Below are 114,542 nucleotides of genomic sequence, written 5' to 3'. Positions count from 1 at the left end.
CAAGGTCGGTCTGCTGTTCAGCCCGAACACGTCGATGCCCGCCTGGCCCTGGGGCGTCCTCGCCCTGTACGTCCCGACGGGGATCGAGAGGCGCAGGTGCTCCACCGGGTCCAGCAGGGTCGGGTCGATGAGGAGCGGGGCCCCGTCTCCGTCGATGGGGAACTGCCGTCCTTTCCGGCCGCTGTTGCAGTGCGAGCAGAAGAGGAGGTGGTTGAGCCAGTCGAACGTGCGGAGCGGAGTGCGATGCCTCGGGTCGAAGTGGTCGATGTCGGTGCCCTCGCTGTCACCGCAGTGCATGCAGCGCGCATGGCCCGGGGCCATCTCAGTGAGGGCGGCGAGGAGTGCGGGACGGACGGTCCGCCGGTTGGACCAGAGGGTCTTGGCCTTGTCCTTCCGGGCCTGCTCCTTCGTCTCTGCCACGATCTCCTTGGTGTACGTCGCCAGCAGTAGCGTCGTCTCCCGCGGCAAAGCCACCCGCCGAAGCCGAATCACTCCGCCCCGCCCGCCGCGTCCGACCCAATCTCGTCGGAGATCCGCTGGAGCCGAGCGGACATCTCGTCGAGACGGGCCGTCGGAGAGCTCGTGAGCAGGCTCTTCAGCTCCTTGTAGCGGGTGAGGGTCTCCTCGACGTGTCACCCTCGTAGACGCGCTCCTCAAGCGCCACGAACTCGGCGCGGAGCAGCTCGGCGCGGGCGGAGTACGGGGTGTCGAGGCCGAACAGTTCGGAGAGGACGGCGTCGTCGCCGCTGCCGAAGACCACCCGCTCGTACAGGTCCCGCGACACGACCTCCGGGGCGGCGTCCTCGTCCACTCCGGGGAGGCGGATGAGGCCGCCGGGGTCGGCGGCCTGGCAGATGTACGGGCTGTGCGTGGTGACGATGAACTGGATGTTCGGGAAGTGCGAGGTCAGCCAGGGGCCGATGCGGCGCTGCCAGGTGACGTGGAGGTGGGCGTCGATCTCGTCGATGATCACAACGCCGGGGACGCGTAGCAGCCGGGGGCCCGTGTCTCCGGCGAACACCGCGTCGCCGAAGGCGTCGTGGATCTGCTTGAGCAGGTCGACGACGAGAGAGGCGACGGTACGGAAGCCGTCGCTCATCTCCCGCAGGGGGAAGCGCTGGCCGTCGCGGGTGACCCAGAGTCCTTCGGAGTCCACGTCGTCCACGCGGTATCCGTCCGGCAGGAGTCCGTCGCCCAGGACGGACAGAGCCGCACGCTTGAGGGCATGGGCGCCCTCCTTGCCCTCCAGGTCGCGCAGGTGCTGCTCGATCAGCCAGGCGACGCCCTCGGCGAGGGAGGCGTCCTCGTGGAAGAGGCTGGCCTGACGGGCAACGGGTCCCGAGGCGAGCATGAGGCGCTGTACCTCCCCTGAGCCGCCGGCCATGCGCCGGAACGGCCCGTACGCGGCGCAGAACCAGCCTGTCGGATTGTCGGCCCACGGGCCGCGCCTCGCCGGGCTGATGCTGGTCGCCCGCGCCTTCCGGTACGAGACCTCCTCCAACGCGGGCTGTGCGACCCGGCGATGGCTGCTCGCCGCGCCCGGCGCGGTCCACCTGAGTCCCGTCCAGAAGGAGTCCACAGTCCTTCCACCGGCGCTGAACCTGTCGAAAGTCCGCTCCCGCACGACCTCGACCTCGGCGGTGCCCACGTCCGTCCCCCGCGCGATCCAGTTCTCGAAGCCCTGGACGAGCCCACGCGCCGCCACCGGCCCGCTCAGCGCCAGCGCGAGCGCGCGCAGCAGCGTCGTCTTGCCCGAGCCGTTGCGACCCGCGAGCACGGTCCAGCCGGCGTGACCGCCATCGGGGCGGGTCAGTGTCAGATCGACCGTGCGGGGACCGTGGAACGACTTGACGTTCTCGATGTGGATCCTGCTGACGTGCATGGAGTCGCTGTCCGATCGCTCGGTCCTGGGGCGGTCTGCCGATCGGACGGCCGATTCCACGGAAGGCAGACGGGGGCATAGGGAACGCGGAGGCCCGCGTCCTCGGGCCGCGGGACCTCTCGACGTGCCGACACGCAACGCCCGTCTTGGCGTGGTCCGCATGAGCGAGGGCTCTTTCCAGGACGACGTCCTGACCGAGCTCGGCGACGATCGGCTCCAGGAGATCGCCGGGCTGCTCGGCACCGACGCCGGCGGAGCGCAGGAGCTCGTGGGCAGTTCGGTGGCCGAACTCTCCGGCGAACTGCGCCAGGCGGCGGCCGAGCCGGCCAGCGCGGACGAGGTGCGGGCCGCCGTCGACGAGGTGACCTCGGCCGAGCCGCCGCTGCAGGGCGTCGCCGGCTTCGGCGGTCTCGCTGCCGGCGGCCTCATGGCCGGAGTCCTGGGCAGACCGGCCCGCCCGGCAGCGAACGCGATCGCGAGGAAGACCGGCATCCCGGCGGCCACGGTCTCCCGAGCGGTCGACATCCTGGTCCCGGTGGTCCTCGCGGTCATGACGAGGCGCGCGACGACGAAGAGGAGCGGAGGCACGGCGGCGGACGGCCTGGGCGACCTCTTGGGCGGCCGGAAGAAGTAGCGGACCGCGGCCCTCTGGAGCCGAGGGGCGAACGGATCGTGCGCCTCCTCGGCAACCACGGTCGCACCACCGAGCGAACGGACGGCCCCGCGACGCAGGCGGCGACCGCCACCGGCCCGCGGGGCACGCGGTTCACCCTCTACGCCTCACAGATCGTCCGCCGTACCCAGGACAGCCGGACCGCACCCCTCGGGCAGGTTGGCCGCGACCATGGCGAACGCCTCCTCGGCTGTCGCGCATCGGCCGTGGAGCTCGGCCGCCCCCGCACGGCTCGTGACCTCATAGCCCCCTTCGCCGAGGGGGTACACGACGGGCACGTCCCTCGTATGGGGATACCCGACGCATCGGCTCAACAGCAGGATCCCGTGACTCACACCGGGAAAGAGCTGCCGAAGCCGCGGCTGGGCGTATGCCGCCCGGACCATCTCCTGCCCGATCACCTCGGGCCCGTACGAAAGAACCGTGCGCCACTGGGCCTCCACGATCTCCGCCGCGCTCTGTGCGGGTGTCTCGTCAGTCACTCAGTCGCCCTTCCCCTTGGACCTGCCGACCTGAATCTCCGGGATGTCCGGGGTCGGCACCTTGATCTCCGTGAATCCGCCGCCCCCGTCGGCCGTGTACCAACGGATCTCCTCCCACGGCCGGCCGACCATCCGCTCTTCGGGCTCTTCCATGATCAGGTCCATTTCGTACTTGCGGATGTAGTAGGCGACTTGGCTCATCTCCCACGCCGTACCGACGCCCTCCGGCCTGTTCCCCTTCTGGGTGGAGTACGGAGAGCCGTCGCTCACCGCCTGCTGGAACGCCTCGACGATGGTCTCAGGAGTGTTCCAGTTGCCTCTGACGCCGTCCCGGTTCGGCATTCCGTCCAGTGTGATCGACAGAGTGGTGTTCCGGTCGCTCACCGCGTCCATGACGTTGGTCATCCATATCGGGGCCCCACCCTCGATGCCGGCGTAGGCACTGCCGTTGTACGTATGCGCGCCCGGGTCCTGCGGTCGATTCCTGTCATGACCGTCACCCGGAGCGTTGCGCAGATACGCCGCGAGCAGGTTGGAGGCCCCGTCGGGGGGAGGCTGGTTCAGTCCGAGCACCACGCTGTGTCGCGGCCGGTCGGCACCTCGGTGCGGGCACATCTCGAGCCCCAACGGGTCGATCGACGTCGTCGGGTCGTCGACGTACGTGACCGCGTTCGGGGCAGGGGCGAGCCCCAGCGGGTCCGGTGACATGTAGCGGCCGGAGTCCGGGTCGTAGTGACGGTGGCGGTTGTAATGGAGGCCCGACTCCGGGTCGAAGTACTGCCCGGGGAAACGCAGGGGCGTGTACGCCGTCGCGCTCCGGTTCCAGGTCGTGGCGCCCCACAACGTGGTTCGGGTGCGCCAGGTCACGTCACCCTGCTCGTCGACCAGTTCGCGCGGTGTGCCGACCAGGTCCGTGACCACGGCGAAGAATCGGCGGTCGATCTCCTCCTGGTCGAGGAGGCGCCGTTCCACCTGGGTGAGCGGCGTCGTTCCGTCGTGGTCCCACGTCAGGGCGACCGTCTCGGGCGAGTCGGCCACGCGTGTCGTCTGCTCGCAGAGGGTGTCGCCGTCCCATGTGAAGGTCGTCTCCTCGGCCACCGAGAGCCCGTCGGGCGCCAGGCGTCGCTTGGCGATGCGGCGGCCGAACGCGTCGTACAGGTAGTGCCAGCGTGTCCCTTCGGGGGTGACGACCGAAACGAGGCGATCCTCGGCGTCCCAGCCGTAGTGCCAGGACTCGGGCTTGCGGGAGAGACGGGTCTTCTGACGGAGTACGACTCTGCCCTGCGCGTCGTGCTCGTAGCGGGTGCGGCCCGCTCGGGTGATCCGGGTGCCGGTGTACACGCGGGCGCCGGCTGCGTCGTCGGCGCCCGGCCAGTCCGCATCGGTCTGGTTGCCGGCCTCGTCGTACGCGTACCGCTCGCTCCAGTTCTCGGCCGTGACGGCCGAGACCCGGCGGTCACCCGACACCTGGAACTGCCGACGGCCGGCGAGGTGATCGTCCACGGAGGTGAGCCGGCCGTCTGCGCGGTAGGTGTACGTCCGCTGCTGGACCGTCCGGCCGTCGCGGCCCGTGACCCGCTGACCGGTCGCGCGGCCCAGCCCGTCGTAGGTGTGCTCGATCGACAGTGAATCCCCGATGCGTCGACCGGTCTCCCGGCCCCTCTCGTCGAACGAGAGGACGATCTGCCGACCCGAGGCGTTGAGCACGGCCTGCAGGTCCGCGTCGAAGGACCAGGTGCTCACCGCCCCGGACGGGGTGACCCTTCGGGTGCGGCGGCCGGTCTCGTCATAGGCACGCAACAGTTCCCGGCCGTTGCAGACCTCGCGCAGGATGCGGCCCGAGGCGTCCCGTTCGAAGGAGATCTCCGCATGCGGACCGACAGCCTTCTCGAGCAGACCGTTGATGTCGTAGGTGAAGCGGGTGGCGGCTCCGTCCGCGTCCTTCACGACGACCCGGCCGGCGGTGTCGCGTGCGTAGCGGACCGTCTGTCCGAGACCGTTCGTTCGCGTGGCGAGCCGGCCGGCCGCGTCATGGGTGTAGGCGAGGGTGCGGCCGTCGAAGTCCGTTTCGGAGATGAGGCCTCCGCTCGCGTCATAGACGTAACTCCAGGAGAGCCCGCGAGGGTCGGTGACACCTGTGAGGCGGAGTTCGGTGTCGTACGCGAACGCGTAGCGGGCTCCGTCGGGTGTCGTGCGTGCCGACAGGAGGTCGAAGTGGGTGTACTCGAACCGGGTCCTGCCGCCCGAGGCGTTGGTGTGGACCAGAAGATTGCCTTCGCCGTCGTACGTCCACGACTGCTGAGCGCCGTCCGGATCGAGGCGGCGTGCGAGCCGGCCCTCGACGGTCCATTCCAGCGTGGTGACTCCACCCTGATCGTCGGTGATGCGGACGGCGCGGCCGAAGGCGTCACGCTCGTAACGGGTGGTCGTGCCGAGGGGGCCACGTATGGCCACGGGCAGCCCGGCGGCGTCGCAGCGCAGCCGGTCCAGCGGGCCGACGGAGTCGTCGATTGCCGAGAGGTGGCCGGAGGCGTCGTGGGTGAGCCGGGTCGTCGTCCCGTTCGGGCGGGTGAAGTGCGTCGGGTTGCCGCGCTCGTCGTACTCCTGCCGCGATGTCGCACCGTCGGGACCGGTGACGGAGACGAGGAGGTTCCGCGCGTCGTACCCCGCCAGGGTCGTGGTGCCGTCGGGGTGCACCACGCGTGTGAGGTTGCCACGCTCGTCGTAGGTGTACGTGGTCGTCAGACCGAGAGGGTCGGTGTGCGAGAGCAGCCGGTCGTACGGGTCCCAGGTCCGGTGACGATGGCGGCCGAGGGCGTCCGTCTCCGCGACCACCTGAAGACGGGGGTTGAGGTGGAAGACCTTCGTGGCGCCCACGGAATCCGTGTACCGCGTGACGCGGTCGCCCGTGTCGGTGTGCACGTCGTACGCGAAGGTCCCGGAGAGGTGTCCGTCGGGGCCGACCGTGCGGACGACACGGCCTGCGTCGTCGTAGACGTAGCGGAACGTGGAGTCGTTGCGGTCCGTCCAGGAGGTGATCCGTGCCTCGGTGTCGTAAGTGAAACGGACCGGCAGACCGGACGAGTTGAAGACGGCGTCGAGGTTCCCCTGCGGGTCGTGGCCGTAGCGCACGACCTGCACAGGCCCGCTCGGGGTCCGCAGTGCGAGGGCGCGCACGCGAGCGTCCTCGACGGTGAGCACAACGAGGTAGCCGCCGTCGTGGGCGACGACCGTCGGGGCGCCGTCGGAGCGGCGGGTGAAAGCGATCCGGTTCTGGTTGCGGTCGGTGATCTCCGACAGCCAGTACGCGCCGGACTCGTTGTAAGGGCCTCCCCTGAAGCAGCGCGTCAGTCCCGAATGCGGGTCGGTGACCCGGTAGGCCGTCTCGGCGTTCTCCTGTCCCCCGTGGACGAGGGGCAGTCGGGGACCCTCCAGGGGCAGGACTCCGTCGGTGTCCTCCGGCGTGGGCAGCCGGGGGTAGACGAGGAGCGAGCCGTCCTCACGAGCCCAGATCGCTCCGGCTCCGAGCGGGTCCGGCTCGATCCGCTCGTCCAGGGTCGAGGCCCAGCTACGGCCGAACCAGTGCCCGTAGCGGTACTCCGACAGATGGGTACGCCGCAGGACCAGCGGCAGGGTGCCCGGGAGCGAAAGGTCTGTCTGGGGAAGCGACATCTCGCCGGTGGCGACGTCCACCGGGTCGTTCTCGCACCGCTTCTTGTCCAACGGGATGCTGTGCCGCCGCGGATCGTCCCTGGCGTCCTTGAGAGGGTACGGCCGACTGTGCCATGACTCCCTCGACGGGCGGCGCTCGGTCCCGGCGCCGGGACCGCCTGGCCCGTCGTCGCCGCCTCCCTGCCCACGCTGCCGGGCAAAGCGGTCCCGGAGATCCTGGTCGGTCCTCTTCTGGCTGTCGGAGATGTCCTTGACGGCCTTCGGCAACGTCGTGCCGATGTGGTCGCCCATCGTCTTCGTCGCCTTGCCCAGAGCCTCCATGGCCTTGTCGATGACAGGGTCCAGGGCGCCGGCGATGTCGTCCTTGCCGCGCGCACGGCCGTGGTGGGACTTCGCCTTCGTCAGCTTGTCCCTGGTCTTGCCGTGGACCCCGACGCTGACGGTGTTGAGCTTCGTGCCGGCCCGGTCGTGCTCGTCGTGGTCGATGTGGACGCCCTTCCCGGCTCCGGGGCCTCCGTTCCCCGGGCCGGCGGAGGCGAGGTGCAGGGCGTCCTTGGCCCCTGTCACGCCTTCGTCGAAGCCGTCCCTGCCTGCCTGGCCGACCTGGTTCATGTCCACGCCGTCCTGGAGGCCCAGGGCATCGGCGCCGATCTGGACCACGAGGTCGGCGGCCATGCTCTCCAGGGCCGCGACGGCCGGCTCTGTCATCGACGAGACGATGTAGCCGACGACCTCCTTCATGCACTCCTTGATTCCCTGACGGATGGCCTGCTGCGCTGCGGCGATCGCCACCGAGCCGAGCAGCATGGACAGTCCGCCGGTCAGCGGGATGAGCGCGAGCGAGACGCCGGCCTTGCCGGCCAGTACGCCGAGGTGACCGAGGGCCGCGTATTTCATGGCCTCGATCGCGACGGCGGCATTGTCCAGAGCGCCGGCGATGGTGCGAGCCGCTCCGGCGATGTCCTTGATGTGCTTGTCCTTGACCTGCCCCCAGTGCTGGTTGACGGCGTCGAGCGCTTCGCCGTGGCCAGATGAGAGCAAACGTTGCACATGCTGATTCGCCATGTGCCCGTCATCTTCGATGTCGCCGGCGAACTCCCGCAGCGAGTCGGCCATGTCGCGGTAGGCGTCCTCATCGACGTTCGGCCAACTCACCCCGATGAGGTCAAGTAGCGTGTCGGCCCAATCAGGCACAGTCACGGCCATAGTTCGCCATCCCCCCGGACAGACTTCATTCACCGAATGCGTTTGCGAACACCCTGCCACAGGCGTGCGGCGTACCATTCAGCGGGCCTCGGACGGGAGTTGACCGCGACGTCCGGACCGGGGGTGCGGCCGTCCGGTCATGTGCGACCGGACGGCTTCCGGCGTCTCCCCTCCGCGCACCGGGGCTGCGCTCCCGGAGCTCAGACCTCCAGGAAGCGGTTCAGGGTCTCCTCCAGGACCTCGACGCCGTCCCGGGCCCACAGCTCGTCGTTGAAGAGCTCGACCTCCACCGGGCCCGTCCAGCCGGCCTTCTCGGCGAGGTCCGCCCAGGCCCGGAGGTCGATGACGCCCGTGCCCAGCTGGCCCCGGCCGTTGAGGACTCCCGCCGGGAGCGGGGTGGTCCAGTCGGCGAGCTGGAAGGAGTGGATGCGGCCCGCCGCGCCCGCGCGTTCGACCGCCGCCGGGGCCCGGTCGTCCCACCACAGGTGGTACGTGTCGACCGTGACGCCGACCTGCGAGGCGGGGAAGCGCTCCGCGATCTCCAGGGCCTGGTCCAGGGTCGAGACGGCGCACCGGTCGGAGGCGTACATCGGGTGGAGGGGCTCGATGGCCAGGCGGATTCCCCGCTCGCCCGCGTACGGGGCGAGTTCGCCGATCGCCTCGGTGATGCGGGTCCGGGCGGAGAGCAGGTCGGGGCAGGCCGGGGTGAGGCCGCCGGAGACCAGGACGAGCGTGTCGGTGCCGAGGGTCGCCGCCTCGTCGATCGCCGCGCGGTTCTCGGCCTCCCAGCCGTCGGCGGTGAAGAAGCCGCCCCGGCACAGGGTGGTGACGGTGAGCCCCGCGTCCCGTACGAGCGCGGCGGCGGCCTCGACCCCGTACGCCTGGACGGGGTCGCGCCACAGGCCCAGGCCAGGGATGCCGAGCCGAACGCACTCCGCGACCAGTTCGGGCAGGGCCAGCTGCTTGACCGTCATCTGGTTGACGGAGAACCGGTCGAGGTTCACTGCGGGACTCCGTAGACGGTGAGGAGCGAGCGCATCCGGGACTCCGCGAGCACCGGGTCGGGGAACAGGCCGAGTCCGTCGGCGAGTTCGTAGGCGCGCGCGAGGTGCGGGAGCGAGCGGGCGGAGTGGAGGCCGCCGACCATCGTGAAGTGCTCCTGGTGGCCGGCGAGCCAGGCGAGGAGGACCACGCCCGTCTTGTAGAAGCGGGTCGGGGGCCGGAAGAGGTGGCGGGAGAGTTCGACCGTCGGGTCGAGGGTCTCGCGGAAACCCGCCGTGTCCCCCGTGTCGAGGGTCCTGACCGCCTCGGCGGCGAGCGGGGCGAGGGGGTCGAAGATGCCGAGGAGGGCGTGGCTGAATCCCTGTTCGTCGCCGGCGATCAGCTCCGGGTAGTGGAAGTCGTCGCCCGTGTAGCAGCGGACGCCCTCCGGGAGGCGGCGGCGCAGTTCGACCTCGCGCCGCGCGTCGAGGAGGGAGACCTTGATGCCGTCGACCTTGTCGGGGTGGGCGGCGATCACGTCGAGGAAGGTCTCGGTGGCGGCGTCGAGGTCCGCCGAGCCCCAGTAGCCCTCCAGGGCCGGGTCGAACATGGGCCCCAGCCAGTGCAGGATCACCGGCTCGCTCGCCTGCCGGAGCAGGTGGCCGTAGAGGTCGAGGTAGTCCTCGGGGCCGGACGCGGCGGCGGCGAGGGCGCGGGAGGCCATGAGAATGGCCTGCGCGCCCGACTCCTCGACGACCGCGAGCTGCTCCTCGTACGCCGCGCGGATCTCCGGCAGGGTCCCGACGGCGATCTGGTCGGTGCCGACGCCGCAGGCGATCCGGCCGCCGACGGCCTTCGCCTCCGCCGCCGAGCGGCGGATCAGCTCGGCCGCCCCCGCCCAGTCGAGGCCCATCCCGCGCTGCGCGGTGTCCATGGCCTCGGCGACCCCGAGGCCGTGGGACCAGAGGTGGCGGCGGAAGGCGAGGGTGGCGTCCCAGTCGACGGCGGCGGGCGACTCGGGGGTGGTGTCGGCGTACGGGTCGGCGACGACGTGCGCGGCGGAGAAGACCGTACGGGAGGCGAGGGCGCCGCCCGCGGTGAGGGCGAGGGGCTCGGTGCGGGGCTCGTACGCGCGCACGCCTCCGCCCGTCCGGGGGAGGTGGATCACAGCGAGACCTCCGGGACGTCGAAGCGGCGGCCCTCGGCGGCGGACTTCAGGCCCAGCTCGGCGAGTTGTACGCCGCGGGCGCCCGCGAGGAGGTCCCAGTGGTACGGCTCGCCGAGCGTGACGTGGCGGAGGAAGAGCTCCCACTGGGCCTTGAAGCCGTTGTCGAACTCGGTGTTGTCGGGGACCTCCTGCCACTGGTCGCGGAAGGACTCGGTGACCGGGATGTCGGGGTTCCAGACCGGCTTCGGGGTGGCCGAGCGGTGCTGGACGCGGCAGCCGCGGAGCCCTGCGACGGCGGAGCCGTGGGTGCCGTCGACCTGGAACTCGACGAGTTCGTCGCGGTTGACGCGGACCGTCCAGGAGGAGTTGATCTGGGCGATCGCGCCGCCCTCCAGCTGGAAGATGCCGTACGCGGCGTCGTCGGCGGTGGCGGCGTACGGCTTGCCCTGCTCGTCCCAGCGCTGTGGGACGTGGGTGGCGACGTGCGCGGTGACGCTCGTGACACGACCGAACAGCTCGTGGAGCACGTACTCCCAGTGCGGGAACATGTCGACGACGATGCCGCCGCCGTCCTCGGCGCGGTAGTTCCAGCTGGGGCGCTGGGCGTCCTGCCAGTCGCCCTCGAAGACCCAGTAGCCGAACTCGCCGCGCACGGACAGGATCTCGCCGAAGAAGCCGCCGTCGATGAGCCGCTTGAGCTTGAGCAGGCCGGGGAGGAAGAGCTTGTCCTGGACGACGCCGTGCTTGATGCCCTTCGCCTCGGCGAGCCGGGCGAGCTCCAGGGCACCGGCGAGGTCGGCGGCGGTGGGCTTCTCGGTGTAGATGTGCTTGCCGGCGGCGATGGCCCTGGTGAGGGCGTCGACGCGGGCGGAGGTGACCTGGGCGTCGAAGTAGATGTCGATGCCGTCGTCGGCGAGGACGGCATCGAGGTCGGTGGACCACTCGGTGAGGCCGTGGCGCTCGGCGAGGGCGCGCAGGGCGTGCTCGCGGCGGCCGACGAGGACGGGCTCGGGCCAGAGGGTCTCGCCGTTGCCGAGGTCGAGGCCGCCCTGTTCGCGCAGGGCGAGGATCGAGCGGACGAGGTGCTGGCGGTAGCCCATGCGCCCGGTGACGCCGTTCATGGCGATGCGGACTGTCCTGCGTGTCACGAGAGGTTCCTCTCCCCGGTGCTCCGCGCCCCCGAAAGAAAGCGCTTTCTATCGAGGATGACGCTAGCCTGCCGACATCACCGTCGACAAGGGCCCCGGAGGTACGCAGACGATGACCGTCACCCTGGCGGACGTGGCCGCCCGCGCCCGGGTCTCCCCCGCGACCGTCTCCCGGGTCCTGAACGGCAACTACCCGGTCGCCGCCTCGACCCGCGAGCGGGTGCTGCGGGCGGTGGACGAGCTGGACTACGTCCTCAACGGCCCCGCGAGCTCGCTGGCCGCCGCCACCTCCGACCTGGTCGGGGTGCTGGTCAACGACATCGCCGACCCCTTCTTCGGGATCATGGCGAGCGCCGCGCAGGGCGCGATCGGCGAGGTCGCCTCGGGGCGCGCCGGGGGCGAGAAGCTCGCCGTCGTCTGCAACACGGGCGGCTCCCCCGCGCGCGAACTGACCTACCTCACCCTGCTCCAGCGGCAGCGGGCCGCGGCCGTCATCCTCATGGGCGGCTCGCTGGAGGACCCGGAGCACCTGGCGGCGACGGCGGGCAAACTGGCCAAGCTCGCGGAGGCGGGGACCCGGGTGGTGCTGTGCGGCCGGCCGCCGGTGCCGGGCGACGCGAACACGGCGGCGCTCGTCTTCGACAACCGCACCGGCGCACGGCTCCTGACCGAGCATCTGCTCGGACTCGGACACCGGCGGATCGGGTACGTGGCGGGGCCGGCCGACCGGACGACGACCCGGCACCGGCTCGAAGGCCACCGGGCTGCGCTCGCGGCGGCGGGGGTCGCCGAGGGCCCGACGGTCCACGGCCCGTACGACCGCCGCTCCGGCCACGAGGCGACCGCCGAACTCCTCGCCCGCGACCCGGATCTGACGGCGGTCGTCGCCGCCAACGACACGGTGGCGCTCGGCGTCTGCGCGGCCCTGCGGGAGCGGGGCCTGTCCATCCCGGACGACGTCTCGGTGGCGGGCTTCGACGACCTGCCCTTCTCGGTGGACGCGGTCCCGGCCCTCACGACCGTCCGCCTCCCGCTCCACGACGCGGGCGCCCGGGCGGGCCGCCTGGCGATGGGCGCGGAGGAGCCTCCGGCGGGGGGCCCGGTGACGGTCCCGGGCGAGCTGGTGGTGCGGGGGTCGACGGCCCGGCCGCGGGGGTAGCCGACGGCAGGCCGCCGCCGACGGGACCATGCGCCCCGGCCCCCGGGGAGCGGATGCCGACGGGTGGAGCAGCCGGCTGCGCGCCGGGGGCTGGGGCTGAGAGACCGGGCTACTTCTCCGGCTTCAGGCCCGTCGCCGTGAGGACCGCCTCGACCGTCTCCTCGACCGTCTGGTCCGTGTTGTCGATCCAGACGCCCTCGCCGGAGAGTTCGGCGCGCATGGCCTCGTCGAGGAAGGCCCAGTTCGTCGTCAGCTTCTTGTGGCGGGCGTTGTTGCGCTCCCAGGCCTTGTCGGGGCCGGGGGCGAGGAACACCACGTGGAGCGGGACCGTCCTGGCGTGGGCGCGGTAGAAGTCCAGGTGGGAGCGGCGTACGACCACGTCGTCGAGGACCGGCAGGAAGCCGGCCGAGGCGAAGCTGTCCGCGAGCAGGCAGCCGTTGCGGGCGCGCAGCAGGATCTGGCGGTCGGCCTCGGGGTCGCCGTCCGGGGTCGGCCAGTGGCAGCCCTGGACGATGAGCTCCTGGAGGTCGTCGACCTCGATGTGTGCGGAGCGGGTGAAGCGGGCCGCGAGGGCCGCCGCGACGGTCGACTTGCCGCTGCCGGGGATGCCGGCGAGCAGGACGGCGCCGGGGGCGGGCTCGGGGGTGTCGACGGTGATGCGCTCGAAGGTCATACGGGCCTTTCCTCGCTGGTGGGACCGGATGACCGTACGAGCGCCGGGGGTCCGGGCGCCAGGGATTTGCCGGTCGGTCGTGGCGCCGGGAGGCCGGAGGCGGGCGGAACGGCGGGCGCGGCGCGCGCGGTGGCGATTCCTGCGCGGGTCCTTGACCTGGCAGTTACTTTCGGGCTATCCGTGACTCCTTGGAAGTTTCCTTCAACCTCGCACGGCCGGAAGGAGCATCAGTGCACCACCGCGCCCCCGCCAGCTCCCCCTCTCCCTCCCCGCCCCTGCCCCCTCGCCCTCCCGACGCACCCTTCTCACGGTGACCGCCGCAGCCGCCGCGGCAGCCGTCACCGGCGCCACCGCCCCCGTGGCCCACGCGGCCCACTCGGAGACCACCGACAAGAAGCTCCGGAAGATCATCGACCGGATGTCCCTGGAGGAGAAGGTCGGCCAGCTCTTCGTGATGCGGGTGTACGGCCACTCCGCGACCGCCCCCGACCAGGCCGACATCGACGCCAACCTCTCGGAGATCGGCGTCCGCACCGCCGCCGAGCTCGTCGAGCGCTACCACGTCGGCGGCGTCATCTACTTCGCCTGGGCCCACAACACCCGCGACCCGCACCAGATCGCCGAGCTCTCCAACGGCATCCAGCAAGCCGCCCTCGCGCAGCCCACGCCGATCCCCGCGCTCATCTCCACCGACCAGGAGCACGGCATCGTCTGCCGGGTCGGCGAGCCCGCCACCCTGGTACCCGGGGCGATGGCCCTCGGCGCGGGCCGCTCGCTCGCGGACGCCCGTAAGGCCGCGCAGATCGCGGGCACCGAACTCGCCGCCGTCGGCATCCGGCAGAACTACGCCCCGGTCGCGGACGTCAACGTCAACCCGGCCAACCCCGTCATCGGCGTCCGCTCCTTCGGCTCCGACCCTCGCGCGGTCGCCGGGCTGGTCGCCGCCCAGGTCAAGGGGTACCAGCGGGCCGGGGTCGCGGCCACCTCCAAGCACTTCCCGGGGCACGGCGACACCGCCGTCGACAGTCACCACGGCCTGCCGACGATCAGCCACACCCGGGCCCAGTGGACCGAACTCGACGCGCCGCCCTTCGAGTCGGCGATCGACGCCGGGATCGACTCGATCATGACCGCGCACATCGTGGTGCCCGCGCTCGACCCCAGCGAGGACCCGGCGACCCTCTCCGAGCCCATCCTCACCGGCATCCTGCGCCGGCAGCTCGGCTACGACGGCGTGGTCGTCACCGACTCGCTCGGCATGGAGGGCGTGCGCACCAAGTACGGCGACGAGCGCGTCCCGGTGCTCGCCCTGAAGGCCGGGGTGGACCAGCTGCTCAACCCGCCGAAGCTCGACATCGCCTGGAACGCGGTCCTGGCGGCGGTCAGGGACGGCGAGCTGACGGAGGCGCGGCTCGACGAATCGATCCTGCGGATCCTGCGGCTCAAGACGAAGCTGGGCCTCTTCCGGCAGCCGTACGTGACGCGGGCCGGCGTCGACCGGGTGGTCGGCACCGCCGCCCACCTCGCGCAGGCCGACCGGATCGCCGAGGCGACGACGACCCTGCTCCTCAACGAGGACGGCTTCCTGCCGCTGAGCCCCGCCGCCCACGGCAGGGTCCTCGTCGTCGGAGCCGACCCGGCCTCGCCGTCCGGCACGACGGGCCCGCCGACCACGACGCTCGCGAGCGCCCTGACGGAACTGGGCTTCACCGCGACCGCGCTCTCCACCGGCATCACCCCGACGGCCGCGCGGATCGAGGAGGCGGTGGCGGCGGCGGCCGGGCAGGACGTGGTCGTCGTGGGCACGTACAACGTCACCGCGGCCAGTCCGCAGCGCACGCTCGTCGCGCGGCTCGTCGCGAGCGGCGTGCCCGTCGTGACGATCGCGATCCGCAACCCGTACGACATCGCCCGGCTCGGCGGCCAGCGGGCGACGCTCGCCGCGTACTCCTGGACCGACGTCGAACTCCGCGCCGCGGCCAGGGTCCTGGCCGGGCACGCCCGCCCGAAGGGCCGGCTGCCCGTCCCGGTGCAGAGCGCGGACGACCCGACGAAGGTGCTGTACCCGGTCGGCCACGGGCTGTCGTACCCGCGCTGACTCACGCGAGCGGAGTGCCCGCGCGTCCTGCGCCTGAACCCGCACCACCAGTGCTGTGCGCACGGGGTGCGGGTCCAGGCCGGGGAGCCTAGGCCCGGCAGGGCGCCGTCCGTTGTGCCCTTCCGCCCTGCGGAAGGGCACAACGGGGTGGGAGTTACGGGCGCAGGCCGTGCTCGCGGGTCACGTCCTCGTCGACCGCCTTGTCGAGGCGGGCGTCGAAGCGGGCCAGCGGCTGCGCCGCCTGGACGGCCGGGGCGGGGACGCCGGCCCAGGCGAGGATGCGGGCGGTGGCGTTGTCCCGCTCGGCGGGGACGAGAGCGGCGACGTTCGCGCCGTGGTTCGCGCCCGGGGCCGTGTAGACGTAGCTGTCGCGCGCGCCCTTGCCGAGGCGGAACGGCTCGGCGCTCCACGGGTCGTTGCCGCCGTTGACGAAGAGCATCCGGTTCGCGTTCTTGCGGACCCAGTTGTCGACGTCCCGCATGGCCTGCGGCTGGAACTTCATCGGGATCGACTTCGGCACGAAGCTGCTGGCCGGCTGGTAGCCGTAGCGGCTGAGGCCCGCGAGGTGCGGCTGCTTGATGCTGGGCGAGCCGAGCTGGGTGGCCGCCTGGTAGTAGTACGGCGTGTAGTAGTCCAGGCCCTGGTCGGCGTAGGCGGCCCAGCCGGAGTAGGCGTCGATCGTCTCGTAGACGGTGTCGTCGCTCGCGGTCGCCGCGTCCGGGATCTGGTCGCAGACGTCCTGGCCGTAGTACTGCCAGAAGCCCCAGACGAAGTCGAGGACGACGGCCTCCCAGGCCTTGTCGAGGGAGCCGACCGTGTTGAAGGTGGCGCCCTCGGCCTCGGCCCACTCCTTGTACTTCTTCTGCAGCGGCTCGCGGCGGACGAGGGCCTCGCGCTGCATGTTGTTCAGGCGGTCGCGGCAGTCCTTCGTGCCGACGTTCTCGAAGAACCGGTCGTAGGCCGAGTCCTCCTTGTTCACCACGTCGTTCGGGGCGACGTACGCGACGACGCCGTCCATGTCACGCGGGTAGAAGCGCTCGTAGTAGGTGGCGGTCATGCCGCCCTTCGAGCCGCCGGTGGAGAGCCAGTTCTTGCCGTAGATCTTCTTCAGCGCGGCGAAGATCCGGTGCTGGTCGCTGGCGGCCTGCCAGATGTCCAGCTTCGACCAGTCGGCCGGCTCCGGGCGCGACGGCGTGAAGAAGCGGTACTCCATGGAGATCTGGTTGCCGTCGATGATCCGCGTCGGCTCGGCGCGGCTGGGGGTGGTGCTCAGCCCGTAGCCGCTGGTGCGGAAGACGGTGGGGCGGTCCGTGTCCTTGTGGAGGACCGAGAGCCGCTGCTTGAACGTGCCCGCCCACGGGCGCTTGTGGTCGATCGGCTGGACGTAGTCCAGGACGAAGTAGCGGTAGCCGGCGTAGGGCTTCTCCTCGATCAGGCTCATCCCGGGGATCGCCAGGATGCGGTCCTTGATGTCCGTGCTCTGCGAGTCGGCGACGGCGGTGGGGCTGTTGGCCTCCGTGTCCGCAGCGGTGGCCACGCCCGTGGTGCCGACGGTGCCTATGAGCACCGCGAGCGACACCAGCCCTCTGAGCGACTTGCGCATTCGTCCTCCCCTTGGTTCACAACGGTGTCGCGAACCTAGCGGGGGCAACGTGTGGACCGCCAGACCCAGTTGGTCCTTACCCTTGGACTTTCCTGCGCATCAGCAGAGGAAACGGACCGGCATCAGCAGAGAACCCACCCCGTGGACCTGCCCTGCCCGGCCACCGAACCGTAGGCGCGGACGCAGCGGTTGAGGGCGTGGACGGTGACGGGACCGGCCTGCCGGCCGAACCGTCCGGCCTTGACGACGGGACGCGCGCCGCGCGGCTGAAGGGAGACGGTCATCGGCCGCGCGGTGCCGGGGCGCTTGGAGACGGTCACGGCGCAGGCGTAGTGGCGGGTCTTGTAGAGACGCAGCTCGCCGGTGGCGAAGGGGTAGGTCTTGGTCGGGCGGCCGTGGCAGACGGAGACGGCCTCGGCGGTCCCGGCACCGGAGCCCGGCAGGGGGAGCAGGAGCAGGGCGAGGGCGGCGAGGAGCGGGACGAGGACACGGGCGGGCAGCCGACTGCGGCGTGGTGTCGGTGGTGCGTGCGTCGGGTCCGTGGGCATGGGTTCCCCTCCCGGGCGAGTCGCCGTACGGACGTACGGAGATTCAGGCGTACGGGCGTACGACGCGCGAGCCACCGGAATGGTTGCTTCCGGGCCTCGCCTCCGGGCCTCGCCTCCGGCCTCTCCTTCCGGCCCCTCCCCGTGGCTCACGTGAACGTCGCGAGGACCAGCAGCAGGAAGGCGGCCTCGGCTCCGAGCTGGGTCCGGAAGGCCGCCCGGCGGACGGCGGGGCGGGCGGTGGTCTGCACGGTCACGACCGCCGCGAGAGCGATCACCAGGCTCGCCAGGCAGAGGGAACCGGACATGCTGCCGCAGCCCCTCTTGGTCATCACGCAGCTCCAGACGTCCTCGGAGAAGAGCGCGAGGAGCCCGGCGAGCCCGATCGCGGGCGCGAGGAGCCCGGCCCAGATCAGGCCCCGCTCGCGCAGGCGCGCGGCCTCGACGGCCGACGGGCTGACGCGGAAGGCGGAGGCGGCGCGGGGTTCGTGGCTCATGCCCCGATCCAAGCCGCCCCGGCGGCGGTCCGGCCATCCGCCCGGATACTCATCCGGGCGGACGGCCCGTACTCACACGCGCTCCGGCTCCTCCTCGTCCACGGCCTCGCCGATGAAGGTGCTCCACAGCGCCGCGTACCGGCCGCCGAGGGCGAGCAGTTCGTCGTGGGTCCCGTCCTCCGCGACCCGCCCGTGGTCCATCACGACGACCCGGTCGGCGCGGGCCGCGGTGGTCAGGCGGTGGGCGACGACCAGCGTCGTCCGACGGCCCGCGAGCCGGTCGGTGGCCTGGTTGACCTGTGCCTCGGTGGCGAGGTCCAGGGCCGCCGTGGCCTCGTCGAGGAGCAGGACGTCCGGGTCGACGAGCTCGGCGCGGGCGAGCGCGATGAGCTGGCGCTGCCCCGCCGACAGGTTCCGGCCGCGCTCGGCGACCTCGTGGAGGTAGCCGCCGTCGAGCGTGGCGATCATGTCGTGCGCGCCGACCGCGCGGGCCGCCGCCTCGACCTCCGCGTCGGTCGCCTCGGGGCGGCCGTAGGCGATGGCGTCCCGGACGGTCCCGGCGAAGAGGTACGCCTCCTGGGGGACGACCCCGAGCCGGTGGCGGTACGCGGTGAGGTCCAGGTCCCGCAGGTCGGTGCCGTCGGCGGTGACCCGGCCGCCCGTCGGGTCGTAGAACCGCGCGACCAGCTTGACGAGCGTCGACTTGCCCGCGCCGGTCTCGCCGACGAAGGCGACGGTCTGCCCGGCCGGGATCCGCAGGTCGATGCCGGTGAGGGCCTCTTCCTTGGAGTCGTACGCGAACGACACGTCCTCGAAGGCGATCTCGCCGCGCAGCGACTTCACGTCCCGGGGCGCGTCGGCGGCGGCCGTCGACGTCGGCTCCTGGAGCAGCTCCTGCATCCGCTTCAGCGAGACCGCGGCCTGCTGGTAGCCGTCGAAGACCTGCGAGAGCTGCTGGACGGGGGCGAAGAACAGGTCGATGTAGAGGAGGTAGGCGACGAGCGCGCCGGTGGTCAGGGTGCCGCCGTCGATGCGGTTCGCGCCGACGATCATGACGGCGGCGGCGGCCACCGAGGACAGCAGGGTCACGAAGGGGAAGTAGATCGATATCAGCCACTGACCGCGGACGCGCGCCTCGCGGTACTCGTCGCTGCGGGCGGCGAAGCGCTCCACGCCCGCGTGCTCGCGGCGGAAGGCCTGGACGATCCGCAGTCCGGAGACCGACTCCTGGAGGTCGGCGTTGACGACGCTGATCCGCTCGCGCGCCAGCTCGTACGCCTTCACGCTCGACCGGCGGAAGAAGTACGTGGCGACGGCGAGGACCGGCAGGGTCGCGAAGACGACCAGGGCGAGCTGGAGGTCGAGCACGAGCAGCGCGACCATGATTCCGAAGAAGGTCACGACCGAGACGAAGGCGGTGACCAGCCCCGTCTGGAGGAAGGTGGAGAGCGCGTCCACGTCCGTGGTCATGCGGGTCATGATCCGGCCGGTGAGCTCGCGCTCGTAGTAGTCCAGGCCGAGCCGCTGGAGCTGGGCGAAGAGCTTCAGGCGCAGGGCGTAGAGGACCCGCTCGCCGGTGCGGCCCGTCATCCGGGTCTCGGCGGTCTGCGCGACCCACTGCACGAGCACGGTGACCAGGGCGAGCGCGGAGGCCGCCCAGACGGCGCCGATCGCGAGCCGGTTCACGCCCTCGTCGATGCCGTGCCGGATCAGGACGGGAAGCAGGAGACCGGCGCTCGCGTCGAGGGCGACCAGGCCGAGGCTGATGAGGAGCGGGACGCCGAAGCCGCGGAGCAGCCGGCGCAGGCCGTAGCTGTCCTCGGGCGAGACCGCGCGGGACTCGTCGATGCCGGGGGTGTCGTCGGCGGGCGGCAGGGCCTCGACGGCGGCGAGCAGCTCGGGGGTGGCTCCGGGGGCCGGGCTCTGCTCGGCGGTGCCCGCGTCCCGTACCCACAGGGCCGGGGTGATGCCGCGCTCGGCGTCGAACTCGGCGTCGAGCTCGGCCCGCAGCGTGGCGTCCTCGGGGACCTCGGCGGGGAGCACGTGGCCCGGCGAGACGGCGCCGAGCTCGTCGGGGTCGGTGAGGAGGCGGCGGTAGAGCGCGGAGCGCTCCTCCAGCTCCTCGTGGGTGCCGATGTCGGAGAGCCGCCCGTCGTCGAGGACGGCGATGCGGTCGGCGAGGCCGAGGGTGGAGCGGCGGTGGGCGATGAGGAGGGTCGTACGGCCCGCCATGACCGACTTCAGGGCCTCGTGGATCTCGTGCTCGACCTTGGCGTCGACGGCGGAGGTGGCGTCGTCGAGGAGGAGGAGCCGGGGGTCGGTGAGGATCGCGCGGGCGAGGGCGACGCGCTGGCGCTGGCCGCCGGAGAGGGTGAGGCCGTGCTCGCCGACCTTGGTGTCGTACCCCTCGGGCAGCTCGGCGATGAACCGGTCGGCCTGGGCGGCGCGGGCGGCGGTCTCGATCTGCTCCTGGGTGGCGTCGGGGGCGCCGTACGCGATGTTGGCGCGGACCGTGTCGGAGAAGAGGAACGAGTCCTCCGGGACGAGCCCGATCGCGGCGCGCAGGGAGTCGAGGGTGAGCTCGCGGACGTCGTGGCCGCCGACGAGGACGGCGCCGTGGGTGACGTCGTAGAAGCGGGGCAGGAGGAGCGAGACGGTGGACTTGCCGGAGCCGGAGGCGCCGACGACGGCGACGGTCTCGCCGGAGCGGATCTCCAGGGAGAAGCCGTCGAGGACGGGCCGTCCCTCGTCGTAGGCGAAGCTCACGTCGTCGAACTCGACGGTCGCCGGGGCGTCGGCCGGGAGCTCCTTCGTCCCGTCCTGGATGACGGGCTCGGTGTCGACGAGGTCGAGGACCCGCTCGACGCCCGCGCGGGCCTGCTGGCCGACGGTGAGGACCATGGCGAGCATCCGGACCGGGCCGACGAGGGACGCCAGGTAGGCGGAGAAGGCGACGAAGGTGCCGAGGGTGATCTGGCCGCGGTAGGCGAGCCAGCCGCCGAGGGCGAGGACGGCGACCTGGCCGAGGGCGGGCACGGCCTGGAGCGCGGGGGTGTACTTGGCGTTCAGCCGGACCGTCCGCAGGCGCCCGGCGAAGAGCTTCCGCCCGGCCTCCCGGATCTTGCCGGTCTCCTGGTCCTCCTGGCCGAATCCCTTGACGACCCGGACGCCGGTCACGGCGCCGTCGACGACGCCGGCGACCACGCCGGCCTGCTGCTGGGCGTGCCAGGTGGCCGGGTGGAGGCGGGTGCGGCTGCGCTTGGCGATGAACCAGAGGGCGGGGGCGACGGCGAGGGCGACGAGGGTGAGGGGGATGGAGAGCCAGGCCATGACGGCCAGCGAGATGACGAAGAGCAGGATGTTCCCGATCGTCATCGGGAGCATGAAGAGAAGGCCCTGGATCAGTTGGAGGTCGCTGGTGGCGCGGCCGACGACCTGCCCGGTGGACAGCTCGTCCTGGCGCCGCCCGTCGAGGCGGGTGACGGTCCTGTACATGTCGGTACGGAGGTCGTGCTGCACGTCGAGGGCGAGGCGGCCGCCGTAGTAGCGGCGCACGTAGGTAAGGGCGTACACGAGGACGGCGGCGCCCATGAGGAGCCCGGTCCAGACGCCGAGGTCCCGGGTCTTGGTCCCGATGACGTCGTCGATGATCACCTTGGTGACGAGCGGCACGAGGGCGAGGACGGCCATGCCGAGGAGCGACGACCCCAGCGCGAGCACCACGTTGGCCTTGTAGTGCCAGGCGTAGCCGGTCAGCCTGCGTGCCCAGCCCTGTTGACGTTCTTCCGTCTGTTTCTGCCCCGCCGCCGCCACGAGTGGCCTCCCGTTCGTCCTTCTCTACCGGAAGGCCCAACACGGCTGGGCTGCGATTTCATCCCGCTGCAACAATTCACGGCCCCGGAGCCGCGTGTTCCCCGCCGGGGCGGACGGGGTAGGGATCACGGGCCGCCACGAGGCGGCGCACTCGACGCCAGGAGGGGGCGACATGTCGGAGGCCGAGCGCAGGCCGGCGTATCTGTGCGGGCAGCTCCACGCCGCGCTGCGCACGCTGGAGAGCATCGGGGCACGGACCAACAGACTCGCGGAGACCGGGGTGCTGCACGAGACGGCCAAGGCGCCCCAGAACAAGCTGCGCGAGCATCTCAGGCTGACGGGCGAGCACGTCGTGGCGGCCGTGGTGCGGGGCGAGGCGCACGCGAAGGCGGCGACGGAGGTCTTCCAGGGCATCCCGACGTTCATCCCGTCGAAGGGGATTCCGTCGCGGGCCCGCGACAAGACCGACTTCGCCCTGTTCAGCGACGGCTACAACGAGCAGCTGAGCGCGTACAAGGCGAAATACGGGGCGCTGTTCGCCTGAGGAGAGGTGCCCCCGGAGGTCCGGGGGCACAGGGGTCCGGCTCAGAGGTGGGTCGGCTCGAACATCCGCAGCAGGGCCGGGAGGACCACCACCGACGGGCCGGGAGCCGCCAGGGCCGTCGCGAGGTCCCCCGCCAGCGTCTCCGGGCTCGTCAGGGTCGCCGGGACGCCGAAGGACTCGGCGAGCGCGACGAAGTCCGGGCGGGTGAGCTCGGTGCCCGTGGTCTCGCCGAAGGAGTCCGTCATGTACTCCCGCAGGATGCCGTAGCCGCCGTCGTCGACGATCAGCCACGTCACGTCGAGGCCGTACTGCTTCGCCGCCGCCAGCTCCGCGATCGAGTACATCGCGCCCCCGTCGCCGGAGACCGCGAGGACCGGGGCGGACGGGTCCGCGACGGCCGCGCCGAGGGCGGCGGGGAAGGCGTAGCCGAGGCCGCCGGCGCCCTGGGCGGAGTGCATCGTGTTCGGGTGCCGGGCGTCGAAGGCCGACCACGCCCAGTACGACAGGATCGTCATGTCCCAGAAGCTCGGGGCCCGGTCCGGGAGCGCCTCGCGCACCGCCGCGACGATCCGCTGCTCCAGGCCGAGGCCCTGGGCGTCGATCCGGTCCCTGACCTTGCCCAGGACGGCAGCGACCCGCTCGGGGGCGGTCGGGTCGGTGCGCTCGCCGACCGTCTCCAGGAGCGCCTGGAGGGCGAGCCGGGCGTCCGCGTGGATGCCGAGCGCCGGGTGGTTGGACTCCAGCTTCCCGGCGTCGGCCTCGATCTGGATCACCCGGCCGCGCGGGGCGAAGGTGTGGTAGTTCGAGGACAGCTCGCCGAGACCGGAGCCGACGACGAGGAGGACGTCGGCGTCCTCCAGGAAGTCGGTGGTGTGCCGGTCCTCCAGCCAGGACTGGAGCGAGAGCGGGTGCGTCCAGGGGAAGGCGCCCTTGCCGCCGAAGGTGGTGACGACGGGCGCGTCGATCCGCTCGGCGAGCGCGCGGAGCTTGCCGGAGGCGTCGGAGCGTACGACTCCGCCGCCGGCGATGATCACGGGCCGGGCGGCCTTCGTCAGCAGGTCGGCCGCGACGGCCGTGAGCTCGGGGCGCGGGGCGGCCTCCTCGGGCGTCGCGTCCATCGCCGTGACCACGGGCAGCGGGGTCTCCGCGAGGAGCACGTCCTGCGGGATCTCCACCCACACCGGCCCGTGCGGGGCCGTCAGCGCCGACTCCCAGGCCGCCGCGATCGCGGACGGGATCTGGGACTGCGTACGGACCGTGTGGACGGACTTCACGACGTCCCGGAAGGAGGCCTGCTGGTCGCGCAGCTCGTGCAGGTAGCCGTGCCGGCCGCCGCCGAGCCCCGCCACCGGGATCTGGCTGCCGATCGCGAGCACCGGCGCCGAGGCGGCGGCCGCCTCCTGGAGCGCGGCGAGCGACATGAGCGCGCCGGGCCCGGTGGAGAGCATCAGCGGGGCCGCCTCGCCGGTGATCCGGCCGTAGGCGTCGGCGGCGAAGCCGGCGTTGTTCTCGACGCGGAGGCCGACGTACCGCAGGGAGGAGCGGCGCAGGGCGTCGAACATGCCGAGCGCGTGCTGACCGGGCAGGCCGAAGACGGTGGTCGCGCCGAGGCCGGAGAGCGTCTCGACGACGAGGTCGCCGCCGGTGCGGCCCTTCGGGGGGTTGAGCGCGGCGGCGGTCTGCGCCGCGGTGGGACGCAGCACCAGGTCGTGGTCGTGGGTCATCGGTCCCTCTGGGCGTGGCTCGGTGGTCGGGTGCGGCCGGGCGGCCCGCCCGGCCCGGCGGGCGCCGGGCCGGAGGGGAGGTTACTTCGCCTCGCGGCTCGCCGCGATCTGGCGGGACATGATCGTGGTCAGCTCGTACGCGGTGTGCGAGGCGGCGACGGCGGTGATCTCGGCGTGGTCGTAGGCCGGGGCGACCTCGACGACGTCGGCGGAGACCAGGTTGCAGGAGGAGAGGCCGCGCAGGATCTCCAGGAGCTCGCGGGAGGTCATGCCGCCGGCCTCGGGGGTGCCGGTGCCGGGCGCGTGGGCCGGGTCGAGGCAGTCGATGTCGATGGAGATGTACAGCGGGCGGTTGCCGATGCGCTGGCGGAGCTGGTCGGCGACCTCGTCGGCGCCGCGGCGGTAGATGTCCGCCGAGGTGACGATGCCGAAGCCCATCTTCTCGTCGTCGGTCAGGTCCTGCTTGCCGTAGAGCGGGCCGCGGGTGCCGACGTGGGAGAGCGCCTCGGTGTCGAGGATGCCCTCCTCGACGGCCCGGCGGAACGGCGTGCCGTGGGTGTACTCGGCGCCGAAGTACGTGTCCCAGGTGTCGAGGTGCGCGTCGAAGTGGAGCAGGGCGACGGGGCCGTGCTTCTTGGCGACGGAGCGCAGCAGCGGCAGCGCGATGGTGTGGTCGCCGCCGAGGGTCATCATGCGGGCGCCGGTGCCGAGGATCTCGTCGGCGGCGGCCTCGACGGTCTCGACGGCCTCGTTGATGTTGAACGGGTTGGCGGCGATGTCACCGGCGTCCGCGACCTGCGCGAGGGCGAACGGGGAGGCGTCCTGCGCGGGGTTGTAGGGGCGCAGGAGGCGGGAGGCCTCGCGGATGGCGTTGCCGCCGAAGCGGGCGCCGGGGCGGTAGGAGACGCCGCTGTCGAAGGGGACGCCGACCACGGCGACGTCGGCGGTGCCGACCTCGTCCAGTCGCGGCAGCCGCGCGAACGTCGCGGGACCGGCGTACCGCGGGATGCGGGACGAGTCGATCGGTCCGCGCGGGGTGTTCTGCTCGCTGCTGCTCATGGTCGGGTCCTCCTGGGGTGTGGGTGGGTCCGGCTCGACAGTAAGTGGCCCGAAAGCGACATTGAAGTGTACGTTCCCTCCACTGTACGGACTGCGGATGTACGAAGGGTCCACCCTGATGAGCTCGCCGAGCGCACCGACCTCACCCGACCCCGGCTCCACTCCCCCCGCGCCGCCGGTCCCGCTGGCCGCGCTGCTCGCCCGCCGGGACCTCGGGCTCCGGCTGCTCGCCGGTTCCGGGGACGTGCCGCTGCACTGGGTGCACACCTCGGAGATGGCCGACCCGTACCCGTACCTCCTCGGCGGCGAGCTGCTCATGACGGCGGGCGTGCAGCTCACCGACCCGGCGCACTACGTGGAGCGGGTGGTGGAGGCGGGGGCGGCGGCGCTCGGCTTCGGTGTGACGCCGGTCTACGACACGGTCCCGGCGGAGCTCGTCGAGGCCTGCGCGCGGCGCGGCCTCCCGCTGGTCGAGGTCCCGCCGAGGACGCCGTTCACCGCGGTGGCGCGGGCGCTGTGGCGGCTGATGGCGGAGGCCAGGCTGCACGAGCTGCGCCGGGTGACGGAGGCGCAGCAGTCCCTCGCGACGGCCGCCGCCCGGCCTGCCCCGGTCCCGGCGGTCCTCGGCGCGCTGGCGTCCCGGCTCGGCGGGCGGGCGGTGCTGTTCGGGGCGGACGGTACGGAGTCGGCGGCGGCGGGCCGCGAGATCCCGGCGGAGGCGGCGCGGGCCCTGCGCGAGCTGGTGGGCGTCCTCGGCCCGCGCCCGGGCGGCCCCGCCTCGGCGAGCGGGGACGGCGGCGGCCGGCGGCTCGCGGCGTACGCGCTGGGCGGCGGGGACGGGCTGACGCTCGGGGTGGCGACGGAGCGGCGCGACCCGGGCGACCACACGATCGCGGGCGTCGCGGTGGTCCTGCTCTCGCTCCTCACGGCCCCGCACCGGGGCGCGGACGTGACGGTACGGGACGGGGCCCTGGTCCGGCTGCTCCTGGGCGCGGCACCGGAGGAGGCCGCGGCGGCGCTGGGCCCGGGCCCCTGGACGGTGGTCCACGCCCGCGGCGGCGACGGCACCCCGTTCGCGGCGGCCTCGCTGGCGGCGTCGCTGGGGACGGCCCTGGTGGACACGGGCGCGGGGGCGGGGGCCGACGCGACCGGCTCCGGAGCCGCACCCGACGAGGCACCCGCCCCTTCCTCCGTACGTCTCCTCCTCCCCGCCTCGGCGCCCCTCACCGCCCAGCCCGGGTGGACGCTCGGGGCCGCCGCCCCCGCCCGCGCCGGGGACCTCGCCGCGGCCGACGCCGAGGCCGCACGGGCCCTGCGGCGCGCGGAGGCGTCCCGTACCCCCCTGGCCCGGCACCGCCCCGCCGGGTTCACGGGGCTCGTGGACCCGGCGGAGGCCGCCGCGTACGCCCGCGCCCTCCTCGCCCCGCTCACCGAGCCGCTGACCGAGACCCTGCGGGTCTGGCTCTCGCTGCACGGCAGCTGGGACCGGACGGCGACGGCGCTGGACGTCCACCGCAACACCGTCCGTCAGCGGATCGCCCGCTGCACCGCGCTCCTGGACCGGGACCTGGACGACCCGGACGCACGGATGGAGCTGTGGTTCGCGCTCACGTCCCGGTGAGCGGTCAGCGGACGCCCGTGGCCTGGGCGGCGGCCAGTTCCTCGACCCGGCTGCGGTACGCCTCGGCCAGGTCGCCGCCGTTCGCACCGGGAACTCCCTCGGGTCCGGCCCCGAGCGACTCCAGGACCGCGTCGGCACGGGCCTGACGGTCCGCCAGCGCGCCCATGGTGTGCGGGTACAGCAGGTCGAGGCCGCGCTTGTCGCCGTCCGACAGGTTCTGCCCGTTGCCGGACGGCGCGCAGCTGCTGGGGGTGGACTTGTAGAAGAAGGCCGGGAAGCGGTACAGCATCACGGACTTCGTGTCGAAGGGCCCGGCGACGAGATCCGGGGCGTCGACGGTGCGCAGGTTGTGATCCACCTTCGCGCGCGGCCACTTGTTCGGCTCACCGGCGAGATAGGTGTAGATGCCGGGGCGCCGGCCCTGGGCGTCCGGCACGAAGACACCGGCCGGGTCCTGCGTGGGGACGTACCCGACGTCGTCCTCCCAGCGGAACTCGCCCTCGCACGTGCCGCGCATGTTCTGGTGGGAGTGGTGGAACCCCAGCGCGTGCAGGAACTCGTGCCGCACGGTGCCCTCCCACGTGGGGGGCCTGTTCACCGCGAACCGCCCGAGGTTCAGGCTGCGCTGGCCGGGGTTGCCCCCGACCGGGCCGCCACCCGCGCCGATGGCACTGTCGGTGCTGTCGGTGCCCACCAGGGAGAAGAAGCCCGGCAGGTCGAAGCTGACGCGGATCTCGGCGGCCAGGACGGTATCGGACGTGGTCCATCGCCGGAAGGTTCCGGCGCCGTTCTGCCCGAAGTCGAGTGTCAGGTTGCAGGCGCCGGTGATCTGCTCCGTCGCCTCCGCGATGTCCGCGTGCAGCTGATCGTCCCCGTCGAGGAAGGCGACCCGCACCGTCCTGCCGAGCGGCCACCTCCCGATGTCGGTGACGAGGAACTCCAGGCCGTCGGCGGCCGTGGCGCGCCTCCAGCGGTCCCGTACCTCGATCTCGGCGATGACCTCATCAGGGAGGGATTCGAGTTCCATGACGCGTCCTTTCGCTCCGACGTCGGAAACTCATGTCCCAGTATCCCCCGATTGGAGGTACTCTGCGACCTGACAGTCACTCTGAGTAGTTCAACGCCCGCCGGCATGACACTGCGTCAGGACCAGAGCTTGTTGACGGCGGTCTTCGTCGTCGTGCGGAAGGCGGTCAGCGGGGCGTCCTTGAAGTCACCCATCTGGCCCCAGCGGACGAGGGTGACGGTGCGGCCGTCGCGGCCGACGGAGAAGAGGTGGATGTCGGTGTTGCCGATCTGCGGGTCGGCGGTGTCCAGGCTGTAGACCCAGGCACCCTCCTCGACGGCGAGCTTGCCGTGGGAGGCGCTGACGGCCTGCAGCCCCGGGTTCTGCTGCTCCAGCAGGGGGCCGCAGCCGGCGAGGGCCTTGCGGAGGGTGTCGACCAGCTTCACGGCGTCGGCCTCGGTGCGGGCGACGGTGGTGATCTGGACGCCGTTGGTGTCGAGCTCGGTGGTGAACTCGCGGTAGCGGGTGTTCTGCGCCGGGATCTTGTACGGGGCGCAGAGGGCGCCGCCGTTCTCCGGGACGCCGGTGAAGACCTGGGTGGCGGTCCACGGCGTCGACGACGGCGGCATCTGGGAGGCGGCCAGGAAGGCGGGCTGGGCAGCGGCCTGCGCCGGGGCCGTGGCGAGGGCCGCGAGGCCCAGGGCGGCAGCGGCGGTGGTGGCGAGTGCGGTACGGAGCTTGTTCATGGTGGCGGATCCCCCGTCGGGTCGTTCGGTCAGTGCTCGACCAGCGTCGGGCCGGCGGCCGCCGCCTGCAACGGTGACGCGCCCACCATCCGTCCCGGAACCATTCCACCCCCGCTGACGTGCAAGGACGTGAAGGGTGGGACGCAGGGTCGAGGGGGATGGAATGCCGAAGGACGCCGCCGTCGAGGAGTTCGCGCGGCTCGTGCGCGCGCTGAAGGCGCGGGACGGCAGGAGTTACGAGGCGCTGGGCCGGCGCCTGAGCGTCAGCGCGTCCACCCTCCACCGCTACTGCTCCGGCGCGACCGTCCCGGAGGAGTTCACCGTGGTCGACCGCCTCGCCGTGCTGTGCGGGGCGGACGAGGAGGAGCGGCGGGCCCTGGAGGCGGCCTGGACCCGCGCGGACGGCGCCCGCCGCCCTCCGGCACCGGAACCCGGCGCGGCGCCGGCGCCCGGGCCCGGGCCGGCGCCGAAGCCGGCCCCGGAGGCGGCGCCCGGGCCGGCCCCGGAGCCTGCGCCCGATCCCGTGCCGGAACCCGTGCACGGGCGCGTGCCGGGCCTCCCGTCCGAGCGGCGGAGGCGCCGGTGGAGGTGGGTGGGCGTGGTCTGCGGGGCGCTGGCGGTCGTGGGGACGATGACGCTCGGAGCCGTACTCATGCCCGGGAAGCCCCGGGAGCGGGCCGCCGAACCACCGGCGCCGCTGACGTGGACGGTCGCCGCGGACATCTGGAAGAACGGGTGCGGGCACACCTACCTCGTGGAGCGGACGCCCCCTCCCCCGCCGGAGGCGGCCGACGCGCGGAGCTGGTCGGCGGCGCAGGGGGCCGTGGACGGCGGGGAGACGCTGGTGCGGGTGTCGGTGCAGGGGAAGGGCGCGGCGGCGGTGGTGCTCCAGGCGCTGCACGTGCGGGTGGTGGAGCGGGGCGCGCCGCTCCCGTGGGCGGCGTACCGGATGGACGACGGGTGCGGCGGGGCGGTGACGCCGCGCCGTTTCGAGGTGGACCTGGACCGGCCGCGGCCGGTGGCGCGGGCGCTGGACGGCTACGACGCCTCCGGTGCCGAGGGCCGGACGATCCCCGCCGTCTCCTTCCCGTACACGGTGACCGCGTCGGAGCCCGAGGAACTGCTCGTCATCGCGGGTGCGGCGGGCTGCGACTGCCGCTGGTACCTGGAGCTGGTGTGGAGCTCCGAGGGCCGCTCGGGCACGGTCCGGATCGCGGACGACGAGGGGAAGCCGTTCCGTACGAGCGGGGCCACGGGGAGGCCGGTCCACGAGTACGACGCCGTCGGTAGGCGCTGGATCACAAGCACGAGCTCTGGACAGAGGGGTTGACTGGTCGGTAACTTCGTATCCAGAACCCTGAGCAAGCGCTTAGACAAACTGGGCCCGCCCCGCACACCGGAGGAGTCGCACCGTGCGCCGTACCGTATTCAACGAGGACCACGAGGCGTTCCGGGAGACCATCCGCGCCTTCATCGAGGCCGAGGTCGTCCCCGTCTACGACGAGTGGTTCGCGGCGGGCCAGGCGCCCCGCGAGTTCTACGACAAGCTCGGTGAGCTGGGCATCTTCGGCATCAACGTGCCCGAGGAGTTCGGCGGCGCGGGCCTGGACACCCACAAGTTCGAGGCCGTCCTGTACGAGGAGACCTCGCGCGCGGGCGTCCAGTTCGGCGGCTCCGGCGTGCACGTGCTGCTCGCCCTCCCCTACATCAAGATGCTCTCCACCGACGAGCAGAAGAAGCGCTACCTGCCGAAGTTCGTCACCGGCGAGGAGATGTGGGCGCTGGCGATGACCGAGCCGGGCACCGGCTCCGACGTCGCGGGCATGAAGACCACCGCCAAGCTCTCCGAGGACGGCACGCACTACGTCCTCAACGGCGCCAAGACCTTCATCACCGGTGGCGTCCACGCCGACCGCGTGATCGTCTGCGCCCGCACGTCCGCCCCGACGGCCGAGGACCGCCGCCACGGCATCTCCCTCTTCGCCGTGGACACCAAGTCCGAGGGCTACTCCATCGGCCGCAAGCTGGACAAGCTCGGCCTGCGCACCTCCGACACCGCCGAGCTGGCGTTCGTCGACGTGAAGGTGCCGATCGAGGACCTGCTCGGCGAGGAGAACAAGGGCTTCTACTACCTCGGCCACAACCTGGCCTCCGAGCGCTGGGGCATCGCCTTCGGCGCGTACGCCCAGGCCAAGGCCGCCGTCCGTTTCGCCCAGCAGTACGTCACGGACCGCACGGTCTTCGGCAAGCCGGTCGCGCACTTCCAGAACACCAAGTTCGAGCTGGCCGCCTGCCAGGCCGAGGTGGACGCGGCCGAGGCCGTCGCCGACCGCGCCCTGGAGGCCCTGGACGCCGGCGAGCTGACCCCGGCCGAGGCCGCGAGCGCCAAGCTCTTCTGCACCGAGGTCGCGCACCGCGTCATCGACCGCTGCCTCCAGCTGCACGGCGGCTACGGCTACATGAACGAGTACCCGATCGCCCGTCTGTACGCCGACAACCGCGTCAACCGCATCTACGGCGGCACCAGCGAGATCATGAAGTCGATCATCGCGAAGTCGATGGGCCTGTAAGTGCCGCAGTCGCACGACGCACTGGATGACCTGCTCGATCTGCTCGACCTGGAGCGGATCGAGCAGGACATCTTCCGGGGCGAGTCCCGCCCCTCGATCGTCCCCCGCGTCTTCGGCGGCCAGGTGGCCGCCCAGGCGCTGGTGGCGGCGGGGCGGACCGTCCCGGCCGACCGGCTCGCCCACTCGCTCCACGCGTACTTCCTGCGCGCGGGCGACCCGGGCGCGCCGATCGTCTACACGGTCGACCGCATCCGCGACGGCCGTTCCTTCACCACCCGGCGGGTCGTCGCCGTCCAGCACGGGCAGCCGATCTTCCACCTCTCGGCGTCCTTCCAGACGTACGAGGAGGGGCTCGACCACCAGGTCGACATGGCGCCCGCCCCGGACCCGGAGTCGCTGCCCACGCCGGCCGAGATGCTCCCCCGCCACCTCCCCCGCGAGGTCGCGGACCGGCTGATCGAAGCCCGCGCGGCGGTCGACCTGCGCTACGCCGAGACGCCCCCGTGGGGGACGGTCGGCACCCCGCGCGAGCCCCGCTCCCAGGTCTGGTTCCGCACCAACGGCAAGCTGGCCGACGACCCCCTGCTGCACGTCGTCCTCGCCACGTACGTCTCCGACATGACCCTGCTCGACTCCGTCCTGCTCGCGCACGGGCGCGGTGGCTGGGCCGTCGGCGACGTGGTCGGGGCCTCCCTCGACCACGCCATGTGGTTCCACCGGCCCTTCCGGGCCGACGAATGGCTCCTGTACGACCAGGAGTCGCCGACCGCGTCCGGCGGGCGCGGCCTCGGCCAGGCGCGGATCTACACGCAGGACGGGCGGCTCGCGATCTCCGTCATCCAGGAGGGTGTCGTTCGCGTCCCGCGCGGGTGAAGCGGTGAAGCGGCGCGGCGCGGTGGCGGCCACGGCGCCGCGCGGCCCTGGTAGGAACGCCGCATGCCGCAGCTGAGTGCCAACGGGGTCGACCTGTTCTACGAGGTCACGGGTGCTGGTGAACCCCTGATCCTCGTCCACGGCTCGTGGAACGACCACAGGAGCTGGCAGCCCGCCGTCGACGCCGACATCAAGGCGTCCTTCCAGGCGATCCGCTACGACCGCCGCGGCCATGGGCAGAGCACGGACGCGCCGGGCCAGGGCACCCGGCGGCAGGACGAGGACGACCTCGCCGCGCTGATCGAACAGCTGGGTGGCGGCTCCGCGTGCGTCGCCGCCAACTCCTTCGGCGCCGCCATCACGCTGGGCCTTGCCGCGCGCCGCCCCGAACTGTTCCGCGGTGTCGTGGTCCACGAGCCGCCCCTGGTCGGGGTGGTGGCCGACGACCACGACGCGCTGGCCGCGCTGCAGCCGATGATGACGTCGACCGACGCCGTCCTCGACCACCTCCGCAAGGGGGAGAACGAGCCGGGGGCGCGGCTGTTCGTGGAGGAGATCGCCCTGGGGCCCGGCATGTGGGACCAGCTCCCCGAACAGATCCGCGCGTCGTTCGTGACCCACGCCCAGACCTGGCTCGACGAACAGAGCGACCCCGGCTGGGCCGAGCTCGACCTGGACGCGCTCTCCGCCTGCACCGCACCGGTCATGCTGTGCGGTGGCACCACGAGCCCGGCGTGGTTCTCGACCGTGCTCGAGCGGCTGGCGGCGACGCTGCCGCAGGCGCGGCGGCACACCTTCGAGGGCGCCGGGCACATCCCCCACGTCACGCATCCGCAGGAGTACGCGGCCACCGTCACCCGCTTCCTGCAGGACGGGCTCTAGGCCGACAGACCGGCCGCTTCCAGCGTGTACGCCGTCATCGGCTCGTAGTAGCGGGGGTCGATCACATGGTCGTCGAGCGGGATCGTGACCTGCATCGTGCCCTCGGCCTCACCGATGAAGAGGGCGGGGTCGTTGCAGTCCGCGTAACCGACGGAGTCGACCCCGCGCTGGCCCGCGCGGCCGGCCCAGCCGTGGTCCGCGATCACCAGATCGGGGCGGCCGTCCTCGCCGAGGGCGTCCAGGATGGCGTTCATCGGCTCCGGGGAGTGGGTGTGCCAGAGGGTGGCGCCCCGCTCGAAGACGGCGACGTCGGCGAACTGCACGACGTACCCCTCGTCGGCGATCAGCCCGCCGGGGATGCGGACGATGTCGCAGCCCTGGGCGCGCAGCGCCGCGGCGACGCGGCTGTGGACGTCGATGAGCGAGCCGGGGTGGCCGGTCGCGAAGAGGACCCGTTCCTTGCCGGCGGCGGCCTTGCGGAGCCGGGCGGCCATCCGGTCGAGGCCGTCGACGGTCAGCTCGGGGTCGATGGTGTCCTGGCCGACCCGGTGGGCCGGGTCGTCGATGACGCCGCACCGCTCGGCCATCACGGCGAGAACGTCCTGCTCGTCGCTCCAGCGGTCGCCGAGCTCCAGACCGAGCCAGTAGTGCCGGTCGCCGTTGGCGAGCTTTCTGTAGTGGGAGAGGTTGTTGTCGCGCGGCGTGGCGACGTCTCCGGCGATCCGGGTACGGACGAGGTGCTCGACAAGGGCGGGGCGGCTGAGTATCGGCATGGGGTTCATTCTGCCGGGTGGCCCGGCGGTCCCACCCCGTTGTGGGCATTCGTCCCGCTGGGCGGAACGGGAGCCCGCACGGGGGGCCGAGGGCAGGCACGGCCGGCCCGCAGGGCAGCGCGTCAGTCGCGGAGCGCCCCGAACGCCCCATGAGCCAGTCGTCGCAGCAGCTCCTCCATCGACTGGCGGCCGAGCGCCGCCAGGTGCGGGGTCGAGTTCAGGAGGCCGAAGACCGCGTGCACCGCCGTCCGCGCCTCGCTCTCGGAGGAGTTCGGGTACAGCTCCCGTACGACCGCCACCCACAGCTCCACGTACTGCCGCTGGAGCTGCCGTACCCGCTTGCGGTCCTCGTCCTTGAGGCGGTCGAGCTCCCGGTCGTGCAGCGTGATCAGCGGCCGGTCGTCGAGGGCGAAGTCGATGTGGCCGTCGACCAGCGAGGCGAGCACCGCCTCGGGGTCGCCGGAGGTCTCGCCGACCCGGATGCGGCCACCGGTGAGGAGCCGCTCGCTGATCCCGACGAGGAGCTCGGCGAGCATCGCGTCCTTGCCGGGGAAGTGGCGGTAGAGCCCGGGGCCGCTGATGCCGACGGCCGCCCCTATCTCGTCCACGCCCACCCCGTGGAAGCCGCGCTCGGCGAACAGGCGGGCGGCCTCCCTGAGGATCTGCTCGCGCCGCGTCGGGGCCGCGGTCCTGCCACCGGCAGCCGGCGTCGTGGTGGTGGGGGTCGGGCTCGTGGTCATGCGATCGATTCTAGACAACCCCGTTAGCGGTCGTTAACCTGAGCCTCATACGTTAACGCTCATTAACCGAGCAAGGGAGCTCGAGGGATGCAGCAGGCACCTGTGCTGACGAGCGCGGCGGATCCCGCGTCCGCGGCCTGGCAGGCCAACGAGTCGGCGCACCACGAGCTGGCCGCGACCCTGCGCGCCAAGCTCGCCGCCGCCGCTCTGGGAGGCGGTGAGAAGTCCCGCGCCCGGCACACGGCGCGCGGGAAGCTGCTGCCGAGGGACCGGGTGGACACCCTCCTGGACCCGGGCTCGCCCTTCCTGGAGCTGGCCCCGCTGGCGGCGAACGGGATGTACGGCGACCAGGCGCCCGCCGCCGGGGTCATCGCCGGCATCGGCCGGGTCTCGGGCCGCGAGTGCGTGATCGTCGCCAACGACGCGACCGTCAAGGGCGGCACGTACTACCCGATGACGGTGAAGAAGCACCTGCGCGCCCAGGAGGTGGCGCTGGAGAATCGTCTCCCCTGCCTCTACCTGGTCGACTCGGGCGGCGCCTTCCTGCCGATGCAGGACGAGGTCTTCCCGGACCGGGAGCACTTCGGCCGGATCTTCTACAACCAGGCCCGGATGTCCGGCGCGGGCATCCCGCAGATCGCGGCGGTCCTCGGCTCGTGCACGGCGGGCGGCGCGTACGTCCCGGCGATGAGCGACGAGGCCGTGATCGTACGGAACCAGGGCACGATCTTCCTGGGCGGTCCGCCGCTCGTGAAGGCGGCGACCGGCGAGGTCGTCACGGCGGAGGAGCTGGGCGGCGGCGAGGTCCACTCCCGGATCTCCGGCGTCACCGACCACCTCGCCGAGGACGACGCCCACGCCCTGCGCATCGTCCGGAACATCGTCGCCACGCTCCCCGAGCGCGGCCCGCTGCCCTGGTCGGTCGAGCCGGCCGAGGAGCCGAAGGTCGACCCGGCCGGTCTCTACGGCGCGGTGCCGGTGGACTCCCGTACCCCGTACGACGTGCGCGAGGTGATCGCCCGCGTCGTGGACGGCTCCCGCTTCCAGGAGTTCAAGTCCGAGTACGGGCAGACCCTGATCACCGGCTTCGCCCGGATCCACGGCCACCCGGTGGGGATCGTCGCCAACAACGGCATCCTGTTCGCCGAGTCCGCCCAGAAGGGCGCGCACTTCATCGAGCTGTGCGACCAGCGCGGGATCCCGCTCGTCTTCCTCCAGAACATCACCGGCTTCATGGTCGGCAAGGCGTACGAGCACGGCGGCATCGCCAAGCACGGCGCCAAGATGGTGACGGCCGTGGCCACCACCCGGGTCCCGAAGCTGACGGTCGTCGTCGGCGGTTCGTACGGCGCGGGCAACTACTCGATGTGCGGCCGCGCGTACTCCCCCCGCTTCCTGTGGATGTGGCCCAACGCCAAGATCTCCGTCATGGGCGGCGAGCAGGCCGCGTCCGTCCTCGCGACGGTCAAGCGGGACCAGCTCGGCGACGACTGGAGCGCGGCGGACGAGGAGGCCTTCAAGGCTCCGATCCGCGAGCAGTACGAGACCCAGGGCAGCGCCTACTACGCCTCGGCCCGGCTGTGGGACGACGGGGTCATCGACCCCATGGAGACCCGGCAGGTCCTCGGCCTCGCCCTGACCGCCTGTGCCAACGCGCCCCTGGGTGACCCCCAGTTCGGCGTCTTCCGGATGTGAAGGGCCCTCAGGAGATGCACAGCATGTTCGACACCGTCCTCGTGGCCAACCGGGGCGAGATCGCCGTCCGCGTCATCCGCACCCTGCGGGAGCTCGGTGTGCGCTCGGTGGCCGTCTACAGCGATGCGGACGCCGACGCCCGGCACGTCCGTGAGGCGGACACGGCGGTACGGATCGGTCCGCCGCCGGCCTCCGAGTCCTACCTGTCGGTTCCGGCCCTCCTCGACGCCGCCGCCCGCACCGGGGCACAGGCCGTGCACCCGGGCTACGGCTTCCTCGCGGAGAACGCCGCCTTCGCGCGGGCCTGCGCCGACGCCGGTCTGGTCTTCATCGGCCCGACCGCCGAGGCGATCTCCCTGATGGGCGACAAGATCCGGGCGAAGGAGACCGTGAAGACGGCGGGCGTGCCCGTCGTCCCCGGCGCCGCCGATCCCGAACTGGCCGAGGCGGCCCGCGAGCTGGGCGCTCCCGTCCTGCTCAAGCCGTCCGCCGGCGGCGGCGGCAAGGGCATGCGGCTCGTCCGGGACCTGTCGGTCCTGGAGGAGGAGATCGCGGCCGCCCGCCGCGAGGCCCGCGCGTCCTTCGGCGACGACACGCTGCTCGTGGAGCGGTGGATCGACCGGCCCCGGCACATCGAGATCCAGGTCCTCGCCGACACCCACGGGAACGTGGTGCACCTCGGCGAGCGCGAGTGCTCGCTCCAGCGCCGCCACCAGAAGATCATCGAGGAGGCGCCGAGCGTCCTCCTCACCCCCGAGATCCGCGCCTCCATGGGTGCGGCTGCGGTCGAGGCGGCGCGGTCCTGCGGCTATGTGGGCGCGGGCACGGTCGAGTTCATCGTGCCGGGCGGCGACCCGTCGGCGTACTACTTCATGGAGATGAACACCCGTCTCCAGGTCGAACACCCGGTGACCGAGCTGATCACCGGCATCGACCTGGTGGAGTGGCAGCTGCGGGTGGCCGCCGGCGAGCCGCTCCCCTTCACCCAGGACGGCATCCACCTGACCGGCTGGGCGATCGAGGCCCGCATCTGCGCGGAGGACCCCTCGCGGGGCTTCCTCCCCTCGGGCGGCACGGTCCTCGCGCTGGACGAGCCGCAGGGGAACGGCGTCCGTACGGACTCGGGTCTGTCCCAGGGCACGGAGGTCTCGTCCCTCTACGACCCGATGCTGTCGAAGGTCATCGTCCACGCGCAGGACCGCCCGACGGCCCTCCGCAAGCTGCGCGCGGCCCTCGCGGACACGGTCACCCTCGGCGTCCCGACGAACGCGGGCTTCCTGCGCCGCCTCCTGGCGCACGAGGACGTGATCGCGGGCGACCTCGACACGGGCCTGGTGGAACGGGACGCGGAGAGCCTGGTCCCCGAGGGCGTCCCGGACGAGGTGTACGCGGCTGCCGCGGCCGTGCGGCTCGCCGGGCTGGCCGCGGAGCCCCGGGAGGGCTGGACGGACCCGTTCTCGGTGCCGAACGGCTTCCGGCTCGGCGGCACGCCCAAGCGGCTCGCCTTCCCCTTCCGCGTGCCGGGCCTCGAACCCGTCACGGTCGACGCCCCCGCCGGGGCGCGCGTCACGGACACCGCGGTGACCGTGACCCTGGACGGGATCACCCATCACTTCCGGCGCGCCGGTTCCTGGCTGGGCCGCGACGGCGACTCCTGGCACGTGCTCGACCACGACCCCGTCGAGGCCGCGCTCAGCGGGGCGAGGCACGGCGGGGCCGACACGCTCGCCGCGCCGATGCCCGGGACCGTCACCGTCGTCAAGGTCGCCGTCGGGGACGAGGTAGAGGCCGGGCAGAGTCTGCTCGTCGTCGAGGCGATGAAGATGGAGCACGTCATCTCCGCCCCGCACGCCGGCACGGTCACCGAGCTCGACGTCACGCCCGGCACCACCGTCGCCATGGACCAGATCCTGGCCGTGGTGACGCCCCGCGAGGAGGAGGACGCATGACCACCGGCCTGCCCATGACGGTCGCCGACCCCTCCCTGCCCTCCCGGGTCCGGATCCACGAGGTCGGCGCCCGCGACGGTCTGCAGAACGAGAAGACGGCCGTCCCGACCGCCGTGAAGGCGGAGTTCGTCCGGCGGCTCGCCGCCGCCGGTCTGGACACCGTCGAGGCGACCAGCTTCGTGCACCCGAAGTGGGTGCCCCAGCTGGCCGACGCCGAGGAGCTGTTCCCGCTCGTCCGCGACCTGCCCGTCCGCCTCCCGGTCCTCGTGCCGAACGAGCGCGGCCTCGACCGGGCGCTCGCGCTCGGGGCGCGGGAGATCGCGGTCTTCGCCTCCGCGACCGAGTCCTTCGCGAAGGCCAACCTCAACCGGACCGTCGACGAGGCGCTCGCGCTCTTCGCGCCGACCGTCACCCGCGCCATAGAGGCGGGCCTCAAGGTCCGCGGCTACCTCTCGATGTGCTTCGGCGACCCCTGGGAGGGCGCCGTCCCGATCGAGCAGGTCGTCCGCGTCACGAAGGCCCTCGCCGAGATGGGCTGCGACGAGCTGAGCCTCGGCGACACGATCGGCGTCGCCACCCCGGGCCACGTCCAGGCGCTCCTGACCGCGCTGAACGAGGCCGGGGTCCCCACCTCCCGTATCGCCGTGCACTTCCACGACACCTACGGGCAGGCCCTGTCCAACACCCTCGCCGCGCTGCGGCACGGGGTGACGACGGTCGACGCCTCCGCCGGCGGCCTCGGCGGCTGCCCGTACGCGAAGAGCGCGACCGGCAATCTCGCCACCGAGGATCTCGTGTGGATGCTCGACGGTCTCGGCATCGAGACCGGGGTCGATCTGGCCGCCCTCACCGCCACGAGCGGGTGGATGGCCGAACAGCTGGGCCGGCCCAGCCCTTCCCGTACCGTCCGCGCCCTCTCCCACAAGGAGTGACGAAACCCATGTCCCTCGACCACCGGCTCACCGAAGAGCACGAGGAACTCCGCCGCACCGTCGAGGCCTTCGCGCACGACGTCGTCGCCCCGAAGATCGGCGACTACTACGAGCGGCACGAGTTCCCGTACGAGATCGTCCGCGAGATGGGCCGCATGGGCCTGTTCGGCCTCCCCTTCCCGGAGGAGTACGGCGGCATGGGCGGCGACTACCTCGCCCTCGGCATCGCCCTGGAGGAGCTGGCCCGGGTCGACTCCTCCGTCGCCATCACGCTGGAGGCGGGCGTCTCCCTCGGCGCGATGCCGGTCTTCCGCTTCGGCACGGAGGAGCAGAAGCGGGAGTGGCTGCCGAAGCTCTGCTCCGGCGAGGTCCTCGGCGCCTTCGGCCTCACCGAGCCCGGTGCGGGCTCGGACGCCGGCGGCACCCGCACGACCGCCGTCCGCGACGGCGACCACTGGGTCATCAACGGCTCGAAGTGCTTCATCACCAACTCCGGTACGGACATCACGGGTCTGGTGACGGTCACGGCGGTCACCGGCCGCAAGCCCGACGGCCGCCCGCTGATCTCCTCGATCATCGTCCCGTCCGGCACGCCGGGCTTCACGGTCGCCGCCCCGTACTCGAAGGTCGGCTGGAACGCCTCGGACACCCGGGAGCTCTCCTTCGACGACGTCCGCGTCCCGGTGGAGAACCTGCTGGGCGAAGAGGGCCGCGGCTACGCGCAGTTCCTGCGGATCCTGGACGAGGGCCGGGTCGCCATCGCGGCGCTCGCGACCGGTCTCGCGCAGGGCTGTGTGGACGAGTCGGTGAAGTACGCGCACGAGCGCCACGCCTTCGGCCGGCCGATCGCCGACAACCAGGCCATCCAGTTCAAGATCGCCGACATGGAGACGAAGGCTCACATGTCCCGGATCGGCTGGCGGGACGCGGCCTCGCGCCTGGTCCTCGGCGAGTCCTTCAAGAAGGAGGCGGCCATCGCCAAGCTGTACTCCTCGACCGTGGCCGTCGACAACGCCCGGGACGCCACCCAGATCCACGGCGGCTACGGCTTCATGAACGAGTACCCGGTGGCCCGCATGTGGCGCGACTCGAAGATCCTGGAGATCGGCGAGGGCACGAGCGAGGTCCAGCGGATGCTGATCGCCCGCGAGTTGGGCCTCCCGGCCTGACCCGCGACGTGCCCGCGTGACCGTGCCCGCCACCCCCTCCCCGGGGGCGGCGGGCACGGCCGTGTCGGTCACCGCCGCAAAGGAGGCGAGAGGTACGCGTCGTGACGCGCCCAGCTCCCTGTCGACGGCAGCCGCACGGAGCGCCAGCCGCGGGCGTAGGAGGGCGGTGCGGCGCCGGCGGGCACGACGACGGCCACCGGCATCCGACGGGCGGCCTCGGCGATGCCGTCCGGGGTGATGCTCTCGTCGTGTCCGCTCGGCTGGCGGGAGGAACAGCCCGCGTAGTAGCCGATCGGTACGTACTCCCGGCCGGTGACGAGGCAGGGGGGCCGCACGCCGAGTCGGTGCAGCGCGGTCGCGACGGTGGTGAACTGGTCGCGCATGGAGCGGCTGTTGGAGACGGCCCGGCCGAGCACGGCGTACTGCACCGCGAGGTGTCCGAGCAGGGCGACCACGAGCAGGGCGGTGGCCGCCCGCCGCCGCCGCGCGGAGCGCACCGAGGCGAACAGGGCCACCGCGCACTCGCCGACGGGCACGGCCAGCAGGGCGTACGCGGGGAGCAGGAAGCGGGGGGCCGCGTAGCCGACGGTGAAGAGGTACGGGGCGGCCAGCGCGACCGCGGTCACTGTGGCGAGCAGGGCCGGGGCTCCCCGCCCGGCCCGGAAGGCGGCGACGAGGCCGGCGGCGACGGCCGGCGGCAGCAGGAACCACCACACCGCGGTGAACGGGTGGTCCCAGGGCACGTCGCAGGGCCGGCACAGGGTGCGGCCGACGAGCGCACGCACGTGGTCGTCCACGGACAGGTACCAGCCCAGGGAACCCTGGATCTCCCCGGCGCGCCGCAGCCGCGCGGCGAGGCCGCCGTAGTGCGTGTACGCCTCGACGATCCACGGCAGCGCCCCGAGCGCGAACGCTCCGGCGAGCACGGCGACGAGCGGGACGGCGCGCCGCCGCCAGAGGGGCACCAGCAACGCCGCCGCGCCGAGCGGCAGGACGAGCCAGAGTCCGTCGCCGGGCCTGAAGAGGGTGACCCCGGCCGCGGTGAGCCCGAGCCCCACGAGCGAGGCGCGCCCGCCCGCGCCCACGCCCTCGCGGCGGTGGCCGTCGCCGGCGAACCGCAGGAACAACCCCGCCGCGGCCAGCGCGCCGAACGCGCACCACAGGTTGGGCATCACCCGCGGGCCGTAGAACAGCGTGACCCACAGCCCCGCGAACAGCGCGCCCCCCGCCGTCGCCACCGACGGGGGCAGGATCCCGCGCCAGGCCCGGAGCGCTCCCCAGAGGGCGGCCCCGGACAGCAGGGCGAGGTAGACGCGGATCGCGGTCGTGGAGTCGGTGACGGCGGCCACCGGGGCGACGAGGTACGAGACGCCCCGGGCGCGGGGGGCGCTGAAGAAGGCCGCGGGGGCATTGCCGCCGACCTGGCTGACGTACACCGCCTCGTCCCAGCCGAGGCCCGACCCCGGGACGACCAGCACCAGTTGGGCAAGGGTGAAGACCACGGCGAGCCCGGCCGGCCAACGCGGCGATCCCGGTGGCGTACCGGCCGCGGTGGACGGGCGGGGGACGGGCTGGTCCGAGGAGTTCGCGGTCGTGTCGACGGTGGCCATCCCGTCCACACTGCTGTCGGCGACCGGCCCGGGGCGGGCGGCGCGCCGCGCGGGCCGCACCCTTCGCCTCGTCAGGAGTAGCGAGCCTCACACCTGTCGGGGGGAGATCCACCCTGTCGGTAAATCGTGAGGTTAGGCTAACCTATCTTCGACTTCACCGGCCGGCTCCGGCCGCCCCCGTGCCGTTCCCGGCTCGTACCGAAAGCGACTCCGCCATGCCCAGCACTCCCCGCGCCACCCATCTCACCCGTCGCGGCCTGCTGGCCGCGGGCGGTGCTCTCGGGCTCGGCGCCGCACTCGTCGCCTGCGGCGGCGAGAAGAAGAAGGACGGCGCCGCTCTCTCCGCCTCGGCGAAGTCCGGCCCTTGGGAGTTCAAGGACGACCGCGGCCTGACCGTGAAGGCGAAGTCCACCCCGAAGCGGATCGTCGCCTTCACCGGCACCGCCGCCGCCCTGCACGACTTCGGCGTCGAGGTCGTCGGCGTCTTCGGCCCGACCTACGTCGAGGACCCGAAGACCAAGGCGCGGAAGCCGGACGTCCAGGCGGGAGACCTCGACATCAACAAGGTCGCGGTCATCGGCAACGTCTGGGGCGAGTTCAAGATCGAGGAGTACCTCAAACTCAACCCCGAGGTCCTCATCACGGACATGTGGGAGAAGAACGACCTCTGGTACGTCCCGGCGGAGCAGAAGGACAAGATCCTCAAGATCGCCCCGAGCGTCGCCCTGTGGGCCTCGGACCTGTCGATGCCGGCCGTCCTCCAGCGCCACGCCGACCTGGCCGCCTCGCTCGGCGCCGACGTCCGGACCGCGCAGATCAAGGCGGACAAGGCCCGCTTCGAGGCCGCCGCCGAGCGCGTCCGCAAGGCCGCCAAGGGCAAGAAGGACATCAAGGTCCTGATCGGCTCCGGCTCCCCCGACCTGTTCTACGTCTCCACCCCGGTCCGCCCGACCGACACGCTCTTCTTCAAGGAGCTGGGCGTCAACCTGGTCGTCCCGACCAAGCTGGACCAGGGCGGCTGGTTCGAGGGCCTCAGCTGGGAGAACGTCGACAAGTACAAGGCCGACGTCATCATGCTCGACAACCGCACCGGCACCCTTCAGCCGGAGCAGCTGAAGACCAAGCCGACCTGGGGCGCGCTGCCCGCCGTCAAGGCCGGCCAGGTCGTCCCTCGCGTGACCGAGCCCGTCTACTCCTACGCCAAGTGCGCCCCGCTCCTGGAGGACCTGGCGAAGGCCCTGGAGAACGCGAAGAAGGTGTCCTGACCCATGACGACCGCCGAGACCGCCCCGTTCCAGTTCTTCTCCCTCCAGGTCGACCGGACCCGGCGGCTCGGCCCGTCGCTGGTCCGCGTCACCTTCACCGGCGAGGACCTGAAGAGGTTCGCCTCCGGGGGCCGCGACCAGTCGCTCTCCCTCTTCCTGCCGCACCCCGGCCAGGAGGCACCCGTCCTGCCGCCGCTCGACGACCCGGACATGTACGCGATCCTGGGCGCCTGGCGGGCGATGCCGGACGACGAGCGGGCCGTGATGCGCTCGTACACGGTCCGCGAACAGCGCACGGATCCGGACGAGATGGACATCGACTTCGCGGTCCACGAGGACGGTGGGCCCGCCTGCCGCTGGGCCGGCCGAGCCAAGCCCGGTGACCGGGTGGTCGTCCTCGGCCCGGCGGTCGCCGCGAACACGGGCGTCCGCTTCCAGCTCCCCGAGGACGCCGACTCCGTGCTGATCTGGGCGGACGAGACGGCCCTGCCGGCCGCCTCGGCGATCCTGGAGTGGCTGCCGGCCGAGACCCGCGCGCAGGTGTTCCTCGAAGTGCCGTACTCCGGCGACCGCATGGACCTCGCGACCGAGGCCGACGCCACGGTCACCTGGCTCGTACGGGAGGAGGGGGCACCCTCGGCCGTGGACGCGGTGCGCGGCGCCGAACTGCCCGGCGAGGCTCCGTACGTGTGGATCGCGGGCGAGTCCGGTGCGGTGAAGGCGCTGCGCCGCCACTTCGTGCGCGAGCGCGAACTCGACCGCCGCCGGGTGACGTTCGTCGGCTACTGGCGCAAGGGTCTGTCCGAGGACGCCCTGCGCGAGGTGCCGGACGAGACGCAGGAAGACGCGTAAGCACGCCCCTTTCCCCGCTTTCCCCGCTTTCCCCAATGGCCTCCCGACCCTGCTGGGTTGGGGGGCCATTGCGCTGCAAAATTAGGTTAGGCTAACCTTACTTTTGCAGCGCCTTCCGGCGCGTCCCGAAGCATCCCCCGGCGTTCCTCCCGAAAGGGCCCCCACATGCGCTCCCACCTGCTCAACGACGCCACGGCGGAGAGCTACCGGCGCTCCGTCACCGAAGGAGTCGAGCGGGTGGCGGCCAAACTCGCCGCGACGCAGCGCCCGTTCACCGGTGTCACCCCCGCCGAGCTGGCCCCCGTCATCGACGCCGTCGACCTCGACCGGCCGCTCGGCGACGCCTCCGCGGCCCTCGACGAGCTGGAGGACGTCTACCTCCGCGACGCCGTCTACTTCCACCACCCGCGCTACCTGGGCCACCTGAACTGCCCGGTCGTCATCCCGGCCGTCCTCGGCGAGGCCGTCCTCTCGGCCGTCAACTCCTCGCTCGACACCTGGGACCAGAGCGCGGGCGGCACCCTGATCGAGCGGAAGCTGATCGACTGGACCACCGGCCGGATCGGCCTCGGCCCCGCCGCGGACGGGGTGTTCACCAGCGGCGGCACGCAGTCCAACCTCCAGGCCATGCTCCTGGCCCGCGAGGAGGCCAAGACCAGCGACCTGGCGAAGCTGCGGATCTTCTCGTCCGAGTGCAGCCACTTCAGCGTCCAGAAGTCGGCCACCCTCCTCGGCCTCGGCGCCGACGCCGTCATCTCCATCCCGGTCGACCGGAACAAGCGCATGCAGTCCGTCGTCCTCGCCGCCGAGCTGGAGGCCTGCCGCGCCGAGGGCCTCGTCCCGATGGCGATCGTCGCCACCGCCGGCACCACCGACTTCGGCTCCATCGACCCGCTGCCCGAGGTCGCCGCCCTCGCCGAGGAGTACGGCGCCTGGATGCACGTCGACGCGGCCTACGGCTGCGGACTGCTCGCCTCCCGCACCCGCCGCCACCTCCTGGACGGCATCGAGCGGGCCGACTCGGTCACGGTCGACTACCACAAGTCCTTCTTCCAGCCGGTGAGTTCCTCCGCCCTCCTGGTCCGCGACGGCGCCACCCTCCGCCACGCGACGTACCACGCGGACTACCTCAACCCGCTTCGCACGGTCGCCGAGCAGATCCCGAACCAGGTGGACAAGTCGCTCCAGACGACCCGCCGCTTCGACGCGCTCAAGCTCTGGATGACCCTGCGCGTGATGGGCGCCGACGGCGTCGGCGAGCTCTTCGACGAGGTCTGCGACCTCGCCCGCGAGGGCCACGGGCTGCTCGCCGCCGACCCGCGCTACGACGTCGTGGTCGAGCCGCAGCTCTCCACCCTCGTCTACCGCTACGTCCCCGAGGCCGTCACCTCCCCCGCCGAGATCGACCGGGCCAACCTCTACGCCCGCAAGGCCCTCTTCGCCTCCGGCGAGGCCGTCGTCGCCGGCACCAAGGTCGACGGCCGCCAGTACCTCAAGTTCACCCTGCTCAACCCCGAGACGACCGCGGCCGACATCGCCGCCGTCCTCGACCTGATCGCCGGCCACGCCGAGCAGTACCTGGGAGAGACCCTTGTCCACGCCTGAGACGACCGAGACGTACGACTTCATCGGCATCGGGCTCGGTCCGTTCAACCTCGGACTCGCCTGCCTGACCGAGCCCATCGACCACCTGAACGGCCTCTTCCTCGAGTCCAAGCCGGACTTCGAGTGGCACTCGGGCATGTTCCTCGAAGGCGCCCACCTCCAGACGCCGTTCATGTCGGACCTCGTCACGATGGCCGACCCGACGTCCCCGTACTCCTTCCTCAACTACCTGAAGGAGAAGGGCCGGCTCTACTCGTTCTACATCCGCGAGAACTTCTACCCGCTGCGGACCGAGTACAACGACTACTGCCGCTGGGCCGCCGCGAAGGTCACCTCGGTCCGCTGGTCGACGACCGTCGCCTCCGTGACCTTCGACGAGACCGCCCAGGTGTACGAGGTCACCACGGAGACCGGCGAAACGTTCCGCACCCGCCGCATCGTCCTGGGCACCGGCACCCCGCCGTACGTCCCCGAGACCTGCGCGAACCTCGGCGGCGACCTGATCCACAACTCGCGCTACCTCCCCAACAAGGAAGCGCTCCAGAAGAAGAAGTCGATCACCCTGGTCGGCAGTGGCCAGAGCGCGGCGGAGATCTACTACGACCTCCTGTCGGAGATCGACGTCCACGGCTACAAGCTCAACTGGGTGACCCGCTCCCCCCGCTTCTTCCCCCTCGAATACACCAAGCTCACCCTGGAGATGACCTCCCCGGAGTACGTGGACTACTTCCACGCGCTCCCCGAGCAGACCCGCTACCGCCTGGAGACCCAGCAGAAGGGTCTCTTCAAGGGCATCGACGGCGAGCTCGTCGACGCCATCTTCGACCTGCTCTACCAGAAGAACCTGAACGGCCCCGTCCCCACCCGCCTCCTCACCAACTCCGCCCTGCACACCGCCGCGTACGAGGAGTCGACGGGCACGTACACCCTCGGCTTCCGCCAGGAGGAGCAGGAGAAGGACTTCACCCTGGACACCGAGGGCCTGATCCTCGCCACCGGGTACAAGTACGCGACCCCCGCCTTCCTGGAGCCCGTCCGCGACCGCATCCGCTGGGACGGCCAGGGCCGCTACGACGTGGCCCGCAACTACTCGATCGACACGACCGGCCGGGGGATCTTCCTCCAGAACGCCGCCGTGCACACCCACTCGATCACCGCGCCCGACCTGGGCATGGGGGCGTATCGCAACGCGTACATCATCGGGGAGATGCTGGGCTCCGAGTACTACCCCGTAGAGAAGACCATCGCCTTCCAGGAGTTCGCCGCATGACCATCCGCTTCCGCCCGCTCGATCCCCTCAAGGACGCGGAGCTGATCCACGCCTGGGTGACCCACCCGAAGGCCGCCTTCTGGATGATGCAGGACGCGACGCCGGACGACGTCGTGCGCGAGTACACGGCCTTCGCCGCCAACCCGCACCACCAGGCCTTCATCGGCCTGGTCGACGAGCAGCCCGCGATCCTCATGGAGCGCTACGACCCCGCCCACCTGGAGCTCGTCGGGCTGTACGACCCGCTCCCCGGCGACGTCGGCATGCACTTCCTCGTGGCCCCCACGGACACCCCCGTGCACGGCTTCACCCGCCGGGTGATCACCGAGGTCATGCGCGAGCTTTTCGACGACCCGGCGACCGCCCGTGTGGTCGTCGAACCGGACGTGTCCAACAAGGCCGTCCACGCGCTCAACGAGGTCGTCGGCTTCGTGCCCGAGCGTGAGATCCAGAAGCCGGAGAAGCAGGCGCTGCTCAGCTTCTGCACCCGCGCCCAGTTCGAGGCCGCCGTGGGAGCCACGATATGACCGCCTACGCCACCGACCCCGTCGCCCACCTCACCCCCGAGCTCTGGGCCGACGCCAACCGCGCGCTGATCCGCAAGGGCCTCGCCGAGTTCGCCCACGAGCGGCTCCTCGACCCGCAGGAGCTGGGCGAGTCCCGCTACAAGGTCCTCAGCGACGACGGCACGACCGAGTACCGCTTCACCGCGGACCGCTTCGCGCTCGACCACTGGCAGGTCTACGCCGAGTCGATCAGCCGCCACCGCGGCGACGAGCAGCTCCCCCTGGACGCCCTCCGGTTCATCACCGAGCTCCGCTCCTCGCTCGGCCTGAGCGACGAGATCCTCCCGGTCTACCTGGAGGAGATCTCCTCCACCCTGGCGGGCACGGCCTTCAAGTCGACCAAGCCCCGGGTCACCTCCGCGGAACTGGCCCGGGCCGGCTTCCAGGCTGTCGAGACCGGCATGACCGAGGGCCACCCCTGCTTCGTCGCCAACAACGGCCGGCTCGGCTTCGGCGTCGACGAGTTCCGCGCGTACGCCCCCGAGGCCGCGAGCGACATCCACCTGATCTGGCTCGCCGCCCGCCGCGACCGCACCACCTTCACCGCCGGCGCGGACATCGAGTACGAGACGTTCATCCGCGCCGAGCTGGGCGACGAGACGGTGGACGGCTTCGCCGCGACCCTCACGGCGCGCGGTCTCGACCCGGCCGACTACCTCCTGATGCCGGCGCACCCCTGGCAGTGGTGGAACAAGCTGTCCGTCACCTTCGCGGCCGAAGTGGCCCAGCAGCGCCTCGTCTACCTGGGCGAGGGCGACGACACGTACCTGGCGCAGCAGTCGATCCGTACCTTCTTCAACACGACGGACCCGACGAAGCACTACGTCAAGACGGCGCTCTCGGTCCTCAACATGGGCTTCATGCGGGGCCTCTCGGCCGCGTACATGGAGGCCACCCCGGCCATCAACGACTGGCTGCACCAGCTGATCGAGTCGGACGCGACCTTCACGTCCGCCCACTTCTCGATCATCCGCGAGCGGGCGGCCGTCGGCTACCGGCACATGGAGTACGAGGCCGCGACCGACCGCTACTCCCCCTACCGCAAGATGCTGGCCGCGCTCTGGCGCGAGTCCCCGGTCCCGACCCTCGCCAAGGGCGAGCGCCTGGCCACCATGGCATCCCTCCTCCATGTGGACCACACGGGCGCGTCCTTCACCGGCGCGTTGATCAAGGAGTCGGGCCTGGCTCCGACGGAGTGGCTCCGCCGCTACCTCGACGCCTACCTCCTGCCGATCCTGCACAGCTTCTACGCGTACGACCTGGCGTTCATGCCGCACGGCGAGAACGTGATCCTCGTCCTCGACGAGCAGGGCACGGTCTCCCGCGCGATCTTCAAGGACATCGCCGAGGAGATCGTCGTCATGGACCCGGCGGCGGTCCTGCCGCCGGCCGTGGAGCGGGTCCGCGCCGAGATCCCGGAGGACATGAAGCTCCTCTCGGTCTTCACGGACGTCTTCGACTGCTTCTTCCGCTTCATGGCGGCGACGCTGGCGACGGAGGGCGTGCTGGACGAGGACGACTTCTGGCGGACGGTCGCGGAGTGCGTCCGGGCGTACGAGCGGTCGAAGCCGGAACTGGCCGACAAGTTCGCCCAGTACGACATGTTCGCGGAGACCTTCGCCCTCTCCGCCCTCAACCGCCTCCAGCTGCGCAACAACAAGCAGATGGTCGACCTCTCGGACCCGTCGGCGGCCCTCCAGCTGATCGGCGACCTGGTGAACCCGATCGCGCGCTTCGCCTGACACCCCCGAAACCGATGTGAGCCCCGCCGGAGTACGGTCCTCCGCCGGGGCTCACATCCGTGCGGCGGGCCCTCCCCTCCCGTACAACCATTGGGCCGGTCGGTGGTCTCACTGACGGAAAGGGAACACATGCGCATGATGATCAAGCGCGGCCTGGCATCACTGCTGGGCCTCGCGACCCTGGGCAGCGTCGCCGTCGCCACGGCCGCGCCCGCCCAGGCGGCCGTGTCCGACTGCCCGGCGGGCTACTTCTGTGCCTGGACGCAGGAGGACGCGAAGGGGTCGATGCTCAAGACGAAGACGAACATGGCCACGATGGGTTCGCTGGGGACCCGGTTCGGCTCGTACATCAACCGGACGTCCGTGTACGCCTGCCTGTACGAGTCCCCGGACTACAACGGGTACGACGGCTACTGGTCGGAGCGTCCGGCGGTCAACGGCTCCTGGACCTCCGGGGGTACGACCACGATCGCCTCGTTGAAGTTCGTCCGGACGGAGCGCGAGTGCGGCCACCCCGCGTACCCCTGGTGGTACGCGGAGACGTCCCCCAAGACGGCCGGCTTCGGTGACCTGAACCGGGACCGCAAGGCCGATGTCCTCGTGCGGGACCTGGTGGGCCGGCTCTGGTTCCTGCCGGGCGACAACACGGGCCGGCTGGTCGGCGCCGGCGGCTGGAACGCCATGGACGCCTTCGTGCGCCACGGGGACCTCACGGGCGACGCTCGCGAGGACGTCGTCGCCCGCGAGCGCTCCACCGGCAAGCTGTGGCTGTACCCCGGTACGGGGACGGGCGGGCTCGGCGCGCGCAAGCTCATCGGCTCGGGCGGCTGGAACGGCATGGACCGGATCACCGGCGTCGGCGACCTGTCCCGGGACGGCCGCGCCGACGTGCTGGCCGTCGAGAAGTCCACGGGCAAGCTCTGGCTCTACCCCGGCACCGCCTCCGGTGCCCTCGGAGCCCGCAAGCTGATCGGCGCCGGCGGCTGGAACGCCATGAACGCCCTGGTCGGCCCCGGCGACACGAACGGTGACGGCCGTGTCGACGTGATCGCCCGGGAGAAGTCCACGGGCAAGCTCTGGTCCTACCCCGGCACCGCCTCCGGTGGCCTCGGAGCCCGCAAGCTGATCGGCGCCGGCGGCTGGAACGCGATGGACACCTTCCTCGCGGTCGGTGACACCACCGGCGACGGCCGCCCCGACCTGTCGACCGTGACCAACAGCGGTTTCGTCATCGGCGGTTCCCGAGGAAACCCGGGATGGCTGGTCGGCTACCGAGGTCTCGGCACCGGCGCCTTCGCGGCCGGCACCCTGAACAACGGCGAGTGGTGGGGCCTCAACGGCGCCTTCTGACCCACCGGCGGGAAGACGGCCCGGTCCACGCCACCCGTCACCAGGGCGACGTACTCGACCGTCACGGCGAAGGTGTCGTGCCCGGTCGCGAGGGCGTGCGCCAGGCATTCGACGTTCACGCCCGGCGGCTCGGCGGTGGGCTGCGCCTCCCAAGCGCACCCACCGTCCAGACAACGGGCCGTCCCGACGGTCTCCCCCAGGGGATGCGGGTCGATCCGGCACATGACGGGCACCTCCACCGGCGCCTTCGTCACGGCCGCTCGATCCGCATCTTCGGCGGGTCGTGCGGGTGGTTGCGGATCTCCACCACGCAGTCCACGGCGGCGGATTCGTCGTGGAGCGGCCCCGTCCCCATGTACCGGTCGAACCACTCGACGAGGTGAGCACACGACGCACACCCCGGAACCGGCTCGGGCCGGGGGCGGAGCCCGTGGTCGGCGGAGAGGACGAGCGTGGCGGGTACGGGCGTGGTGAGGATCCGGATCGTCGACCACTCGCCCTCGGTGGGCGCGCGCAAGTCCTCGGGCGAGACGCCCCACTCGGCGCCGCCGCCGGGAGGACGCAGATAGACCCGCCCGGCCTGACAGCGCGACACCCTGCCGAGCCGCGACCCGCCACTGCCGGTATCGGCCACGAACGCGCCGGCGGCGGGTGGTTCCGGGGGCGGGGGGACACTGTGTACGGGCACGACCGCTCCTCTCCGTAGTGGATCCACTACCAGGGGTGCCCAGAGTGACCTACAGTCGACTTGCCTTCAACTAGCCCGATCCGAAGGATGAGTTGTGGTCAACCGCAAGGAATTACGCCCGGATTCCAGTCCGCGAGCCGCCTACGGAGCCCATCTGCGCAGGCTGCGGGAGCAACGGGGCTGGACCCAGGAGGACCTGGCCGGGCCGATGGGGTGCACCAGCCAGCACATCTCCGCCGTGGAAACCTGCCGCAAACCGCCGACCCTGCCGTTCTCGCGCAAGGCCGACCAGGTCTTCGGCATCGCCGGGACCGGGGAGTCGCTCGAACGCGAGTGGCGGGACCTGAGGCACGGCGTGCTGCTGGAGGGCTTTCCGGAGTACGTCGGCTACGAGGGCCGGGCGGTCGAGATCAGACTGTTCGAGATCGGGATCGTCCCCGGCCTGCTGCAGACACCGGAGTACGCGCGGGTACTGGCGAACAGCGCCGTGAAGCGGGGAGCGATCACCCCCGACCAGGCCGACGAGCGCGTCGCGTTCCTGGCGGCGCGTCAAGCAGCGCTGGAGCGGGATCAGCCGCCCATGGTCTTCCTGGTGATGGACGAGAGCTGCATCCGGCGGCCCATCGGAGGCCAGAGGGTGATGGACGCCCAACTGGAACGGCTCGTCGAGTTCGCCGACCGCCCCCATGCGCTGCTCCAGATCGCCCCCTACGCCATCGGGGAGCGCCGCACGTTCGACCTGCCCGTCAACCTGCTCACCCTCGCCGACCGGGCTGTGGTGGGCTACGCCGAGTCGCAGACGCAGGGTCACTTCGACCGGGAAATGCCGTCTGTGGTGCCCATGTTGACGGCCTACCATCAGCTTCAGGCCGCATCGCTCTCCCAGGCAGAATCCGTGGCCGTGATCCAAGAAGCGCGAAAGGGCATCTCGTGACGACCGAATCCCCCCGCTGGTTCAAGTCCTCCTACAGCAACAACGGCGGCAACTGCGTCGAGGTCGCCACCAACCTCGTCGCCTCGCGCGGCACCGTCCCCGTACGCGACTCCAAGCGCCCCACCGGCGCCGTCCTCGACGTCACCGCCTCCGCCTTCACCACCTTCGTGGCGGGCGTCAGGAACGGCGGACTCGGCGCCGCCTGACCGCCTCACTCACGCGAGACGCCCGGCCAGGGCTTCCCCGGCCGGGCGTTCCGCATGTCCGGACCGCACCGCTCTCCCCTCCGATCAGGTGATCACGCTGTGTCACCGACCCATCTCGTCGACTACCCAGCGTCGCTATGGCAGGTTGGCCACGAGCCGGGGTCCACCGGCCGGGAGCGGAGGTCTGACGCCATGCTGACTCGAATCGCCCGTGGCCTCGCCGGAACAGCAGTGGTCGTGGCCCTCGCCGCGTCGGCGGCCTGCGGGAGCGAGGCCGGAGGCGCGCCGAAGGACGGTCCGACGGAGACGGTGGAGGCAACGGGGGCCGCGGACGAGTCGTCGGCGGCCTCGGACTCGGGCGAAACGATCGGGTCGCTGTTCCCTGGAAAGGGCGCAGGCGGTCAGTCCGCCCCGATCGACGTGCCGACCGCCAAGGTGGGCGAATCGGCGGGCGGGGAGGTGAAGGTCGCCAGCGCCTCCGACCGGCCCATGAATCTCGCGATTCCACGGGCGCTCGTCGACGACCCGGCTATGGGGGAAGCGACGGTGGGTCTCGGCAGCTGCACCGGCACGCTGGACCCCGGCGAGGAGTGCGAGCTGGACTTCCGGTTCGTGCCGTACAAGGCAGGGTCCTACTCCGGAGTGCTGACCGTCGAGACTTCACAGGGCGAGACGATCACCGTGCCCTTCTCCGGCGAGGCGGTGGGGGACGAGCCCTCCCCCACCACCGAGACGCCCGAGCCCTCACCGACCACCGAGACGCCCGAGCAGCCCGAGCCCACCACCGAGACGCCCGAGCAGCCCGAGCCCACCACCGAGCCGACCCCGATCGAGACCGAGCCCCAGCCCGAGCCCGAGTCCGAGGTCACTTGACGGCCGAGGTCAGCGCCACGCGCACGGTGTCGTCGTCGGGCAGCACGACCGTCATGTACTGATTCATGTCCCGCGTTTCATGGGAGACCAGGTAGAAGCGGGCCGGAGACTTCACGAGCAGGCGGAATCCGGTGTACCGATGCCGGTACGGGGCCTTGGCGGTGCCCAGGTCCTTGTACGTGATGCCCCTCGCGTCGTGCGCGACCGGGATGCGCGAATAGACCACCACCGGCAGGCTCTTCTCGTTGCCCGCTTCGATGGCCGCCCGGGCCTTGGTCGCCGCGCCCGCGGCCACGTACTGGCTCACACCGAAGAACAGGCTCATGGCCAGCAACCCGATCAGCAGGGCGCCGCCCGCGGACCACATCCGCTCGGCGGTCCCCTCACGCCGCTCGTCCTCGCTCCGCTGAAGACGCTGCCGCACGGCGAAGAACGCCAGAGTGGCACCCAGAGCCACCAGGAAGGGCGGGACGAACGGTCTCCACCACCAGCTCATGGGGAGGGGGAGCCAGATGCGCAGTCCGAAGAAGACCGGAAATCCCAGCAGCGCCAGGAACAGGCCGACGACAAGGAGCACCCGGCACACCGCGCGGCGCCGAAGCTCCTTCCCGGGGCGGGCCAGCGTGTGTCCGAGCCGGCCGAGCACCAGCAGCACGACCAGTCCGCAGATCAGCAGGAACCACACCGCGCCGAAGACCGCGTCCGGGCTCTTGGCCAGGTAGGACTGGACGGACAGCTGGAGGTCGGCCGCCGGCACGCCGAAGGTCGCGTAATAGGTGTCGACGTACAGGCTGCCGAAGTAGTACAGCAGGCCGATGACAGCGGTCCCCGGCGCCACGATGTAGGCCGCCTTGTCGAAGAGCGTCGACCTCTGCGGCGCGGGCGCCGGCTGGGACGGCTCCCTCGGCGGCGCGGGCGCCGGCTGGGGCGGTTCCCCCGGCGGCGCAGGCGCTGGCTGGGGCGGTTCCCCTGGCGGCACGGACATGCCGCCAGTCTCCGCAGCAACTCCCGGCCGCGCGCGGCGAGCCCGCCACCCGGCCGAACTCCGCCCTACTCCCAGGGCACCTGCGGCGAGCGGTAATAGGCGACGCCCATCGCGTCAAAGCGCGGGGCCTGTTCCGCGAGACGCACCTTGTACGTGTCCCAGTCGTGGGTCTCCGCCGGGGACCAACCCACCTCCGCCAGGCCCGGCAGACGCGGGAAGGCCATGACATCCAGGTCGTCCGTCGTCGCCAGGGTCTCCGTCCACAGCGGGGCCTCGATGCCCCGGACGGCGTCGGCCGGGGCTCCCGCGAGGTACGTCGCCGGGTCCCAGTCGTACGAGCGCCGGACCTCGACCGTGCCGGCCCAGGCGAGGCCGAGCTTCGTGTCCTTCGTGTACTTCATGTCGAGGTAGGAGCGGTCGGCGGGCGAGAGGATCAGCCCGGCGCCGTCCCGCGCGGCGGCGGCGACGCGTTCCTTCTCGGCGAGGGGGGTGCGGTCGAGGCCCCAGTACTGGACGAGGGCGCCCTCGACGGGCTTCGTGCCGGTCAGCTGGTGCCAGCCGACGACCGTCTTGCCGTACTTGCCGACGAGCGGCTGCACCTTGTCCATGAAGGTCACGTAGTCGGCGTGGCTGGTGGAGTGGGCCTCGTCGCCGCCGATGTGGATGTAGCGGCCGGGGGTGAGCGCGGCGATCTCGCGGATCACGTCGTCGACGAAGTCGTACGTGACGTCCTTGGGGACGCAGAGGGAGCTGAGGCCGACCTTGATGCCGGTGTAGAGGGGCGGGGCGACGCCGTCGCAGTTGAGCTCGGCGTACGAGGAGAGGGCCGCGAAGGTGTGGCCGGGCACGTCGATCTCGGGGACGACCTCCTGGTAGCGGGAGGCCGCGTACCGCACGATCTCCTTGTACTCCTCCTTCGTGTAGAAGCCGCCGGGGCCGCCGCCGACCTCGGTGGAGCCGCCGTGGGTGGTGAGCCGGGGCCAGGAGTCGACGGCGATGCGCCAGCCCTGGTCGTCGGAGAGGTGCAGATGCAGGGTGTTGATCTTGTAGAGGGCGAGCTGGTCGATGAACCGCTTCACCTCGTCGACGGTGAAGAAGTGGCGGGCGACGTCGAGCATGGCGCCCCGGTAGGCGTAGCGCGGGGTGTCGGTGATCGTGCCGCCCGCGATCTTCCAGGGGCCCTGCTGGACGGTGCGGCGCTCGACGGCGGAGGGCAGCTGCTGGCGGAGGGTCTGGACGCCGCGGAAGAGGCCGGCGGGGGTGCGGGCGGTGAGGGTGACGCCGTCGGGGGCCGAGCGGAGGCGGTAGCCCTCGTCGCCGAGCCCGGTCTCCTCGCGGTCGAGGCGGAGGCGGATGCCGCCGCGGGCCGCGTCCTCGTCGACGATGTGCAGCGGGAAGCCGGTGGCGGGGCGGAGGAGGCCGGCGAGGTAGCGGCCGACGGCCCGGGACTCGCGGGAGGTCTCGTCGATGCCGATGCGGGTGGCCTCGGTGAGGGTGTACGGCTCGCCCTCGGGGGCGACGGAGGCGGGTACGGGGATGATGCGGCCGAGCGGGCGGACCTCGGGTTCGGCGGCGGCCGCCTTGCCGTCGGTGCCGCCGGCGGCTCTGGCCTCGCCGCAGCCGACCCCGGCGGTGGCGACCAGGAGGAGTGATCCGATGAGGCGAGGAATCCTTCGGCGCTGACTCACGGGCATGGTCCCCTTCGGTGATCGACACACACGTCTTCGGGTCATATATCCATTTGGCAACCATGCGTACCGCCACCATCACTTCGGGTCAAGGTCTGGACCAATATCCGCACCCAGGACGCCGACCAGGCCGCTCCTGCCCGATTTCGGGCAGGATTCTTGCGAAGAGCGGGGGGAACCCCTCAGTATTCACGGGTGCTCGAACGCCGCCCGTCGCACGACGACCTCGTCGACCATCTGGTCCGCAGCACCGCGCTCCAGCGCGGTGAGGCCGCCCGGGTGGTGCTCGACGTGCTGGCGTACTTCGACGAGACGACCGAGGAGTTCGTCCGCCGCCGCCACCGCGAACTGCAGTCCGGCGGGGCCGTGAACGCCGAGATCTTCGAACGGATCGCGGCGGAGCTGCCACACCGGGCCGTGGCGCCACCGGAGCTCTCGCTCCGACAGCTGCGCCGCATCGTCTACGGCTGATTCACGGACGCATCGCAGACGAACTCGGCGAGCACCATCACCAACCTGGAGGGGTTTCACCTTTATGTGCGGAATTGTCGGTTACATCGGAAAGCGCGACGTCGCCCCCCTGCTCCTTGAGGGCCTGGCGCGTCTGGAGTACCGGGGGTACGACTCCGCCGGCATGGTCATCACCAGCCCGAAGGCCACCGGCCTGAAGATGGTCAAGGCCAAGGGCCGGGTCCGTGACCTCGAAGCCCGCGTCCCCAAGCGCTTCTCCGGCACCACCGGCATCGCCCACACCCGCTGGGCCACGCACGGCGCCCCCAGCGACGTGAACTCGCACCCGCACCTGGACCCCGAGAACAAGGTCGCGGTCGTCCACAACGGCATCGTCGACAACGCCCAGGAGCTCCGCGCCAAGCTGGAGGCCGACGGCGTCGTCTTCGCCTCCGAGACGGACACCGAGGTCATCACCCACCTCGTCGCCCGCTCCCAGGCCGACACCCTCGAGGAGAAGGTCCGCGAGGCGCTCAAGGTCATCGAGGGCACCTACGGCATCGCCGTGATGCACGCCGACTTCAACGACCGCATCGTGGTGGCCCGCAACGGCTCCCCGGTCATCCTCGGCATCGGCGAGAAGGAGATGCTCGTCGCCTCCGACGTCGCCGCCCTGATCGCCCACACCCGCCAGGTCGTCACCCTCGACGACGGCGAGATGGCCACCCTCAAGGCCGACGACTTCCGCACCTACACGACCTCGGGCGCGTCCACCACCGCCACCCCGGAGACCGTGGAGTGGGAGGCCGCCTCCTACGACATGGGCGGCCACGACACGTTCATGCACAAGGAGATCTCCGAGCAGCCCGACGCGGTCGACCGCGTGCTGCGCGGCCGGATCGACGACCGCTTCTCCACCGTGCACCTGGGCGGCCTGAACCTCGACGCCCGCGAGGCCCGCACCATCCGCCGCATCAAGATCCTCGGCTGCGGCACCTCGTACCACGCCGGCCTCATCGGCGCCGGGCTCATCGAGTCCCTGGCCCGCATCCCCGCCGACGCCGAGCCGGCCTCGGAGTTCCGCTACCGCAACCCGGTCGTGGACCCCGACACCCTCTACATCGCCGTCTCGCAGTCCGGTGAGACCTACGACGTGCTCGCCGCCGTCCAGGAGCTCAAGCGCAAGGGTGCCCGCGTCCTCGGCGTCGTGAACGTCGTCGGCTCCGCCATCGCCCGCGAGGCCGACGGCGGCGTGTACGTCCACGCCGGCCCCGAGGTCTGCGTCGTCTCGACCAAGTGCTTCACCAACACGGTCACCGCCTTCGCGCTGCTCGCCCTGCACCTGGGCCGCATCCGCGACCTGTCCGTCACCGACGGCAAGCGGATCATCGAGGGCCTGCGCAAGCTGCCCGCGCAGATCCAGGAGATCCTCGAGACCGAGGACGAGATCAAGAAGATCGCCGCGGAGTACGCCGGCGCCCAGTCGATGATGTTCATCGGCCGCGTCCGGGGCTACCCGGTGGCCCTGGAGGCCTCCCTCAAGCTGAAGGAGATCTCCTACATCCACGCCGAGGCCTACCCGGCCTCCGAGCTGAAGCACGGCCCGCTCGCCCTCATCGAGCCGGCCCTGCCGACGGTCGCGATCGTCCCCGACGACGACCTGCTGGAGAAGAACCGCGCCGCCCTGGAGGAGATCAAGGCCCGCAGCGGCCGCATCCTCGCGGTCGCGCACCAGCCGCAGGCGAAGGCCGACCACACCATCGTCGTGCCGAAGAACGAGGACGAGCTGGACCCGATCCTCATGGGCATCCCGCTGCAGCTCCTCGCCTACCACACGGCGCTCGCCATGGGCCGCGACATCGACAAGCCGCGCAACCTGGCCAAGTCCGTCACGGTCGAGTAGTCGGTACGGCGTCGGGGCCTGTCCCCCCGACGCCGCGCCCGCCGGGCCTGTCCCCCGGCGTTCGACCGGACACGAAAGAGGTCCCTGCCGCACACCCAGGTGCGGCAGGGACCTCTTTCACTTCCTCTGCCGTCACCCCGCGGCAGGGGCGCTCGCCGTGCGCCGGAGCGCCGTCGGCCAGCCCGCCACCGCGGCCGTGGCGCCGTACCAGGCGAGGAGCCCGCCGACGGCCGCGACCCAGCCGCCCGCCTTCGCCAGGCCGCCGTTGTCGGCCAGCGCGCCGATGCCGATGAGCAGCGTGGCGACGAACAGCAGCCCGTACACACCCTGTCCGAACAGGCCGCTCCCCGACGCCGCCATGGTCAGGGTGAGCGCGAGGAGCGCCCACAGGAGCATGAAGAGCCCCACGGCGTCCGCCGAGGCCCCGCCGCCGACGGCGGTCCCCCAGGTGAACCAGAAGGCGCCGAGCGCCGCGTACGCCGTGCCCTCACCGGTGCTGCCGGCGCGGAGGGCGAGCAGTCCGACGAGGAAGAGCGTGACCCCGCCGACCCAGGTGGCGAGGCCTGCGGCATCCGCTGCCGCGACGTTGTCGATGACACCCGTCCCGCCCAGCCCGAAGGCCAGCAGGGTCAGTCCGAGTGCGAGGTTGCCGAGAGTGGAGGTGCTGTTTCCCGCGGCGACTTCGTTGTCCACGGCGGGCTCCCTTCAGGAGAGCAGTCGAGCTGCGTGAGCTGCTGTGATCCGGTGAGCCTTATCTACCCTTCACAAGCACACAATTCACCTGAGGAAGGCCGAAATTATGGCCAGGGAACGCCAGTTGGGGAGCAGAGCCGCTTACGGAACGACGATCACGGGATGACGATCACGGGCCGCTGGGCGCGGCGCGCCAGGCGGCCGGCGACCGAGCCGAAGATCCGCCCGACGATCCCGTGCGTGGAGCCGACCACGATCGCGTCGGCCGAGTACTCGCGGCCGACCTCCTCCAGCTCGTGGCAGATGTCGCCGCCGCGCTCGACGAGGATCCACGGCACCTCGGAGAGGTGCTCGGCGCAGGCCAGCTCGAGACCGAGGACCTCGGTGCGGTGATCCGGTACGTCGACGAAGACCGGCGGCTCGCAGCCGGCCCACACCGTGGTGGGCAGCCGGTTGGCCACGTGCACGATGATCAGGCCGGAGCCGGAGCGGCGGGCCATGCCGATGGCGTACGCGAGGGCTCGCTCACTGGACATGGAGCCGTCGAAGCCGACGACCACCCCGTGCCGGAAGGCCGGGTCGCAGGCATGGCGTGGCTGTTCCACCGCGAGGGGGTCGACCGTGGAGTCGGCGACGCGCTTGCGGTCCGCGGGTTCGGGGAATTCGTGACCGGCCATCGGTGTCTCGGCGAAGAGAGTCCTCGTGGGAAGGGACGGGGAAAGGGGGGACGGAACAACGGGTGGCGGCGGAGCTGTGTCCGGGAATCATCTTCCCAAGCCCATACCCCCAAGGGTACGGCGACACTCCTCTCCTGCCCAGAGCCCGCCGTGCCACTCCCCGGCGTACGCCCCGCTGTGCGCGGCGTTCCAGGGAGCATGCCCGAGGGGTTCGCGATCTGGCAATGCCGGTTGTGTCCTACAGGCGTCCGTACGGGGGCCAAACGGGCGCCACCCACAGTGACCGGAAGGTTCCGCTCCTCGTTGCCACAGGTCCAGCCCACCGTCGTAGGGAGACCGCCCGTGCCCGCACCATCGACCGCCGCCGGCCAGACCTCCACCGGCTCCGCCCCCGTCACCGTCCCCGCCGCCGCGCTCGGCTCGCCGCGCGGCCGCCGCCGGGCACCCGCCGCCCCCGCGGGCTCCTCCGCGACCGTCTCCGCGGGCCCGGACCGGGAGTGGGGAGCGGGCGGGGCGGGAACCGTGGACCCGGCCGACGACGTCGTCCGGTGGGCGGCCTTCTGCTGCGTCCTCGTCCCCGTGGTGCTCGTCGTCTACGGCACCTCGCTCGGCGGGGCCGCCGGAACCGCGCTGGGGCTCGTCACGGTGACGGCGGTGTGCCGGGTGCTGCTGCGGCGCTCCGAGCGCGGACTACGGGCCGAAACCGTACGAACCAGGCGCCGGAACTGAGCCGGGGACGCATCGAACCCCCTCCGAGTTGACAGGTTCGCACACCCGAGCCCATATGTTTTCAGCCAACTTCCATTCCTCGGCGAGTCCTTGGCGGAACGGTTGGCCAACCCCGGCACCCAAGGCCCCCGGAACCCCGGCACAAGGCCCCACACCCCACACTCACGGGGCCTTCGCGGCGCCACCCCTTCCCCCGGCGGCCGTCAGGTGGAACGCTTCGCGATCGATCGCTTCGCGCCAAGTGGCCTTGTCGACAATCCACCGGATGGAGAACTTGTCACGCCGGCGCCACGGGACACAGTAGATTCGATCATGGGTACCGAAGACTGGGGTCTCGTGCAAAACCGAGGGGAAACGTGCAGGAGCGACACGACCAGGGAGACGCGAACACCGAGGGGGGCTTAGCGTCATGAGCCAGGACTCCGCCGTACCGGAGGTCGCACGGAAGCTGTCCGGACGCCGCCGCCGCGAAGTCGTCGCGGTGCTGCTGTTCAGTGGCGGCCCCATCTTCGAGAGCTCCATCCCGCTCTCCGTTTTCGGCATCGACCGGCAGGACGCGGGCGTGCCCCGCTACCGGCTGCTCGTCTGCGCCGGCGAGGACGGTCCGCTGCGTACCACCGGCGGCCTCGAACTCACCGCGCCGTACGGCCTGGAGGCCATCGGCCGCGCGGGCACCGTCGTGGTGCCGGCCTGGCGGTCGATCACCTCGCCGCCGCCACCGGAGGCGCTCGAAGCGCTGCGCCGCGCCCATGAGGAGGGCGCGCGGATCGTCGGCCTGTGCACCGGGGCCTTCGTCCTCGCCGCCGCGGGGCTGCTCGACGGCCGCCCGGCGACGACACACTGGATGTACGCGCCGACGCTCGCGAAGCGCTATCCGTCGGTCCATGTGGACCCGCGGGAGCTCTTCGTCGACGACGGCGACGTCCTCACCTCCGCCGGCACCGCGGCCGGAATCGATCTGTGTCTGCACATCGTGCGGACCGACCACGGCACCGAGGCCGCGGGCGCGCTGGCGCGCCGGCTGGTCGTCCCGCCGCGGCGCAGCGGCGGTCAGGAGCGCTACCTCGACAGGTCTTTACCAGAGGAGATCGGCGCCGACCCGCTGGCCGAGGTCGTCGCCTGGGCGCTGGAGCACCTCCACGAGCAGTTCGACGTGGAGACCCTGGCCGCGCGCGCGTACATGTCACGGCGGACCTTCGACCGCCGGTTCCGCTCGCTGACGGGCTCCGCCCCGCTCCAGTGGCTGATCACGCAGCGGGTGCTCCAGGCGCAGCGGCTGCTCGAGACCTCCGACTACTCGGTCGACGAGGTCGCGGGCAGGTGCGGCTTCCGGTCCCCGGTGGCGCTGCGCGGTCACTTCCGGCGGCAGCTCGGCTCCTCGCCGGCCGCCTACCGGGCGGCGTACCGGGCCAGGCGCCCGCAGGGCGAGTCCGCCACGGCGGTGCTCGACCAGGTGCCCGTCCAGGTCGCCGCGGGCATGCGGCGCCCGGCCTCCCCGCTCGACGCGGGGAAGCCCCACGTGGACGTCTACGCTCCCGGCCGTCCCTCGCTGCCGGGCCAGCGCAGCGCGCCCTAGGGGACAACGACCAGCGCGGCCACAAGCGGCGCACCGCAGGACCGGCGGGCGCCCGGGGACACCTCCCCCGGGCGCCCGTCGGCCGTATCCGGGGGCCGGACCCCTGCGGGCCCGGCATGATCGGCAAGACACCCCCTAAGGTGGACGCATGAACGATCGCATGGTGTGGATCGACTGCGAGATGACCGGGCTCTCGCTGACGGACGACGCACTCATCGAGGTGGCCGCGCTGGTCACCGACTCGGAACTGAACGTGCTCGGCGACGGGGTGGACATCGTGATCCGCCCGCCGGACGCGGCGCTGGAGACCATGCCGGAGATCGTGCGCCAGATGCACACCTCCTCGGGGCTCCTCGACGCGCTCGCCGACGGCACCACGCTCGCCGACGCGGAGGCCCAGGTCCTCGCGTACATCCGCGAGCACGTCAAGGAAGCCGGCAAGGCGCCGCTGTGCGGGAACTCGGTCTCCACGGACCGCGGCTTCCTCGCCCGGGACATGCCTGCCCTGGAGAGCCACCTGCACTACCGGATCGTCGATGTCTCCTCGGTCAAGGAGCTGGCTCGCCGCTGGTACCCGAGGGCGTACTTCAACAGTCCGGAGAAGAACGGCAACCACCGGGCACTCGCCGACATCCGCGAGTCCATCGCGGAACTGCGCTACTACCGCGAGGCGGTCTTCGTCCCGCAGCCCGGCCCCGACTCGGAGACCGCGAAGCGGATCGCCGCCAAGCACGTCGTACCGGCCGAATGACCGCCCGCTCGCGCCCGCGGAACCCCCTCCGGGAAACGTGGGCGCGAGCACCCCTCGGAACCCTGTAGACTTCTTCTCGGCCGGTCGGGGAAGCCCCCGAGAACCGGTCGTGGTGGGTATAGCTCAGATGGTAGAGCACCTGGTTGTGGTCCAGGATGTCGCGGGTTCGAGTCCCGTTACTCACCCTTTCAGGGGAAAGGCCCCGATTTGCGGAGACGCGAATCGGGGCCTTTCTCGTGTCCAGGAACAGGTGAAGGACGCCCCGCTGCCGCCGGACGACTGGTGCGGGCGGGTGGATTCCGCGCGGCCCGGCGAGCTGTCCCCCGCCGCCCGGACGGAGCCGCACTACGGTCGGGGCGCATGGGGAGCAGGAGGAGGCACGGGCCCGTCGTCGCACTCGTCCTCGCCCTCCTCCTGGGCGCGGTGCTCTCCGGCGGCTGCGCGACCGACCCCGCCCCGCCGCCCGGGGCGGGCGTCCCGGCACGGGAGCCGGTGGACGGGAGCGGGCGGCGGATCACGCTCACCGTCGGGGTGTTCGGCACGTTCGGCCTCCAGGAGGCCGGGCTCTACGACACGTACATGCGGCTCCATCCGGACATCGCGGTCCGGCAGACCGCCCTCACCCGCAACGACGTCTACTACCCGCAGCTGCTCACCCACCTCACCGCCGGCTCCGGCCTCGCCGACGTCCAGGCCGTCGAGGTCGGCAACATCGCCGAGGTCCTCGCCACACAGGCGGGCCGGCTCGACGCGCTCGGCACCGTCCCCGGGGTCGACCCGGGCGCCTTCCTGCCGTGGAAGTGGGCGCAGGGCACCGCCCCCGACGGGCGCACGTTCGCGCTCGGCACCGACATCGGGCCGCAGGCCGTCTGCTACCGCAAGGACCTCTTCGCCCGGGCCGGACTGCCCACCGAGCGGGGCGCGGTCGGGCGGCTGTGGGCCGGGGACTGGCGCAAGTACCTGGCGGCCGGGGTCCGTTACCGCGAGCGGGCCCCGGAGGGCACGGCCTTCACCGACTCCGCGTCCGGGGTGATGGCGGCGGTCACCGGCAGTGCGGCGCTCCGCTACTACGACGAGCGGGGCGAGCTGATCGTGGCGGTCAACCCGGCCGTGCGGGAGGCCTGGGACCTCGCGGCCGAGTTCGCCCGGCAGGGACTCACGGCCCGGCTCCAGCAGTTCACGCCCGGCTGGGACCAGGCCTTCGCCAACGGCACCTTCGCCACGGTGGCGTGCCCGGCCTGGATGCTCGGCTACATCCAGGACAAGGCGGGCCCCGCCGGGCGCGGCCGGTGGGACGTGGCCGCGGCGCCCCGGCCCGGCAACTGGGGCGGTTCGTTCCTCGTCGTGCCGTCCGCCGGGCGGCACCGCGCCGAGGCGGCACGGCTCGCGGCCTGGCTGACGGCCCCGGCGCAGCAGGCGGTGCTCTTCGAGCGGCGCGGGAGCTTCCCGAGCGCCTCGGCGGCGTACGCGCTCCCGGCGGTCGCGGACGCCCGGCACCCGTACTTCGGCGACGCCCCGGTCGGCGAGATCTTCGCCGCGGCGGCCCGGGGCGTCCCCCGAGCCCCTGTCGGCCCGAAGGACGCCCTGGTCGCTCAGACCCTGGCCGACGTCGGCATGCTCCAGGTCGACCAGACGGGCCGCTCGCCGGAGTCGGCCTGGCGGGCCGCGATGAAGGCGATCGACAACGCGCTGGACCGGTGAGGCCGGGGTGACGGAGACACGCACACCGACGGGCCCGGCGGACCCGCCGGCCCCGGGGACCGGAGCCGGTCTCCGTGCGCGCGACACCCGGGACGTCACCGGCCGTCGCGCGGACCTCGGGGGGCGGGGCGCGGCCCGCCGTACCCCTGTCGGGTCCCGTGGGGCCCCCTACGCGCTCGTCGCGCCCTTCTTCCTCTTCTTCGGGGCTTTCGGGGTCTTCCCGCTGGTCGCCACCGCCTGGACCTCGCTGCACCGGGTCGAACTGACCGCGCCCGCCGAGGCGGAGTGGGTGGGGCTGCACAACTACGCGCGGCTGCTCGACGACGCGTTCTTCTGGAACGCCCTGGTGAACACCGTCGTCATCGGGGTCCTCTCCACCGTCCCGCAGCTGCTGCTCGCGCTCGGCGTGGCGCATCTCCTCGACGTGCGGCTGCGGGGCCGGGGCCTCTTCCGGGTCGTGGCGCTGGCCCCGTACGCCACCTCGGTCGCCGCCGCGACCCTGGTCTTCGCGCTGTTCTACGGGCGGGACAACGGCATGGCCAACTGGGCCCTGGGGGTGGCCGGGCTCGCCCCGGTGGACTGGCAGAACGGTCCGTGGGCGTCGAAGCTCGCGGTGTCGTCGATCGTCGTCTGGCGCTGGACCGGCTACAACGCGCTCATCTACCTGGCGGCGATGCAGACGGTCCCGCGCGAGCTGTACGAGGCGGCGGCGCTCGACGGGGCCTCGCGGTGGCGCCAGTTCCTGCACGTGACGCTGCCCGGGCTGCGGCCCGCGATCCTCTTCACGGCGCTGGTCTCGACGATCGGCGCGACCCAGCTCTTCGGTGAGCCGCTGCTGTTCGGCAGCGGCGCGGGGGCCTCGGGCGGGGCGGACCACCAGTTCCAGACGCTGGGGCTCTATCTGTACGAGCAGGGCTGGGTGAACCTGCATCTGGGGCGGGCCGCGGCCATCGCCTGGGCGATGCTCGTCGTCCTGGTCGTGCTGTTCGGGGCCGTACAGCTGCTGCGCGGGGTCCTCGCACGCGGGGAGCGGGCCTCGTGAGGACGGAGCGGGCCGGCTGGGGCACGTACGCGCTGCTCGCGGTCTTCACGGCCGTCTCCCTCTTCCCCCTGGTGTGGACGGCGGTCGCCGCCTCCCGGACCAGTACGCGCCTCGCGGCGACCCCGCCGCCCTTCCGGTTCGGGCGGAACCTGCCCCGGAACCTGGAGCTCGCCTGGACGGACGCCCGGCTTGGCGAGGCCCTGGTGAACACCGCGCTGGTCGCGGGGGCGGTCTCGGCGGGGACGGTCCTCTTCTCCACCCTCGCCGGGTTCGCCTTCGCCAAGCTGCGGTTCCGCTTCCGGGGCACCCTGCTCCTGCTCGTGGCCGGGACGATGCTGATCCCGCCCCAGCTGGGGGTCGTCCCGCTCTATCTGGTGATCGCGCGGCTGCGCTGGACGGACGAGCTCCAGGCGGTGGTCCTGCCCTCGCTCGTCTCCGCCTTCGGGGTGTTCTTCATGCTCCAGCACCTGCGGCGGGCCCTGCCGGCCGAGGTGCTGGAGGCCGCCCGGATGGACGGGGCGGGGACCCTGCGGACGGTGTGGCACGTGGTGCTTCCGGCGGCGCGTCCGGCGATGGCGGTCCTCGGCATGCTGTCGTTCGTGGCGGCCTGGAACGACTTCTTCTGGCCGGTTCTCGCCCTGACGCAGACGGGGAACCCGACGGTGCAGGTGGCGCTCACGGGCCTGGGGCGGGGGACGGTGCCCGACCAGTCGGTGGTCATGGCGGGCGCGCTGCTCGGGACGCTGCCGCTGCTGGTCGTGCTCGCGCTCTTCGGCCGGCACATCGTGGGCGGTGTGATGCGGGGCGCGGTGAAGGGGTAGTCCGGACCGGCCCACAAGATCACCCGGTCGGGCGAGGCGCTCTACTGGGACACCGCGGCGATCGCCGGCGCCTGCGCGGTGCGCCCGCCGGCGGCCGGGCAGGGGAGCGCGCCCCGGCCGGCGGTGGGGTGGTTCCGGCCGGGGCGCGCGCTGTGGGGGGACGGACTCGCTGCCTACTTGTAGGCGGCGAAGGCCTTGGTGAAGGCCAGGGGTGCCTGGAGGATCGACGAGCAGGTGGCGTCGGCGTGGTTCACGGCGCCGGCCGCGCACTGCTTGTCACGGGTCGAGGACCACATCGAGAGCCAGCCGATCCCCTTCGACCTCGCGAAGTCGACGAGCTGCGTGGCGTCGTCGACCTTGAAGATCTCGGTCGTGACGTCGTTGACACCGATCATCGGGGTGACGGCGACGGCCTTCCAGGCGGCCGCGTCGGAGAGCCCGAGGACTCCCTTGACCTGGGCCTGGGTCGCGGTCGCGGCCTGGATCGCGTACGTGCCCATGTCCGCGCTGTACGCCGGGCCGTAGTCCATCGCCATGATGTTGACGGCGTCGACGCGGACGCCGTTCTTCTTCGCGTCGGCGAGCAGTGCCACGCCCGGCTGCGTCAGGCCCTCGGGCATGACGGGCAGGGTGAAGGAGACGTTCAGGCCCGGGTGGGTCTTCTGGAGCTGGGCGATCGCCTGGGAGCGGCGGGTGTTGGCGGCCGTGTCCGGCAGGGCGGCGCCCTCGACGTCGAAGTCGACCTTGGTCAGCTTGTACTGGTCGATGACCTTGCCGTACGCGGCGGCGAGCGCCGAGGAGGACGAGCAGTTCAGCGCCAGCTCGTGGCCGGCGGCGCCGCCGAAGGAGACGCGGACGTCGCCGCCCTTGGCGCGCAGGGCGCCGACCTGGGCCGCGACCCTGTCGTTCGCGAGGTCGGTGACCCCGCCCCAGAGCGGGGCGCAGGAGCCGCCGGAGGTGATGAAGGCGAGGTTGAACTCCTTCACGCCGGTGGCGTCGGCGGTCGCGAGCAGGTCGTACGTCGGGTAGAGCGAGGTGTCGACGTACGGGGCGTACTTGGCGGCGCCGGCGGGGGCGCCGGTCGCGGTGGGGGTGGGGGCCGGGGTGGGCGGCGCCGTGGTGGCGGTGGCCGTCGGGGTCGGCTTCACCGTCGCGGTGGCGGTGGCGGTCGGGGTGGGCTTCGCGGTGGCGGTCGCCGAGGGGGAGGCGGTCGCGGTGGGCTGCTCGGTGGGGCGGCCGCTGGGGGTGGGGGCGGGGCCTCCGGCGGAGCAGGCGGCCTTGTTGATGAGGCAGCCGGACGGGTCGCCCGCGGTGCCCGCGGCGGAGGTCACGAAGCCGACGGTGACGGACTGGCCGGGGCCGAGCTGCCGGTTCCAGCTCGCGGGCTTCACGGTGACGTGGCCGCCGGAGACGGTGTGCTCGCCGTTCCAGAGGGAGCCGATGGTCGTCCCGGCCGGGAGGTCGAACTCCAGGGTCCAGTCGGACTGGGCGGTGGTCGTCTCGTTGGTGACGACGTACTGGCCGGTGTAGCCGCCGGTCCAGGCGCTGGTCCGGGTGTACGCGGCGCCGACGGCGGCGGCCTGCGCGGTCCCGCCGAGCGCGAAGGCGACGCCGCCGACGATCGCCGCCGCGACGACGGCTCCGACGGCCTTGGTCCTGGTGCTCGCCCTGCGCCGGTGCGAACTGGTGCCCATCGCTGCCTGCCTCTGTGTGCCGGGTGTGGGGGGGTGATGCGGCAGCACGCTAGCGACTGGGAAACGGACAAAAGGCCATGAGCGGACCGGGGTTGGGATTCTTAGGCTCCACTTAAGGAAGGCATCGGAACCACAAAAGGTTCACGCCGCCGTGGATCTCCGCTCAGGCGTCGGCGGCGCGCCGGGTGCCCGTGCCCCCGCCGCGGCGGCGGCGGGCCGGGCGGCGGTCGCGGCGGCCGGCCGTGGCGCCCGAGCGGCGCCCGTCGAGCCCGATCCAGACGCGGACCTCGGTGCCGCCGAGGACGGAGTGCCCGATGGCGACGTCTCCGCCGGTGGCCTCCGCCATCCGCCGCACGATGTCCAGGCCGAGGCCCGTGGAGCCGGGCCTGGCGCCGCTGTTGCCGCGGGCCAGGGCTGCGGCGGGGTCGGCGATGCCGGCGCCCGCGTCGGAGACGAGGACGATGACGGCGTCGTCGCCGTTGTGGACGTCGATGGAGAAGGCGGTGCCCTCGGGGGTGTGCCGGAAGACGTTGCCGAGCAGGGCGTCGAGGGCGGCGACGAGTTCGGGGCGGGCCACCGGGATGCGTACCGGCCGCTCGACGCCCGCGACCCGGACCCGCCGGCCCTCGTCCTCGGCGAGCGCCGACCAGAAGTCCATGCGCTCCCGGACCACCTCGGCGGCGTCGCAGCCGGCGCCGGGCCCGGTCGCCTGGGTCTGCGGCTTCGCCTCCCGGGCCGTGCGGATGATGATGTCGACCTCGCGCTCCAGCTGTTCGACGGCGGCCCGGGTCTGCTCGGCGGCGGGTCCTGAGCCGAGCGAGGCCGCGTTGAGCCGCAGCACCGTCAGCGGAGTGCGGAGCCGGTGGGAGAGGTCGGCGGCGAGCTCGCGCTCGTTGGCGAGGAGCTGGACGACCTGGTCGGCCATCGAGTTGAAGGCGACGGCCGCCGACTTGAGCTCCGGCGGGCCCTCCTCCGGCACCCGCGCGCCGAGCCGGCCCTCGCCGAGGTCGTGGGCGGCTCCCGCGAGCCGCTGGGCGGGCCGGACCATGCGGACGCCGAGCCGGTCGGCGACGGCGACGGAGCCGACGATCAGCGCGATGCCGACGCCGGCCAGGACCAGCCAGGCGGTGGCGACGCCGTTGCTGACCTCGCCCTCGGGGACGAAGAGTTCGACGACGGCGACCTGGCCGCTGCTGAGCGCGGTGGGCTGGAGCAGCGCGAAGCCGCCGGGCACCTCGGCGATGGAGGCCCGGCCGAGCCGGCGGGTGGCCGCGAGCTCCTCGGCGCCGGCCCTGCGGGTGCCGATCTCCAGGGCCGTGCCGCCCGGTTCGGCGGCGGGCACGTGGACGGCGAGCCGCCCGGCGGCCCCGTCCTCGGTGGTGGCGACGGCCTTGTCCAGCTCCTGGCGGTCGGTGGTGATCGCGAGGACGGGGGCGAGGCCGGCGGCCCGCCGTTCGGCGTTGGAGAAGGCCCGGTCGCGGGCCATCTCCTTGACGACGAGCCCGAGGGGTACGGCGAAGGCGACGACGACCATCACGGTGACGGCCAGCGCCACCTTGACGAGTGCCCACCTCACGGCTGCGGCTCCCGGGGCGGCTCCAGCTTCACGCCCACCCCGCGCAGGGTGTGCAGGTAGCGCGGCCGGGCTGCCGTTTCACCCAACTTCCGCCGCAGCCATGACAAATGTACGTCGATGGTCTGGTCGTCCCCGTAGGACTGCTGCCACACCTCGGCGAGCAGCTCCTTGCGCGGCACGACCACGCCGGGCCGCCCGGCGAGGAAGGCGAGCAGGTCGAACTCGCGCCGGGTGAGGTCCAAGGGCGCCCCGTCCAGCTCCGCCTGACGGCGCAGCGGGTCGACGGTGAGGCCGCCGACCCGGATGACGCGGGGCGGCGGCGCCTCGCCCGCGCCGGACCGCGCCCGGCGCAGGACGGCCGCCATGCGGGCCGAGAGGTGGTCCACCGAGAAGGGCTTCACGAGGTAGTCGTCCGCGCCGGCGTGCAGGAGCCGTACGATCTCGGCCTCGTCGTCCCGGGCGGTCGCGATGATCACCGGTACGTCGGTGATTCCGCGCAGCATCTTGAGCGCCTCGGACCCGTCCAGATCTGGCAGTCCGAGGTCGAGGATGACCACGTCGAAACGGAAATGGGCGACCTCGCGCAACGCCTCCAGGGCCGTCCCGACGCTCCGTACCGTGTGGGAGGCCTCGGAGAGCCGGCGGATGAGGGCGGAGCGCACGAACTGGTCGTCCTCGACCACGAGCACACTTGCCATGGGCCGCACCGTACGCCATTCGGGGGAACGGGTGAGCAATCTCCACCCTCCCGCAGCACCCCGTGACGGGTGGTGCACTATGGCCCGGTGCGAAGAGGACTCGTTCACGCCCTGGCCTGGTCGCTCGCCACCGGCGCGGCGGTCACCCTGTCCTGGTGGGGAGTGCACACGGTGCTGTCCGGCACGGTCTACGACCCCCCGCTCGCGGTGCCCCTCCCGGCCGGCACCACCGAGGACGCGCCGACCGCCGCGGGCGGCGATCCGCTGACCTCCTCGACGCGCAGGCCCGGGACCCCCACGACCTCGCCGTCCCCCCGGACGTCCACGCCGGGCGCGGAGCGCACGGCCTCCGCCGCCCCCTCCTCGACGCCCGCCGCGACCCCCGCCGACCGGCCCGGGTCCACGACGACGGCGCCCGCCACCACCACGCCGCCGCCCGCCACGGCCCCCGCGTCCGCCCCGCCGTCCTCCGTGAAGAGCTACACGGTCGACGGCGGCCGGGTCACCTTCGACCTCGGCGAGACCTCGGCCGAGCTGGTGTCGGCGACCCCCGCGTCCGGCTGGCAGATGCAGGTGTGGAAGCAGCCGACCTGGATCCGGGTCACCTTCACCAAGGACGGCCGCGAGCTGTCGGTCTTCTGCCTGTGGCACGACAGCGCGCCCCGCGTGGAGATCGAGGACCGCGCGACCTGAGGCCGCTCAGCGGAAGACGGAGGCGGGCGGTACGGGAGAGGGCTTGGCGCTCGCGTCGGTGACGGGGGCCGCGCCGCCCGCGAAGTCGGCGAGCTCCTTGCCGTGCTCCACCCGGCCCGGGTGCGGATCGGTCGCGACCCGGCGGGTCAGCTCGGCCACCGGCAGCTCGCGGTCGGAGGCGACCAGCACCGCGTTCCCGAAGCGGCGACCGCGCAGCACCGTGGGATCGGCGGTCAGGGCCAGTTCGGAGAAGACGGTGGCGGCCGTGGCTATCTGCCCGCGGAGATGGGTCAGGGGCGGGCCGTCGGCCAGGTTCGCCGCGTAGAGGCCGCCGGGCCGCAGGACGCGCCGCACCTCGCCGAGGAACTCGGTGCTGGTCAGATGGGCCGGGGTGCGGGCCCCGCTGAACACGTCGGCGATGACGAGGTCCGCCCAGCCGTCCTGCACCTTGGCGAGTCCGGCCCGGGCGTCGGTCGAGCGGACGCGGATCCGGGCCCCGGGGTCGAGCGGCAGCTCGCGGCGGACGAACTGGACCAGCGGGCCGTCGAGCTCGACGACCTGCTGGGTGGAGCGGGGCCGGGTCGCGGCGACGTACCGGGCGAGGGTGAAGGCGCCGCCGCCGAGGTGCACGACCTGGAGCGGCCGGTTCGGCGGGGCGGCGAGATCGGCGATGTGCCCGAGGCGCCGCTGGTACTCGAAGGAGAGATACGCCGGATCGTCCAGGTCGACGTGCGACTGCGGGGCACCGTCGATGAGCAGCGTCCAGGCGCGCGGACGCTCCCGGTCGGGTACGAGTTCGGCGAGCCCGCCGTCGACGGTCTCGACGACGGCGGCGGCGGACGCCGCCCGGTCGCGCTGTCTGTTCCTGGCCACGGCCCCATTATCCGGGCACGCCCGGTGGGGCGGCTCAGTGGCAGCCGTCGGCCGCCTCGATGAGCCGGGCCGCCTCGCCGAGCGCCTCGCGGAGCACCGCCGGGTCGGTGACGGGATCGGTGTCCCCCGGCGGCAGAAGCCAGCCGGCGGGGCGGGGGATGTCGCCGGTCGGTTCGGGGAGCTCCGGCAGCTCGGGGAGGCGGAGTCCGCGCCCCGAGGTGCGCGTACACGCGCTGCCCGGCATGTCCCAGGCCGCGGCCGTGCCCGGCGGGACGAGGAAGCCGAGGGTGTCGCAGGCCCCGTCGTGCACCACCGGGCCGACCGCGGGGGTGCTGCCGCGGCGCAGGATGTCGACGGCCTCCAGGCCCTGCCGGACCGGCACGGTCACCAGGTCCCAGGGCTCGGCGGCGGGTTGGGGGGCGCCGCCGTCCGGGGCGGGCGCGTGCCACGTGGCCGACTGCGAACCGATCTCCGACATGGGGACCCCTCCTCGCTCCTGAGGAGACACGTTCCGTCTCTCCCTTACGGTTCAACGCCCGTGCGCGTCAACGGCTACGGCGGCATGCCGCCGCAAAGGATGGCAGTTCATGGCAGATCACAGGCGAGATATCCGATTTGTAGCCAAACTCAGCGTACGCATCCGGTCACAGCAGGTACGTTCTTGCCGCCGGACCACCCGGCAGCACCAGGAGAGGGCTCGGCCATGGCGATGTCACGGGCAGTTCCCAATCTCGCCTTCCGCCGGCTCCGCGGACAGCACTCGCCGGCGGAGTTCGCCGCGGCTGTCCGCCGGGCGGCGCGGGAGATCGGCGAACAGGTCGCGTGCGACGCCCGCTACATCGGGCGCGTGGAAGCGGGCGAGATCCGCTGCCCCAACTACGCGTACGAGCGGGTCTTCCTGCACATGTTCCCCGGACTCGGCCTCTCCGACCTGGGCTTCTCCGCGCGGGAGACGGTGCGCGGCCGGCGGCAGGGCGCCCCGGCCGGGGCCTCGCCTCCCGCCGCGATCCCGACCCGGAACGATGAGGAGAGCGACGTGCTGCGTCGCGCATTCATGACGAGCGGCTCCGCCACCCTGGCGGTCGCCTCGCTGGGACTCGGCGGCCCCGCCGTCGCGATCCCCGCCCCCCGCGGCACCCACAGGATCGGCGAGACCGAGGTCCGGGCCGTCGAGGAGGCCGTACGGCAGATCCGTCTGCTCGACGACCGGCACGGCGCCGACGGGCTCTACAAGGTGGCCGCGCAGCCGCTCCGTACCGCGTACGCGCTGCTCGACACGGGGAGCATGACCCGCCGCTCCACCGAGGACCGGCTGCACGCGGGCGCCGGCGAGCTGTCCCTCTCCGTCGGCTGGCTCGCCCACGACTCGGGCCGCCACGAGGACGCGCGCTCGCACTACGCCGAGGCCCTCGCCACCGCGCGGGTCTCGGGGAACGCGGCCCTGGAGGCGCACGCCTTCTGCAACACCTCGTTCCTGGCCCGGGACACCGGCCGGTACCGCGAGGCGGTCCGGGCGGCGCAGGCGGGGCTGCGGGCCGCGCAGCCCCTCGACTCGGCCCGGCTGCTCTCGCTGCTCTCGCTGCGGGAGGCCGGTGCGTGGGCGGGGCTCGGCGACCGGTCCGCCTGCGACCAGGCCCTCGGCCGCGCCCACACGCACTTCGACCGTGGGCCGTCCGACGGCGACCCCGAGTGGATGTCGTTCTTCGGCGAGCCCGAGCGGGAGGCCCTGGAGGCCCAGTGCTGGGCGGCCCTCGGCGAGTGGGGGCGCGCCGCCCGCCACGCCCACCGGGCCACGGTCCTGCAGAATCCGTACTTCGCCCGGAACCTCGCGCTCTACCGCGCCCATCTGGCCAGGGACCTGGCGCACGCGGGGCGCCCGGACGAGGCGGCGGCGGAGGCTAAGCGCGTCGCGGAGTCCCTCGACGGCATCGCCTCGGCCCGCATCCGCGGGATGCTCGCCGAGACCGGCCGGGTCCTCGCCGCGTACTGACCCTGTCGGACCGCGTCCTACTCCAGGTGACCGGTGTCGTTCCAGCGCTCGATCGCCGGTGCGCCGTAGGCCCAGCCCAGGGCCGAGAGACTCGTCGGGTCGAGGCGGATGCGGGAGGCGTACGAGACGTCCTCACCGAGCCAGCGCGCGCCGATCGAGCGCAGGATGTGGCCGTGGGCGAAGACCAGGACGTCACGGTCGGCGGACCGGGCCCACTCCACGACCTCGTCGGCACGGTCCGAGAGCTGCGCCATGGACTCGCCCTCGGGGACGCCGTCGCGCCAGATCAGCCAGCCGGGGCGGATCGCCTGGATCTGGGCCGGGGTCATGCCCTCGTACGCGCCGTAGTCCCACTCCATCAGCGCGTCCCACGGCTCGGCGCGGTCGGCGAAGCCGGCGAGGGCGCAGGTCTCGCTCGCGCGGACCAGCGGGCTGGTGCGCACCTCCACGTCGGGCAGGCCCTGCCAGGGGCCGCGGTGCAGCCGCTCGCCGAGCAGCTTCGCGCCGCGCCGGCCCTCGTCGAGCAGGGGGATGTCGGTCCTGCCGGTGTGCCGGCCGAGGAGCGACCACTCGGTCTGGCCGTGCCGGGCGAGCAGGATGCGCGGTGCCATGGGAAGGACTCTCCAGGGGTTCACGTGTTCACGGTGCGGGCGTGCGGGGCGTGCCTCTTCTCCATCATCGCCCACGCGAATTCGGGGTGACGTCCGGGCGACTCCGGGACGGTTGTCAGTGGCGGATGCGAGACTTCCGCGGGTGAGCGCATCCCTGGACAGCGGTCTGCCACGACCGTCGCAGACGACGACACTTCGGCGGGCTCTGGCTGAGCTGCGCGGACCGGGCACGGCGCCGCGCGCCCTGGACGCTCGGGCGCTCGCGGCGCTCGCCGCCAATCCCGGCTGCCGGCGCCGGGCCCTGCTCGACGGCGCCGGGGTCGACAAGGCGGCACTCGCCTCCAAGCTGGGCTCCCCCGCACCCTTCGGCCAGTCGCAGTTCGCGATCATGCGCGGCAACTCCTTCGAGGCGAAGGTCAAGGCGGACGGCGGCCGTGAGCTGCTGCGCCTGCTCGGCGTCGAGGAGCCGGGCGCGGTCTCCGTGCCCGAGCTGGCGGCCGCCGGACCCCAGGGACGGACGGCCCGTACGGCGCTCGCGCTGCGGGAGGCGACCTCGGCCGGGGCGTGGACGCTGCTCGACCATCCGCTGCTGGCCCTGGAGGTGGCCGGCTCCCCGGTCTATCTGGAGCCGGACGCGGTGGTGGTCGACCCGGACGGGCGGTGGACGGTGGTCGAGATCAAGTCCTTCCCGATGATCGACGGCGCGGCCGACGCGGCGAAGGTGGGCGCTGCGGCCCGGCAGTCCGCCGTGTACGTGCTCGCGCTCGAACGGACGGCGGCGGTGACCGAGGGCGCGAGCGTCGCGCACTCGGTGCTCCTCGTCTGCCCGAAGGACTTCTCGAACGTGCCGACGGCCTCGGTCGTGGACGTGCGCAAGCAGCGGTCGGTGACCCGGCGGCAGCTGGCCCGGCTGACCCGGATCGAGGAGATCGCGGACGCCCTGCCGGAGGGCACGACCTTCGACGTGGAGGGGTGCTCGCCGGCGGAGCTGACGGAGGCGGTCGAGTCCGTGCCCCACGCGTACGCGCCGGAGTGCCTGGCCGCCTGCGAACTGGCCTTCCACTGCCGGGCCAGGGCCCGGGAGGCGGGCGCGGTGGAGACCCTGGGCCGGGCGGTACGGGGTGAGCTGGGCGGCCTCACGACGGTCGGCGCTGTCCTGGCGGCGGCGCGCGGGGAGGCCGGGGACCCGGACGACCCGGCGGTGGCGGCCCTGCGCCGGGCACGGGCGCTGCGCCAGGAGGCGCTGGACCGGGCGTCGCTGGACCGGGCGTCGCTGTCCGAGGAGGCCGCGGCATGTCGCTGATCTCCGCGCTCGCCCGGATGGAGGCCGTCGAGTCGGGCCGCGCCCAGCCGCTGGCCACCGTCCGCCACCGGCACGTGTCCGCGCGGCCGCTCGTCCTCGTACCGCTGACGACCGCGGGCGAGGCGGGTGCGCCGCTCGGGGCGCTCGTCGGCACCGACGCCGAGGCGCCCCGGCTCCTGGTGGTGACCCAGCCCCGGGACCGGGACCTGCGGTTCTCGTTCCTCGCCGACCTGGCGGAGGAGATCCTGCCGTACGTCGACTCGTTCACGGACGCCGTGGAGGCGGCGGAGCGGAGCGAGGTCGACCCGGAGACCGGCAAGAAGGTGAAGGTCGAGGTCGAGCTGTGCGCGGACGCGCCGCAGCTGATCGTGCCGAGCCGGGCGGGCATCGAGTACGTACGGCTGCTCGGGCGGTCGACGCGGTTCCGGCGGACGGCCGAGCAGGACCCGGAGACGCCGTTCCCGGCGCCGCCGCGGGTGCCGCTGCTCGGGCGCTGGCTGACGCACTACGGCGACCGGGCGCGGGTGCCCGGTTCCTCGCTGCTGCTCGCCGCGACGGACCTGCTCAACCGGCACTGGGCGACCGGCCAGTCCTCGTTGGAGGACCAGCACCTGGGTGCGCTGCTCGCCTGGATCGACCCGCGGGGCGGGGAGTCGGGGGCCGAGGGGGCGCTGCGGGCCGAGGTGGGGCGGGACGAGCGGGGCCAGCTGCTGTGCCCGCCGGCCGGTCCGGCCACCGACCCGGCCTTCGACAACCGGCTCCTGGCGCCCGCGATCGAGCGGTACGACCGGGCCCGGCTGGCGCTCGGCGCGGCCGAGGACGGCGAGGCGGCCGACGCGGGCCTCGGCGAGCTGCACCGGGCCGAGCGGGAGGTCCGGCGGCTCGTCGCCTCGCAGCTGAAGCCGACCTGGGACGCGGTCTGGAGGGCGCTCGGCCTGCTGCGGGAGCTGCCGGAGGGCGCCAGGGTCGAGGACCGCTGGACCCGGGACCGCTGGTCGTTCACCGGTCACCGGGACCGCGTGGTGGCCGGTGAGCCGCCGCAGCCGCGTCAGGACGACGTGATCGCGGCCGCCTCGAAGCTCGCGAACCGCGAGCGGGCGCAGGGCCAGCTGGAGGCGCAGGAGGCGCTCGACGATCCGCTGGTCCTGGCGGGGCGGCGGCTCGCGGGCGAGGCGTTCGCGGCGGAGGTGGCCGAGGTGACGATGGCCTGGACGGAGTCGAAGCGGCCCGCGCCGCGGCCGCTCCTCACGGTCCGTACGGAGGACCGGCCGCACCTCGCGGAGAAGGCGAAGGTGTTCCGCTCGCTCGACGGGAAGCCGCAGGCGGCGGAGTTCGTGCGGTACGAGGAGGACGGCTCGCTGGTGCTGCGGCTCCTCGACCGGATGGGCCGGTCGAAGGAGCCCGCGGCGGGCTCGGTGCCGGAGAAGGGCGAGCGGATCGCCTGGACGCTGTTCGAGCACGAGCAGCGGGTCGGGCCGAAGCTGCCGGAGCCGGAGGAGACGCCCTGGACGCACGGCGGTCCTCCGCGGACGGATGCCGTGGAACTGCCCGACGCCGTGACCCCCGAGGACGTTCTGTGACGATTCCCGAGCCGCGTTTCGATCCGTCCGCCGAGGCCGGCCGGGCGACCGACGGCATCCTGGCGGACACCCTGCACGGCACCTCACGGGGTGTCGTCGTGGACTCCCCGCCGGGCGCCGGGAAGTCGACCCTGGTCGTCCGGGCCGCTCTCGAACTGGCCGCCGCCGGGCGCCCCCTGATGGTCGTCGCGCAGACGAACGCGCAGGTGGACGATCTGGTGCTGCGGCTCGCCGAGAAGGAGCCCGGCCTGGATGTGGGGCGGCTGCACTCGAGCGACAGCGACGCGTACGACAAGGCGCTCGACGACCTGGCCAACGTACGGAAGTCGGCGAAGCCCGGCGAGCTGACGGGGCTGCCGGTCGTCCTCTCCACCTCTGCCAAGTGGGCGCACGTGAAGAACGTCGAGCCGTGGGCGCACGCGATCGTCGACGAGGCGTACCAGATGCGCTCGGACGCGCTCCTCGCCGTGGCGGGGCTGTTCGAGCGGGCGCTGTTCGTGGGCGACCCCGGGCAGCTCGACCCCTTCTCGGTGGTGGGCGCGGAGCAGTGGGCGGGGCTCTCGTACGACCCGTCGGCGAGCGCGGTCTCCACGCTGCTCGCGCACAATCCGGAGCTTCCGCAGCACCGGCTGCCGGTGTCCTGGCGGCTGCCCGCCTCGGCGGCGCCGCTGGTCTCGGACGCCTTCTACCCGTACACGCCGTTCCGCAGCGGCACCGGACCCGGGGACCGGAAGCTCTCGTTCTCGGTGGCGTCGGACGGTTCGGGTCCCGACCGGGTCCTCGACGAGGCCGCGGAGTCGGGCTGGGGGCTGCTCGAACTGCCGGCCCGCACGACCCCGCGCACCGACCCGGAGGCGGTCGGCGCGGTCGCCCTGGTCGTCCGGCGGCTCCTGGACCGGGGCGGTGCCGCGGTCTCGGAGCGCTCCGAGACCCCCGTGCCCCTGACGCCCGACCGGGTCGCGGTCGGCACCGCCCACCGCGACCAGGCGGCGGCGGTGCGGGCGGCGCTCGCGGGGCTCGGTGTGACGGGCGTGACGGTGGACACCGCGAACCGGCTCCAGGGGCGCGAGTACGACGTCACGGTCGTCCTCCATCCGCTGTCCGGCCGCCCGGACGCGACCGCCTTCCACCTGGAGACGGGCCGCCTGTGCGTGCTGGCCTCCCGGCACCGGCACGCCTGCATCGTGGTCTGCCGCGCGGGCGTCGCGGAGCTGCTCGACGAGCACCCGTCGACGGAGCCGGTCCAGCTGGGCGCGGCGGTGTCGTTCCCCGACGGCTGGGAGGCGAACCACGCGGTCCTCTCCCACCTGGCGAAGCACCGTGTCCCATGGCGTCCGTAGCACCCGGCCCGGGCCCGGGCGACAGCCGTTCCGGCGTCACCGCGCCGTCGGGAGGGCCGACGCGAGGGTGAGGAGCTCGTCCACCGACCACTGGTCGTAGACGTGCTCGCCGTACTTCACGGCGAGGAGCCGGCCGTCGGGAGCGATCAGGAAGTCGGCCGGCAGGCCGAGCCGACCGGCCGGCTGCGAGGTGGCGGGCAGCTGGCCTCGGCCGCGGGCCAGCTCGTAGGCGCCGCGCGCGATGGCCCGGACGATCGCAGGCCACGCGCGCGGGTCGAGCAGGGACCTGCGGTGGGCCTCGACGCCGAACTCGGCGTACAGGAGCCGGTCGGGGTCCGCGACGACGGCGAAGGGGAGATGGGCCACGTGCTCGCGGAGCTCGTCCGCGGGCGAGTGGAAGAGCACGACCTCCCGGATGCCGGCCCGTTCGATCTCCTCGTGCCGCAGAACCACCGACCGCAGGTGGAGGTTGCAGACCGGGCAGCCGGCGAAGCGCCGGAACTGCACGTGGGTGTGGCGTCCGGGATCCGGGAGGGTCACCGGGGGGCCGAGGACCGGGTCGAGAGTGCGGCGGGGCACGGCGTGGCCGGGCTCCAGCCTGCGGGACATGGGTGTGCGCATGGGACACCTTCCTCACGGGATTCGTAGGCGTACGGCGTACTCCTACAGCGTAGGCGTAGGGCGTACGCTGTCAACCGTCATGCCTCGACCTCGCTCCCTCACCCAGGACCAGCTGGCAGCCGCCGCGCTCACCGTCATCGACCGCGACGGGCTCGCCGCACTCTCCATGCGCGCCGTCGCCAAGGAGCTCGGCGTGAGCACCATGGGGCTCTATCGCTACGTGGCCGACCGCGACGAACTGGAGGAGCTCGTGGTCGAACACGTCCTCGGCTCCGTCGACGCCACCCCGCCCGCCGCGCCCGCGCCCTGGCAGGAACGGATCGAGATCATGGCGAGGCGGCTGCGCGACGGCGTGGCCGCCCACCCCGGGGCCGTCCCCCTGACCGTCACCCACCGGCACCGCGCCGTCGCGGGGCTGCAGTGGTCGGAGACCGTGCTCGGCATCCTGACCGAAGCGGGGATCGACGGCGGCCGGCGGGTCGTCGCCCTGCGCGCCCTCCACGGGTACGTGACCGGGGCGATCCAGCTCGAACACCTGGGGCCGCTCGCCGGCGAGGGCACGGCGGCCATCGCCGCACTGCCCGAGGACCGCTTCCCCCACCTGACGGAGACCGCGCGGAGCGCGGGAGGCGTCGGACCGGACGAGGAGTTCTTCGGCGGCCTGCGCCTGCTCCTGCTCGGCCTGACCGCCGAGCCGGCCTCGTAAACCGGGGCCCGGGAGCAGGCCCGGGGCGCGCGGCGGGGGCCTCGCGCTCTTGCGCGGCGCGGGACAATGGAAAGCGGCCCGGGATCCCGGGCCGTGCCTGTGCGAGGAGGAGAAGGACGATGGCGGAACCCGCGGAGCGGAGCGGACAGCGACGGCTACGGCCGGCGCCGCTGGTCTTCGAACCTGCCGAGGCGACCGCCGATCCGGAGCACTTCTTCGACCTGGAGTCGATAGAGGACCCGCGTGAGCTGCTGGCCCGGGCGACGGAGCTGACGCTCGCGTTCCGTGCGGCGACGGACCGCGCGACGGAGTTCCAGGCGATCGCGGCGGCGCAGCTGGCGGATCCGCGCCGGTTCGACCGGCTGACGGCGGCGGATGTCGCCGAGCGGGCGGAGTGGACCGAGGACTACGCCCTGAAGATGATCGAGTTCGGCCGCGGTCTGATCCGGGCGAACGGGCGCCCCGCGGAGGAGTAGGCCGTCCGAGGCGACTGCGGGGCGGCGGGCCGCGCCGCGTCCCGTGGCATATGCGGGGCGCACGATACTCCTCGCCCATGCCCCTTGTCCGGGATTCCGGCAACTCTCGGAAACCGGCCCGTCACGGCCGGTAGATCTGAATGCATGACGACCTGGTTGCGCAACGAGACCCCGGACGACATCTTCCGTTTCCTGCGGGAGGGCGACGAGGGCCGGCACCAGACGGCCCACGTGACCGCCGACGGGGCGGCGTGGCTCGCCTCGGCCGCCGGCGGTCGCCCCGGGGCGGCGCTCACCCGCTGGGAGGCCAGCCCTGCCTCGCCCGCGGCGCTGCCCTGCGGGACGGTCTTCGACGTCGTCAACGTGGACCCGGTCTTCGGGCGCCGGATCCTGGACCGGCTGTGGGAGGAGGGCCCGGGCTCGGGGCCGGTCGCGGTGCACCGGGGCCGGATGATGCTGTTCACCGCGCCCGGGACGGCCCAGCGTCTGCCGGCGCTGCTCGACTGGGAGGAGTGGGGCGACGCCGTCCCCCGGCCGCTCTGCCACGGCGTCGGGGACGCGGTGACCGTGCCCCCGCTCACCCCCGCCGACTCCGCCGGCCCGCGCTGGCTGGTCGCCCCCGACACGCGGAACCCCTGGCTGCCCGGCCCCGAGGTCGTGCTCTGGGCCTGCGTGCGGGCCGTCCGGGCGGCCTCCACCCCCGACGTGCGGGTATCGATTTTTCCTCCCGCCGATCCGGGTGCTAATGTCTACGACGTCAGCAGGCGCCGCTAGCTCAGTTGGTTAGAGCAGCTGACTCTTAATCAGCGGGTCCGGGGTTCGAGTCCCTGGCGGCGCACAGACGGAAGAAGCCCCTCGCGGAAGCGGGGGGCTTCTTCGTGTGCGCGACGGGAACTTCCGCGGCGGGGTTCCGGTCGGAGCGGCAGGGCTCCGGTCGGACCCGTGAGGGTTCCGGTCAGCCCGTGCCGGGCGGGGTGACCTTCACCGTCCAGCCGCCCGCCTCCGTGCGGTCCGCCACCTCGACGCGTACACCCGTGCCCGGCACGGTGAAGGTCTCGCCCTCCTCCAGCGGCGCGTCCGCGAGCGGCGGGTAGACGGAGCGGTCCCAGCACGCCTCGGTGCGCGGGTGGGTGTCGACGACCTGGACCGGGCCGTCGCCGGAGGCCGCGCCGTTGCGCACCCGGTAGAGGAGGACGCCCTCGGTGCAGGTCTCGGTGTCGTTGCCGGCGGCGCCGCGGGCCTCGATCGCCAGGACGCTGTCGGGGCCGGTCCTGACGACGGCGAGCCGGGTACCGAGGGTGCCGCTCTCCGTGGGCGGGGCGCCGGTCGGCTCCAGGCTGACCAGCTGGGGGCCGGGCCCCTGGACGCAGGTCACGTGGGCGCCGGAGAGCCAGCCGAGCTTCCACTTGTGCCAGCCGAAGAGGTCGGGCGCGAGCCCGAACTGACTGCCCATGACGTCCCAGTCGCCCACATGGGTGTCCCAGTCTCCCTTGCCGTCCGACGGGCGGTGGTACAGGTCGGGCAGGTCGAAGACGTGGCCGGTCTCGTGGGCGAGGACGTTCCGGTCGGGCGGGTGCCGCTCGAAGACCGTGACGACCCGCTTGATCTCGGTGCCGTCGGCCTTCAGCGGGCGTTCGAGGTTGACGACCTTCGTCGCGTCGGAGTCCACGCCGGGCGCGTCCGGGTCGGCGACCAGGTAGACGACGTCGTACAGGGAGAAGTCGACGTCCGCGTCGACGGCGGCGACCGCGTCGCGCAGATAGGCCGCGCGCTTCCCGGAGTCCCAGTCGCGCCGTATGTCGTACGCCCCCGACTCCTGCGGCATCCGGGTCCAGTCGGACCGCGGGTGCGGGCGCAGGTCGAAGCGGCCGTAGGAGGCGCGGTCGAAGTACTCGCTGGTGGCCGGGAAGTGGTCGGCAGCGAGTTCCGCCGGGGTGGTGAGCGGGGCGGAGTCCGGGAAGGACAGGAAGATCATGACTGCGTCGAGGGTGCGGGTGGGGCGCGGGTAGGAGCCGTTCCAGGTGTCGAGGCCGAGCGAGTGGTGGGCCGCGGTGCGGGGCAGGGTGCAGGGGTTCCCCGCGGGCGCGCCGACGGCGGGGCCCGCGACGAGCCCGGTGGCGGCGAGCGCGGCGAGCGCGGTGAAGGCCGCCGCGCCGGAACGCAGCCTCGGCCGCTCCACTCCCCCGAGTGGCTGCTGACCCCTCACGTGGACCTCCGGATCGGTAGGGCGGGACACCACAACCACCTTGTGATGATTTGCGGCATTTCGCACGTTTCCGCTGCCCCGGTCGGGTGAGGAGACACCGCCGGGTCGACGCGACACGAGCGGGGACCAGCTCACGGAAAGTCACATTCGGTCACGTCGCCACCGGCCCGTGTCAGACCTGTGCAGAAACGATCGGGCGAGGGGTGGCGGCGAGGCGTCCCGCGATGGTCACCGGCTCCCGGAGAGCCCTCGGAGCTGGAACGGGCCCCCGAACGGGCTCTATGATCGGCTCACTTTTCCTTGGCCGACCATCCCGACCACATGTGAACGGCCCGACTGCACTACGGGAGCGAGCGGTGAGCGAAACCCCCGAAGGTCCGGTGCACCCAGAGCCGCCGGAGATGCCCCAGACCGATCCCGCCGTCACGGAGCGTCACGCCGAGCCCTGTGCCACGCGTCAGACCGACCTCGTCCCCGATCCGGCCCCCGGCTCCCTCAGTACGACCGAACTCCGCGACTACCGCGCCGCCTTCCGGGCCGCGCAGCTCGCCATGGCCGTCGTCGACCAGGACGGCATCGTCGTCACGGCCAACGACTCCCTCGCCACCCTCCTCGGCACCGAGGCCGGGGCGCTCCGCGAACAGGCCGCCGCCGATCTCGTCGACCTCGCGTCCGACGGCCGCACCTGGCACGCGTACCACGAGGTCCTCCGCGGCCGCCGCTCCCGCTTCCGCTGCACACGCCGGCTCAAGCACCCCGACGGGCGCTCGCTGTGGGCCGAGGTCACCGTCTCCCCCGTACCCGACAGCCGGCGCGTCCTCCTGTCGATCGCGGACGTCAGCGACCGGCGCGAGCTCCAGGCGCGACTGCGCCACCTCCAGATGCACGACCCGGTGACCCGACTGCCCAACCGGGCCCTGTTCTTCGAGCGGCTCTCCTCGGCCCTGGAGGCCGCCACCCAGGACACCGACTCGTCCTACGAGTCACATGAATCGCATCAGTCGCATGAGTCATACGGGTATGGCAGAACAGGGCGGATCGGTCTCTGCTACCTCGATCTCGACGGCTTCAAGGCCGTCAACGACACCCTCGGCCACCGGGTCGGCGACCGGCTCCTCGCCGCCGTCGCCTCCCGTCTGACCGAGTGCGCGGACAGCGACGGCTACACCCGCAGCGGCGGCCACCTCGTGGCGCGGCTCGGCGGCGACGAGTTCGCGATCCTCGTCGAGGACTCCACCGGTACGGAGCAACTGGCCGACCTCGCGCGCTCGGTGCTCTGCGCGCTCCAGCGCCCCTTCGACCTGGGCGGTCAGCGGCTCTCGGTCTCCGCCTCGATCGGCGTCGTCGAGCGCACCGCGCACGGGACGACGGCGACCGCCCTCATGCAGGCCGCCGACACCACGCTGTACTGGGCGAAGGCGGACGGCAAGGCCCGCTGGACGCTCTTCGACCCGGAGCGCAACGCGCACCGGATGACCCGGCAGGCGCTCTCCTCCACGCTCCGCCCGGCCGTGGAGCGCGGGGAGTTCGGCCTGGAGTACCAGCCGCTCGTGGACCTGGCGGACGGGGCGGTGCGCGGCGTGGAGGCGCTGGTGCGCTGGAACCACCCGCAGTTCGGCTCGCTCCCGCCGAATCGGTTCATCGGGATCGCCGAGGAGGACGGCTCGATCGTCGAGCTCGGACGGTGGGTGCTGCGGACCGCCTGCCGTCAGGCCCGGCAGTGGCAGAAGGACCATCCGCGCGAGCGCCCGATCTTCGTGAGCGTCAACGTGGCGGTCCGCCAGGTCTGGGACTCCGACCTGGTCGCGGACGTCGCCGGGATCCTCGCGGAGACCGGGCTCGCCCCGCACCTGCTCCAGCTCGAACTGACCGAGTCCGCCGTGATGGGCTCGGCCGGGCGGCCGCTCCAGGCGCTCAAGGCGCTGAGCGACATGGGAGTGCGGATCGCGATCGACGACTTCGGCACCGGCTACTCGAACCTCGCCTACCTGAGCCGGCTGCCGGTCTCCGTGCTCAAGCTGGACGGCTCCTTCGTCCGCGGTTTCCAGGACGAGGAGCACCCGAACCCGGCCGACGAGCTGATCGTCGAGGCGCTCGTCCAGCTCGCGCACCGGCTCGGTCTCACCGTCACCGCCGAGTGCGTCGAGACCTCGGGGCAGGCGGCCCGGCTGCGCCGGATCGGCTGCGACACGGGGCAGGGCTGGCTGTACTCGCGGGCGGTGGCCCCGGACCGGATCGCGGAACTGATCGGCGCGGAGCCCCTGCGGGTCTGAACCCCGCATCCGTATGACTCAGGGCATGGAACTGCCCCCGGCCGGAGGGACATTCCGGGCGGGGGCAGTGGTCATGTGGTGCTCAGCGGGTCAGGGCCTCAGCAGGCGCCCAGGTCCTTCCAGACGCCCCACTCGCCGGTCGTGCCCGGCGTCTCGTTCTGGGTCCACCACTGGGCCCTGTACTTGCGGCCGTTGTGGGAGACCTCGTTGCCCGCGTTGTAGATCGTGCCGGCCACGTACGCCGGGAGCGATCCGCAGCCCGTGGGCGGCGTCGTCGGGGGCGTGGTCGGCGGGGTGGTGGGCGGCGTCGTCGGCGGGGTGGTCGGCGGCGTCGTGGTGGGCGGGGTGGTGGTGCCGCCGAGCGCGCTGTTGATCTGGGTCAGCAGGGTGGCGTTGTCGTCCAGGCCGAGGAGCGAGTACATCATCGCGCCGGCCAGGCCGCGCTGCTTGCCGTAGTCCACCCGGGCCTGGATGGACTTCTGGTTGAGGCCGGTGAAGAACTCGCCGTCCTTGTAGAAGTACGAGGACTTCGACTGGTCGTCCCAGAAGGTCGTCGACGCGTTGTCGACGATGCCGCCGAGCTCCTTGTAGTGCGCGATGCCGGCCTGCTGGCTGAGCGGGCGGGCGCCGGAGCCGCCGGTGGCGGTCTGCGCGAGGCCGTTGGTGGTGCCGGCCGGCACGCCCTTCCAGCCGCGGTAGTAGAACTCGTAGCCCAGGGTCAGCTTGTTGGCGGGGAAGCCGCCCGCGATGCCGTAGGCCGGGTTGCCGTCGATCCAGGAGTCGATGGCCGAGTCGATGCTGTACTTCTCGGTGCCCGGCGCGATCACGTCGGTCGGGTCGTTCGGCGAGGGGTGGAGCGGGGACTGGTGGTACGTCGGCCCGTCGCCGTCCCAGGCGCCGTGCATGTCGTACGTCATGATGTTGGCGTAGTCCAAGTACTGGCCGATCTTGTCGGTCTCGATGTACTTGATCTTGTCCTGGCCGGCCGGGAGGGCCGAGGTCAGCAGGTACTTCTTGCCGCCGTTGGCCGCGCCGTACTCGTCGAGCTGCTTGCGGAACTCGGCGAGGAGGAGGGTGAAGTTCTGCTTGTCCTCGGGGCCGTAGTGGTTGCCCAGGTGGCCGCCGGAGGAGCCCGGGTACTCCCAGTCGATGTCGATGCCGTCGAAGATGCCGGCCGCCGTGCCCGCGCCGCCGAAGCCGCCCTCGACGGGCAGGTTGCCCTTGAGGTACTGGTCGATGCAGGAGGAGACGAGCTTCTTGCGGCTCGCGTCCGTCTTCGCCGCGTCGTGGAAGTACTTGGAGTAGGTCCAGCCGCCGAGCGAGATGTTGATCTTCAGATGGGGGTACTTCGCCTTCAGTTCCTTGAACTGGTTGAAGACGCCCACGATCGGCTGGTCCCACTTGTCGGCGACGCCGTCGACGCTGTCCGCCGCGCTGAAGGACTTCTGGTAGTCGGCGTAGGAGTCGCCCGCACCGTCACCCGCGTTGGGGTTGTTGTCGTCACCCGCGGCCTTGTTGGCCATGAAACAGGTGAGGTTGGTGGGGTGGATGTTGCCGAACGAGTAGTTGATGACGTCCAGCTGGCTCGCGATGCCCCGGGTGTCGAGGTGCTTGGGGTAGAACGCGTTGCCGTAGACGCTCCACTGGTCGTAGTACGCGATGCGCACGTTGCCCGCAGAGGCAGTGGTCGACGAGTCGGCCGCCTGGGCGGAGCCGAGACCGACGGTCGCGGCGAGCGCGCCGGCGGCGAGGGCCGAGCTGAGAAGCGCGGCGATCAATGGCTTACGGGGGTGCACGTGCGGCCTCCGAAGGGGGGGAGAACTGGGTGGTGCCGTACAGGAGCTGAGGAAGTGATAACCGGCGCATGAACAGCACGTCAATGGTCTGAACCAGATTGAGGACTAGACCAATTTGATGAGGAAAGCCCTTGTCAGAGGGGTGCAGCACAAAACGGAACCGCCCGCCACCATGGGTGACGAGCGGTTTAAGGTTCGCTTAGGGGTGAGGGGGCGGTGGTTCAGGACCGAACCAACGCGCCACGGAAACCCGGGTTTTCGAGCCGGGATCCAGCGCCCCGCGAGGCGCGGGCGGCCCCTCCGGGAAGTTCCCGGCTACTCCGCGAGCTCCGGAAGCTCGTACGCGTCCGCGATCAGTCCATGACTCCGCAGCCGCGCCTCCCCGCTGTGCACGTTGGCCGTGAGCATCAGCTCGTCGGCGCCCGTGCGCTTCTGCAGGTCGTCGAGGCCCGTGCGGACCTCGTCCGGGGTGCCGTACAGGACGTTCCCCACCCACTCGTCCATGAACTCCCGCTCGATGGGGCTGACACGGTACGCCTCCGCCTCCTCGGGCGTCGGCATCAACCCCGGCCGGCCGGAGCGCAGCTGCAGCATCGCGAGGGCTCCGGTCAGTACCTGGCGGCGGGCCTCCGCCGCGTCCTCGGCGGCGAGCGTCGCGACGCTGATCACCGCATACGGGGCGTCGAGGAGGCCCGAGGGCCGGAAGGACTCCCGGTAGAGGTCGAGCGCCGGAATCGTGTTCCGCCCGGAGAAGTGGTGGGCGAAGGCGAAGGGCAGCCCGAGCAGGCCCGCGAGGCGGGCGCTGAAGCCGGAGGAGCCGAGCAGCCAGACCGGCGGCCGGCCCTTCGGACCCTGCACGGGGCCGGGGATGGCGTGGATACGGGAGTACGGGTGCCCGTCCGGGAAGTCGTCGTCCAGGAAACGGGTCAGCTCGGCGAGCTGCTCCGGGAAGTCGTCGGCGCCCTCCTTCGGCGACTCGGCGCGGCGCAGCGCGGCGGCCGTGGCGCCGTCCGTGCCGGGGGCGCGGCCGAGGCCGAGGTCGACCCGGCCCGGGGCGAGGGCCTCCAGGGTGCCGAACTGCTCGGCGATGACGAGCGGGGCGTGGTTGGACAGCATGACGCCGCCGGAGCCGAGGCGGATGCGGCGGGTGTGGGCCGCGAGGTGGGCGAGGATCACCGCCGGCGAGGAGGAGGCGACGCCGGGCATGGAGTGGTGTTCGGCCACCCAGTGCCGGTGGAAGCCACGTCGCTCGGCGAGCCGGACCAGCTCGACGCTGGTGGCGAGCGACTCGGTCGCGGAGCCGCCTCTGCCGACGGTCACCAGGTCCAGTACGGACAGCGGTACGGGCGCGGTGCCCCGCGTCTCTCCTCGAATGGCGTCGGTCACCGTGGGGACCCTCCTCGGCACGTGCGGTTGGTAAGACTCGGGACACAACAGGAGGGTGTCTCCGGTTATTCCGGCACCCCGCTGCAGTACCCCTCGACCGTCTCGCGCTCGCCTCGTGCCCGTCTCGCGTATTTCTGTCGTCCGGCCGCCCGCATCCGCCCTCCGTACGTTCTCGGCCACGGCGGAACCGCTCGCAGGGGCTCCGCCGGAGCTTTCGCGGGTCCGCTTCCCCGTAAAAAATCTCTCGGCCGCCGCCACCCGAACGTGAGCGCGAACCCGGCCCCGCACGGCCCTGACCTGAGACTCTGTGAAGGAGTCATGACATAGGCATATGCCAGGGTGGTGCGCCCCAGCCCAGGCCATGGATCCTCCGCATCATTCTCGCCAACAGCCGCCCCTTAAAGGGCCCTTGGCGGCTATCGTGGTACGAAAGCTTGCGGTCACAACCTGGTAGGGGGAAACCGTGGCGCTGAAGCCCGAGCCCACCGCGCCGTTCCACTCGGTGCAATACGCCTTGCGCGTCCTCGAGACGGTCTCACGGCACGGTGGCGGAGTGACGGACGTCCAGATCGCCCGCGAGACCGGCCTTCCCGTCGCCCACCTCTCGTCGCTGCTCCTCATGCTCCGCCGCGAGGGGTACGTCGAGCAGGTCGCCGACGGCGCGTACGTCATCGGGGACTCCCTCGTCCTCCTCGGTTCCGGCCTGACCCGCCGCGAAGCGCTGGAGGCCAAGCTCCAGGAGACCCTGACCGAACTGCGCGACTCCGTCGGCGCGGCCGTCTACATCAGCCGGTACATCGACGGCGAAGTGAAGATCACCCAGTTCGCCGACGGGCCGCGCACCCCGAAGGTCAACGAATGGGTGGACTTCCGCTCGGCGGCGCACGCCAGCGCCGTCGGCAAGTGCCTGCTCACACAGCTCGACCAGAACGGGCGGCGGGACCACCTCGCCCGCCACAAGATCGCCCGGCTGACCTCCAGGACGATCACCAACGAGCGGATCCTCTTCTCGAAGCTCGACAGCCAGCCGGCGACCGTCCCGGTCCTCGACCTCCAGGAGTACGCGGTCGGCACGGTCTGCGCCGCCGTCCCGCTGACGGCGGGCTCGGCCGTGGGCTGCCTGGCCCTGTCCCTGCCGATCGAGCACGCCCACCGGCTGCGCGCCGCGGCGGACACGCTCAACCGGCGCGCCGCCCCGGTGGTGCTCTCGCTGGCGATCTAGAAGGCGGCCCAGCAGGTGGTGTCGCGACCCCGCCGGACGGCGCTCCGGCGGGGCTGTCACGAGCACCCCTCAGGACCAGGTAGTATTTTCTCTGTCAGCAGGCGCCGCTAGCTCAGTTGGTTAGAGCAGCTGACTCTTAATCAGCGGGTCCGGGGTTCGAGTCCCTGGCGGCGCACAGACAGGGAAAGCCCCTCGCTTCGGCGGGGGGCTTTCTTGTCGTTCCCGGTCCCGGCCGGCCAGGGCCGGCCGCCGCTCCCGCTCAGGCCCGGAGGTAGGTCAGGACGGCGAGGACGCGGCGGTGGGTGTCCTCGGCCTGCGGCAGGTCGAGCTTGGCCAGGATGTTCCCGATGTGCTTGCCGACGGCGGCCTCCGTCACCACCAGCCGGCGGGCGATCTCCCCGTTGGAGTGCCCCTCCGCGACCAGGCCCAGGACCTCCCGCTCGCGCGGGGTCAGCGCCTCCAGCGGGTCCCGGTGGCGGCGCAGCAGCTGCCGGACGACCTCGGGATCGACGACCGTGCCGCCGCCGGCGACCTGCGTGAGGGCCTCGACGAACTCCTCGACCTGCCCCACCCGGTCCTTCAGGAGGTAGCCGACACCGGTGCCGTCGCCCGAGTCGAGGAGGTCGGCGGCGTAGCTGCGCTGCACGTACTGGCTCAGGACCAGGACCGGCAGGGCCGGCCGCTCGGCGCGCAGCGCGACCGCGGCGCGCAGCCCCTCGTCCTGGAAGCCGGGCGGCATCCGGACGTCGGTGACGACGATGTCCGGGTCGTGGGCGGCGACCGCCTCGCGCAGGCCGTCGGCGTCACCGGCGGCGGCGACGACCTCGTGGCCGAAACGGGTCAGGAGGCCGATCAGTCCCTCACGGAGGAGGACGCTGTCCTCGGCGAGGACGACGCGGAGCTTTCTCGGAGGGTTCGGCACGGGATCTCCACTCGCAGGACGGTCGGCCCGCCCGGCGGGCTCATGATCGTCAGTGTGCCATCGAGGACGGCGATCCGGTCGGCGAGTCCGGTGAGCCCGGTGCCGCGGGCCGGATCGGCGGCGCCCCGCCCGTCGTCCTCGACGTCGAGCCGCAGGACGCCGTCCGCGTACCGGGCGGTGATCCTCGCCTGGGCGGCGCCGCTGTGCTTGCCGATGTTGGCGAGGGCCTCGCAGGCCACGAAGTAGCCGGCGCTCTCGACGGAGGCGGGCAGCCGGGGCAGGTCGACGTCGGTGTCGACGGGGACGGCCGAGCGGTCGGCGGCGTCGGCGAGGGCGGCGCCGAGGCCGTAGTCGGCCAGGACCTGCGGGTGGATGCCGTGGATCAGCTCCCGCAGCTCGGTCAGCACCTGCCCGGCCTCCGCGTGGGCCTTGGCCAGCTGCTCGGCGAGCGGTCCCGGCGGGGCGTCGAGGCGGGCGAGGCCGAGGGTCATGGTGAGGGCGACGAGCCGCTGCTGCGCCCCGTCGTGGAGGTCGCGCTCGATCCGGCGGCGCTCGGCCTCGAAGGCGTCGACGAGCCGCGCGCGGGAGGCGATGACCTCGCCGATCCTGGCGTCCCCCGCATCGGTGTCGCGCGGGGCGAGCAGGGCGCGGGCGAGGGCGGCGCGGGCGCCGGCGACGGCGGCCAGGGGGTAGGCGAGGGCGACGAGGAGGAGGGCGCCGAGGAGCGCGGCGGCGAAGGCCTCGGGGTAGGAGGTGACCAGGTACGCCTTGACGGCCTTGGCCTCGTGGCCGTCCGCCGCCAGCTGGAGCGGGGTGCCGAGGAGGGCGAGGGGCAGGCCGACGCCGACGGCGAGGGCGATGAGGTCGAGCGGCCACAGGACCGTGGCGAGCAGCAGCCCGTGTCCGAGCTCGCGCCAGGTCGCCTGTTCCCCCACCCGGAGCCGGAGCCAGGCTGTCAGGCCGGGGGCGGTGGGGACGCGGTGCGGGTCGGGGGCCGGGTCCAGGTCGACGAGCCGGAGCCGGAGCCGCTCGACGGAGCCGAGGGCGAGCCCGGAGAGGAGGAGCAGCGGCAGCCCGACGAGGAGCAGCGAGAACACCCCGAGGACGAGGAGGACGAGACAGGCGAGGGCCCCGACGAGGCCCCCGGTGGCGAGGTACCCGGCGGCCCGCCAGGGCCAGGGGCCGAGCGGGAAGCGGGACCGGGTGAGTGCCTGCCAGGGGTTGCGGGGTTCCATGAGCGCCCACGGTAGGCGCGGTTGCGGGGGCGGGGCCATGGGCCTGGGGGGCGTGGCGGGGGTGGGGCTGGGCCTACCCCCGCCGGGCACTGCTCACTTGGTGCGGTCCCAGGTCGGGGTGCGGCCGTGGAGGGCGTACTGCTCCTGGAGCGCGGCGGTCGTCGCGGGGGTCAGGGGCTCGTACGGGGCGGTGGCGGTCGGGCGCCACCAGACGGGGTCCGGGCAGAGGAAGGACTCCCGGCGCAGGCCCACGCGGTGGATCTTGTTGGTGGCCGTCAGGGGCAGCTCGCGCGTCACGCGGACGAAGCGCGGCGGCATCTTCGTGCCCAGGTCCGGCTGCGCGGCGAGGAAGGCGGCGAACTCCGCCGGGTCGAATGCGGCCCCCTCGCGCAGGGCCAGCGCCGCCATGACCTGATCGCCGGCGACGGGGTCCGGTATCGCGTACACCGCCACTCCGGCGGCCCGGTCCCAGCGGGCGAGGATGTTCTCGATCATCGCCGCCGCCAGGTTCTCGCTGTCGACCCGCAGCCGGTCGTCCGTGCGGCCGGCGAAGTAGAGGAAGCCCTCCTCGTCCCGGTAGAAGAGGTCGCCCGTCCAGTACCAGCCGCCGCGCAGCCGGACCGCCTCCGCCTCGGGGTTGCGCCAGTAGCCCTCGAAGGGGTTCCGGCCGCGGTTGACGAGCTCGCCGACCGCCTCGTCCGTGTTGAGGAGCCGCCCCTCGGGCGAGAAGCGGGCCGGGGCGCACTCCTGGCCGGTCTCCGGGTCCAGGACGGCCAGGTCGTCGCCGGGGGCGGCCCGTCCGATCGCCCCGGTCGGGGTGTCCGGGGTGCGCTGGATCGCCGCGCCGCCCTCGGAGGAGCCGTACCCCTCGACGAGCGGGACCCCGAACCGCTCCCGGAAGCGGGCCGCGTCCACCGCCCCGGCCTCCGTGCCGAAGCCGAGGCGCAGCGCGTGCGCGCGGTCGTCCGGGCCGGGCGGGGTGGCGAGCAGGTACTGCACGGCACGGCCCACGTAGGTGAAGTAGGTGGCGCCGAAGCGGCGTACGTCGGGGAGGAAGCCGGACGCGGAGAAGCGGGCCCGCAGCGCCACTCCCGCACCGGCGGCGAGCGCGGGTGCCCAGTCCGCGATCACCGCGTTGCCGTGGAACATCGGCATGCAGACGTAGTGGACGTCGTCGGGGCCGATCCCGAAGTGGGAGACGAGGGAGGAGCCGGCCGCCGCGAGGCGCCCCTGGCTGCAGAGCGCGGCCTTGGGGGCGCCCGTCGAGCCGGAGGTGAAGGAGAGCAGGAAGCGGCTGTCGGGGCGTACGGGACCGAGGGTGGCGTCTCCCGGGCGGGCGCCGGCGTAGGGCGCGAGGAGTTCACGGTAGGCGTCGGTGTCGGTGACGAGGATGCGCAGCCCGGGCAGCGCGAGGCCGTCGAGGAGCGGCAGACGGGCGCGCTGGGTGACCAGGATCCGGCAGGCGGTGTGCCGGATGTCCCGGGCGAGTTCGGCGCCGCGCCGGGTCGGGTTGATCCCGGCGACGGCGGCCCCCGCGAGGGCCGCCGCGCTGAGCCAGAGCGGGTACTCCGGCGTGTTGTCGAGCAGGATGCCGAGGTGCGGCTCGCTCCCCGGCAGGGGTGGCATCAGGTCCACGAGCAGTGCGGCCCGCGCGGCGGCGCCGGCGGCGACCTCGTGGTGGCTGAGGGTGTGGTGCTCGTCCCTCAGGCCGGTCCGGTGGTCGCCCCATTGGCGTCGTACGAGCTCCGCGACGGTGTCCGCACCCTTCATGGGCCGGACTGTAACTGACGTACCGTCAGAATTGAACGGTCAGTCGGCGGCCGTCAGAACTTGACGTCCGAGCAGGCGTAGAAGGCGTTCGCGGTGTCCGCGATCGTCCACACCGCCAGGATCAGGTGACGGCCCGTCTTGCCCGCCGGGACGGTCCCGGAGTGCGAGAGTGTCGCCGGCGGCTGCTGGTTGTTGTAGGGGACGGTGAGGAACGGCTGGGGGTCGAGCGCGGCCCGGGTCAGCTTCTGACTCGGGTTCCAGCCGTTCTTGGTGATGTAGTACTTGAAGTCGGTGGTGCGGTGCCGGGCCGTGAACTGCCAGCGGAAGCTGTAGCTCTGCCCGGCCGTGAGGGTCGTCGTCGGCCAGGCGCCGCCCCGGGGGTCGTCGAGCTGGGCGAACTGCGTGAGCCCGGCCGAACAGATCTTGCCGTCGGCGGGACCGGCGGCGGGGAAGCCCTTGAGGCCCTCGACCGACTGCGGCTCCCACTGTATGGAGCCGCAGTTGGTCACGGTGCCGTTGGCGCAGAGCTTCTGGCGGCTGATCGGCGAGTCGGTGTAGCCGTGGCTGCCCGCGCTGCCGGTCGCGAGGAGGGAGGCGCCGGCGACGCCGAGCGCCACCACCGCCGCCCCGACTGACTTCTTCTTGCGCATGTGCATGCTGTCGCTCCAGGAGAACGTGGGGGAGTTCCGTTGGGCCGTGCGCACGCGTGCGGTGTTACCGGTTCTGCTTGTACGGGTGACTCATTTTGGTCTGGACCAAGTACCAAGGTATGGACGGAAGTTGAACATGTCCATCCCCTCAGGCCCCCTCCGCGGGCGCCGTCCTCCCCGTGTAGAACGCCACCGTCAGGTCCTTGACCAGCGCCTTGCGCTCGTAGTCGTCCAACTCCACCAGACCACGACTGGTCAGCCGGTGGACCACGTCGTCCACCGCGTCCACCACCGACGTCAGGACGCTGTCCCGGTGCTTCGCGTCGATCGCCGCGATCCGGCGCCGCTGCATCGCCGCCGCGACCTCGGGGGCGTACTCGATGCGCGTCGGCTGTGCCGAGAAGACGTCGACCCCGACCGGGGCGCACTCCGCCGACAGCATCCGCGTCAGCGCCTCGCCGACCGCCTCGGCGTCCCGGAGCGTCGGTGCGTCCTCGTGGAAGGCGTCCGCCGGAAGCTGCGACAGCACCCGGGCCATCGCCGCCTCCACCTGCTCCCGCAGGTAGTCCTCGTGGCCGTCGACCCCCAGCGCGGCGCGGACGGTGTCCCGCACCCGCCAGACGACGAGGACGACGACGTCCAGGGCCGTGCCCTTCGCGTCGACGGCGGGCAGCGGCTCACTGCGCCAGTGCCGGAGCCGGACGTCGACGCGGCGGCGGAGCAGGAGCGGGCTGACCCAGACCAGGCCCGTCCGGCGGACGGTGCCGCGGTAGTCGCCGAAGAGGGTCAGGACCCAGGCGTAGCCGACCCGGCCGCGGCCGAGGCCGCCGACCGCGAAGAGGGTGGCGACGACGCCGAGGGCGAGCAGCGCCCACTGGCCGAGGTGGATGCCGTGGTACGGGCGGACCGGCAGCCGCAGCATGCGCGCCGCCTCCGCGGGGACGGCCCCGGCCCACCACACGACCGCCGCGCACCCGGCGAGCGCGAGGGCGCCGCCGACGACGCCGAGCCAGCCGGGCAGCACCGCGCCGGGCCGCTCGACGAGATCGGGATCGGCGGTGGGGGCGGGGCGGGCCTTGGCCGCCGCGGACTGCTTCGAGGCGGGGGCTGCCTGGCTCGGAGGTCGCCCCTTGCCCTTGGCCTGCTTCTGTTGCTGCGTCTGTTGCTGCGTCTTCGCGGGTGCCGGGATGGCGGCCTTGCCGTTCTTCGCGAGGGCGGCGGGCACGGCCATCGCGACGGTGTCGGGACCGCCGTCGTCCCCGTTCGCGCCGGGGGCGCCGCCTTCCGGTTCGTCCCGGAAGAGCAGGTGCACGGGGATGGAGCCGGTGGTCTCGGACCCGATCACGTTCTTCCGCCGCACGACCCGTACGACACCGGCGACGGGCACGGCGAGCGCGGCGACCTTCGCACCGGTGATCCGCCCGAAGTCGGGCACGTCCACCCGCTTCTCGGCACCGGCGGCCTTGCCTGCGCCCGGCGGCGTACCGGCGCCTCGTGTCGGCGCGGGCGCGGCTGCCCCGGTGGGGGCGGAAGGTGCGGCGGTGCGGCCCGTCGGGGCGGCAGCGCCGGGGGCCGGGGCCCTGTCGCGGGGTGCGGCGGTCACCGGGCGCGGCGGAGCGGACGCCGTGGCCGTCGACGGTTCGGCGGGCGGGGAGGCCGCCGTGGCGGGTGATGCCGACGCGCCTGATGTGACGGGTGCTCCCGGTACGCCTGCCGGGGAGCGGCCCGACGACGTGCCCGTCGGCGAAGCCGTGGATGCGGGCGTGGCGGGAGCCGTGGATGTGGGCGCGGCCCCGGCCGAAGGCCCGGCCGTGGTCGGCGCTCGGCCCGGGGCCGAGGTCCCGTGCGAGGCCGTGCGTGTGGCCGAGGCCTCGGCCGAAGTCCCGGCCGGGGACATGGGCGTGGGCGCGGGCCCGGCCGACGCCCGGTCCGCGGGCGAGGCCCCGGCCGTCGGCATGGCCGCCGCCCTGACCGAAGGCCCGGATGCCCGGTCCATGGGCGAGGCCGTGGCACGGACCACGGGCGAGGCTGTGGCAGGGTCCGCGGGCGAGGCCGTGGCACGGTCCGGGGGCGAGGCCGCCACCCCGGACGCAGCCCGGTCCGGGGGCGAGGCCGTGGCACGGTCCGGGGGCGAGGCCGCCACCCCGGACGCAGCCCGGTCCGGGGGCGAGGCCGTGGCACGGTCCGGGGGCGAGGCCGTGGCCCGGTCCGGGGCCCCGGCCGTTGACGTAGACGTGCGCCCAGGCGCCACCCCGGACGCAGCCCGGTCCGTAGCCGAGGGCCAGGCCGTGGGCGTGTCTGCAGCCCTCGCCGAAGGCCCGGCCTCGGCCGCAGGCCCGGACGCGGCTCGGTCCGAGGGCGCCGCCCAGGCCGTGGGCGTGGCCGGGCTCACGGCCGCAGGCCCGGCCGGGGCCCCGTCGGGGGTTGCGGCCGAATCCGGGGCCCACGTCGTAGGCGTGACCGCGACCCCGGCCGAAGGCCCGGACCCAGCCCGGTCCGGAGCCGCCGACGTGGCCCCGTCCGTGGGCGTAGCCCCGACCCCGTACTCAGGCCGGTCCGTTGCCGGCGGCGTGGGCGCAGCCCCGGCCGCAGGCCCGGACGCGGACCCGGCCGGCGCCTGGTCCGGGGCCGGTGCGGCCGGGGGTGTCGCGGCCGAGGTGGCCGCCGCGGGCGTGGGCGTCGCTGCCGGGGGTGTCCGCGTCGGGTCCCCTCCGTGGGGTGGTGACGTGCGGGGAAGGGTGCCGTCCGTCAGGCGTCTGGCCGTGCGGGCCGCGTCACGCGAGGCCGCCGCGCCGGAGTCCGCGGGGGTCGGGGTCGATGCGGTCATTCGGGTCCACCTCATGCTCTCGGGGTCATCGGAACAAGCGCCGCCAGGTCTCCGGGCCCGGGTAGCCGTCGGCCGCTCCGCCGCGCCAGCCCTGAGCCCGCTGGAACGCCTCGACGTTGCGGCGGTCCGCCTCCGTCCAGCGCGGACCGGGTCCCGACAGGTAGTGCTTGCCGAAGCCCCGCTTCACCAGTTGTTTGCCCAGCTTCTCCACATATGCGTTGGATTGGCCCGGACGGAAGTAGCCACGCCCGGGGAACCCCGTCGCATTCGCGCTCGAACCGCCCGAACCACCCGATCCGCCGATGTCCCTGCCCCCGCCGGTCACGAGGAGCTGCCACGTCTGCGGCCCGGGCAGGCCGTCCGCCTCCTTGCCCTTCCAGCCCTGTGCGAGCTGGAACGCCTGGGTCGCCCTCCGGTCCGCCGCGCCCCACTTCGGGCCGGGCCCCTTGCTGTAGTACTTCTTGCCGCCGCGCTCGACCAGGAGCTTCCCGAGCTGGGTGACGTAGGCGTTGTTCGCCCCCGGGCCGAACTTCCCCGCCCCCGGGTAGGGCGTCGCCGGCTTCGGCGGCTTCGGCGTCGCGGTCGACCCTCCGCCGGACGTGCCGCCCCCGCTGCCGCCGCTGACCACGCCCTTGTAGCGGTAGGCCACGTACCGGTCGGAGTTCTCCCAGTACGCCATCGGCGTCGCCTGCTTCCGCGTGCGCGGCTTGGTCTGCTCGTAGGCGATGTACGAGGTGTGGGTGTAGTCGGTCCAGCCGCCGAAGATCGTGACGTGCGAGCCGCGCGTCGGGCTGGCCGGGTTGTGGAACAGCAGGATGTCGCCGGGCTGGAGCTCGGTCCGGTCGATCCGCTCGGCGAAGCGGTCGAGGCTGCCGGTCCACTCGTTGCTGCGCAGGTTCCAGGCCATGGAGATGTAGCCGGAGCAGTCCTGGCGGTACCCGTCCGTCCAGTACTTCTCCATGGAGTACGGGACCTGCGCGGCCACCCACAGCTTGGCCCGGTTGATGATCTCGGCCCGGGTCGTCGGCCGCAGCGTGCCCGTCGCGATCTGACCGGTCGTCGAGGTCGGGGTGGTGCCCGTACCGGTGCCCGGGGGCGGGGCCGGCGTCGCGGTCGGCTGCGAGCCGGGGCCCGGCGCTCCGTGCAGCGGCCCCCGCCCGCCCTGCGGGGTCTCCGGCCCCGGCCAGGGGGTCACGGCCGACCGCTCCCGCAGGACCGCCGCGTCCATGTCCGTACCCCCGCCCGCCTCCGGGCCCGGGACCGCGTCCGCCGGGGTGAACGGGCCCTCCGGGTGCGAGAGGGCCGTCGCCGCTCCCGCCCCTCCCCCGCCGAGGACCACTCCCGCCGCCGTCACCAGCACCAGCGCGCGGCGCGCGCCATGGGCCGCCGGGTGGCCGCCGGCCCGCACGGGCAGGCCGAGCGCGAGGCCACGGCGCTGCTGGGCGCAGCCCGGGCAGCCGCAGTCGGCCGCGGGTTCGAACTCCTCGAATACCGGCACGCTCATGCGATTCCCCTCCACACTCGTCAAGATCTTTTTGACCCTCGTTTCGGGCGTCAGTGTCTCAACTGTCTGGACAAATCGCATTTTGACGGATCGAAGGGCCAGTACGACCATCCGACAGGCCGGAGGCGATCGATATTGGTCAGGAGCACCCCTCCAGGTCGGGTAGAGTTCTCTCTGTCAGCAGGCGCCGCTAGCTCAGTTGGTTAGAGCAGCTGACTCTTAATCAGCGGGTCCGGGGTTCGAGTCCCTGGCGGCGCACGCAGAGTCAAGGCCCCCTCACCATCGGTGAGGGGGCCTTGATCGTTCCCGGGCCATGGGCGGCGCCCGAACTAGCGGGCGTTCCTGGCCAGTTCCAGCGCGTACGCGTCGAACCACTGCCCGGCCCGCGGGCCGCCCCGGCACTCCCCGTCCGACTCGCCCGGCCGCTTGATCCAGAGGTACGCCGCGACCAGCGGGTCGCCGGTGTCGCGGGTCGGCGGCGCGCCGAGCGCGCGGCCCGGCGGGTTGCACCAGTTCTGGGCCGGGTCCCCCTCGGTGTAGGGGCCGTTCCCGTTCCTGCTGGTGTCGATCACGAACGGCTTGCCGCCGACCAGCGCCGACAGCCGGCGGCCGTAGGCGGTGCTCGCCGCGGTCGTCTGGAAGTTCGAGACGTTGACCGCGAAGCCGTCGGCCTCCGCGATCCCCGCCCGCATGAGCGGGCCGCGCAGCGCCGCGGGAGCGGCCCAGCCCGCGTTGCCCGCGTCCAGGTGGACCGTGGTGGCCGGCTGTCGCTTCAGCCGCAGGACGGCCGACTTGAGCAGCTCGTACCGCTCCCCGTGGTACTGCTCCTCCGTGCAGCCGTCGACGACGTGCATCACGGCGTCCGGTTCCAGGACGACGGTCGCGCGCCGCGCGCCGATGCCCCGGGCGACCGCGTCCACCCAGGCCCGGTAGGCGGCGGGGTCCGCCGCGCCGCCCGCCGAATGCCGGCCGCAGTCGCGGTGCGGGATGCCGTAGAGGACGAGGAGTGCCTCGCGCCCGGCGCGGGTGGCGGCCTCGGTGAGGGCGCGGGTCTCCGCCTCGGGCCGGTCGGGGCCGATCCACTCGGCCACCGGCCGGGAGGTGATCCGCCGCAGGAGCCCGGCTTCGGCGGTCCGCCCCGCGGCGAGGTGCGCGGCCAGTTGCCGGGCGGCCTTGCCGTCGGGGTTCACCCAGTACGGGGGTGGGGCGGGGACCGGCCCCGCGGCGGGCCGGGAGACGGCGGGGGCCGGGGCGGGTGCGGTGGCAGCGACGGGCCGGGTGGTCTCGCCGCCCGTGCAGCCGGCGACGAGACCGGCGGCGAGGAGCAGCAGGAGAGCGCGGGCCGGGGCCGGGGTGCGGGGCGCGCACGGATGTGCTCGGGGCGGGTGGTGACGTGCGGACATTCGGGGCCCTCGGCACGTACGGACCTGTCGTCGTCATCGTGGCACGGCAGACCTCTGGGCCGGGCGAGGCAGGGCCTCTACAGTTTCCGGAACCCCGACCCTCCCGCGGCCGGCACCGGGCTCCTCCCGCCGCCCGTGAGCCCCGCGGTCGAGGACCGGACCGGCCGGTGGCGCCGCGGGACGCGAGCCACCGGCCGGGCCCCGGTCGCTGCCTGCCCCCCTGGGGACTCAGGTGCCCGCGCCCGTGAGGTACGCCGAGACGACCACGTTCGCCGAGTACGTACCGGCCGTGCGGTCGAAGGTGCCGCCGCAGGTGATCAGGCGGAGCTCGGCGCGGCCGGGTTCGCGCCGGCCGTAGACGCGGCTCGCGTCGAAGTCCTCGCGCGGGAAGACCTGGACGTCGTCGACCGTGAACTCGGCGACCGTGCCGTCCGTCCGGGTGACGCGGACCTTCGCTCCGGGGCGGGCCGCGCTCAGGCCGTAGAAGACCGCCGGGCGGGTCTCGGTGTCGACGTGGCCGACGAGAAGGGCCGCCCCGGCCGCGCCCGGGCTGGTCCCCGCGCCGAACCAGCCCACCGTGTGCGGCGTCTCGAAGGGCGGCGGGTCGATCGCGCCCGTGGCGTCCAGGCCACGGGCCACGACGGGCGCGGCGATGCCGAGGGACGGGACCTCCACGCGCCGGGGTTCGGCGGGGGCGAGCGGGGCGTGGGCCGGGGGAAGCTCCACGCCGAGCGGCCGGCCCACGGCGGCGATGTCGCCGTGGGTGGGCGCCGAGCTGCCCCCGGGGCCCTCCGTGACCTCGCGGCCCCAGAGCCAGAGCCCGAGGAGCAGCAGCGCCCAGGCCACACCGGTGACGAGTCGCCCGGTGCCCGCCGGGCGGGGTCCGGACGGCATCCTCAGGCCGAGCCCGGACCCGAGCCCGTACCGGTACCTGAACCCGTGCCCGTATCGGAGGCGGCGGTGCGGCGGCGGGAGGTGCGGAAGGCGACCGCCACGGCCGCGACGGCGGCCATGCCCAGGCCGAGCAGGGTGTACGGGGTGCCGAGGCCGCTCCCGGTCGTGGTCTGGGCGACTCCGGGGGCGGCCGGGGCGGCGAAGGCGGCGGTGCCGCCGCCACCCGCGCGGACCGGGGCGACCGGGGTCGCGTGGTGGGTCGGCCGGTGCGTCGGCTCGTGCGTCGGCTTGTGGGTCGGCTCGTGCGTCGGCTGCCGGTGCTTGACCTGCACCGTGCCGACGTCCCGGTGGTCGCGGCCGTCGCAGACCACGGTGACCTTGTACGTACCGTCCTCGAGTCCGGACTTGATCGTGGTGTCGCCGAAGAGCGGGTTGCCCCCGCCGTCCCGGCCGGTGAGTTCGACGTCGGCGACGAACGCCTGGGACTTCGCGGCACTGGTCGTGCCCTTGCAGCCCTGGACGCGGACGTCGACGTCGGCGCCGGGCGAGGCCGTGGACGGGGTGACGGTGACCTTCACCCCGTCGCCGGCGTACGCGCCGCCGGCCGCGGGTGCCAGTACGAGCACCAAGGCCGCTCCTGCGGCACGGAGAGCAATGGGACAGATGCGCATCGTGACCTCCTGGTACTGGCAGGGTCACCCGGATCGGCGCTCTTCGCATCCGCAGGAGGCGGCGGAAGACGTCCCTACACGCGGTCGACGATGTCCGCGATCGAGTCGACGATCTTGGACGGGCGGAACGGGAAGCGGTCGATCTCGGCCTGGCTGGTCAGGCCCGTCAGGACGAGGAAGGTCTGCATGCCCGCCTCCAGGCCGGCCAGGATGTCGGTGTCCATCCGGTCGCCGATCATCGCGCTGGACTCGGAGTGGGCGCCGATCGCGTTGAGGCCGGTGCGCATCATGAGCGGGTTCGGCTTGCCCGCGAAGTACGGCTCCTTGCCGGTGGCCTTCGTGATGAGCGCGGCGACGGAGCCGGTGGCCGGGAGCGGGCCCTCCAGGGAGGGGCCGGTCTCGTCGGGGTTGGTGCAGATGAAGCGGGCGCCGGCGTTGATGAGGCGGACGGCCTTGGTCATCGCCTCGAAGGAGTACGTCCGGGTCTCGCCGAGGACCACGTAGTCCGGGTCGTGGTCGGTGAGGACGTAACCGATGTCGTGGAGGGCCGTGGTCAGGCCCGCCTCGCCGATGACGTACGCCGTGCCGCCGGGGCGCTGGTCGTCGAGGAACTTGGCGGTGGCGAGGGCCGAGGTCCAGATGTTCTCGACGGGGACTTCGAGGCCCATGCGGGCGAGGCGGGCGTGCAGGTCGCGGGCCGTGTAGATCGAGTTGTTCGTGAGGACCAGGAAGGGCTTCCCGGTCTCCCGCAGCTTCTTGATGAACGCGTCGGCGCCGGGGATCGGGACGCCCTCGTGGATGAGGACGCCGTCCATGTCGGTGAGCCAGGATTCGATCGGCTTGCGCTCTGCCATGGGTGCGGGACTCCTGCCGTACAGACGTGCGGTGTACTGGGGGCGCCGCGACAGCGCTGTGGCGACGCCCCCAGGGTAGTCAGGATGCGCTGATCTTGACCCCGCCGAGTGTCAGGACGCCGTGACCCTGACCCCGTCGATCGTCCAGTACCAGTTGTTGGCACCGGTGTAGCGGAAGCGGAAGCTCACGCTGGACGCCCCGGCGGGGACGTTCACGGTGAGCGACTGGGGCCGCGAGACGACGTCGGCGGTGTAGCTCTTGACGAGGGCCGGGGTGCCGCCGTTGAAGCTCGCCAGGACCTGGGCGGTCTGGCTGCCCTCCTGGCGGTAGAAGGTGGTGAAGTCCAGGGTCGCCCGGGTCGCGCCGGAGACGCTGTGGGCGGGGGTCACCAGGGTCGAGTCGTACGTGCCGGAGAAGGACTTGTCGGCCCACTCGTCGGAGTCGGCGACGGCGAAGACGCCCCGGGCGCGGACGTTGAGCTCGCGGGACTGGTCGCGCTGGGCGCGGGACCAGAACTCGTCGGTGGCGAAGGACCAGCCGCGCCACTCGGTCATGCCGCCGGTGCCCATGGCGTTGTTGATGACGGACCAGCCGCTGGGCGCGGTGTGGGTGAAGCCGAGGATCCCGACGGGGATGCCGGTCTCGTCGACGCGGCCGGAGAGCGATCCGTAGAGCGCGTCGAAGGGGTCGGTGGAGCGCTGCTGGACCGGCTTGCCGTCGAGGCCCCAGGACGGGTCGGGGACGATGCCGAGCTGGTGGAAGACGGTGGCGGCGACGTCGACGAGGCGGGTGTCGATCGGGCGGGCGCCGGCGGCGATGCCCGGGCCCTGGGCGAGGACGAAGGTGCGGCGCTCCTCGATGCTGGAGCCGCCGTGGCCGCCGCCGTCGGTGTGGCCGTGGTCGGTGGTGACGATGACCGTCCAGCGCTCGGTGGCGTACGTCGGGCGGGCCTTGATCGCGGTGAGGAGGCGGCCGAGGTAGGCGTCCTGGACGTCGATGGCGTCGAGGTACTTGCTGTGCGCGGCGCCGTAGTTGTGGCCGATCTCGTCGGTCTCGCCGAAGTAGACGAAGAGGACGTCGGGGTTCTGGTTGCGGAGGACGTCCTCCGTCGCCTCGGTGATCACCAGGTCGTTGACGACGTAGTTGTTGTTGTAGACGAGCTTGGCGTCGGCGCCGGGGGTGACGGTGCCGTGCGTGTCCAGCTCGGGCCAGTCGACGGCGGCGAAGAGCGAGAGCTCCGGGCGGATCTGGTGCAGCCGGGCGAGGAAGCCGGGGTACGTGCCGTAGTTCTTGCCGGTGAAGGTGTTGTCCTTCACGCCGTGCTTGTCGGGCCAGACGCCGGTGGAGATGGTGGACCAGCCGGGGCCGGAGGAGGTCGCGGCCATCGGGTTCGCGTAGAGCAGGGAGCGGCCCATCGTGCCGTTGGTCATCAGGGACTTGAGGTGCGGGGCCTTGGCCGCGTCGATCCTGTCGTACCGCAGGCCGTCCATGCCGACGACGAGCACCTTGTCCTTGCTGGTGCCGTCGGGAAGCGTGGGCGCGGCGGTGGCCGCGTGGGCGGCGGGGGCACTGAGCGCGCCGGCGGCGGCGACGGCCGCGCCGGCACCGGCGGCGGTGAGCACGGTGCGGCGGGGGATGCCGGTGATCGGCATGTCGGAGTCCTCCGTGGAATTCCGTGGAATGGAAGGCGACGGCATGCCAACGCCCCTGACTTCTCAGGGGCGTTGACCTTTGGTTCGTACCCGTTATCTTTCCGCGATGTACGGGGGCTTTCCAGGGTCGTGCGGTGAACTCTTGGCAGCGGGTCAGCTACGGGTCAGCTGCCGGTCGCGGACTTCCACGCGTCGACGTACGTCTTGAGGTTCTTGTCGATGTCGGACCAGTCCGGCTCGAAGATCTCGACGCCTTCGAGGAGCTTGGCCAGTTCGATCGCGTTGGCGTCGGTGGGCTTGACGTCCTTGCGGGCCGGGAATCCGCCGCCGATCGCGCTGACCTCGCGCTGGGCCTGCTCGCTCAGCATGAAGTCGAGCAGCTTCCTGCCGTTGTCGGCGTGCGGTGCCTTGTCGACCAGGCCGGCGGCGTACGGCAGGGCGAAGGTGGTCGGCTTGCCGGTGCCCTTCGCCGGGAACCAGATGCCGAGGTTGGGCATGGACCGGGCCTGGGCGTAGTTCATCTGGACGTCGCCGTTGGCGACGAGCAGCTCGCCCTTGTCGACCTTCGGGGCGAGCTTCGAGGTGGAGGACGACGGGCCGACGTTGTTGGCCTGGAGCTTCTTCAGGTACTCCAGGGCCGGCTCCTGGCCGCCGAAGTCGTGCATGGCCTTGATGAGGACGGCGGTGCCGTCGCCCGCGACGCCGGGGGTCGAGTACTGGAGCCTGTTCTTGTACTTCGCGTCGAGCAGCTCCTCCCAGCTCTTGGGCGCGGCCGGCAGCTCCTTCTTGTTGTGGATGAAGCCGAAGTAGTTGTTGACGACCGAGGTCCACTTGCCGTCGCCGGACTTGTCGCCGCCGCCGACCTGGTCGGCGCCCTTGGGCTCGTACGCCTGGAGGAGACCCTTGGAGTCGGCCTGCTGGATGAAGGGAGGCAGGGTCACGATGACGTCGGCCTGGGTGTTGCTCTTCTCGCGGAGGGCGCGCTGCACCATCTCGCCGGAGCCGCCCTCGACGTACTCGACCTTGATCCCGGTCTGCTTCTCGAAGTCCTTGAAGACCTTGTCGTACCAGCCGTCGCCCGCCTCGCCCTTGAGGCCGTCGGCGCTGTAGACGGTGACGGTCTTCGCGTCGGAGGCGGCGGAGGAGCCACCGCAGGCGGTGAGGGTCGCGGCGAGGGCGAGAGCGCCGGTGACGGCGGCGATCGGCTTGGCGTGCGTAAGCATGGCGTCGTTCTCTCCTGATGACGGGTGCGGCTAGCGGAAGGAAGCTCTCGTACGGATACGGGAGACGGCGAGCAGGGCCAGCAGGGTCGCGGCCATGAGGATCACGGCGAGCGCCGAACCGGTGAAGAGCGAACCCCGGTCGGTGGCCGTGAAGATGAGCACCGGAAGCGGCAGCCAGTCCGGCGGGTAGAGCATCATCGTGGCGCTCAGCTCACCCATGGAGAGGGCGAAGCAGAGCCCGGCCGCCGCGTTCAGGGACGGCAGCAGGAGCGGGAGCCGCACCCGGAGCAGGACGTACGCGGGGCGGGCGCCGAGGCTGGCCGCCGCCTGCTCGTACATCGGGTCGAGGCGGCGGATCGCGGCCGAAACCGACTGGTGGGCGAAGGCCGTGACCAGCACGGTGTGCGCGAGGATCACGATCCAGCGCGTGCCGTTGAGGAGCACCGGCGGCTGCGAGAAGGCCACGAGGACAGCCAGTCCGACGACGACCGACGGCACGGCGACCGGCAGCATGAACAGGGCGTCGAGGATCTGGCGGCCCCGCCTGCCCAGCGCCGCGGAGGCGAGCGCCGCCCAGGTGCCGACGGTCAGCGCCACCAGGCTCGCGGTGACGGCGGTGACCAGGCTCGTGGTGAGCGCCTGGAGGGACTCTCCGCGCACGGCCGCCGCGTAGTGGGCGGTGGTGGGTCCTGAGGGGAAGGCGCCCGACCAGTGCGTCGAGAACGAGGCGGCGACGATGACGAGCAGGGGCAGGGCGAAGAGCGGGACGAAGAGGACCGTGAACAGCACCCACGCCGTCCATCTGCCCTTGCGGCTATGCACCAGCACGGCGGCTCACCCCCCGGTAGAGGACGTAGAGGCCCACGGAGAGCGCGACGTTGACGACGGCGACGACGCAGGCGGCGGCGTAGTCGGATTCGAGGATCGCCTTGCTGTAGACGAGCATCGGGAGGGTCGTGACGCCCTTGGCGCCGGTGAAGAGGACGATCCCGAACTCGTTGAGGCACATGACGAGGACGAGACTGCCGCCGGCGGCGAGCGCGGGCAGCGCCTCGGGCAGGATCACCTGCCGGATGATGCGGAGCGGCCTCGCCCCGAGGGAGGACGCGACCTCCAGCTGGGCGGTCTCCAGCTGGGAGAACGCGGCGAGGAGCGGGCGCATCACGAAGGGCGTGAAGTACGTGATCTCGGCGAGGAGGACGCCCCAGGGAGTGGTCAGGAACCGGAAGGGGCCCGCCGCGTCGCCGGTGACGTCCGTCCAGACCCCGTTGGCCATGCCGACCGTGCCGTAGAGGAACAGCAGGGCGAGCGTGATCAGGAAGGACGGGAAGGAGAGGAAGACGTCGATGAACCTCGCCACCGCCCGCCCGCCGGGGAAGGGCACGAAGGCGATCACGAGCGCCAGCGCGAAACCGAGGACCAGGCAGCCGGCCGTGGAGGCGACGGCGAGCCACACGGTGGTGACGAGCGCGTCGCGGAACGACTCGGAGGCGAGGACGCCGGCGTAGGCGCCGGGGGCCAGCGACTCCTGTACGACCAGGGCGAGGGGGTAGAGGAAGACGAGCGCGAGGACGGCGACGGGCGGCAGGGCCCAGACCCAGGTGGGGAGGGAACGGGCGGCGCGGCGCTTCGGCTCCGTTGCGGGCATGCGTTCCGCAGGGGCGGTGGGGGTCCCTCCGGACGGAGTCCGGGGGAGGGTGGGCCCGACGCCCGTTGCCGGGTGCCGTTCACCGACACCCGAGGCACGACTACCCATCGGTGACCCCCGCGCCCAGCAGGACGGCGTCCTCAGGGGCGAAGTGCAAGGTGACCTCGGCCCCGAGAAGCGGCGTCTCCCTGAGCTCGCGCACGTCCGCCTTCACGCGGTGACCCCCGACCTCGACGTACAGCCGGTGGGTGGAGCCGCGCCACTGGACCTCGGCGACGCGGCCCCGGAGCGCGTTCGGACCGTCGCCGAGGCCGACCAGGTGCGGGCGGACGCAGAGGGTGGCGGCGGAGCCGGGCGCGGCCCCGGTGACGGGCACCGTGAGCTCGGTCCCCGCGAAGGCCACCCCGTCCGCGCCGACCGTCACCGGCAGCAGGTTGGCGTTGCCGACGAACGACGCCGTGAACTCCGTACGCGGGCGGCGGTACAGGTCCTGCGGGGTGCCGCAGTCCTGGAGCCGGGCCTTGTCCATGACGGCGATCCGGTCGGCCAGGGTGAGCGCCTCGACCTGGTCGTGGGTGACGTACAGGATCGACACGTCGGGCAGCTCGCGGTGCAGTCTGGCCAGTTCGGCGAGCATGCCGGAGCGGAGCTGCGCGTCGAGGGCGGAGAGCGGTTCGTCGAGGAGGAGGACGCGCGGCCGGATCGCGAGGGCGCGCGCGATGGCGACGCGCTGCTGCTGCCCGCCGGATAGCTCGCGGGGGTAGCGGCGGGTGTACGCGGCCATGCCCGTCATCTCCAGGGCCTCGGCGACCCGGGCGGGGATCTCGGCCTTGGGTGCCTTCTGGGCCTTGAGGCCGAAGGCGACGTTGGCGTCGACCCGCAGGTGCGGGAAGAGGGCGTACTGCTGGACGACCATGCCGATGCCCCGCTTGTACGGGGGGAGGGCGGTGACGTCCTGGCCGCCGATGAGGACGCGCCCGGAGGCCGGCCGCACGAAGCCGGCGACGGCCCGCAGCGCGGTCGTCTTGCCGGAACCCGAGGGCCCGAGGAGGGCCATGACCTCGCCGGGTTCGACGGTCAGGTCGAGGTGGTCGAGGACGGTGGTCCCGCCGTACGCGACGGAGACGCCGTCGAAGCGGATGCCGCTGTTCATGCCTCGTACTCCGTGATGCGCGCCGGGAGTTCGGCGACCGAGGCGAGGACGTGGGTGGCGCCGTGCTCCCTGAGCGCGGTCTCGCCGTGGGCGCCCGTGAGGACTCCCGCCACGATCCCGGCGCCCGCGCGGGAGCCGCTGAGCATGTCGTACGAGGTGTCCCCCGCGACCGCGATCCGGCGGACGTCGTCGACCGCGCCCGTGCGGAGGAGCGCCGCGAGGACCATGTCCGGGTAGGGGCGGCCCCGGCCGCCGGCGTCGGCCGGGCAGAGCGTCAGCTCGGCCAGGTCCTGCCAGCCGAGGGCGTCGAGGATGGCGTCCTGGGTGACCCGGGCGAAGCCGGTGGTGAGGACGACGGTCCTGCCCTGGTCCTTCAGCGTGGCGATGGCCTCGGCCGCGCCGGGCACCGGTGCGATCAGGCCGCCGGAGACGAGGTCCCCGTACGCCTCCTCGAAGGCGAGGTTGGCCTGCCGGGCGCGGGTCTCGTCGCCGCCGAAGAGGTGGCGGAAGACGGAGATCTTGGACTCGCCCATGGTGGCGCGGACGTAGTCGATCATCGTGGCGGGGTCCTCGCCGAGGCGTTCGGCGGCGGCCGTGAAGGCCTGCTCGACGAGGCCGCCGTCGGCGACGGTCGTTCCCGCCATGTCGAGGACGACGAGGTCGTGCTTCGTGTCGGTCTTCGTGTCGGTCACGGTGTTCACCAGCCCAGTTCGTTCGCGGTCGTCTCGGCGACGGCGGGCGAGCAGGTCATGCCGCGCCCGCCGGGTCCGGTCACCAGCCACACGTCGTCGGCGACCCGCTGGCGGTGCACGACCCGGCTGGTGTCGACGCACTGCGCGTACACCCCGGCCCAGCGGCGCCTGATCCTCGGCAGGGGGCGGCCGAGGAAGGACTCGACGACGCGGGTGAGGTGCTCGTAGGGGTCTTCGAGGGTGTCGAAGGCGAAGGGGTGCTCGTACTCGTGGGTGTCGCCGATGGTCAGTCCGCCGTCGAGCCGCTGCACCATCAGGAGCTGCATCTTGTGGGCGGCGGCGGTCGGGTCCTGCGGCTGACCGGCGTCGAGGGCGTCCAGGGCGGGGGAGGCGTACGCCGGGTAGTAGCGGAAGGAGTCGGCGTCGGCGACGGAGGTGGTGAGCGGCTCGCCGAGGGGCTCGGTCTGCATCATCTGGAGCCTGACCCGGCGGACGGGTATCTCGCCGGCGACCTCGCGGACGAGGCCGGAGAGCCAGGCGCCGGTGCACAGGACGACGGCGTCGCCGGTGTGCGTCTCGCCCCGGTCGTCGCGGACGGCGCCCCTGCCGACGACGTCCCGGACCTCGCGGTTCGGCAGGAAGGTGTACTTCCCGGTGGCGAGCAGGGCCTCGCGGAGGGCGAGCTGGGCGAGGCGCGGCTCGACGGCGGCGTCCCGCTCGCACCAGAGGGCGGCCTCGAACGCCCCTCGGAGGGCGGGGTTGACCGCGCGGGCCTCGTCCGCCGTCAGCAGCTTGTAGCCGCGGGCGGCGGCGTCGGGCCGCGCGAGGGCGGCCTCGGCGACGGCCAGCTCCAGGTCGTTGCGTACGGGAGTGAGGGAGCCGATGGCCCGGAAGCCGAGCCCGGGGACCCGGGCGCCGATGCCCTCCCACAGTTCGCGGGCGCGCAGGGCGGTGTCGAGCTCCTCCCCGCCGGCGCGGCCGCTCACCCAGATCTGGCCGAAGTTGCGGAGGGACGCTCCGCGCGCCTCGGCCTCGCGCTCGATGTGTACGACCTCATGGCCGCGTTCCACTGCGTGCCAGGCGTGCATGGTTCCCACCACGCCGGCTCCTACGACGATCACCTTCATGGCCGAAACGGTCGCGGGGGCGGGTGGCCCGGACGGATCCGGTGGGCGACGGGACGGTGAACGGACCGACAAGCTTGGACCAGACCCGTTATCTACTCGTGATCAAAAGCCGTTCGCCCGGCGGGCCTTGGGGTCAGTCCTGGCGGCCCAGATGCGCGGTGAAGCTGAACCGGTCGCCGCGGTAGAGCGTGCGGACCCGCTCCAGGGGGCGTCCCGAGGTGTCCCGGGAGACACGGTGGAGCAGCAGCATCGGCAGCGCCGGGGGCGTACCGATGAGCAGGGCCTCGCGCGGGGTCGCCAGCACGGTCTCGATGCGCTCGTCGGCGTCGCCGAAGGTCACACCGAGGTGGTCGTGGAGGTAGGCGTAGAAGGAGGAGTCCGGGTCGAAGTCGACGTCCAGGCGCGGGGCGCGGGCCTCGGAGACGTACGTGCTCTCCAGGCCGACCCGCTCGTCGTCGGCGAGCAGCACCCGCTCCATGTGCCAGACGGGCTCGCCCCGTTCGGCACCGACCTCCGGCGCGAGCGCCTCCGGGCAGGGGAAGCGGTCGAGGGAGATCAGGCTTCGGCCGGGGCGGCGGCCCTGCCGGCGGACGCCCTCCGTGTAGCTCGCGAGCGAGAGGGGCTGTTCGAGCTTGGGGCCCGCGACGACCGTGCCCCGGCCCTGGCGGCGCACCCTGCCCTCCAGGAGCAGTTCACGCAGCGCCTGACGGACGGTCTCGCGGGACACCTCGTACCGGACGGCGAGGTCGCGCTCGGTGGGCAGCAGCCCACTCTCCCCCAACTCGTCGACGAGCAGGGTGAGTTTCGCCTTCACGGCGTAGTACTTGGGGACCCTGCCGTGCTCGGGGACGCCGGAGCGGACGGGGGCGCCGGGGTCGGCGGGGGCGGTCTGGTAGTTCACGAAGGGATCGTCGCAGACGGTGATGAACGGGGAGGTGTACGGAACGTGGCTCAGAGGTGCCGGGGGCGGCGGGAGGAGTCGCCGCGGGTCCGCCGGGCCGGTCGTGCGGCCGTCCACGGGGCCGGTCGTGCGGCCATCCACGGGGCCGGTCGTCGGGCGGACTGCGGGGCCGGCCGGGCGGGCCGTGGGGTCAGCCGTCGGGCGGTGCGGGCGAGGGCGGCGCCGAGCAGGACCAGGGCGGCGGCGAAGGATCCGAGCAGGAGGACGTCGTCCTGGCCGGACTCCCTTCCGGTGTGGGCCAGTTCGCGACTCGGGTCGGCACCCTCCGCACCCTGCGGGGGCTCCGGGGCCTCGGGCTTCTCGGTGCGCTGGGCCGGCGGGTCGGCCGCCTCGTCCCTCGGCTCGGGCGTGGCGGATCCTTCGGGCACGGCGGGACCGACGGTCAGGCGGTACTCGTCGGACGCGCCGACCCAGTCGCCGTCGGCACCCCGGCGCTGGACGACCGCCGCGCTCACGACGACCTCGTCGGGGGCGGTGTCCTCGCGGAACGCGAGCCGTACGGGGACGGTGAGGGTCCGTCCCGCGGGGACCGCGAAGCCGCCGAAGTCGGTGAACGCGCCGACGTTCTCGGCCTCCTCGGTCGTCTCGAAGGCCACGGGCCGCCAGCGGGCCGAGCCCTCGTCGTAGAACTCGAAGCGGATCTGGGCGGGTTGGAGCGCGCGGTCCCGGTCGGCGAGGACGAGGACGGGGTGGACGCCGGTGCAGGACGTGTCGGTGTCGTTCGTGAGGTCGAGCTTCCAGGCCTGGAGGGGGCCGCCGGCGGGGTAGTCGTCCGGGCCGCCGTGGATCCGGGTCGCGAGCGGGAAGCCGCCGTCGGGGGCGTTGCCGCAGGAGGGGACGGGCGGGTCGGGGGCGGGGATCCTGGGCGCCTTGGGGACGTTGGGCGCCTTGGGGATGTCGGGGACGTTGGGGGCAGGGGCGTTGAGGGCCGGGGCGTCGGGGGCGGGGGGCGCGGAGGTGGCGGGCGCCGCGGGAGCAGGGGCCCCTGGGGCGGACGCCTTCGGCGCGTGGGCCGCCGGGGCCGCGAGTGCGGGGGCCGTGAGGGCGAGGGCCACCGTCGCGGTCACGGTCGCGGTCACGACGAGGGCGCTGCGCTGGCGCAGGGGGGCGGGTGCCATGGGGCGGCTGCCTTTGCTGCTTGCGGGCGTACGGGTCGGCCGCGACGCTGCCACGCCCGGGCGGGGGGTCCGGTCAGCGACACCGTTCGCACCCTCGTACGGCCCGAGCAATCCGCCCGATCAGCCTATTGTCCGAAGATCGGAGCAAGAACGAGCCACGCCGCTCCCACCGCCACCGCCTGCGGGGCCGTGGCCACGGCGACCGGCGTCGGGAGCCCGAGCCCGGCGAGGACCTCCCGGGCCCCGTCGGAGAACACCTCCGGCGCGCCGAGCACCACCCGCCCGCCCAGCAGGACCTGGTCGATGTCGAGGAGCCGTACGAGGTTGGCCGCGCCCGCGCCGAGGATCCGCGCGGCCTCGGGGAGTTCGCCGCGCGCGACCGCCGCCAGGCAGAGGACCTCCAGGCAGCCTCGCCCGCCGCAGTCGCACGGGGGCCCGTCGAGCTGGACGGTCTGGTGCCCGAGCTCGCCCGCCCCGGTCCTGTCCCCGCGCAGCGGCGCGCCGCCGAGGACGAGGCCGGCGCCCAGCCCCGTACCGAGGTGGACGTAGGCGAAGGAGCCGGGGGCCTCGGGTCGCAGGGCGAGGCCGAGGGCGGCGGCGTTCGTGTCCTTGTCGAGGACGACGGGCAGCCCGAGGCGCCGGGCCAGTTCGTCCCGTACCGGATACGCGTCCCAGGAGGGGAAGCCGGTCACGCGGCCGGGCACCCCGGCTTGGTGGTCCAGGGGCCCGGGCATGGCGACGCCGACTCCGAGGACGGGGACGGGGACGGGGACGGGGACGGGGACGGAGTCAGGGCCGGAGTCGGAGTCGGGGCCGGGGCCGGTGACAGGGCCGGTGACAGGGCCGGTGACGGCGTGGGAAACGGAACCGAGGCCGGGGCCGGAGTCGGGGCCGACGGCCTCCCCCGCGCCTTCCGTGAGCAGCGCCCGTACCTCATCCGTCACCGCGCCCAGGACCGGCCCCGCCCCCTCCCCCAGGTCGACCGGGCGGCGGCGCAGGGCCACGACCGTGCCCGCGAGGTCCGTCAGGAGCGTCGTCAGCTCGTCGCGGTCGAGGTGGACGCCGACCGCGTGCCCGGCGGAGGGCACCAGGCGCAGGACCGTACGGGGCTTGCCGCCCGTCGAGGCCCGGTGGCCGGCCTCCGCCGCGAGGCCCTCGGCCCGGAGCCGGGCGGTGATCTTGCTGACCGCCTGCGGAGTGAGGCCGGTCCTCTCGGCCAGCTCCAGGCGGCTGATCCCGGTCTCCCCCGCCGTGCGCAGGAGGTCGAGCACGAGCGCCGCGTTGTGGCTGCGCAGCGCCGGTACGTTCACGCCGGCCAGGCCCCTCGTGTACTTCTGCTCCCTCTTCACGTCCCCATTGTCGCGGTCGCTTGCACTTTGGCAACAGCGTTGCTTAAGTGAGCTGCATGACTGGCACCGACACCGGCCCCCGCACCCCCAGCACGCCCCTCCGCGTCGGACTCGTCGGCTACGGCCTCGCGGGCTCCGTCTTCCACGCCCCGCTGATCGCGGCCTCCGAGGACCTCGTCCTCGCCGCCGTCACCACCGGCAACCCGGAGCGGGCCGCCGAGGCCCGCGCCGCCCACCCCGGCGTGCGGGTCGCGGCCTCCCCCGGGGAGCTGTGGGAGCAGGGGGCGGACGAGCTCGACCTGATCGTCGTCGCCTCCCCGAACAAGACGCACGTCGCGGTCGCCACGGCCGCCCTGGAGGCCGGTCTCCCGGTCGTCGTCGACAAGCCGCTCGCCGGGACCGCCGCCGAGGCGCGCGGCCTCGCCGCCCTCGCCGAGGAGCGGGGCCTGCTGCTCTCGGTCTTCCAGAACCGCCGCTGGGACAACGACTTCCTGACCCTCCGCCGCCTCCTCGACGAAGGCGCGCTCGGCGAGGTCCAGCGCTTCGAGTCCCGCTTCGAGCGCTGGCGGCCGCAGCTCAAGGGCGGCTGGCGGGAGTCCGGCGCCCCCGAGGAGATCGGCGGCCTGCTCTACGACCTGGGCAGCCACGTCGTCGACCAGGCGCTCGTGCTCTTCGGCCCGGCGGTCTCGGTGTACGCCGAGTCGGACGTGCGCCGCCCGGGCGCCGCCGCCGACGACGACACCTTCCTCGCGATCACCCACGCCGGCGGGGTCCGCTCCCACCTGTACGTGAGCGCCACGACCGCCCAGCTCGGCCCCCGGTTCCGCGTGCTCGGGCAGCGCGCGGGCTTCGTGAAGTACGGGCTCGACCCGCAGGAGGCCGCCCTGCGAGAGGGCCTGCGGCCCGTGCCGGGCACGGTCTGGGGCGTGGAGCCGGAAGAGCTGTGGGGCCGGATCGGCTCCGGGGAGTCCCCGGTGACCGGCGGCGGCACCCCGGTCCCGTCGCTGCCCGGTGCCTACCAGGCGTACTACGCGGCCGTCGCCGCCGCCCTCCGCGGCACCGGTGAGAACCCGGTCACCGCGCACGAGGCGGCAGCCGCGCTCGACGTCCTGGAGGCGGCGAAGCGGTCGGCCCGCGAGAGCGTCACGGTGGCGCTGTGAGCGCGCCGGCAGGACCCGCAGGCCCGTCGGAGGCCGACGAGGTCGGCGTACTGGAAGCGCAGGAGGCCCGTCTGGTCCTCCCCCGCTTCACGTACGAGGACGCCTGGGCGCTCGGGACACTCCTCGTCGGCATGGCGAGGGAGCGCCGCGCCCCCGTCGCGATCGACATCCGGCGCGGCGCGCAGCAGCTGTTCCACTGCGCGCTGCCGGGGTCCAGCGCGGACAACGACGCCTGGATCGACCGGAAGCGGCGGGTCGTCGAGCGGTACGGCGCGAGTTCGTTCCTGGTCGGGGCGCGGTTCCGCGCCAAGGGGACGACCTTCGAGGCGTCCTCGCGCCTCGACCCCGACCGGTACGCCGCCCACGGCGGTTCGTTCCCGGTCGCGGTCGAGGGCGCGGGAGTGATCGGCTCGGTCACGGTCTCCGGCCTGCCGCAGGCCGAGGACCACGCGATGGTCGTCGAGGCACTGGAACGGCTGCTCAGTTCGTACGCCTCCGGCGACGGCTGACCGTCACGAGGATCCCGCCGCCGAGGGCGAGTCCCACGGCTGCGGCGCCCATGACGATCTGCCCGGTGCCGGCACCGGTCTCGGGCAGTTCGCCGTGCGGGCCGTGGTTGCCGCCCGTGTCGCCGTAACCCCCGGGGTCGCCGGAGTCGCCGTACCCGCCGGTGTCACCGCCCGTCGAGCCGCCGGTCGAGCCGCCCGTCGTGGGGTCGGTGGGCGTCGGCGTGGGGTCGGTGGGCGTCGGGGTCGGATCCGTCGGCGTGGGCGTGGGATCGGTCGGCGTGGGCGTCGGATCCGTCGGCGTGGGCGTGGGGTCGG

At 72.8% G+C, this 114,542-nt stretch carries 97 protein-coding genes, 4 tRNA genes and 1 pseudogene (2 of these 102 only partly in view); 47 read left to right on the top strand and 55 right to left on the bottom strand.

Annotation, left to right across the window (positions count from 1 at the left end; genetic code table 11):
- Positions 1-420 carry the 5' portion of an HNH endonuclease gene (locus DEJ46_RS25815; RefSeq protein ID WP_223835086.1) on the bottom strand. The gene continues 261 nt to the left of window position 1, outside the view, so the window shows 420 of its 681 coding nt (coding positions 1-420); the start codon lies at positions 418-420; its stop codon lies beyond the left edge, outside the window.
- A 175-nt stretch (positions 421-595) separates the two neighbouring features.
- The gene (locus tag DEJ46_RS25810; RefSeq protein WP_150270059.1) at positions 596-1,882 is read right to left on the bottom strand and encodes an AAA family ATPase; all 1,287 of its coding nucleotides are present in this window, start codon (positions 1,880-1,882) and stop codon (positions 596-598) included.
- A 160-nt stretch (positions 1,883-2,042) separates the two neighbouring features.
- Between DEJ46_RS25810 and DEJ46_RS25805 the strand changes: the two genes are divergently transcribed.
- Positions 2,043-2,516, top strand: coding sequence for a DUF937 domain-containing protein (locus DEJ46_RS25805; protein WP_150270057.1), 474 nt, complete (start codon positions 2,043-2,045; stop codon positions 2,514-2,516).
- Between the two features lie 146 nt (positions 2,517-2,662).
- Here the strand turns inward: DEJ46_RS25805 and DEJ46_RS25800 are convergent, their stop codons facing one another.
- From DEJ46_RS25800 to DEJ46_RS25780, 5 genes are all read right to left on the bottom strand, one after another.
- A complete protein-coding gene (locus DEJ46_RS25800) occupies positions 2,663-3,037 on the bottom strand; it encodes a DUF6193 family natural product biosynthesis protein (protein ID WP_150270055.1) in 375 nt (124 codons plus the stop codon).
- Complete coding sequence (locus DEJ46_RS25795) at positions 3,038-7,915, bottom strand: RHS repeat-associated core domain-containing protein (protein WP_150270053.1); 4,878 nt, start codon at positions 7,913-7,915, stop codon at positions 3,038-3,040.
- A gap of 200 nt (positions 7,916-8,115) precedes the next feature.
- The gene (locus DEJ46_RS25790) at positions 8,116-8,919 is read right to left on the bottom strand and encodes a sugar phosphate isomerase/epimerase family protein (RefSeq protein ID WP_150270052.1); all 804 of its coding nucleotides are present in this window, start codon (positions 8,917-8,919) and stop codon (positions 8,116-8,118) included.
- The gene (locus tag DEJ46_RS25785; protein ID WP_150270050.1) at positions 8,916-10,064 is read right to left on the bottom strand and encodes a dihydrodipicolinate synthase family protein; all 1,149 of its coding nucleotides are present in this window, start codon (positions 10,062-10,064) and stop codon (positions 8,916-8,918) included. The genes DEJ46_RS25790 and DEJ46_RS25785 overlap by 4 nt, the downstream gene beginning before the upstream one ends.
- Complete coding sequence (locus DEJ46_RS25780) at positions 10,061-11,212, bottom strand: Gfo/Idh/MocA family protein (RefSeq protein ID WP_150270048.1); 1,152 nt, start codon at positions 11,210-11,212, stop codon at positions 10,061-10,063. Before DEJ46_RS25780 ends, DEJ46_RS25785 begins: the two co-directional genes overlap by 4 nt.
- Positions 11,213-11,324: 112 nt before the next feature.
- Between DEJ46_RS25780 and DEJ46_RS25775 the strand changes: the two genes are divergently transcribed.
- Positions 11,325-12,371 (top strand): LacI family DNA-binding transcriptional regulator, encoded by a 1,047-nt coding sequence (locus DEJ46_RS25775; RefSeq protein ID WP_150270046.1) that lies wholly within the window; start codon positions 11,325-11,327, stop codon positions 12,369-12,371.
- 109 nt (positions 12,372-12,480) lie between these two features.
- On the opposite strand, the gene DEJ46_RS25770 is transcribed toward DEJ46_RS25775, so the two are convergent.
- Complete coding sequence (locus DEJ46_RS25770) at positions 12,481-13,044, bottom strand: AAA family ATPase (RefSeq protein ID WP_150270044.1); 564 nt, start codon at positions 13,042-13,044, stop codon at positions 12,481-12,483.
- Positions 13,045-13,354: 310 nt separating this feature from the next.
- Between DEJ46_RS25770 and DEJ46_RS25765 the strand changes: the two genes are divergently transcribed.
- Positions 13,355-15,142 (top strand): glycoside hydrolase family 3 protein, encoded by a 1,788-nt coding sequence (locus DEJ46_RS25765; RefSeq protein WP_150270042.1) that lies wholly within the window; start codon positions 13,355-13,357, stop codon positions 15,140-15,142.
- Positions 15,143-15,296: 154 nt separating this feature from the next.
- On the opposite strand, the gene DEJ46_RS25760 is transcribed toward DEJ46_RS25765, so the two are convergent.
- The 4 genes from DEJ46_RS25760 to DEJ46_RS25745 all read right to left on the bottom strand — a co-directional run bounded on the left by DEJ46_RS25760 (position 15,297) and on the right by DEJ46_RS25745 (position 21,600).
- Positions 15,297-16,745 (bottom strand): S28 family serine protease, encoded by a 1,449-nt coding sequence (locus DEJ46_RS25760; RefSeq protein WP_150270040.1) that lies wholly within the window; start codon positions 16,743-16,745, stop codon positions 15,297-15,299.
- A gap of 122 nt (positions 16,746-16,867) precedes the next feature.
- Positions 16,868-17,293, bottom strand: a complete 426-nt coding sequence (locus tag DEJ46_RS25755) for a hypothetical protein (protein WP_223835082.1) — start codon at positions 17,291-17,293, stop codon at positions 16,868-16,870.
- A 146-nt stretch (positions 17,294-17,439) separates the two neighbouring features.
- Positions 17,440-17,787, bottom strand: coding sequence for a hypothetical protein (locus DEJ46_RS25750; RefSeq protein ID WP_150270038.1), 348 nt, complete (start codon positions 17,785-17,787; stop codon positions 17,440-17,442).
- Between the two features lie 72 nt (positions 17,788-17,859).
- Entirely contained in the window at positions 17,860-21,600 is a 3,741-nt protein-coding gene (locus tag DEJ46_RS25745; protein WP_150270036.1) for an ABC transporter ATP-binding protein, read from the bottom strand.
- A 172-nt stretch (positions 21,601-21,772) separates the two neighbouring features.
- Between DEJ46_RS25745 and DEJ46_RS25740 the strand changes: the two genes are divergently transcribed.
- Entirely contained in the window at positions 21,773-22,144 is a 372-nt protein-coding gene (locus DEJ46_RS25740) for a hypothetical protein (RefSeq protein WP_150270034.1), read from the top strand.
- Between the two features lie 41 nt (positions 22,145-22,185).
- Here DEJ46_RS25740 and DEJ46_RS25735 read toward each other — a convergent pair whose 3' ends face one another.
- Both DEJ46_RS25735 and speB read right to left on the bottom strand, forming a co-directional pair.
- Positions 22,186-23,868: a thiamine pyrophosphate-binding protein gene (locus tag DEJ46_RS25735; protein WP_150270032.1), complete on the bottom strand. Its 1,683-nt coding sequence runs from the start codon at positions 23,866-23,868 to the stop codon at positions 22,186-22,188.
- Between the two features lie 81 nt (positions 23,869-23,949).
- Positions 23,950-24,927 (bottom strand): agmatinase, encoded by a 978-nt coding sequence (gene speB, locus DEJ46_RS25730; protein WP_150270030.1) that lies wholly within the window; start codon positions 24,925-24,927, stop codon positions 23,950-23,952.
- A gap of 118 nt (positions 24,928-25,045) precedes the next feature.
- Between speB and DEJ46_RS25725 the strand changes: the two genes are divergently transcribed.
- A complete protein-coding gene (locus DEJ46_RS25725) occupies positions 25,046-26,548 on the top strand; it encodes a PucR family transcriptional regulator (protein WP_223835080.1) in 1,503 nt (500 codons plus the stop codon).
- A 4-nt stretch (positions 26,549-26,552) separates the two neighbouring features.
- Here the strand turns inward: DEJ46_RS25725 and DEJ46_RS25720 are convergent, their stop codons facing one another.
- Entirely contained in the window at positions 26,553-27,575 is a 1,023-nt protein-coding gene (locus DEJ46_RS25720) for a hypothetical protein (protein ID WP_150270027.1), read from the bottom strand.
- A gap of 116 nt (positions 27,576-27,691) precedes the next feature.
- Positions 27,692-28,300 carry a hypothetical protein gene (locus tag DEJ46_RS25715; protein WP_150270025.1) on the bottom strand — a complete coding sequence of 203 codons (609 nt, stop codon included), beginning with the start codon at positions 28,298-28,300 and terminating at the stop codon, positions 27,692-27,694.
- A gap of 163 nt (positions 28,301-28,463) precedes the next feature.
- Between DEJ46_RS25715 and DEJ46_RS25710 the strand changes: the two genes are divergently transcribed.
- The 4 genes from DEJ46_RS25710 (at position 28,464) to DEJ46_RS25695 (ending at position 32,625) form a co-directional block, all read left to right on the top strand.
- Complete coding sequence (locus tag DEJ46_RS25710) at positions 28,464-29,630, top strand: helix-turn-helix domain-containing protein (RefSeq protein WP_150270023.1); 1,167 nt, start codon at positions 28,464-28,466, stop codon at positions 29,628-29,630.
- Positions 29,631-29,712: 82 nt separating this feature from the next.
- Positions 29,713-30,870, top strand: a complete 1,158-nt coding sequence (locus DEJ46_RS25705) for an acyl-CoA dehydrogenase family protein (protein ID WP_150270021.1) — start codon at positions 29,713-29,715, stop codon at positions 30,868-30,870.
- A complete protein-coding gene (locus DEJ46_RS25700) occupies positions 30,871-31,743 on the top strand; it encodes an acyl-CoA thioesterase (RefSeq protein ID WP_150270020.1) in 873 nt (290 codons plus the stop codon). It abuts the gene before it with no gap.
- 63 nt (positions 31,744-31,806) lie between these two features.
- Entirely contained in the window at positions 31,807-32,625 is an 819-nt protein-coding gene (locus DEJ46_RS25695) for an alpha/beta fold hydrolase (RefSeq protein WP_150270018.1), read from the top strand.
- Here DEJ46_RS25695 and DEJ46_RS25690 read toward each other — a convergent pair.
- Both DEJ46_RS25690 and DEJ46_RS25685 read right to left on the bottom strand, forming a co-directional pair.
- On the bottom strand, positions 32,622-33,398 hold the full coding sequence (locus tag DEJ46_RS25690; protein ID WP_150270017.1) for a phosphatase: 777 nt from the start codon (positions 33,396-33,398) through the stop codon (positions 32,622-32,624). The genes DEJ46_RS25695 and DEJ46_RS25690 overlap by 4 nt on opposite strands.
- A 122-nt stretch (positions 33,399-33,520) precedes the next feature.
- Positions 33,521-34,138 carry a TetR/AcrR family transcriptional regulator gene (locus DEJ46_RS25685; RefSeq protein WP_150270015.1) on the bottom strand — a complete coding sequence of 206 codons (618 nt, stop codon included), beginning with the start codon at positions 34,136-34,138 and terminating at the stop codon, positions 33,521-33,523.
- Between the two features lie 87 nt (positions 34,139-34,225).
- Between DEJ46_RS25685 and DEJ46_RS25680 the strand changes: the two genes are divergently transcribed.
- From DEJ46_RS25680 to DEJ46_RS25665, 4 genes are read left to right on the top strand one after another with little or no spacing between them, the layout of a single operon-like run.
- Entirely contained in the window at positions 34,226-35,833 is a 1,608-nt protein-coding gene (locus tag DEJ46_RS25680; RefSeq protein WP_150270013.1) for a carboxyl transferase domain-containing protein, read from the top strand.
- Between the two features lie 14 nt (positions 35,834-35,847).
- Positions 35,848-37,782 (top strand): biotin carboxylase N-terminal domain-containing protein, encoded by a 1,935-nt coding sequence (locus DEJ46_RS25675; protein ID WP_150270011.1) that lies wholly within the window; start codon positions 35,848-35,850, stop codon positions 37,780-37,782.
- Complete coding sequence (locus DEJ46_RS25670) at positions 37,779-38,714, top strand: hydroxymethylglutaryl-CoA lyase (RefSeq protein WP_150270009.1); 936 nt, start codon at positions 37,779-37,781, stop codon at positions 38,712-38,714. Before DEJ46_RS25675 ends, DEJ46_RS25670 begins: the two co-directional genes overlap by 4 nt.
- Before the next feature lie 8 nt (positions 38,715-38,722).
- Positions 38,723-39,883: an acyl-CoA dehydrogenase family protein gene (locus DEJ46_RS25665; protein WP_150270007.1), complete on the top strand. Its 1,161-nt coding sequence runs from the start codon at positions 38,723-38,725 to the stop codon at positions 39,881-39,883.
- Positions 39,884-39,951: 68 nt separating this feature from the next.
- Here the strand turns inward: DEJ46_RS25665 and DEJ46_RS25660 are convergent, their stop codons facing one another.
- Complete coding sequence (locus tag DEJ46_RS25660) at positions 39,952-41,493, bottom strand: hypothetical protein (protein WP_150270006.1); 1,542 nt, start codon at positions 41,491-41,493, stop codon at positions 39,952-39,954.
- 215 nt (positions 41,494-41,708) lie between these two features.
- On the opposite strand from DEJ46_RS25660, the gene DEJ46_RS25655 reads away from it, so the two are divergent.
- From DEJ46_RS25655 to DEJ46_RS25625, 7 genes are all read left to right on the top strand, one after another.
- The gene (locus DEJ46_RS25655; RefSeq protein WP_150270004.1) at positions 41,709-42,758 is read left to right on the top strand and encodes an ABC transporter substrate-binding protein; all 1,050 of its coding nucleotides are present in this window, start codon (positions 41,709-41,711) and stop codon (positions 42,756-42,758) included.
- Between the two features lie 3 nt (positions 42,759-42,761).
- Positions 42,762-43,610 carry a siderophore-interacting protein gene (locus DEJ46_RS25650; RefSeq protein ID WP_150270002.1) on the top strand — a complete coding sequence of 283 codons (849 nt, stop codon included), beginning with the start codon at positions 42,762-42,764 and terminating at the stop codon, positions 43,608-43,610.
- Positions 43,611-43,775: 165 nt separating this feature from the next.
- Entirely contained in the window at positions 43,776-45,215 is a 1,440-nt protein-coding gene (locus DEJ46_RS25645) for a pyridoxal phosphate-dependent decarboxylase family protein (RefSeq protein WP_150270001.1), read from the top strand.
- On the top strand, positions 45,202-46,485 hold the full coding sequence (locus DEJ46_RS25640; protein WP_150269999.1) for a lysine N(6)-hydroxylase/L-ornithine N(5)-oxygenase family protein: 1,284 nt from the start codon (positions 45,202-45,204) through the stop codon (positions 46,483-46,485). Before DEJ46_RS25645 ends, DEJ46_RS25640 begins: the two co-directional genes overlap by 14 nt.
- A complete protein-coding gene (locus DEJ46_RS25635) occupies positions 46,482-47,012 on the top strand; it encodes a GNAT family N-acetyltransferase (RefSeq protein ID WP_150269998.1) in 531 nt (176 codons plus the stop codon). Before DEJ46_RS25640 ends, DEJ46_RS25635 begins: the two co-directional genes overlap by 4 nt.
- On the top strand, positions 47,009-48,793 hold the full coding sequence (locus tag DEJ46_RS25630) for an IucA/IucC family protein (RefSeq protein WP_150269996.1): 1,785 nt from the start codon (positions 47,009-47,011) through the stop codon (positions 48,791-48,793). The genes DEJ46_RS25635 and DEJ46_RS25630 overlap by 4 nt, the downstream gene beginning before the upstream one ends.
- A gap of 129 nt (positions 48,794-48,922) precedes the next feature.
- On the top strand, positions 48,923-50,143 hold the full coding sequence (locus DEJ46_RS25625; RefSeq protein ID WP_150269994.1) for an FG-GAP-like repeat-containing protein: 1,221 nt from the start codon (positions 48,923-48,925) through the stop codon (positions 50,141-50,143).
- Between the two features lie 250 nt (positions 50,144-50,393).
- Here the strand turns inward: DEJ46_RS25625 and DEJ46_RS39285 are convergent, their stop codons facing one another.
- Positions 50,394-50,831, bottom strand: coding sequence for a hypothetical protein (locus DEJ46_RS39285; RefSeq protein WP_190622884.1), 438 nt, complete (start codon positions 50,829-50,831; stop codon positions 50,394-50,396).
- Positions 50,832-50,925: 94 nt separating this feature from the next.
- Here DEJ46_RS39285 and DEJ46_RS25615 point away from each other — a divergent pair, with 94 nt between their 5' ends.
- The 3 genes from DEJ46_RS25615 (at position 50,926) to DEJ46_RS25605 (ending at position 52,844) form a co-directional block, all read left to right on the top strand.
- Positions 50,926-51,765 carry a helix-turn-helix transcriptional regulator gene (locus DEJ46_RS25615; RefSeq protein WP_150269992.1) on the top strand — a complete coding sequence of 280 codons (840 nt, stop codon included), beginning with the start codon at positions 50,926-50,928 and terminating at the stop codon, positions 51,763-51,765.
- Positions 51,762-51,971 carry a DUF397 domain-containing protein gene (locus DEJ46_RS25610; protein ID WP_150269990.1) on the top strand — a complete coding sequence of 70 codons (210 nt, stop codon included), beginning with the start codon at positions 51,762-51,764 and terminating at the stop codon, positions 51,969-51,971. The genes DEJ46_RS25615 and DEJ46_RS25610 overlap by 4 nt, the downstream gene beginning before the upstream one ends.
- A 192-nt stretch (positions 51,972-52,163) precedes the next feature.
- The gene (locus DEJ46_RS25605; protein WP_150269989.1) at positions 52,164-52,844 is read left to right on the top strand and encodes a hypothetical protein; all 681 of its coding nucleotides are present in this window, start codon (positions 52,164-52,166) and stop codon (positions 52,842-52,844) included.
- Here DEJ46_RS25605 and DEJ46_RS25600 read toward each other — a convergent pair.
- Together DEJ46_RS25600 and DEJ46_RS25595 are read right to left on the bottom strand one after the other, a co-directional pair.
- Positions 52,837-53,829, bottom strand: coding sequence for a DUF4175 domain-containing protein (locus DEJ46_RS25600; RefSeq protein WP_150269986.1), 993 nt, complete (start codon positions 53,827-53,829; stop codon positions 52,837-52,839). The genes DEJ46_RS25605 and DEJ46_RS25600 overlap by 8 nt on opposite strands.
- A gap of 65 nt (positions 53,830-53,894) precedes the next feature.
- Positions 53,895-55,523 carry a beta-N-acetylhexosaminidase gene (locus tag DEJ46_RS25595; RefSeq protein ID WP_150269985.1) on the bottom strand — a complete coding sequence of 543 codons (1,629 nt, stop codon included), beginning with the start codon at positions 55,521-55,523 and terminating at the stop codon, positions 53,895-53,897.
- Between the two features lie 189 nt (positions 55,524-55,712).
- Here DEJ46_RS25595 and DEJ46_RS25590 point away from each other — a divergent pair, with 189 nt between their 5' ends.
- Positions 55,713-55,988: a hypothetical protein gene (locus tag DEJ46_RS25590; RefSeq protein ID WP_024758123.1), complete on the top strand. Its 276-nt coding sequence runs from the start codon at positions 55,713-55,715 to the stop codon at positions 55,986-55,988.
- 64 nt (positions 55,989-56,052) lie between these two features.
- Complete coding sequence (glmS, locus tag DEJ46_RS25585; RefSeq protein WP_150269983.1) at positions 56,053-57,870, top strand: glutamine--fructose-6-phosphate transaminase (isomerizing); 1,818 nt, start codon at positions 56,053-56,055, stop codon at positions 57,868-57,870.
- Positions 57,871-58,002: 132 nt separating this feature from the next.
- Here glmS and DEJ46_RS25580 read toward each other — a convergent pair whose 3' ends face one another.
- Both DEJ46_RS25580 and DEJ46_RS25575 read right to left on the bottom strand, forming a co-directional pair.
- Entirely contained in the window at positions 58,003-58,563 is a 561-nt protein-coding gene (locus DEJ46_RS25580; RefSeq protein ID WP_150269981.1) for a GPR1/FUN34/YaaH family transporter, read from the bottom strand.
- 155 nt (positions 58,564-58,718) lie between these two features.
- Positions 58,719-59,240, bottom strand: a complete 522-nt coding sequence (locus tag DEJ46_RS25575) for a universal stress protein (RefSeq protein WP_055643330.1) — start codon at positions 59,238-59,240, stop codon at positions 58,719-58,721.
- A gap of 342 nt (positions 59,241-59,582) precedes the next feature.
- Between DEJ46_RS25575 and DEJ46_RS40945 the strand changes: the two genes are divergently transcribed.
- From DEJ46_RS40945 to DEJ46_RS25540, 7 genes are all read left to right on the top strand, one after another.
- Complete coding sequence (locus DEJ46_RS40945; protein WP_411757783.1) at positions 59,583-59,969, top strand: hypothetical protein; 387 nt, start codon at positions 59,583-59,585, stop codon at positions 59,967-59,969.
- 409 nt (positions 59,970-60,378) lie between these two features.
- A complete protein-coding gene (locus DEJ46_RS25565) occupies positions 60,379-61,545 on the top strand; it encodes a helix-turn-helix domain-containing protein (RefSeq protein WP_150269979.1) in 1,167 nt (388 codons plus the stop codon).
- Between the two features lie 148 nt (positions 61,546-61,693).
- A complete protein-coding gene (gene orn, locus DEJ46_RS25560; protein ID WP_150269977.1) occupies positions 61,694-62,296 on the top strand; it encodes an oligoribonuclease in 603 nt (200 codons plus the stop codon).
- Between the two features lie 112 nt (positions 62,297-62,408).
- Positions 62,409-62,481, top strand: a tRNA-His gene (locus DEJ46_RS25555).
- Positions 62,482-62,656: 175 nt separating this feature from the next.
- On the top strand, positions 62,657-63,997 hold the full coding sequence (locus tag DEJ46_RS25550; protein ID WP_150269975.1) for an ABC transporter substrate-binding protein: 1,341 nt from the start codon (positions 62,657-62,659) through the stop codon (positions 63,995-63,997).
- A 7-nt stretch (positions 63,998-64,004) separates the two neighbouring features.
- Entirely contained in the window at positions 64,005-65,039 is a 1,035-nt protein-coding gene (locus DEJ46_RS25545) for a carbohydrate ABC transporter permease (RefSeq protein WP_150269973.1), read from the top strand.
- Positions 64,952-65,860, top strand: a complete 909-nt coding sequence (locus DEJ46_RS25540) for a carbohydrate ABC transporter permease (RefSeq protein ID WP_411757836.1) — start codon at positions 64,952-64,954, stop codon at positions 65,858-65,860. The genes DEJ46_RS25545 and DEJ46_RS25540 overlap by 88 nt, the downstream gene beginning before the upstream one ends.
- Positions 65,861-66,033: 173 nt before the next feature.
- Here DEJ46_RS25540 and DEJ46_RS25535 read toward each other — a convergent pair whose 3' ends face one another.
- The 3 genes from DEJ46_RS25535 to DEJ46_RS25525 form a co-directional block, all read right to left on the bottom strand.
- On the bottom strand, positions 66,034-67,554 hold the full coding sequence (locus tag DEJ46_RS25535) for a cellulose binding domain-containing protein (RefSeq protein ID WP_150269969.1): 1,521 nt from the start codon (positions 67,552-67,554) through the stop codon (positions 66,034-66,036).
- A gap of 163 nt (positions 67,555-67,717) precedes the next feature.
- Positions 67,718-69,130 (bottom strand): sensor histidine kinase, encoded by a 1,413-nt coding sequence (locus tag DEJ46_RS25530; RefSeq protein WP_150269967.1) that lies wholly within the window; start codon positions 69,128-69,130, stop codon positions 67,718-67,720.
- On the bottom strand, positions 69,127-69,828 hold the full coding sequence (locus tag DEJ46_RS25525; protein WP_055604237.1) for a response regulator transcription factor: 702 nt from the start codon (positions 69,826-69,828) through the stop codon (positions 69,127-69,129). Before DEJ46_RS25525 ends, DEJ46_RS25530 begins: the two co-directional genes overlap by 4 nt.
- A gap of 87 nt (positions 69,829-69,915) precedes the next feature.
- On the opposite strand from DEJ46_RS25525, the gene DEJ46_RS25520 reads away from it, so the two are divergent.
- On the top strand, positions 69,916-70,521 hold the full coding sequence (locus tag DEJ46_RS25520) for a hypothetical protein (RefSeq protein WP_150269965.1): 606 nt from the start codon (positions 69,916-69,918) through the stop codon (positions 70,519-70,521).
- Positions 70,522-70,527: 6 nt separating this feature from the next.
- Here the strand turns inward: DEJ46_RS25520 and DEJ46_RS25515 are convergent, their stop codons facing one another.
- Both DEJ46_RS25515 and DEJ46_RS25510 read right to left on the bottom strand, forming a co-directional pair.
- The gene (locus DEJ46_RS25515; RefSeq protein WP_150269963.1) at positions 70,528-71,394 is read right to left on the bottom strand and encodes a spermidine synthase; all 867 of its coding nucleotides are present in this window, start codon (positions 71,392-71,394) and stop codon (positions 70,528-70,530) included.
- Positions 71,395-71,428: 34 nt separating this feature from the next.
- Entirely contained in the window at positions 71,429-71,872 is a 444-nt protein-coding gene (locus DEJ46_RS25510; protein WP_190622883.1) for a hypothetical protein, read from the bottom strand.
- Positions 71,873-72,097: 225 nt separating this feature from the next.
- Here DEJ46_RS25510 and DEJ46_RS25505 point away from each other — a divergent pair, with 225 nt between their 5' ends.
- Entirely contained in the window at positions 72,098-73,384 is a 1,287-nt protein-coding gene (locus tag DEJ46_RS25505) for a tetratricopeptide repeat protein (protein ID WP_150269961.1), read from the top strand.
- A gap of 17 nt (positions 73,385-73,401) precedes the next feature.
- On the opposite strand, the gene DEJ46_RS25500 is transcribed toward DEJ46_RS25505, so the two are convergent.
- Entirely contained in the window at positions 73,402-73,995 is a 594-nt protein-coding gene (locus DEJ46_RS25500; RefSeq protein WP_150269959.1) for a histidine phosphatase family protein, read from the bottom strand.
- Positions 73,996-74,137: 142 nt separating this feature from the next.
- On the opposite strand from DEJ46_RS25500, the gene DEJ46_RS25490 reads away from it, so the two are divergent.
- The 3 genes from DEJ46_RS25490 to DEJ46_RS25480 are packed head-to-tail and all read left to right on the top strand — an operon-like array spanning position 74,138 to position 78,218.
- Positions 74,138-75,298: a hypothetical protein gene (locus DEJ46_RS25490; protein WP_190622881.1), complete on the top strand. Its 1,161-nt coding sequence runs from the start codon at positions 74,138-74,140 to the stop codon at positions 75,296-75,298.
- Entirely contained in the window at positions 75,289-76,878 is a 1,590-nt protein-coding gene (locus DEJ46_RS25485; RefSeq protein WP_150269958.1) for a hypothetical protein, read from the top strand. The genes DEJ46_RS25490 and DEJ46_RS25485 overlap by 10 nt, the downstream gene beginning before the upstream one ends.
- Positions 76,875-78,218 carry an AAA domain-containing protein gene (locus DEJ46_RS25480; protein ID WP_150269956.1) on the top strand — a complete coding sequence of 448 codons (1,344 nt, stop codon included), beginning with the start codon at positions 76,875-76,877 and terminating at the stop codon, positions 78,216-78,218. The genes DEJ46_RS25485 and DEJ46_RS25480 overlap by 4 nt, the downstream gene beginning before the upstream one ends.
- A gap of 36 nt (positions 78,219-78,254) precedes the next feature.
- Here the strand turns inward: DEJ46_RS25480 and DEJ46_RS25475 are convergent, their stop codons facing one another.
- Positions 78,255-78,839: a peroxiredoxin-like family protein gene (locus DEJ46_RS25475; protein WP_150269954.1), complete on the bottom strand. Its 585-nt coding sequence runs from the start codon at positions 78,837-78,839 to the stop codon at positions 78,255-78,257.
- Between the two features lie 79 nt (positions 78,840-78,918).
- Between DEJ46_RS25475 and DEJ46_RS25470 the strand changes: the two genes are divergently transcribed.
- From DEJ46_RS25470 to DEJ46_RS25455, 4 genes are all read left to right on the top strand, one after another.
- Positions 78,919-79,545, top strand: coding sequence for a TetR/AcrR family transcriptional regulator C-terminal domain-containing protein (locus DEJ46_RS25470; RefSeq protein WP_150269952.1), 627 nt, complete (start codon positions 78,919-78,921; stop codon positions 79,543-79,545).
- Positions 79,546-79,664: 119 nt separating this feature from the next.
- The gene (locus DEJ46_RS25465) at positions 79,665-80,021 is read left to right on the top strand and encodes a hypothetical protein (protein WP_024759088.1); all 357 of its coding nucleotides are present in this window, start codon (positions 79,665-79,667) and stop codon (positions 80,019-80,021) included.
- A gap of 144 nt (positions 80,022-80,165) precedes the next feature.
- The gene (locus DEJ46_RS25460; protein ID WP_150269950.1) at positions 80,166-80,795 is read left to right on the top strand and encodes a hypothetical protein; all 630 of its coding nucleotides are present in this window, start codon (positions 80,166-80,168) and stop codon (positions 80,793-80,795) included.
- Positions 80,786-80,859 (top strand) — tRNA-Lys (locus DEJ46_RS25455). The genes DEJ46_RS25460 and DEJ46_RS25455 overlap by 10 nt, the downstream gene beginning before the upstream one ends.
- Before the next feature lie 117 nt (positions 80,860-80,976).
- Here DEJ46_RS25455 and DEJ46_RS25450 read toward each other — a convergent pair.
- Positions 80,977-82,227 carry a M6 family metalloprotease domain-containing protein gene (locus tag DEJ46_RS25450; protein WP_150274761.1) on the bottom strand — a complete coding sequence of 417 codons (1,251 nt, stop codon included), beginning with the start codon at positions 82,225-82,227 and terminating at the stop codon, positions 80,977-80,979.
- A 401-nt stretch (positions 82,228-82,628) separates the two neighbouring features.
- On the opposite strand from DEJ46_RS25450, the gene DEJ46_RS25445 reads away from it, so the two are divergent.
- Positions 82,629-84,500 carry a putative bifunctional diguanylate cyclase/phosphodiesterase gene (locus DEJ46_RS25445; protein ID WP_223835079.1) on the top strand — a complete coding sequence of 624 codons (1,872 nt, stop codon included), beginning with the start codon at positions 82,629-82,631 and terminating at the stop codon, positions 84,498-84,500.
- 98 nt (positions 84,501-84,598) lie between these two features.
- Here DEJ46_RS25445 and DEJ46_RS25440 read toward each other — a convergent pair whose 3' ends face one another.
- Both DEJ46_RS25440 and DEJ46_RS25435 read right to left on the bottom strand, forming a co-directional pair.
- Positions 84,599-86,296 (bottom strand): glycosyl hydrolase family 18 protein, encoded by a 1,698-nt coding sequence (locus DEJ46_RS25440; protein ID WP_150269946.1) that lies wholly within the window; start codon positions 86,294-86,296, stop codon positions 84,599-84,601.
- Between the two features lie 315 nt (positions 86,297-86,611).
- Complete coding sequence (locus tag DEJ46_RS25435) at positions 86,612-87,682, bottom strand: LLM class flavin-dependent oxidoreductase (protein WP_150269944.1); 1,071 nt, start codon at positions 87,680-87,682, stop codon at positions 86,612-86,614.
- Positions 87,683-88,145: 463 nt separating this feature from the next.
- On the opposite strand from DEJ46_RS25435, the gene DEJ46_RS25430 reads away from it, so the two are divergent.
- Positions 88,146-88,904 carry an IclR family transcriptional regulator gene (locus tag DEJ46_RS25430; protein WP_024758909.1) on the top strand — a complete coding sequence of 253 codons (759 nt, stop codon included), beginning with the start codon at positions 88,146-88,148 and terminating at the stop codon, positions 88,902-88,904.
- Between the two features lie 101 nt (positions 88,905-89,005).
- Positions 89,006-89,079, top strand: a tRNA-Lys gene (locus DEJ46_RS25425).
- A gap of 84 nt (positions 89,080-89,163) precedes the next feature.
- Here the strand turns inward: DEJ46_RS25425 and DEJ46_RS25420 are convergent.
- The 6 genes and pseudogenes from DEJ46_RS25420 to DEJ46_RS25390 form a co-directional block, all read right to left on the bottom strand.
- On the bottom strand, positions 89,164-89,826 hold the full coding sequence (locus DEJ46_RS25420) for a response regulator (RefSeq protein WP_150269942.1): 663 nt from the start codon (positions 89,824-89,826) through the stop codon (positions 89,164-89,166).
- Entirely contained in the window at positions 89,757-91,061 is a 1,305-nt protein-coding gene (locus DEJ46_RS25415) for a sensor histidine kinase (RefSeq protein ID WP_150269940.1), read from the bottom strand. Before DEJ46_RS25415 ends, DEJ46_RS25420 begins: the two co-directional genes overlap by 70 nt.
- A gap of 93 nt (positions 91,062-91,154) precedes the next feature.
- Positions 91,155-92,831 carry an AMP-binding protein gene (locus tag DEJ46_RS25410; protein ID WP_150269938.1) on the bottom strand — a complete coding sequence of 559 codons (1,677 nt, stop codon included), beginning with the start codon at positions 92,829-92,831 and terminating at the stop codon, positions 91,155-91,157.
- A 53-nt stretch (positions 92,832-92,884) separates the two neighbouring features.
- The gene (locus DEJ46_RS25405) at positions 92,885-93,481 is read right to left on the bottom strand and encodes a lytic polysaccharide monooxygenase (RefSeq protein WP_150274759.1); all 597 of its coding nucleotides are present in this window, start codon (positions 93,479-93,481) and stop codon (positions 92,885-92,887) included.
- A gap of 148 nt (positions 93,482-93,629) precedes the next feature.
- Positions 93,630-94,808, bottom strand: a pseudogene (locus DEJ46_RS25400) (SPFH domain-containing protein); the annotation flags it as partial.
- A 1,525-nt stretch (positions 94,809-96,333) separates the two neighbouring features.
- Positions 96,334-97,812, bottom strand: a complete 1,479-nt coding sequence (locus DEJ46_RS25390; protein ID WP_150269937.1) for a peptidoglycan-binding protein — start codon at positions 97,810-97,812, stop codon at positions 96,334-96,336.
- Between the two features lie 184 nt (positions 97,813-97,996).
- Here DEJ46_RS25390 and DEJ46_RS25385 point away from each other — a divergent pair.
- Positions 97,997-98,070, top strand: a tRNA-Lys gene (locus tag DEJ46_RS25385).
- A gap of 71 nt (positions 98,071-98,141) precedes the next feature.
- Here DEJ46_RS25385 and DEJ46_RS25380 read toward each other — a convergent pair.
- The 14 genes from DEJ46_RS25380 to DEJ46_RS25315 form a co-directional block, all read right to left on the bottom strand.
- Positions 98,142-99,215: a glycoside hydrolase family 6 protein gene (locus tag DEJ46_RS25380; RefSeq protein ID WP_150269935.1), complete on the bottom strand. Its 1,074-nt coding sequence runs from the start codon at positions 99,213-99,215 to the stop codon at positions 98,142-98,144.
- Positions 99,216-99,443: 228 nt separating this feature from the next.
- Positions 99,444-100,109: a class F sortase gene (locus tag DEJ46_RS25375; protein ID WP_150269933.1), complete on the bottom strand. Its 666-nt coding sequence runs from the start codon at positions 100,107-100,109 to the stop codon at positions 99,444-99,446.
- Positions 100,110-100,111: 2 nt separating this feature from the next.
- Positions 100,112-100,735, bottom strand: a complete 624-nt coding sequence (locus tag DEJ46_RS25370; RefSeq protein ID WP_223835496.1) for a hypothetical protein — start codon at positions 100,733-100,735, stop codon at positions 100,112-100,114.
- A 119-nt stretch (positions 100,736-100,854) separates the two neighbouring features.
- Positions 100,855-101,634, bottom strand: coding sequence for an HAD-IIA family hydrolase (locus DEJ46_RS25365; protein ID WP_055643299.1), 780 nt, complete (start codon positions 101,632-101,634; stop codon positions 100,855-100,857).
- 111 nt (positions 101,635-101,745) lie between these two features.
- Positions 101,746-103,287, bottom strand: a complete 1,542-nt coding sequence (locus DEJ46_RS25360; protein ID WP_150269930.1) for an alkaline phosphatase family protein — start codon at positions 103,285-103,287, stop codon at positions 101,746-101,748.
- A 164-nt stretch (positions 103,288-103,451) separates the two neighbouring features.
- Positions 103,452-104,510, bottom strand: coding sequence for a 2-aminoethylphosphonate ABC transporter substrate-binding protein (locus DEJ46_RS25355; RefSeq protein WP_150269928.1), 1,059 nt, complete (start codon positions 104,508-104,510; stop codon positions 103,452-103,454).
- Between the two features lie 30 nt (positions 104,511-104,540).
- A complete protein-coding gene (locus DEJ46_RS25350) occupies positions 104,541-105,338 on the bottom strand; it encodes an ABC transporter permease (protein WP_150269926.1) in 798 nt (265 codons plus the stop codon).
- Positions 105,325-106,158, bottom strand: a complete 834-nt coding sequence (locus tag DEJ46_RS25345) for a 2-aminoethylphosphonate ABC transporter permease subunit (RefSeq protein WP_223835078.1) — start codon at positions 106,156-106,158, stop codon at positions 105,325-105,327. Before DEJ46_RS25345 ends, DEJ46_RS25350 begins: the two co-directional genes overlap by 14 nt.
- A gap of 100 nt (positions 106,159-106,258) precedes the next feature.
- On the bottom strand, positions 106,259-107,311 hold the full coding sequence (locus DEJ46_RS25340; RefSeq protein ID WP_150269923.1) for an ABC transporter ATP-binding protein: 1,053 nt from the start codon (positions 107,309-107,311) through the stop codon (positions 106,259-106,261).
- Complete coding sequence (locus DEJ46_RS25335; protein ID WP_411757782.1) at positions 107,308-108,003, bottom strand: phosphonatase-like hydrolase; 696 nt, start codon at positions 108,001-108,003, stop codon at positions 107,308-107,310. The genes DEJ46_RS25340 and DEJ46_RS25335 overlap by 4 nt, the downstream gene beginning before the upstream one ends.
- Before the next feature lie 5 nt (positions 108,004-108,008).
- Positions 108,009-109,130: a TIGR03364 family FAD-dependent oxidoreductase gene (locus DEJ46_RS25330; protein ID WP_150269919.1), complete on the bottom strand. Its 1,122-nt coding sequence runs from the start codon at positions 109,128-109,130 to the stop codon at positions 108,009-108,011.
- Between the two features lie 133 nt (positions 109,131-109,263).
- On the bottom strand, positions 109,264-110,031 hold the full coding sequence (locus tag DEJ46_RS25325; protein ID WP_150269917.1) for a GntR family transcriptional regulator: 768 nt from the start codon (positions 110,029-110,031) through the stop codon (positions 109,264-109,266).
- A 50-nt stretch (positions 110,032-110,081) separates the two neighbouring features.
- On the bottom strand, positions 110,082-111,209 hold the full coding sequence (locus DEJ46_RS25320; protein ID WP_150269915.1) for a hypothetical protein: 1,128 nt from the start codon (positions 111,207-111,209) through the stop codon (positions 110,082-110,084).
- A gap of 125 nt (positions 111,210-111,334) precedes the next feature.
- Positions 111,335-112,519: an ROK family transcriptional regulator gene (locus tag DEJ46_RS25315; protein WP_150274755.1), complete on the bottom strand. Its 1,185-nt coding sequence runs from the start codon at positions 112,517-112,519 to the stop codon at positions 111,335-111,337.
- Between the two features lie 95 nt (positions 112,520-112,614).
- Between DEJ46_RS25315 and DEJ46_RS25310 the strand changes: the two genes are divergently transcribed.
- Together DEJ46_RS25310 and DEJ46_RS25305 are read left to right on the top strand one after the other, a co-directional pair.
- Positions 112,615-113,718, top strand: coding sequence for a Gfo/Idh/MocA family oxidoreductase (locus DEJ46_RS25310; protein ID WP_150269913.1), 1,104 nt, complete (start codon positions 112,615-112,617; stop codon positions 113,716-113,718).
- Entirely contained in the window at positions 113,715-114,227 is a 513-nt protein-coding gene (locus DEJ46_RS25305) for a heme-degrading domain-containing protein (protein ID WP_190622879.1), read from the top strand. The genes DEJ46_RS25310 and DEJ46_RS25305 overlap by 4 nt, the downstream gene beginning before the upstream one ends.
- Here DEJ46_RS25305 and DEJ46_RS25300 read toward each other — a convergent pair.
- Positions 114,199-114,542 carry the 3' end of a choice-of-anchor A family protein gene (locus tag DEJ46_RS25300; protein WP_150269911.1) on the bottom strand. It continues 1,174 nt past the right edge of the window, so only the last 344 of its 1,518 coding nucleotides appear in the window; its start codon lies beyond the right edge, outside the window; the stop codon is at positions 114,199-114,201. The genes DEJ46_RS25305 and DEJ46_RS25300 overlap by 29 nt on opposite strands.

Source organism: Streptomyces venezuelae, assembly GCF_008642375.1.
GTDB lineage: Bacteria > Actinomycetota > Actinomycetes > Streptomycetales > Streptomycetaceae > Streptomyces > Streptomyces venezuelae_G.
The sequence above is the reverse complement of the archived record's forward strand: the minus strand, read 5'-3'. Positions and strand labels throughout refer to the sequence as shown.

Coding starts and splice junctions, on each gene's coding strand:
- DEJ46_RS25360 (WP_150269930.1), bottom strand. CDS start 103,287: ATGCCGATCACCGGCATCCCCCGCCGCACCGTGCTCACCGCCGCCGGT.
- glmS (WP_150269983.1), top strand. CDS start 56,053: ATGTGCGGAATTGTCGGTTACATCGGAAAGCGCGACGTCGCCCCCCTG.
- DEJ46_RS25650 (WP_150270002.1), top strand. CDS start 42,762: ATGACGACCGCCGAGACCGCCCCGTTCCAGTTCTTCTCCCTCCAGGTC.
- DEJ46_RS25690 (WP_150270017.1), bottom strand. CDS start 33,398: ATGCCGATACTCAGCCGCCCCGCCCTTGTCGAGCACCTCGTCCGTACC.
- DEJ46_RS25575 (WP_055643330.1), bottom strand. CDS start 59,240: ATGGCCGGTCACGAATTCCCCGAACCCGCGGACCGCAAGCGCGTCGCC.
- DEJ46_RS25670 (WP_150270009.1), top strand. CDS start 37,779: ATGACCACCGGCCTGCCCATGACGGTCGCCGACCCCTCCCTGCCCTCC.
- DEJ46_RS25770 (WP_150270044.1), bottom strand. CDS start 13,044: ATGACCTTCGAGCGCATCACCGTCGACACCCCCGAGCCCGCCCCCGGC.
- DEJ46_RS25405 (WP_150274759.1), bottom strand. CDS start 93,481: ATGCGCAAGAAGAAGTCAGTCGGGGCGGCGGTGGTGGCGCTCGGCGTC.
- DEJ46_RS25410 (WP_150269938.1), bottom strand. CDS start 92,831: ATGAAGGGTGCGGACACCGTCGCGGAGCTCGTACGACGCCAATGGGGC.
- DEJ46_RS25740 (WP_150270034.1), top strand. CDS start 21,773: ATGTCGGAGGCCGAGCGCAGGCCGGCGTATCTGTGCGGGCAGCTCCAC.
- DEJ46_RS25365 (WP_055643299.1), bottom strand. CDS start 101,634: ATGGCAGAGCGCAAGCCGATCGAATCCTGGCTCACCGACATGGACGGC.
- DEJ46_RS25330 (WP_150269919.1), bottom strand. CDS start 109,130: ATGAAGGTGATCGTCGTAGGAGCCGGCGTGGTGGGAACCATGCACGCC.
- DEJ46_RS25465 (WP_024759088.1), top strand. CDS start 79,665: ATGGCGGAACCCGCGGAGCGGAGCGGACAGCGACGGCTACGGCCGGCG.
- DEJ46_RS25775 (WP_150270046.1), top strand. CDS start 11,325: ATGACCGTCACCCTGGCGGACGTGGCCGCCCGCGCCCGGGTCTCCCCC.
- DEJ46_RS25605 (WP_150269989.1), top strand. CDS start 52,164: ATGCTGACTCGAATCGCCCGTGGCCTCGCCGGAACAGCAGTGGTCGTG.
- DEJ46_RS25505 (WP_150269961.1), top strand. CDS start 72,098: ATGGCGATGTCACGGGCAGTTCCCAATCTCGCCTTCCGCCGGCTCCGC.
- DEJ46_RS25725 (WP_223835080.1), top strand. CDS start 25,046: ATGAGCTCGCCGAGCGCACCGACCTCACCCGACCCCGGCTCCACTCCC.
- DEJ46_RS25665 (WP_150270007.1), top strand. CDS start 38,723: ATGTCCCTCGACCACCGGCTCACCGAAGAGCACGAGGAACTCCGCCGC.
- DEJ46_RS25695 (WP_150270018.1), top strand. CDS start 31,807: ATGCCGCAGCTGAGTGCCAACGGGGTCGACCTGTTCTACGAGGTCACG.
- speB (WP_150270030.1), bottom strand. CDS start 24,927: ATGAGCAGCAGCGAGCAGAACACCCCGCGCGGACCGATCGACTCGTCC.
- DEJ46_RS25655 (WP_150270004.1), top strand. CDS start 41,709: ATGCCCAGCACTCCCCGCGCCACCCATCTCACCCGTCGCGGCCTGCTG.
- DEJ46_RS25345 (WP_223835078.1), bottom strand. CDS start 106,158: ATGCCCGCAACGGAGCCGAAGCGCCGCGCCGCCCGTTCCCTCCCCACC.
- DEJ46_RS25525 (WP_055604237.1), bottom strand. CDS start 69,828: ATGGCAAGTGTGCTCGTGGTCGAGGACGACCAGTTCGTGCGCTCCGCC.
- DEJ46_RS25715 (WP_150270025.1), bottom strand. CDS start 28,300: ATGAACAAGCTCCGTACCGCACTCGCCACCACCGCCGCTGCCGCCCTG.
- DEJ46_RS25375 (WP_150269933.1), bottom strand. CDS start 100,109: ATGCCGTCCGGACCCCGCCCGGCGGGCACCGGGCGACTCGTCACCGGT.
- DEJ46_RS25470 (WP_150269952.1), top strand. CDS start 78,919: ATGCCTCGACCTCGCTCCCTCACCCAGGACCAGCTGGCAGCCGCCGCG.
- DEJ46_RS25750 (WP_150270038.1), bottom strand. CDS start 17,787: ATGAGCCACGAACCCCGCGCCGCCTCCGCCTTCCGCGTCAGCCCGTCG.
- DEJ46_RS25550 (WP_150269975.1), top strand. CDS start 62,657: ATGGGGAGCAGGAGGAGGCACGGGCCCGTCGTCGCACTCGTCCTCGCC.
- DEJ46_RS25675 (WP_150270011.1), top strand. CDS start 35,848: ATGCACAGCATGTTCGACACCGTCCTCGTGGCCAACCGGGGCGAGATC.
- DEJ46_RS25390 (WP_150269937.1), bottom strand. CDS start 97,812: ATGAGCGTGCCGGTATTCGAGGAGTTCGAACCCGCGGCCGACTGCGGC.
- DEJ46_RS25760 (WP_150270040.1), bottom strand. CDS start 16,745: ATGCGCAAGTCGCTCAGAGGGCTGGTGTCGCTCGCGGTGCTCATAGGC.
- DEJ46_RS25475 (WP_150269954.1), bottom strand. CDS start 78,839: ATGCGCACACCCATGTCCCGCAGGCTGGAGCCCGGCCACGCCGTGCCC.
- DEJ46_RS25510 (WP_190622883.1), bottom strand. CDS start 71,872: ATGTCGGAGATCGGTTCGCAGTCGGCCACGTGGCACGCGCCCGCCCCG.
- DEJ46_RS25445 (WP_223835079.1), top strand. CDS start 82,629: ATGCCCCAGACCGATCCCGCCGTCACGGAGCGTCACGCCGAGCCCTGT.
- DEJ46_RS25710 (WP_150270023.1), top strand. CDS start 28,464: ATGCCGAAGGACGCCGCCGTCGAGGAGTTCGCGCGGCTCGTGCGCGCG.
- DEJ46_RS25320 (WP_150269915.1), bottom strand. CDS start 111,209: ATGGCACCCGCCCCCCTGCGCCAGCGCAGCGCCCTCGTCGTGACCGCG.
- DEJ46_RS25660 (WP_150270006.1), bottom strand. CDS start 41,493: ATGGCCACCGTCGACACGACCGCGAACTCCTCGGACCAGCCCGTCCCC.
- DEJ46_RS25415 (WP_150269940.1), bottom strand. CDS start 91,061: ATGGAACCCCGCAACCCCTGGCAGGCACTCACCCGGTCCCGCTTCCCG.
- DEJ46_RS25500 (WP_150269959.1), bottom strand. CDS start 73,995: ATGGCACCGCGCATCCTGCTCGCCCGGCACGGCCAGACCGAGTGGTCG.
- DEJ46_RS25685 (WP_150270015.1), bottom strand. CDS start 34,138: ATGACCACGAGCCCGACCCCCACCACCACGACGCCGGCTGCCGGTGGC.
- DEJ46_RS25810 (WP_150270059.1), bottom strand. CDS start 1,882: ATGCACGTCAGCAGGATCCACATCGAGAACGTCAAGTCGTTCCACGGT.
- DEJ46_RS25720 (WP_150270027.1), bottom strand. CDS start 27,575: ATGGAACTCGAATCCCTCCCTGATGAGGTCATCGCCGAGATCGAGGTA.
- DEJ46_RS25635 (WP_150269998.1), top strand. CDS start 46,482: ATGACCATCCGCTTCCGCCCGCTCGATCCCCTCAAGGACGCGGAGCTG.
- DEJ46_RS25310 (WP_150269913.1), top strand. CDS start 112,615: ATGACTGGCACCGACACCGGCCCCCGCACCCCCAGCACGCCCCTCCGC.
- DEJ46_RS25805 (WP_150270057.1), top strand. CDS start 2,043: ATGAGCGAGGGCTCTTTCCAGGACGACGTCCTGACCGAGCTCGGCGAC.
- orn (WP_150269977.1), top strand. CDS start 61,694: ATGAACGATCGCATGGTGTGGATCGACTGCGAGATGACCGGGCTCTCG.
- DEJ46_RS25600 (WP_150269986.1), bottom strand. CDS start 53,829: ATGTCCGTGCCGCCAGGGGAACCGCCCCAGCCAGCGCCTGCGCCGCCG.
- DEJ46_RS25735 (WP_150270032.1), bottom strand. CDS start 23,868: ATGACCCACGACCACGACCTGGTGCTGCGTCCCACCGCGGCGCAGACC.
- DEJ46_RS25755 (WP_223835082.1), bottom strand. CDS start 17,293: ATGCCCACGGACCCGACGCACGCACCACCGACACCACGCCGCAGTCGG.
- DEJ46_RS25535 (WP_150269969.1), bottom strand. CDS start 67,554: ATGGGCACCAGTTCGCACCGGCGCAGGGCGAGCACCAGGACCAAGGCC.
- DEJ46_RS25595 (WP_150269985.1), bottom strand. CDS start 55,523: ATGCCCGTGAGTCAGCGCCGAAGGATTCCTCGCCTCATCGGATCACTC.
- DEJ46_RS25460 (WP_150269950.1), top strand. CDS start 80,166: ATGACGACCTGGTTGCGCAACGAGACCCCGGACGACATCTTCCGTTTC.
- DEJ46_RS25340 (WP_150269923.1), bottom strand. CDS start 107,311: ATGAACAGCGGCATCCGCTTCGACGGCGTCTCCGTCGCGTACGGCGGG.
- DEJ46_RS25680 (WP_150270013.1), top strand. CDS start 34,226: ATGCAGCAGGCACCTGTGCTGACGAGCGCGGCGGATCCCGCGTCCGCG.
- DEJ46_RS25380 (WP_150269935.1), bottom strand. CDS start 99,215: ATGTCCGCACGTCACCACCCGCCCCGAGCACATCCGTGCGCGCCCCGC.
- DEJ46_RS25645 (WP_150270001.1), top strand. CDS start 43,776: ATGCGCTCCCACCTGCTCAACGACGCCACGGCGGAGAGCTACCGGCGC.
- DEJ46_RS25565 (WP_150269979.1), top strand. CDS start 60,379: ATGAGCCAGGACTCCGCCGTACCGGAGGTCGCACGGAAGCTGTCCGGA.
- DEJ46_RS25355 (WP_150269928.1), bottom strand. CDS start 104,510: ATGCTTACGCACGCCAAGCCGATCGCCGCCGTCACCGGCGCTCTCGCC.
- DEJ46_RS25485 (WP_150269958.1), top strand. CDS start 75,289: ATGTCGCTGATCTCCGCGCTCGCCCGGATGGAGGCCGTCGAGTCGGGC.
- DEJ46_RS25795 (WP_150270053.1), bottom strand. CDS start 7,915: ATGGCCGTGACTGTGCCTGATTGGGCCGACACGCTACTTGACCTCATC.
- DEJ46_RS25625 (WP_150269994.1), top strand. CDS start 48,923: ATGCGCATGATGATCAAGCGCGGCCTGGCATCACTGCTGGGCCTCGCG.
- DEJ46_RS25630 (WP_150269996.1), top strand. CDS start 47,009: ATGACCGCCTACGCCACCGACCCCGTCGCCCACCTCACCCCCGAGCTC.